General features: G+C 29.9%; 72 protein-coding genes, 2 tRNA genes and 1 CRISPR repeat array (1 of these 75 running past the window's edge). Of the genes, 47 read left to right on the forward strand and 27 right to left on the reverse strand.

Annotation, left to right across the window (positions count from 1 at the left end; genetic code table 11):
* Positions 1-131: 131 nt before the first annotated feature.
* Together porQ and cmk are read left to right on the forward strand one after the other, a co-directional pair.
* Complete coding sequence (porQ, locus tag ACY2RW_RS10280) at positions 132-1,160, forward strand: type IX secretion system protein PorQ (RefSeq protein ID WP_490122641.1); 1,029 nt, start codon at positions 132-134, stop codon at positions 1,158-1,160.
* Positions 1,161-1,856: a (d)CMP kinase gene (cmk, locus tag ACY2RW_RS10285; RefSeq protein WP_490122642.1), complete on the forward strand. Its 696-nt coding sequence runs from the start codon at positions 1,161-1,163 to the stop codon at positions 1,854-1,856. It begins immediately after the preceding gene.
* Between the two features lie 197 nt (positions 1,857-2,053).
* Here the strand turns inward: cmk and ACY2RW_RS10290 are convergent, their stop codons facing one another.
* Positions 2,054-2,683, reverse strand: coding sequence for a 7-carboxy-7-deazaguanine synthase QueE (locus tag ACY2RW_RS10290; protein ID WP_490122643.1), 630 nt, complete (start codon positions 2,681-2,683; stop codon positions 2,054-2,056).
* 7 nt (positions 2,684-2,690) lie between these two features.
* Entirely contained in the window at positions 2,691-3,143 is a 453-nt protein-coding gene (locus ACY2RW_RS10295) for a RidA family protein (protein ID WP_490122644.1), read from the reverse strand.
* Positions 3,144-3,357: 214 nt separating this feature from the next.
* On the opposite strand from ACY2RW_RS10295, the gene rpsA reads away from it, so the two are divergent.
* Complete coding sequence (gene rpsA, locus ACY2RW_RS10300; protein WP_490122645.1) at positions 3,358-5,196, forward strand: 30S ribosomal protein S1; 1,839 nt, start codon at positions 3,358-3,360, stop codon at positions 5,194-5,196.
* Positions 5,197-5,249: 53 nt separating this feature from the next.
* Here the strand turns inward: rpsA and ACY2RW_RS10305 are convergent, their stop codons facing one another.
* A complete protein-coding gene (locus ACY2RW_RS10305) occupies positions 5,250-6,050 on the reverse strand; it encodes a DUF6090 family protein (protein ID WP_490122646.1) in 801 nt (266 codons plus the stop codon).
* Between the two features lie 304 nt (positions 6,051-6,354).
* Here ACY2RW_RS10305 and glmM point away from each other — a divergent pair, with 304 nt between their 5' ends.
* Together glmM and ACY2RW_RS10315 are read left to right on the forward strand one after the other, a co-directional pair.
* Positions 6,355-7,746 carry a phosphoglucosamine mutase gene (glmM, locus tag ACY2RW_RS10310; RefSeq protein ID WP_490122647.1) on the forward strand — a complete coding sequence of 464 codons (1,392 nt, stop codon included), beginning with the start codon at positions 6,355-6,357 and terminating at the stop codon, positions 7,744-7,746.
* Complete coding sequence (locus tag ACY2RW_RS10315; RefSeq protein ID WP_490122742.1) at positions 7,743-8,576, forward strand: hypothetical protein; 834 nt, start codon at positions 7,743-7,745, stop codon at positions 8,574-8,576. Before glmM ends, ACY2RW_RS10315 begins: the two co-directional genes overlap by 4 nt.
* 10 nt (positions 8,577-8,586) lie before the next feature.
* Here the strand turns inward: ACY2RW_RS10315 and ACY2RW_RS10320 are convergent, their stop codons facing one another.
* Positions 8,587-9,501 (reverse strand): lysophospholipid acyltransferase family protein, encoded by a 915-nt coding sequence (locus ACY2RW_RS10320; protein ID WP_490122648.1) that lies wholly within the window; start codon positions 9,499-9,501, stop codon positions 8,587-8,589.
* A 26-nt stretch (positions 9,502-9,527) separates the two neighbouring features.
* Positions 9,528-10,433 (reverse strand): lysophospholipid acyltransferase family protein, encoded by a 906-nt coding sequence (locus ACY2RW_RS10325; RefSeq protein ID WP_490122649.1) that lies wholly within the window; start codon positions 10,431-10,433, stop codon positions 9,528-9,530.
* Between the two features lie 80 nt (positions 10,434-10,513).
* Here ACY2RW_RS10325 and ACY2RW_RS10330 point away from each other — a divergent pair, with 80 nt between their 5' ends.
* Complete coding sequence (locus tag ACY2RW_RS10330) at positions 10,514-11,167, forward strand: rhomboid family intramembrane serine protease (RefSeq protein ID WP_490122650.1); 654 nt, start codon at positions 10,514-10,516, stop codon at positions 11,165-11,167.
* A 38-nt stretch (positions 11,168-11,205) separates the two neighbouring features.
* On the opposite strand, the gene ACY2RW_RS10335 is transcribed toward ACY2RW_RS10330, so the two are convergent.
* Together ACY2RW_RS10335 and ACY2RW_RS10340 are read right to left on the reverse strand one after the other, a co-directional pair.
* Positions 11,206-11,278: transfer RNA gene (locus ACY2RW_RS10335), tRNA-Gly, on the reverse strand.
* 63 nt (positions 11,279-11,341) lie between these two features.
* Positions 11,342-11,788 (reverse strand): GNAT family N-acetyltransferase, encoded by a 447-nt coding sequence (locus ACY2RW_RS10340; protein WP_490122651.1) that lies wholly within the window; start codon positions 11,786-11,788, stop codon positions 11,342-11,344.
* A gap of 64 nt (positions 11,789-11,852) precedes the next feature.
* Between ACY2RW_RS10340 and ACY2RW_RS10345 the strand changes: the two genes are divergently transcribed.
* The 4 genes from ACY2RW_RS10345 to cas2 all read left to right on the forward strand — a co-directional run bounded on the left by ACY2RW_RS10345 (position 11,853) and on the right by cas2 (position 18,581).
* Positions 11,853-12,731, forward strand: a complete 879-nt coding sequence (locus ACY2RW_RS10345) for an MBL fold metallo-hydrolase (RefSeq protein ID WP_490122652.1) — start codon at positions 11,853-11,855, stop codon at positions 12,729-12,731.
* Positions 12,732-13,161: 430 nt separating this feature from the next.
* A complete protein-coding gene (gene cas9 / locus ACY2RW_RS10350; RefSeq protein WP_490122653.1) occupies positions 13,162-17,331 on the forward strand; it encodes a type II CRISPR RNA-guided endonuclease Cas9 in 4,170 nt (1,389 codons plus the stop codon).
* Positions 17,332-17,341: 10 nt separating this feature from the next.
* The gene (gene cas1, locus ACY2RW_RS10355) at positions 17,342-18,235 is read left to right on the forward strand and encodes a type II CRISPR-associated endonuclease Cas1 (protein WP_490122654.1); all 894 of its coding nucleotides are present in this window, start codon (positions 17,342-17,344) and stop codon (positions 18,233-18,235) included.
* 7 nt (positions 18,236-18,242) lie between these two features.
* Positions 18,243-18,581 carry a CRISPR-associated endonuclease Cas2 gene (cas2, locus tag ACY2RW_RS10360; RefSeq protein ID WP_490122655.1) on the forward strand — a complete coding sequence of 113 codons (339 nt, stop codon included), beginning with the start codon at positions 18,243-18,245 and terminating at the stop codon, positions 18,579-18,581.
* Positions 18,582-18,809: 228 nt separating this feature from the next.
* A CRISPR array of direct repeats spans positions 18,810-20,070; the repeat unit is 46 nt; unit sequence CTTGTGAATTCTCACGTAAAAATACAATTTGAAATCAATTCACAAC.
* Between the two features lie 357 nt (positions 20,071-20,427).
* On the opposite strand, the gene ACY2RW_RS10365 is transcribed toward cas2, so the two are convergent.
* A tRNA-Met gene (locus ACY2RW_RS10365) sits at positions 20,428-20,501 on the reverse strand.
* Positions 20,502-20,611: 110 nt separating this feature from the next.
* Here ACY2RW_RS10365 and ACY2RW_RS10370 point away from each other — a divergent pair.
* A complete protein-coding gene (locus ACY2RW_RS10370; RefSeq protein WP_490122656.1) occupies positions 20,612-20,995 on the forward strand; it encodes an START-like domain-containing protein in 384 nt (127 codons plus the stop codon).
* Between the two features lie 100 nt (positions 20,996-21,095).
* The gene (locus ACY2RW_RS10375) at positions 21,096-21,929 is read left to right on the forward strand and encodes an aminotransferase class IV (protein WP_490122657.1); all 834 of its coding nucleotides are present in this window, start codon (positions 21,096-21,098) and stop codon (positions 21,927-21,929) included.
* On the opposite strand, the gene ACY2RW_RS10380 is transcribed toward ACY2RW_RS10375, so the two are convergent.
* From ACY2RW_RS10380 to ACY2RW_RS10400, 5 genes are all read right to left on the reverse strand, one after another.
* Entirely contained in the window at positions 21,926-22,474 is a 549-nt protein-coding gene (locus ACY2RW_RS10380) for a YqgE/AlgH family protein (protein ID WP_490122658.1), read from the reverse strand. The genes ACY2RW_RS10375 and ACY2RW_RS10380 overlap by 4 nt on opposite strands.
* Positions 22,475-22,573: 99 nt before the next feature.
* Positions 22,574-22,846, reverse strand: coding sequence for an HU family DNA-binding protein (locus ACY2RW_RS10385; protein ID WP_490122659.1), 273 nt, complete (start codon positions 22,844-22,846; stop codon positions 22,574-22,576).
* Positions 22,847-23,032: 186 nt separating this feature from the next.
* Positions 23,033-23,977 (reverse strand): methionyl-tRNA formyltransferase, encoded by a 945-nt coding sequence (gene fmt / locus ACY2RW_RS10390; RefSeq protein WP_490122660.1) that lies wholly within the window; start codon positions 23,975-23,977, stop codon positions 23,033-23,035.
* Between the two features lie 2 nt (positions 23,978-23,979).
* Complete coding sequence (locus tag ACY2RW_RS10395; RefSeq protein ID WP_490122661.1) at positions 23,980-25,872, reverse strand: RecQ family ATP-dependent DNA helicase; 1,893 nt, start codon at positions 25,870-25,872, stop codon at positions 23,980-23,982.
* Positions 25,869-26,411, reverse strand: a complete 543-nt coding sequence (locus tag ACY2RW_RS10400) for an AAA family ATPase (RefSeq protein WP_490122662.1) — start codon at positions 26,409-26,411, stop codon at positions 25,869-25,871. Before ACY2RW_RS10400 ends, ACY2RW_RS10395 begins: the two co-directional genes overlap by 4 nt.
* Positions 26,412-26,509: 98 nt before the next feature.
* Here ACY2RW_RS10400 and ACY2RW_RS10405 point away from each other — a divergent pair, with 98 nt between their 5' ends.
* The 5 genes from ACY2RW_RS10405 to ACY2RW_RS10425 are packed head-to-tail and all read left to right on the forward strand — an operon-like array spanning position 26,510 to position 31,582.
* The gene (locus ACY2RW_RS10405) at positions 26,510-26,791 is read left to right on the forward strand and encodes a DUF493 family protein (RefSeq protein ID WP_490122663.1); all 282 of its coding nucleotides are present in this window, start codon (positions 26,510-26,512) and stop codon (positions 26,789-26,791) included.
* An 8-nt stretch (positions 26,792-26,799) separates the two neighbouring features.
* Complete coding sequence (locus ACY2RW_RS10410) at positions 26,800-28,431, forward strand: peptidylprolyl isomerase (protein ID WP_490122664.1); 1,632 nt, start codon at positions 26,800-26,802, stop codon at positions 28,429-28,431.
* 1 nt (position 28,432) lies between these two features.
* Entirely contained in the window at positions 28,433-29,278 is an 846-nt protein-coding gene (locus ACY2RW_RS10415) for a hypothetical protein (protein WP_490122665.1), read from the forward strand.
* Positions 29,244-30,629 (forward strand): peptidylprolyl isomerase, encoded by a 1,386-nt coding sequence (locus tag ACY2RW_RS10420; RefSeq protein ID WP_490122666.1) that lies wholly within the window; start codon positions 29,244-29,246, stop codon positions 30,627-30,629. The genes ACY2RW_RS10415 and ACY2RW_RS10420 overlap by 35 nt, the downstream gene beginning before the upstream one ends.
* Entirely contained in the window at positions 30,629-31,582 is a 954-nt protein-coding gene (locus ACY2RW_RS10425; protein ID WP_490122667.1) for an AAA family ATPase, read from the forward strand. Before ACY2RW_RS10420 ends, ACY2RW_RS10425 begins: the two co-directional genes overlap by 1 nt.
* Before the next feature lie 32 nt (positions 31,583-31,614).
* Here the strand turns inward: ACY2RW_RS10425 and ACY2RW_RS10430 are convergent, their stop codons facing one another.
* The 3 genes from ACY2RW_RS10430 to ACY2RW_RS10440 are packed head-to-tail and all read right to left on the reverse strand — an operon-like array spanning position 31,615 to position 33,687.
* A complete protein-coding gene (locus ACY2RW_RS10430) occupies positions 31,615-32,154 on the reverse strand; it encodes an RsmD family RNA methyltransferase (RefSeq protein WP_490122668.1) in 540 nt (179 codons plus the stop codon).
* On the reverse strand, positions 32,154-32,984 hold the full coding sequence (locus ACY2RW_RS10435; protein ID WP_490122669.1) for a DUF3822 family protein: 831 nt from the start codon (positions 32,982-32,984) through the stop codon (positions 32,154-32,156). Before ACY2RW_RS10435 ends, ACY2RW_RS10430 begins: the two co-directional genes overlap by 1 nt.
* On the reverse strand, positions 32,953-33,687 hold the full coding sequence (locus ACY2RW_RS10440) for a hypothetical protein (protein ID WP_490122670.1): 735 nt from the start codon (positions 33,685-33,687) through the stop codon (positions 32,953-32,955). Before ACY2RW_RS10440 ends, ACY2RW_RS10435 begins: the two co-directional genes overlap by 32 nt.
* A 106-nt stretch (positions 33,688-33,793) precedes the next feature.
* Between ACY2RW_RS10440 and ACY2RW_RS10445 the strand changes: the two genes are divergently transcribed.
* Entirely contained in the window at positions 33,794-35,218 is a 1,425-nt protein-coding gene (locus ACY2RW_RS10445) for an ATP-dependent DNA helicase (RefSeq protein WP_490122671.1), read from the forward strand.
* Here ACY2RW_RS10445 and ACY2RW_RS10450 read toward each other — a convergent pair.
* Positions 35,215-36,165, reverse strand: coding sequence for a lipid A deacylase LpxR family protein (locus tag ACY2RW_RS10450; RefSeq protein ID WP_490122672.1), 951 nt, complete (start codon positions 36,163-36,165; stop codon positions 35,215-35,217). The two genes, ACY2RW_RS10445 and ACY2RW_RS10450, sit on opposite strands and share 4 nt — an antisense overlap.
* A 92-nt stretch (positions 36,166-36,257) precedes the next feature.
* On the opposite strand from ACY2RW_RS10450, the gene ppk2 (ACY2RW_RS10455) reads away from it, so the two are divergent.
* Both ppk2 (ACY2RW_RS10455) and ppk2 (ACY2RW_RS10460) read left to right on the forward strand, forming a co-directional pair.
* Positions 36,258-37,115: a polyphosphate kinase 2 gene (gene ppk2, locus ACY2RW_RS10455; protein WP_490122673.1), complete on the forward strand. Its 858-nt coding sequence runs from the start codon at positions 36,258-36,260 to the stop codon at positions 37,113-37,115.
* Between the two features lie 2 nt (positions 37,116-37,117).
* Complete coding sequence (gene ppk2 / locus ACY2RW_RS10460; RefSeq protein WP_490122674.1) at positions 37,118-37,903, forward strand: polyphosphate kinase 2; 786 nt, start codon at positions 37,118-37,120, stop codon at positions 37,901-37,903.
* Here ppk2 (ACY2RW_RS10460) and ACY2RW_RS10465 read toward each other — a convergent pair.
* The gene (locus tag ACY2RW_RS10465; protein ID WP_490122675.1) at positions 37,900-38,526 is read right to left on the reverse strand and encodes a low molecular weight phosphatase family protein; all 627 of its coding nucleotides are present in this window, start codon (positions 38,524-38,526) and stop codon (positions 37,900-37,902) included. The two genes, ppk2 (ACY2RW_RS10460) and ACY2RW_RS10465, sit on opposite strands and share 4 nt — an antisense overlap.
* 69 nt (positions 38,527-38,595) lie before the next feature.
* On the opposite strand from ACY2RW_RS10465, the gene ACY2RW_RS10470 reads away from it, so the two are divergent.
* Positions 38,596-39,141, forward strand: coding sequence for a DUF8465 domain-containing protein (locus ACY2RW_RS10470; protein WP_490122676.1), 546 nt, complete (start codon positions 38,596-38,598; stop codon positions 39,139-39,141).
* A 15-nt stretch (positions 39,142-39,156) separates the two neighbouring features.
* A complete protein-coding gene (locus tag ACY2RW_RS10475; RefSeq protein WP_490122677.1) occupies positions 39,157-40,290 on the forward strand; it encodes a cysteine desulfurase family protein in 1,134 nt (377 codons plus the stop codon).
* On the opposite strand, the gene ACY2RW_RS10480 is transcribed toward ACY2RW_RS10475, so the two are convergent.
* The 6 genes from ACY2RW_RS10480 to ACY2RW_RS10505 all read right to left on the reverse strand — a co-directional run bounded on the left by ACY2RW_RS10480 (position 40,287) and on the right by ACY2RW_RS10505 (position 64,518).
* Positions 40,287-40,451, reverse strand: coding sequence for a hypothetical protein (locus ACY2RW_RS10480; protein ID WP_490122678.1), 165 nt, complete (start codon positions 40,449-40,451; stop codon positions 40,287-40,289). The genes ACY2RW_RS10475 and ACY2RW_RS10480 overlap by 4 nt on opposite strands.
* Positions 40,452-40,530: 79 nt before the next feature.
* Positions 40,531-40,701 carry a hypothetical protein gene (locus ACY2RW_RS10485; RefSeq protein ID WP_490122679.1) on the reverse strand — a complete coding sequence of 57 codons (171 nt, stop codon included), beginning with the start codon at positions 40,699-40,701 and terminating at the stop codon, positions 40,531-40,533.
* 30 nt (positions 40,702-40,731) lie between these two features.
* Complete coding sequence (locus ACY2RW_RS10490) at positions 40,732-46,056, reverse strand: DUF8693 domain-containing protein (RefSeq protein WP_490122680.1); 5,325 nt, start codon at positions 46,054-46,056, stop codon at positions 40,732-40,734.
* Positions 46,057-46,219: 163 nt separating this feature from the next.
* Entirely contained in the window at positions 46,220-54,946 is an 8,727-nt protein-coding gene (locus tag ACY2RW_RS10495; protein ID WP_490122681.1) for a DUF8202 domain-containing protein, read from the reverse strand.
* 171 nt (positions 54,947-55,117) lie between these two features.
* Positions 55,118-64,033, reverse strand: coding sequence for a DUF8202 domain-containing protein (locus tag ACY2RW_RS10500; RefSeq protein ID WP_490122682.1), 8,916 nt, complete (start codon positions 64,031-64,033; stop codon positions 55,118-55,120).
* A gap of 296 nt (positions 64,034-64,329) precedes the next feature.
* Complete coding sequence (locus ACY2RW_RS10505; protein WP_490122683.1) at positions 64,330-64,518, reverse strand: hypothetical protein; 189 nt, start codon at positions 64,516-64,518, stop codon at positions 64,330-64,332.
* A gap of 192 nt (positions 64,519-64,710) precedes the next feature.
* On the opposite strand from ACY2RW_RS10505, the gene ACY2RW_RS10510 reads away from it, so the two are divergent.
* The 18 genes from ACY2RW_RS10510 (at position 64,711) to ACY2RW_RS10595 (ending at position 98,319) form a co-directional block, all read left to right on the forward strand.
* Positions 64,711-67,533, forward strand: coding sequence for a helix-turn-helix and ligand-binding sensor domain-containing protein (locus ACY2RW_RS10510; RefSeq protein WP_490122684.1), 2,823 nt, complete (start codon positions 64,711-64,713; stop codon positions 67,531-67,533).
* Between the two features lie 210 nt (positions 67,534-67,743).
* A complete protein-coding gene (locus tag ACY2RW_RS10515) occupies positions 67,744-70,788 on the forward strand; it encodes a SusC/RagA family TonB-linked outer membrane protein (RefSeq protein ID WP_490122685.1) in 3,045 nt (1,014 codons plus the stop codon).
* 17 nt (positions 70,789-70,805) lie between these two features.
* Positions 70,806-72,302, forward strand: a complete 1,497-nt coding sequence (locus ACY2RW_RS10520) for a RagB/SusD family nutrient uptake outer membrane protein (protein ID WP_490122686.1) — start codon at positions 70,806-70,808, stop codon at positions 72,300-72,302.
* A gap of 12 nt (positions 72,303-72,314) precedes the next feature.
* Positions 72,315-74,366 (forward strand): hypothetical protein, encoded by a 2,052-nt coding sequence (locus ACY2RW_RS10525; RefSeq protein ID WP_490122687.1) that lies wholly within the window; start codon positions 72,315-72,317, stop codon positions 74,364-74,366.
* Between the two features lie 11 nt (positions 74,367-74,377).
* Positions 74,378-75,292 (forward strand): glucan endo-1,3-beta-D-glucosidase, encoded by a 915-nt coding sequence (locus ACY2RW_RS10530; protein ID WP_490122688.1) that lies wholly within the window; start codon positions 74,378-74,380, stop codon positions 75,290-75,292.
* Positions 75,293-75,695: 403 nt separating this feature from the next.
* Positions 75,696-78,872, forward strand: coding sequence for a glycoside hydrolase 5 family protein (locus tag ACY2RW_RS10535; RefSeq protein ID WP_490122689.1), 3,177 nt, complete (start codon positions 75,696-75,698; stop codon positions 78,870-78,872).
* A gap of 11 nt (positions 78,873-78,883) precedes the next feature.
* Positions 78,884-80,761 (forward strand): Ig-like domain-containing protein, encoded by a 1,878-nt coding sequence (locus ACY2RW_RS10540; RefSeq protein WP_490122690.1) that lies wholly within the window; start codon positions 78,884-78,886, stop codon positions 80,759-80,761.
* Between the two features lie 18 nt (positions 80,762-80,779).
* Positions 80,780-81,625 (forward strand): glycoside hydrolase family 16 protein, encoded by an 846-nt coding sequence (locus tag ACY2RW_RS10545; protein WP_490122691.1) that lies wholly within the window; start codon positions 80,780-80,782, stop codon positions 81,623-81,625.
* Positions 81,626-81,730: 105 nt separating this feature from the next.
* A complete protein-coding gene (locus ACY2RW_RS10550) occupies positions 81,731-85,189 on the forward strand; it encodes a hypothetical protein (protein WP_490122692.1) in 3,459 nt (1,152 codons plus the stop codon).
* A gap of 36 nt (positions 85,190-85,225) precedes the next feature.
* Positions 85,226-86,500, forward strand: coding sequence for a glycosyl hydrolase family 17 protein (locus ACY2RW_RS10555; RefSeq protein ID WP_490122693.1), 1,275 nt, complete (start codon positions 85,226-85,228; stop codon positions 86,498-86,500).
* Positions 86,501-86,510: 10 nt separating this feature from the next.
* Complete coding sequence (locus ACY2RW_RS10560) at positions 86,511-88,004, forward strand: glycoside hydrolase family 30 protein (protein ID WP_490122694.1); 1,494 nt, start codon at positions 86,511-86,513, stop codon at positions 88,002-88,004.
* 10 nt (positions 88,005-88,014) lie between these two features.
* The gene (locus ACY2RW_RS10565; protein ID WP_490122695.1) at positions 88,015-89,430 is read left to right on the forward strand and encodes an MFS transporter; all 1,416 of its coding nucleotides are present in this window, start codon (positions 88,015-88,017) and stop codon (positions 89,428-89,430) included.
* A gap of 14 nt (positions 89,431-89,444) precedes the next feature.
* Positions 89,445-90,353, forward strand: a complete 909-nt coding sequence (locus tag ACY2RW_RS10570) for a glycoside hydrolase family 17 protein (protein WP_490122696.1) — start codon at positions 89,445-89,447, stop codon at positions 90,351-90,353.
* Positions 90,354-90,701: 348 nt separating this feature from the next.
* Positions 90,702-92,264, forward strand: coding sequence for a T9SS type A sorting domain-containing protein (locus ACY2RW_RS10575; RefSeq protein ID WP_490122697.1), 1,563 nt, complete (start codon positions 90,702-90,704; stop codon positions 92,262-92,264).
* 801 nt (positions 92,265-93,065) lie between these two features.
* Entirely contained in the window at positions 93,066-94,457 is a 1,392-nt protein-coding gene (locus ACY2RW_RS10580) for an RtcB family protein (RefSeq protein ID WP_490122698.1), read from the forward strand.
* A gap of 415 nt (positions 94,458-94,872) precedes the next feature.
* Positions 94,873-95,568 (forward strand): peptide chain release factor H, encoded by a 696-nt coding sequence (prfH, locus tag ACY2RW_RS10585; protein WP_490122743.1) that lies wholly within the window; start codon positions 94,873-94,875, stop codon positions 95,566-95,568.
* A 201-nt stretch (positions 95,569-95,769) separates the two neighbouring features.
* Positions 95,770-96,126 (forward strand): tetratricopeptide repeat protein, encoded by a 357-nt coding sequence (locus tag ACY2RW_RS10590; protein WP_490122699.1) that lies wholly within the window; start codon positions 95,770-95,772, stop codon positions 96,124-96,126.
* Between the two features lie 1,089 nt (positions 96,127-97,215).
* Complete coding sequence (locus tag ACY2RW_RS10595) at positions 97,216-98,319, forward strand: slipin family protein (RefSeq protein ID WP_490122700.1); 1,104 nt, start codon at positions 97,216-97,218, stop codon at positions 98,317-98,319.
* A gap of 105 nt (positions 98,320-98,424) precedes the next feature.
* Here ACY2RW_RS10595 and ACY2RW_RS10600 read toward each other — a convergent pair whose 3' ends face one another.
* Positions 98,425-99,045 (reverse strand): metallophosphatase domain-containing protein, encoded by a 621-nt coding sequence (locus tag ACY2RW_RS10600; RefSeq protein ID WP_490122701.1) that lies wholly within the window; start codon positions 99,043-99,045, stop codon positions 98,425-98,427.
* A gap of 24 nt (positions 99,046-99,069) precedes the next feature.
* Positions 99,070-100,068 carry a helix-turn-helix transcriptional regulator gene (locus tag ACY2RW_RS10605; protein WP_490122702.1) on the reverse strand — a complete coding sequence of 333 codons (999 nt, stop codon included), beginning with the start codon at positions 100,066-100,068 and terminating at the stop codon, positions 99,070-99,072.
* A 252-nt stretch (positions 100,069-100,320) separates the two neighbouring features.
* Between ACY2RW_RS10605 and ACY2RW_RS10610 the strand changes: the two genes are divergently transcribed.
* The 6 genes from ACY2RW_RS10610 to ACY2RW_RS10635 are packed head-to-tail and all read left to right on the forward strand — an operon-like array spanning position 100,321 to position 109,487.
* On the forward strand, positions 100,321-101,772 hold the full coding sequence (locus tag ACY2RW_RS10610; RefSeq protein ID WP_490122703.1) for an RtcB family protein: 1,452 nt from the start codon (positions 100,321-100,323) through the stop codon (positions 101,770-101,772).
* Complete coding sequence (locus ACY2RW_RS10615) at positions 101,708-102,292, forward strand: hypothetical protein (RefSeq protein WP_490122704.1); 585 nt, start codon at positions 101,708-101,710, stop codon at positions 102,290-102,292. The genes ACY2RW_RS10610 and ACY2RW_RS10615 overlap by 65 nt, the downstream gene beginning before the upstream one ends.
* Positions 102,293-102,339: 47 nt before the next feature.
* A complete protein-coding gene (locus tag ACY2RW_RS10620) occupies positions 102,340-103,500 on the forward strand; it encodes an ABC transporter ATP-binding protein (protein ID WP_490122705.1) in 1,161 nt (386 codons plus the stop codon).
* Positions 103,501-103,517: 17 nt separating this feature from the next.
* Complete coding sequence (locus ACY2RW_RS10625) at positions 103,518-105,173, forward strand: hypothetical protein (RefSeq protein WP_490122706.1); 1,656 nt, start codon at positions 103,518-103,520, stop codon at positions 105,171-105,173.
* A 20-nt stretch (positions 105,174-105,193) separates the two neighbouring features.
* Entirely contained in the window at positions 105,194-106,540 is a 1,347-nt protein-coding gene (locus tag ACY2RW_RS10630; RefSeq protein ID WP_490122707.1) for an SWIM zinc finger family protein, read from the forward strand.
* Positions 106,533-109,487 (forward strand): DUF6493 family protein, encoded by a 2,955-nt coding sequence (locus ACY2RW_RS10635; RefSeq protein ID WP_490122708.1) that lies wholly within the window; start codon positions 106,533-106,535, stop codon positions 109,485-109,487. The genes ACY2RW_RS10630 and ACY2RW_RS10635 overlap by 8 nt, the downstream gene beginning before the upstream one ends.
* Here the strand turns inward: ACY2RW_RS10635 and ACY2RW_RS10640 are convergent.
* Entirely contained in the window at positions 109,480-110,130 is a 651-nt protein-coding gene (locus ACY2RW_RS10640; RefSeq protein ID WP_490122709.1) for a peptidoglycan-binding domain-containing protein, read from the reverse strand. The genes ACY2RW_RS10635 and ACY2RW_RS10640 overlap by 8 nt on opposite strands.
* 221 nt (positions 110,131-110,351) lie before the next feature.
* Between ACY2RW_RS10640 and ACY2RW_RS10645 the strand changes: the two genes are divergently transcribed.
* A protein-coding gene (locus tag ACY2RW_RS10645) for a DUF8693 domain-containing protein (protein ID WP_490122710.1) crosses the window boundary here: on the forward strand, positions 110,352-115,343 show its 5' portion. Its footprint extends 876 nt past the window's final position; 4,992 of the gene's 5,868 nt are visible here — the first part of the coding sequence; its start codon is at positions 110,352-110,354; its stop codon lies beyond the right edge, outside the window.

The following is a 115,343-nucleotide window of genomic DNA, read 5'->3' on the forward strand; positions in this document are numbered from 1 at the left end:
TCTGATTGTAAAATCAGATTTTCAAACCTCATATCTTATGATATGAGGTTTTTTTTATATAAATTATTTATTATTGTGTAATATATTAGAGTATTTTCGTTATTGATTTATAGTCATTTTTATATTAGTAAATGAATCAAAAAAAAATATTGGTATTTTTCTTTTTTTTATCAATTTGTTCTGTAAAAGGACAGGTTGGAGGTGAAGAAGTATATCAATTTTTGAATTTATCTACTTCTGCAAGACAAATTGCTTTGGGAGGTGAAGTTTTAACACTTTTGGATGACGTTAATCAGCCTATTTGGAATCCAGCTGTTATTAATGAGAATCTAGATAATAAGCTGTCTACAAATTATACAAGTTACCTTGCTGGAATTAATATTGGCTCTTTAGCTTATGCTAGAACTATTTCAAGAAGATTCGGAACCATTCATGGAAGCATTAAATATCTTGACTATGGTACTTTAATTGGAACAGATGAGCAGGGAAATGAAAATGGTAATTTTAATGCAAATGATATTGCCTTATCTATAGGTTATGCTGTAAATCTTCCTTGGACAAATTTATATTTTGGTTCTAATATTAGAGTTATTAATTCTAATATAGCTAATTTTTCATCAACAGGATTTTCTACAGATTTAGCAATTCTATATAACAATCCATATAAACCTTTTGTAATTACCTTAGTTGCCAGAAATATTGGAACTCAAATTAAAAGTTTTAATGGTGAACAAGAAAGATTGCCTTTTAGATTAGCTTTAGGAGGTTCTTATAAATTAGAACATGTTCCTTTAAAATGGTATGTAACTTTAGATAATTTACAAGAATGGGATTTATCTGTACCAAACCCATCAGATCAAACTACAGATTTAGAAGGTAATGTAACTGAAGAAAATGTTGGCTTTATTGGAAATACTTTGAGACATTTTATTGTTGGAGCCGAATTGTTTCCAGAAAGCGCAATTAATGTTAGAGTAGGTTATAATTTTAGAAGAGCAGCTGAATTAAAATTACAAAATGTTAGAACTTTTAGCGGAATTTCTTTTGGATTTGGTATAAAAATGAATAGATTTAAGTTTAATTATGCATATTCTAAATTTCATTCAGCAGCAAATGCGAGTACTTTTAGTTTATTGATAGATTTAAATACAACAAGATAAATGTGCAAAAAAATTACAATTGCAATCGATGGTTTTTCATCAACAGGTAAAAGTACTATAGCCAAACTTTTAGCTAAAAAATACAATTATATTTATGTAGATACTGGTGCTATGTACAGAGCTGTAACTTTTTTTGCTAAAAAAAATAATTTAGTTGGTAGAGATTATTTAAAAAAAGAAGCCTTAATAGCTGAATTGGATAAAATTTCATTATCATTTCAGTTTAATGAAGAATTAGGTTTTGCTGAAATGTTTTTAAATGGAATTAATATTGAAAAAGAAATTAGAACTCTTGAAGTTTCTCAACTAGTTAGTAAAGTAGCTGCAATTTCTGAGGTTAGAAAAAAGTTGGTTGCTGAACAACAACAAATGGGAAAAGAAGGAGGAATTGTAATGGATGGAAGAGACATTGGAACTGTTGTTTTTCCTGATGCAGATTTAAAATTATTTATGACTGCCTCTGCTGATAAAAGAGCTACAAGACGTTATAAAGAATTGATTGATAGAGGTGATAAGGTAAACTTTGATGATATCCTTTTTAATGTGCAAGAAAGAGATAGAATTGATTCTACAAGAGAAGATTCTCCATTAATTAAAGCTAAAGATGCTATTAAATTTGATAATTCTGATATGGGAATTGAAGAACAGTTTGAGAGAATATGTTCTTTAATTGACAGAAAACTTAGAAATATCTAAAAGTATACAAATTGGTTTAGCCCTGATTTAAGAATTTGTTTTAGCTCTTTTTTATACTGAACTCAATTCAGTATCTTTTGTAATAATGAAACATGTTATTAAATAAATGAGATGCTGAAATAAATTCAGCATAAAAAAACGAGTGCCTTTCGATTTCGCTCAAGATAAACTCCAAATTGGAAATAGCTTCAAAAAAATTAAGGAATATTTAAATATTTATGCGTTTGTAGAGATATTTTCCATTTTGGATTTTTCATTACATAGTCTACTATCTGTTCAGTCATTTTTTCTTTTTTACTCCATTCTGGCTGTAAAAAAAGTTGACATTTTTTACCGACTTTGGCAGCTTCTTGTTCTGCAAAATCGAAATCAGATTTGTTGTGGATAATCATTTTTAACTCGTCTGCTTCTCTGTAATTTTCTTTTAAAGGCAGCTTTGTTTTCTTAGGTGAAAGGCAAAACCAATCCCATTTTCCAGAAAAAGAATATGCTCCAGAAGTTTCGATATGCGTTTTTATATGATTTTTTTGAAGTAATGTTGTAATGTAATCCATAGACCACATTAAAGGTTCACCACCAGTAATTACAACAGTATCTGCGTATTTTTTAACATTAGAAACAATGGTATCTGCTAATGTTGGTGGGTGCAGATCTGCATTCCAACTTTCTTTAACATCACACCAATGGCATCCTACATCACAACCACCAACTCTAATAAAATATGCAGCTGTACCAGTATGACAGCCTTCTCCTTGAATGGTGTAAAACTCTTCCATTAAAGGAAGCATAATACCTTTATCTACTAAATCTTTTGTTTTTTTATCCATCAATCATCTACTTTCTTGCAGCAACCACTTCAATCTCTATTTTTGCACCTGCAACCAAATTGGCTGCAAATGTAGTTCTTGCAGGTAAATTATCGGTAAAAAAAGTACGATAAATTGTATTCATTTTAGAAAAATCATCAATATTAGAAAGAATTACAGTACACTTTACAACATCTTTTAAAGTTAAGTTGTGTTGTTTTAAAACATCTTCAATATTTTTTAAAGCTTGTGTAGTTTCTGCTTCTATACCACCTTCTGCAAGTTTACCTGTTTTATGATTTTTACCAATTTGACCAGTTAAAAAGTATAAATTATCAACTTGAACTACATCTGAAAACGGAACATTTTGTCTGCTTTTTTCATGAGATTTATGGTGTTTTATATTAGATTTAGATTTGTTTTGACAGGAAAACATCATTATAAAAAATGAGAAAAATATAATTTTAGAAATAGAATTCATAAGCTTTTGATTTTCAATACAAATATAATCACAATAAATGTAAATTATTTTAGATGTAATTAATTAAAAATCAAACATTTTTTGTAAATTTGCACTCCTTTTTACGAGAACAGATTTGAAAAAGGATATTAATAAAACAAAATTTAAAAACATCTCTTGATGTTGTTATCGTTAAAAATCTGAATTACAGCAAGATACAAATTATTTTAGACACATGTCTGAAGAAACTAAAAACACTGAAGAGCAAGTAATTGCTACTGAAGTACAAGAAACTGCAGCTCCTGCTGTAGAAGAAAAACAAGATCCAAAACAATTTTTAGCAGATTTTAACTGGCACAGATACGAAGAAGGTATTGATGAAGTTGATGAAGAAAAATTAGTTGAGTTCGAAAAAGCATTAGAAGGAACAGTTGGATTTGTAAACGAACGTGATGTAATTGAAGGAACTGTAATAAGAATTACAGATAGAGATGCAATCATCGATATTAACTCTAAATCTGAAGGAGTTATTTCTTTAAACGAATTTCGTTACAATCAATCTTTAAAAGAAGGTGATACTGTAGAAGTATTGGTAGACAAAAGAGAAGATTCTTCTGGTCAATTAGTATTATCTCACAGAAAAGCAAGAGTAATTAAAGCTTGGGAACGTGTTAACAACGCTCATGAAACTGGAGAAGTAGTAAATGGTTTTGTTAAATGTAGAACAAGAGGTGGAATGATTGTAGATGTTTTCGGAATCGAAGCATTTTTACCAGGATCTCAAATTGATGTAAAACCAATTAGAGATTACGATCAATATGTAGAGAAAACAATGGAATTTAAAGTTGTAAAAATCAACCACGAATTTAAAAACGTTGTAGTATCTCATAAAGCACTTATTGAAGCTGATATTGAATTACAGAAAAAAGAAATCATTGGCCAGTTAGAAAAAGGACAAGTATTAGAAGGTGTTGTTAAAAACATTACTTCTTATGGTGTGTTTGTAGATTTAGGTGGTGTAGATGGTTTAGTACATATTACAGATTTATCTTGGTCTAGAATTAATCATCCAAATGAGGTGGTTGAGTTAGATCAAAAATTAAATGTTGTAATCTTAGACTTTGATGATAACAAATCTAGAATCCAATTAGGTTTAAAACAATTATCTGCTCATCCTTGGGAAGCTTTAAGTGCTGATTTAAAAGTTGGCGATAAAGTAACAGGAGAAGTAGTTGTAATTGCAGATTATGGTGCATTTGTAGAAGTAGAGCAAGGTGTAGAAGGGTTAATTCATGTTTCTGAAATGTCTTGGTCAACACATTTACGTTCTGCACAAGATTTTGTAAAAGTTGGTGATAAAGTAGAAGCTCAAATCTTAACTTTAGATAGAGAAGACCGTAAAATGTCTTTAGGAATGAAGCAATTACACCCAGATCCTTGGACAGATATTACAACTAAATATCCTGTTGGTTCTACACATACTGGAACAGTAAGAAATTACACAAACTTTGGTGTGTTTGTAGAGTTAGAAGAAGGTATTGATGGTTTAGTTTATATTTCTGATTTATCTTGGACAAAGAAAGTAAAGCACCCATCAGATTTTGTAACTGTAGGTCAAAAATTAGAAGTTCAAGTTTTAGAATTAGATGTAGAAAACAGAAAGTTAAACTTAGGTCATAAACAAACTCAAGAAAATCCTTGGGATGAGCATGAAGCTACGTTTGCAATCGGTTCTAAACACGAAGGAACAATCAAAGAAAAGAATGATAAAGGAGCAACTGTAACACTTCCAGGAGATGTTGAAGGTTTTGCACCAACAAGATTCTTAGACAAAGAAGATGGTTCTAAATTAGGTAAAGGAGATACAGCAGAATTTGTAGTTTTAGAATTTTCTAAAGAATACAGAAGAGTAGTTGTTTCTCATACCTCTATCTTTAGAGAGCAAGAACAAAGAAATGTAAAAGCAGCCGTTAAAAAAGCAGCAGAAGCAGAAAAAACTACCTTAGGTGATATTGGTGGTCTTGCAGATTTAAAGAAGCAAATGGATGCAAAAGCTAAAAAGAGTAAAAAATAAATCTCTATATTTAGTATAAATATTTTAAAACCACTACACTCTGTAGTGGTTTTTTATTTAGTAGTATTAATCATTTCTGGAGTAATGCCTAAATAATTATCAATTTTTTTGACTAACATATTACCTACTTCCATTGTTTCTACAACCATTTCTAAATGATTTTCTAATATTAGCAATTTCATTTTTACAGCATTAAGTACAGCCAATTTTGTAGAAGGTTTTTCCAATTCTTGATTAAGATAAACATCAATAGTATTATTAGAAATCAAAATTTCTTCATCATTAAAATTAGTTTCTGCTAAATCAATTTGAGTTAATTTATATATTGTTGGGAAAATCTGGCTATAAAAAACATTATCATTATTATTTTTTATATCAATATAATTATCCTCACAAAAAATATAATAATCTATAATATCTATACTTAAATCTTTATTTTTAATAAGACTCAGTTGCCCTGAAGAAACCAGTTCTTTATAAGTATTATTTATATTTGGAAAATTATTTGCTTCCATTAAAGTATTAAAATACTCATTTAGATTATTTATTTTAGAGAAACTTTTTAATAGATTAAAATCTTTTAAAATTTGTTTTGCAGCAAAAATTCCGCTATCATAATCTTCTTTTAAATTTTCTAAATCTCCTTTTTGATACTCAATATCCTCTACAATATTTATCAAATACCATTCTTCTTTTTGCCTGTTTTCTGAGTTATTATTTAAATTGCTTACATACAATGCCAGCAAAATTCCTATCATTACTAAAATAATTTCTCCAAAAGCATACAATACATATTTTCTTAAATTATTTTTTGCAATAAGTTTGGCTCTAATCTTTCTAAAAAAAGGAGTCATAAACGTTTAATTTTTATAAAGATACAAAAACAGTTTTTTGGGTGTTCCCTACAAGGTCGGGCTTTCCATTATATCTTTTTTATACTAAATTTATTTCAGCACCTTTCAATTTTAAAAAAGTAAGTAAAATAATCAAAACAAATATCGAATCGAGTTTAGCATAAAAAAGGATGCCATTTCTATCCCTAACACACTTTTTTAAAAGCAGATAGCTGCATAAAGCACAACTGCTACTAAAAAAGTTTTATGATATCATTTAATAGAACTACATTTGTTTTGCTAAATTAAAACGATAATTATTACAATGACATTAATAAAATCGATCTCAGGAATTAGAGGAACAATAGGAGGCAAAACAGCCGATAATTTAACGCCCATAGATGCTGTTAAGTTTGCATCTGCTTATGGAGCTTTTATAAAAAAGAGAAACCCAAACAAAGAAAAAATTACAGTGGTCATTGGAAGAGATGCACGTATTTCTGGTAAAATGATTTCTAGTTTGGTTGCCAATACTTTGGTAGGTTTAGGAATAGATGTTATAGATTTAGGTTTGTCTACCACACCAACTGTAGAAGTAGCAGTTCCTTTAGAAAAAGCAGATGGAGGCATTATTTTAACAGCTTCTCACAACCCAAAACAATGGAACGCTTTAAAATTATTAAACGAAAAGGGAGAGTTTTTAAACGGAGCAGAAGGAGAAAAGATTTTAGAATTAGCAGAAAGCGAAGATTTTGCTTTCGCAGAAGTAGATGATTTAGGAAGCTATACAAAAGACACTTCTTACGTAGAAAAACATATCAACGAAGTTTTAAATCTTAAATTGGTAGATGTAGAAGCCATAAAAAAAGCAAACTTTAAAGTGGTTGTAGATGCCGTAAATTCTACAGGCGGAATTTTTATTCCTGCTTTATTAAAAGAACTAAATGTAGCATGTGTAGAGTTATACTGTACACCAAATGGACAATTTCCTCACAATCCAGAACCTTTAAAAGAACACTTAACAGATATATCTGAATTAGTTGTAAAAGAAAATGCAGATTTCGGGATTGTAGTAGACCCAGATGTAGACAGACTAGCTTTGGTTTCTGAAGATGGCTCTATGTTTGGAGAAGAATATACGTTGGTTGCTTGTGCAGATTATGTTTTAGGAAGATTAAAAGGAGGAAACACAGTTTCTAACTTATCATCATCTAGAGCTTTAAGAGATGTTACCCAGAAACATGGAGGAAAATATACAGCAAGTGCAGTTGGAGAGGTAAATGTTGTAATAAAAATGAAAGAAGAGAATGCTGTAATTGGTGGAGAAGGAAATGGAGGAATCATTTACCCAGCATCACATTATGGACGTGATTCTTTAGTAGGAGTTGCGTTGTTTTTATCGCATTTAGCAAATCAAAAAATATCTTGTAAGGAGTTGAGAGATTCGTACCCAAGTTATTTTATGAGTAAAAATAAGATTCAATTAACGCCAGAAATAGATGTTGATAATATCTTAGAAACTATGGCTACAAAGTATGCAGACGAAGATGTAAATACAATAGATGGAGTAAAAATAGATTTTGCAGAAGAATGGATTCATTTAAGAAAATCAAACACAGAACCCATTATTAGAATTTATACAGAAGCAAAATCACAAAAAGCTGCAGATGCTTTGGCAGAGCGCTTTATAAACGAAATTAAAGAAATAATAGCATAGTGTTTTTAAAAAAAATCTTCACACTTGTTTTATTTTTTTTAGTAATTTCTATTACTGCTCAAAATAAAAATAAAGTGACTAATAAAGGAAAATTTTTTCTTTATTGGGGGTGGAATTGGGCAAGTTACACAGATTCTGATATTAGATTTAGAGGTGATAATTATGATTTTACACTGCAAAAAGTAACAGCAGCAGACACACCCTCTAAGTTTTCTTTTAGCAAATATTTTGGAATAAAAAATATTACAAAACCACAGACAAATTTTAGAATTGGGTATTTTTTTAAAGAAAGATATACAGTTTCTATAGGTGTAGACCACATGAAATATGTGGTAGATAATGATCAATTTGTGGCTATAAACGGAAATATAAATATTGGAAATGCAAAGTATGATGGTGTTTATACAGGACAACAAATTCAACTTACTGAAGATTTTTTGCGACTAGAACACACAGATGGTTTAAACTATGTAAATGTAGAAGTGTATCGTTTTGATGATATTAGTAGCTGGTTTGGTTTAGATAAAGAAAATCTACAAATAAACTTAACTGAGGGAGTTGGAGCAGGTTTTTTATACCCAAAGACAGATATTACGCTTTTAGGTACAAAAAGAAATGACGAGTTTAATATTACTGGCTATGGAGTTTCTTTAGGTTTTGGAGTAAATGTAACATTTTTAAAACACTTTTTTATTCAGGCAGATTTAAAAGGTGGTTATATTAATATGCAAAATATAAAGATAAAAGCAAACGCTTCAGATAGAGCTTCGCAAGATTTTTTCTTTTTACAGAACAATATATTAATAGGAGGTAGGTTTCGTTTTTGGTAAGTTTAAGAGTTTATTTTCTTTTTCTCTCTTCCATTATTTTTTGCCATTCTTCAAACCTGTCTTTATGCTTAAACCTTTTGTGAGACCATAAATAAAGTTCAGGTTGTTCTTTAATGTTTTTTTCTGTAAGTTTTAAATATTTATCAGAAAGGTCATAATCTTTAAAATCTTTTGGGTTTTCTGTAATTAGTTCAAATTCAACTTCATAATAACCTCTTTTTATTTTTTTTGCTTTGTAATTTATAACAACCAAATCAAACTTTTTTGCAATCATTTCTGCACCTGTATGAACAGGTACTTTAACTCCAAAAAATTTGCTCCAATAAAAAGTTTTTTCAATCATAGGAGATTGATCACTTAATAGTATATAAGCACCTTGAATTTTGTTTTCAAAATTAGTGTTAATCAATTTTATAAAATCAGATGTTCTAGCTCCTTTAATTCCAAATTTTTGTCTTTTTTCTTTTAATTTGTACTCAAAAGTTTCATTTCTTAGTTTGTTATACGCACCAAAAGTATTTATATCTAAAACTAGAGATAAGCTAATAGACCACTCCCAATTGGCTAAATGTGCCCCAACCAAAGCTATACTTTTACCTTGTTTTGCATATTTATTTACCAATTCTGGGTTTTTGTAAGTGTATCTTTTTTGAACTTCTTTTTTCGAAATAGATAAGGTCTTTAAACTTTCTAAAAAAATATCTGTTAAATGGTTGTAGAACTTTTTTGTAATGTTTTTAATTTCTTGTTCAGATTTTTCAGGAAAAGCAGTTTTTATATTCTGTACAATTACCTCTTTTCTATATCCAAATAGGTAATACATAAGTACAAATGCAAAATCTGATATTAAGTAAAGAATACGCATTGGCAATCTAGAAAGAAGCCATAGTATTGGGTATGTTAGGTAAAAAACGAATAATTGCATGCTACAAAATTAATATTTTTTAAAAGCTACTTTTTCGTGTTAAGCTTTTGCCATTGTTCAAACTTGTCTTTGTGCTTAAATCTTTTATGAGACCACAAATAAAACTCAGGTTGTTTTTTTATATGTTTTTCAATCATATCTGTGTAAATGTCTATCACTTTATTTTTAGGCAAAGCTTTTGCATTTTCTGTGATTATATCAAAATCAATTTCATAAAAACCTCTTTTAGTCCTTGTTATATTTGCGTTTACAACTGCAAAGTCAAATTTTCTAGCAATCATATCTCCACCAGTAAGAACAGGTACTTTTACATCAAAAAAATTTCTCCAATATTGTATTTTTCCTAATTGAGGAGATTGGTCAGAAATTAAAACAAACAAACTTTGTTTTCCTTTTTTATGATTTAATAAAATTGTTTTTATAGTATCTGAAGATTTGGTTAAAAACATTCCAAATCTACTTCTGTACTTCTTAACCATTTGCTCTAAATAACGGTTGTTTACTTTGGTATAGGCACCATAAACGTCTATATCTGTATGAAGAGGAAGACTAATAATCCATTCCCAATTTCCATAATGTGCCATCATTAAAGCAATACTTCTATTGTTATTGTAGAGTTTATTAATTACTTCAATATTTTTAAAATGATACCTTTTCTTAATTTCTTTTTTAGAGATACTAAAAGATTTTAAGCTTTCTACAAAAAAATCTATAAAATAATGATAGAATTTTTTTTGAATTGTTTTTAATTCTTTATTAGATTTTTCTGGAAAAGCCAATACTAAGTTTTCAAAAACTACTTTTTTTCTATATTTAAAAATATAAAAAATAAATATGAAAAGAATATCAGAAATAAAGTACAATACTCTAAAAGGGAGTTTTGACAACAACCAAATAGCAGGATAAACAATACCGTAAACTAAAAATTTCATAAATAGATTAATGCTGCAAATATCGCATATAAATTTAAAACAGAGTAGTATTACTAGTCAGTTTTTAGTATGTTTGTTGTATGATGAATGGTATAAACCAAGCAGTATTATTAATAATTATAGCAAACGTATTAGTTTCTATGAAAGGATTTAATGATTATGCTTTTTTAGATAAATATAAGTTTCAAGTTGGTAAAATTATTTCTGGAGAAAAATTAAGAACATTAACCTCTGGTTTTTTACATGTAGATTGGATACATTTAGGCTTTAATATGTATGCATTATATCTTTTTGGAGATATTGTAGCCAAAATATTAGGAACGCCTGACTTTTTAATTATTTACTTTGTGAGCTTACTTTTTGGTAGTTTATATTCTTTGCAATACCATAAAGATGAACCTTATTATAGTGCAGTAGGTGCTTCTGGTGCAGTTTCTGGAATTGTATATGCTTCTATTTTACTTTTTCCTAATATGCAGCTATTATTGTTTTTTGCAATACCAATGCCTGGTTATATTTTTGGAGTTGGGTATTTATTGTATTCTATTTATGGCATGAAAAAACAGTTAGGAAATGTTGGGCACTCTGCACATTTAGGAGGTGCTATTGGCGGTTTTGCAGCTACTTTATTATTAGAACCGTCAATATTTAGTTCTAATAAAATTTTAGTGATTGCTTTGGGAGTTCCAATTGTTTTGCTGCTGCTTTTTGGTGATAAATTAAAAAATTTATAGCAAAAAAAAAGCTCCATTATTTCTAATAGAGCTTTGTGAGCGAAAGACCAGGTTCGAACTGGCGACATTCAGCTTGGAAGGCTGACGCTCTACCAACTGAGCTACTTTCGCATGGTAAAGAGCTGCAAAGATAAAATGTTTTTTGAGTTTCGCAACAATTTTATGAGCAAAAAATTAATAAAATTTTTTATCATCACGTAATACTTTTAGAAAGTGAAATCCATAAATATTATACCCCTCATTATAATAAAATTTATGAGATTGTGGGTTATTTACATAAGCATTTAACTCAATAGCTTCACAACCTTTACTTTTTACGTGGTTATCAATCCATTTAAAAAAACGTTTTCCCAAAGTTTTACCTCGTAAAGATTCATCAATAATAACATGATCTGGTTCTACAGTTTTCCCTATATAATGTCTTGTAGAATACCATAGTCCAGAAATGCCTGCTAGATTATCATCAACATATAACCCTACACATTCATAGTTATCTATTTTAGCAATTTCTACAACTCTCTCTTTTAAAAGTTTTAAAGGTGTTTTAGTATTTAGTTTGGTTAGTAAAGGAATGATTGTAAGAATCTCTTTTTCCTTAATTATTTCTATGCGAATGTTCATTTATAAAAAATAAATATATTGTTTGTATCTTTTCATCAAAATACAAATATCAAAATAAATAGTAATGAAACATCTTAAAATATTTAGTATCCTTTTTTTTATTATTCAAAGTACTTATTGCCAAAAAAAAGAGGTTAACATAAATGCGACAAAACTTTCTGATCAAGTTTATATGTTAGAAGGTAGAGGAGGCAATATAGGCTTGTTTATAGGTAAAGATGCTGTTTTTATGATAGATGATCAATTTGCACCTTTAACCCCAAAAATTCTAGAAGCAATAAAGAAAATAACTCCTAAACCAGTAAACTATTTGGTAAATACACATTGGCATGGAGATCATACAGGAGGTAATGAGAACATGCAAAAAGCAGGTGCTTTAATTGTAGCACATCAAAATGTGAGAAAGAGAATAAGTGTAGACCAAGTAATTAGAGGAAGAACTAAAAAAGCATCACCAAAAGAAGCTTTACCAGTAATTACTTTTTCTAAAGATATGATGCTGCACATTAACAATGATGATATTTTTATTTCACATATACATAGTGCTCATACAGATGGAGATGCTCTTGTGTACTTTACAAAAAATAATATTTTACACACAGGAGATGCTTACTTTCAGGGTGCTTTTCCTTATATAGATTTATCTTCTGGAGGAAGTATTAATGGTTATATAGATGGAATTCAAAAAATGATTTTATTAGCAAATGATAACACCAAAATTTTACCTGGACATGGAAAAGTATCTAATAAAAAAGAATTAATAGCATATAAAGAAATGTTAGTTGCTTTAAAAACAAACGTTCAAAAAGAAATTGATAAAGGAAAAAGCTTAGAAGAGGTAAAAAATAATAAAGAAATCACAAAAAACTATTCTCAATATAGTAGTTGGATAACAGAAGAAAGAATTAGAGAAACCATTTATAAGAGTTTAACTAAAAAGTAATATTCTTTTAACTTGATTAGATTTTTGTAAAAAAAAGCGACATCATATTGCTAAAATGCCGCTTTAAATGTTTTCACAACGGAATAATTCTTATTGTGAATTGATTTCAAAATTGTATTCAAATATACAATTATATTTTTATCTTTTTTACGGACTTCCGTAAGTGTTTGATTTTTTGTTCTTTTATTTTTATAAAATATTAATAATTAGGTAAAGATTCTGTTTTTTTACAAAGAGGCATTGTAATTTTTTAATACAGTTTTCAAGAGTTTTCATAATAGAATAAACCTTATTATGGATTGATTTCTAAATGAATTAAAAAAAAAATACTACCTATTTATTTTTCTTTATTTTTAATAAAAAATTGTAAATCATTGCATTTTAATTAATAAATATATCTAACAAAAATTTTAGGTATTAAAATATATATATGAAAAGAATATTAGGATTAGATTTAGGAACAACATCAATTGGATGGGCTTTGGTGAACGAAGCTGAAAATTCTACAGAAAAATCAGAAATTATAAAATTGGGAGTTCGTGTAAATCCATTAACAGTTGATGAACAAACTAATTTTGAGAAAGGAAGACCAATTACCACAAATGCAGACAGAACACTTAAAAGAACTGCAAGAAGAAACTTGCAACGTTTTAAACTTAGGAGAGAAAATCTAATTGATGTTTTAATAAAAAATAAAATTATTTCTAAAGACACATTACTTACTGAAGTAGGAGTGAATTCAACATACGAAACATTATCATTAAGAGCAAAATCTGCCAATGAAAAAATTGAATTAGAGGAATTTGCACGTGTTTTATTAGCTATAAATAAAAAACGTGGTTATAAAAGTAGTAGAAAAGCGAAAAATGAAGAAGAAGGAAGTTTAATTGATGGAATGGCAATTGCTAAAGAGTTGTATGATAACAACCTTACTGTTGGGCAATATGTTTACAATTTATTAGTAGAAGGTAAAAAGTTTATTCCAGACTTTTATCGTTCAGATTTACAAACTGAATTTGATAAAGTATGGAATTTTCAAAAACAATTTTACCCAGATATTTTAACGGATGAGTTTTATCAAAAATTAAAAGGTCAAGGACAACAAAATAGTAGAAAACGTTTTTTAGCGATTCATGGAATTTTCACTGCAGAAAATAAAGGGAAAAGAGACGAAGTCAAAAAACAACATTATAAATGGAGAAGTGAAGCAATTTCAAAACAATTAAAAATTGAAGAGGTTGCTTATGTTTTAGTTGAGATTAATAATAATCTTAATAAATCGAGTGGGTATTTAGGCGCAATTAGTGATAGGAGTAAAGAGTTATATTTTAACAGTGAAACTGTTGGTCAGAACTTATACAGTCAAATAGTATCAAATAAGCACACTTCACTAAGAAATCAAGTCTTTTATAGACAAGATTATTTAGATGAATTTGAAAAGATTTGGGAAACACAGGCTATGTTTCATCCTAAATTAACATTAAAATTAAAAGAAGAAATTAGAGATGTTATTATCTTTTATCAACGAAAATTAAAATCTCAGAAACATTTAATTTCTAATTGTAGGTTTGAGAAAAATCACAAAGCTGTCCCAAAGTCATCTCCATTATTTCAAGAATCTAAAATTTGGGCAGTTTTAAATATTTTAGAGTTTAAAAATAAAGAAACAAAAGAAGAAAAAGTTTTAGGAGAAGAAGATAGAAAAGAATTATTTGAAAAGTTAAATTTTTTCGGAAAATTATCTAAAAGGGAAGTTTTAAAATTTGCTGGTTTAAACAACAAAACATGGAAAACGAATTTTCCAGAAGGAATTGAAGGGAATCATACAAATCAAAAATTATATGAAGTTTATCAAAAAATTGCAGAGAATGAAGGTTATGGTTTCGATTGGGAAAAGAAATCACTTAATGAAATTAAAGAGGAATTAAAAGCTGTTTTTACTTCTTTAGGAGTAGATACTGAAATTTTAGAATTTGATTCTAATTTAGAAGGAAATGATTTCGATAAGCAAAAAAGTTATCAGTTTTGGCATTTATTATACTCTGCAGAAGATGGAGATAAAATACTATCAGAAGACAAAATTGTTTATGGAAATTCTAATGTTGCTTTAAAGAAGAAATTGCATCAGAAATATGGTTTTAAACCTGAATATGCAAACTTGTTGGCAAACGTTTCTTTGCAACAAGATTATGGGAGTTTAAGTGCAAAAGCAATAAAGAAAATACTACCTTTTTTAGTTGACGGAAATAACTTTTCAGAAGCTTGTCAATTGGCTAAATACAATCACTCTAATTCTTTAACTAAAGAGGAATTAGAAAATCGTATTTTAAAGGATAAGTTGGATTTATTACCCAAAAATAGTTTAAGAAATCCTGTTGTTGAGAAAATTCTGAATCAAATGGTTAATGTTATCAATCAAATTATAGATGAATATGGAAAACCGGATGAAATAAGAATTGAATTGGCAAGAGAATTGAAAAAATCTGCCAAAGAAAGAGCAGAAACAACAGAGTATATTAACAAAGCAACTTTAAATAATGAAAAGTTTAGAGAAATTCTGCGAAAAGAGTTTCTGATAAAAAATCCTACAAGAAATGACGTTATAAAATATAAATTATATGAAGAATTAAAAAATAATGGATATAGAACATTATTTACAGATAAATATATTCCTTCTGAAAAGTTGTTTTCAAAAGAAATAGATATTGAACATATAATACCAAAAGCGAAATTATTTGATGATTCTTTTTCAAACAAAACATTGGCTTATAGAAGTGTTAATTTAGACAAAGCAGATACTTTAGCTTTCGATTTTATTAATAATAAATATAATCTTGATTTAGATAATTACAAAGCTCGTGTTGAAAGTGCTTTAAATTCTGGAGCAATTTCAAAAGGGAAATATAAAAAATTACTTCTTTCTGAAAAAGATTTACCAGAAGGTTTTATAGAGAGAGATTTAAGAAATAGCCAATATATAGCTAAAAAGGCAAGACAAATTTTACAAGAAGTTTTTAAGAAAGTAACACCTACAATTGGAAGAATAACCGATAAACTTCGTGAAGATTGGGATTTGATTAATATAATGAAAGAGTTAAATCTTCCTAAGTATAGAGATTTAGGTTTAACCGAATTTGAAGAAAGAAAAAACGGTAATTCTGTAGAGAAAATTATAGATTGGACGAAAAGAAATGACCATAGACACCATGCAATGGATGCTTTGACAGTTGCATTTACTACAGAAAACCATATTCAATATTTAAATAATTTGAATGCTGCAAGAGACGAATCGAGTAGTGAGAAATATGCTAAAAAATTTAAACAAGAAATTAGCTTAAATGGTATTAGAAAAAAGATCACAAAAAATTATAAATTAAAAAATGGAAGTACAAAACGAAAGTTTATTCTACCTACAGATAATTTTAGAAAAAAAGCAAAAGAACAAATAGAGCAGATTTTAATTTCTTTTAAAGCAAAAAACAAAGTAGTTACTAAAAATAAGAATAAAACGAAAATTAAAGGAAAAGACAAATATTTAGAAAAAGTCCAATTAACACCTCGTGGTCAATTGCATAAAGAAACAATTTATGGTAAATTGAAAGAAGAGGTTATTAAAATTGAAAAAGTAAATGCAAAATTTACTGAAGAGAAAATACAAACAGTTACAAAATCAGCACACAAAGTAGCGCTATTAAAAAGGTTACAACAGTTTAATGGAGATGCTAAAAAAGCATTTACAGAAAAAAATACACTTGCTAAAAACCCTATTTATTTTTCAGGAGAAAAAATAATGCCAGAGCAAGTAAAAACGAAGACTTTTGTGGATAATTTTACGATTAGAAAAGAAGTGAATCCAGATAATTTTAAAAACCTGAAAAGCATTCAAAAAGTAATCGATGTTGGAGTAAGAAGGATTTTAGAAAAAAGGTTATCAGATTATAACAACAAGCCTAAAGAAGCGTTTTCAGATTTAGATAAAAAGCCTATTTGGTTAAATGAAGAAAAGGGAATTTCAATTAAAAGAGTGCTAATAAGTGGAGTTAAAAATGCTGAAAATTTGCATGTTAAAAAAGATCATTTTGGGAACGATATTTTAAGTGAAAATGGTAAAAAATTAAAAAGTGATTTTGTAAGTACTGGAAATAACCATCATGTTGCCATTTATAAAGATGAAAAGGGTAAGTTACAAGAAAAAGTAGTTTCTTTCTATGAAGCTGTTGCAAGAGTTAATGCAGGTTTATCAATTATAGACAAAGATTATAATGCTAAATTAGGTTGGGAGTTTTTGTTTTCTCTTAAACAAAATGAAATGTTTCTCTTTCCTTCCGATGAATTTAATCCTTTAGAAATAGATTTAGAAGACAAAAATAATAATAAACAGATTAGTGATAATTTATTTCGAGTTCAGAAAATTTCAACTAAAAACTATATGTTTAATCATCATTTAGAAACCCATGTTGTTACAAGTGAAATATTAAAAACAAAAAAACAGCTATCGGGTAAAACATATCATTTTATTCAAAGTACAGAACCTTTAAGAAATATAGTAAAAGTAAGAATTAATCATATTGGAAAAATAGTTCAAATAGGAGAGTATTAAAAAGATAGGTATGATTAAAAAAACAATTTACATAGGCAATCCATCTTACTTAAAACTAAAGCAAAAGCAGTTAGTAGTTCAAGAACCAGAAACTAAAGAGGTTGTTGGGACAGTTCCCATAGAAGACATTGCTTTGTTAATGTTAGATCATTATCAAATAACAATTAGCAATCAACTTTTAATAAAATTACAAGGAAATAATGTGGCAATTGTTAGTTGTGATGAACATCATTTACCATTTGGAATGATGTTACCAATATATGGACATTCAGAATATTCAGAAAGAATAAAGTATCAATTAGCAGCTTCAGAACCTCTAAAAAAACAATTATGGAAACAGACTGTAGAGCAAAAAATAGCAAACCAAGAAGCACTATTAAATTTGAATGATAAGGTTTCAGGACCTTTAACAGAATATAAATTAACCGTAAAAAGTGGAGACACAACCAATAGAGAAGGGATGGCTGCACAACATTACTGGAAACATTTGTTTGATAACTTTTCGAGACAGCGTTTTGGAGAACAACCTAATAATTTATTAAATTTTGGTTATGCTGTTTTAAGAAGTATCATGGCAAGAGCTTTGGTTAGTAGTGGAATGTTGCCAGTTTTAGGACTTTTCCACAAAAACAAATACAATGCGTATTGTCTGGCAGATGATATTATGGAACCTTATAGACCTTTTGTAGATAAATTGGTTTTTAATTATGTGAATAATAGTTATCGAGATAGTTTTGAGTTAACAAAACAAGCAAAATCACATATTTTAAGCATCGCAACACAAGATGTTTTTATAGATGGAGTAGTTAGACCTTTATTTGTTGCAGTCACCACTACAACATCGAGCTTATATAAATGTTTTACAGGAGAATTAAGGCAAATTAAATACCCAGAGTTGGATTAGAATATAAATGTCAGCAAATAGATATAGCGCTTATAGAATTATGTGGGTATTAGTTTTTTTTGATTTACCAACAGAAACCAAAAAAGAGCGAAAAGCTGCTGGTCTGTTTCGTAAAAAATTAATTAATGATGGTTTTACGATGTTTCAATTTTCTATCTATTTAAGGCATTGCCCAAGTAGAGAAAACTCTAAAGTACATACAAAGCGTGTTAAAAGAAGTTTGCCAAAACATGGTAAAGTCTGTATTTTAGAAATTACTGACAAACAATTTGGTAATATGGAACTTTTCCATGGAATTAAAGAAGTAGATTTACCACAACCAACTCAACAATTGCAACTATTTTAAAATTCTAATATTACTTCGAGCGTAGTCGAGAAGTTTTTTTTAAACATTTAATTTTTGTATTTACTTTTAGTTTAGTAAATATTTTTTTTATTCTTAAAGTTTGTAAGATTTTAAAATAGAATTAAAAAAAATACAAATTTTAAAATTATTTTTGTCAAAATATAGAATTTTATAAATCCAAAAAAGGAATCCCAAAATACTGGTTTTACTCAATATTTTGGGATTGACCTTGTGAATTCTCACGTAAAAATACAATTTGAAATCAATTCACAACTAGAAAAGTCATAGATTTAATAGTCTAATACTTGTGAATTCTCACGTAAAAATACAATTTGAAATCAATTCACAACAATATTCTAAAAATGGAAGAAATGATAGGTCTTGTGAATTCTCACGTAAAAATACAATTTGAAATCAATTCACAACTATCTTTCTGTTAATTGAGGTTGAGCTTTCCTTGTGAATTCTCACGTAAAAATACAATTTGAAATCAATTCACAACGTTTTCTAAATCATCAAGTGCTTGTTTGTACTTGTGAATTCTCACGTAAAAATACAATTTGAAATCAATTCACAACAAATTCATTACAATACTTTTACCAGAACCACTTGTGAATTCTCACGTAAAAATACAATTTGAAATCAATTCACAACTCTTCAGCACTTATTATTGAATTAGTGTTGCTTGTGAATTCTCACGTAAAAATACAATTTGAAATCAATTCACAACCCATTTTTAGTATTGAAATATTTTATTTCCCTTGTGAATTCTCACGTAAAAATACAATTTGAAATCAATTCACAACCATCACCCTAAAAACAATTTACTCGATGAACTTGTGAATTCTCACGTAAAAATACAATTTGAAATCAATTCACAACTAAAATGGAACAACAATTTAGAAGTGTAAGCTTGTGAATTCTCACGTAAAAATACAATTTGAAATCAATTCACAACTACAGACAAATGATGCAACAGGTTCTTCGACTTGTGAATTCTCACGTAAAAATACAATTTGAAATCAATTCACAACCAACCCTACTAATTTAGATAGTGGTTTATCTTGTGAATTCTCACGTAAAAATACAATTTGAAATCAATTCACAACAGACCTTCAAGAACATTAACCAAACTATCTCTTGTGAATTCTCACGTAAAAATACAATTTGAAATCAATTCACAACAGTATTTTTTCTATTGATACTTTTTTTACACTTGTGAATTCTCACGTAAAAATACAATTTGAAATCAATTCACAACGGGTAATAATAAATATAGATTTATTGAAACCTTGTGAATTCTCACGTAAAAATACAATTTGAAATCAATTCACAACTCTGGTGTTAATCGGATAATTTTATATTTTCTTGTGAATTCTCACGTAAAAATACAATTTGAAATCAATTCACAACAACAAATGAATGAAGGATAATACTTATGTACTTGTGAATTCTCACGTAAAAATACAATTTGAAATCAATTCACAACATTTTTTGTATTTTTGTTTTTGAGTTTAGTATCTCCGTTTGCAGTTTTATCCTTTTTGGACCTTGCTAAAGATACTGGACTCTTTTTTTTGCCCTACTTTATGATTTTTAAAATTGATTTTTCCATTTTTAAACACTACTAAAGAAATTCTTATATGTCTTTTTCTGCCATCTATCATTAATTTTGATTTAAAATTAAGATAACCAACAATGTTTTTATTGTCGTTTGGTTTTGGATTTCCCCAATTATAGTAAGTAGAATTTCTTGTGAATTCTCACGTAAATATACAATTTGAAATCAATTCACGAAATTCTTAAAAATAAAAAAACTCAAACATTTCTGTTTGAGTTTTTTTAGTAGCGAGGAGCAGATTTGAACTGCCGACCTCAGGGTTATGAATCCTGCGCTCTAACCAACTGAGCTACCTCGCCATTAGGTTTTGAGGCTGCAAATATAATCGATTTTTACAAACTACCAAGAGGTGTTTTTAATTTTTTTTAAATAGAATTAATACCTATCTTGTCAGCCTAAGAAATCTATTATGGATAAAGTACAATACGAACTAGAAATCCCTATTCATGCATCATCTAATATGTTGTATCAATATATTTCTTCTCCATCTAACTTGCAAGAGTGGTTTGCAGACAAAGTAAATGCTAGAGGTAAAGTTTTTACTTTTGAATGGGATGGAACAGAGGAAAAAGCAAAACTAATATCTAAAAAATCTGGAGAAAGTATTCGATTTAAATGGTTAGAAAGTGAAGATGATGAAAGTTTTTTTGAAATAAAAATTCAGGTTGATGCCCTAACAAAAGACGTTTCTTTAATTATTACAGATTTTGTAGATGATGAAGATGAAATAGAAGAGGCAAAACAATTATGGGAAAATCAAATAGATGAATTAAAACATACTATTGGTGCTTAGATACACCTGTATACAATTTTAAAACTCAACATTTTTGTTGAGTTTTTTTATGCGCAAATGTTTTAAAATACATTAATTTTGCAATTCTAAAAATTTAAGAATGATTAACTATAATGGCGAAATACTTCAGCCAGAAGATGTAAAAATATCATCGGAAAATAGAGCGTTTAAATATGGAGATGCTATTTTTGAAACTCTAAAAGTGGTAAACAACAAAGTTGTTTTTTGGGAAGATCATTATTTTAGGTTAATGGCGTCTATGCGAATGCTTAGAATGAAAATTCCGATGGAATTTACTTTAGAGTTTTTAGAAAATGAAATTTTAAAAACGGTTGCAGCACAAAAATCATTAAATTCTTATAGAGTACGTCTTACTGTTTTTAGAAAAGATGGTGGCTTGTATACTCCAAGAACAAATAAAATAGATTATACAATTGATGTTAAAGAAAATACTTTTAAAATGAAAGAATCCTATTCTTTAGATGTTTATAAAGACTTCTTTAATTATTCAGGCCTTTTATCAACAGTAAAAACAAATAATAGAATGCTAAATACGTTAGCAAGTATTTTTGCAGATGAAAATGATTTAGACAACTGTATACTACTAAATGAGAAGAAGGGAGTTGTAGAGGTAACCAATGGTAATATTTTTATTATTAAAGGAAATGCAATAAAAACACCAGCTTTAAGTGAAGGTTGTATAAAAGGAGTTACACGAAAAAAGGTAATTGAAATTATTTCTAAAAATGAAAATTATACATTAGAAGAAACTTCTATATCTCCTTTTGAAATACAAAAAGCAGACGAGGTTTTTATAACCAATGCAATTATGGGCATTCAGCCAGTTACCAGTTATAAAAAGAAAACTTTTACAGTAGAAATAGGAAAAAAAATAGCAAATAATTTAAGAGTTTTACAAATAGCGGGTATTTAGTTCAAATTAAAATCACTTGGTGCATTTGCCCAAAGTTTATAATCTCCACCTTTTTGTAGTAATTTGTTTTTCCATAAAGTATCTTCTTGTGTAGAAAAAATATTTTCAAAATCATTTTCTGAAACAAACCAAGAGTTTTGGTTCATTTCATCTTCTAATTGGTCTTTACTCCAACCAGAATAACCTAAGAAAAATCGAATTTCTGAAGCAGCTATTTCATTATTATTGAGCAAGCTTCTTAAAGATTCAAAATTGCCACCCCAATAAATACCATTTTCTACCTCTATACTATCTGGAATTAAATCGGGTACTTTATGTACAAAGTATAAATTGTCTTGCTCTACAGGACCTCCTTGGTAAATTTGAAAAGAACACTTTAATTCTGGCAAGAGATCGTTAACAGTATACTCTAAAGGTCTATTTAAAATAAAGCCAACAGAGTTTTTAAGTGTATGTTCTGTAATTAAAATAATTGTTCTATTAAAAGAGCTATCATTTAAAATTGCTGGTTCTGCAATTAGTAATTTTCCTTTATGGGGTTTCAAGAGCTTTCTGTTTTTATCCTTATAAATATAAAAAAAATAAATAAACAAAAAAAACTCTCTTAAAAAGAGAGCTTTTAGTATACTTTAAAACTAAGTTTCTTAGTTTACAGCGTCGCTTAATCCAGCTCCAGCTTTGAATTTTGCTACATTTTTAGCAGCAATTTGGATTGTTTTTCCAGTTTGAGGATTTCTACCAGTTCTTGCAGCTCTGTTAGATACAGAAAAAGTACCAAATCCTACTAAAGCAACTTTATCTCCTCCTTTTAATGCAGAAGTTACGTTACCTGTAAAAGATTCTAATGCTTTTTTAGCAGCAGCTTTAGAAATTCCTGCATCTGCAGCCATTGCGTCGATTAAATCTGACTTGTTCATAATAAATAGATTTTTAAATTAATTGAATATTATTTTTTGCTTAATAGCTCAACAAATATAGACGGATTAAGGGTTTATGCAAATTTGAGGGTAAAAAAAACACCTATTTGTTAATAAAAGACAGTAAATTGTTAATAAAGCTGCTTAAAAAATCCAAAAACGCTACAAACCTTGTCTTTAAAGGGTTTACATCACTTTGGCTTCTTTAGAAAAAGAATAACCGTTTAAAAGACTTTTAGCATCCATTTTTTTCTTACCAGAAAGTTTAATTTCATCAATAACAATAAAACCATTTTTTACTGCAACTTTTATATTTTTTTTAGATGCTACAATTTTTCCAATTTCAAAATTGTGTTTTTCTAAGTTTTTATGAACTGCATAAATTTTTGCAGTAGTTTGCTCATTATTATTCTCTAAAATTGTCCAAGCAGCTGGAAATGGATTTAAACCACGTATTTTATTGTAAATATTATCTATAGAGTCTAACCAGTTAATTTTACAGTTTTCAGAATTTAACTTTGGTGCAGACTTTTCTTCCAATTCAGGTTGCTTTGTTGTTTTTATATTTCCATCTTTAATTAAATCGACAGTCTCTAAAACTAAATCTGCTCCTAAATACATGAGTTTGTCGTGCAAACTACCAACAGTTTCATCTACTTTAATATCTATTTTTTCTTGTAAAATAATTTCTCCAGTATCAATTTTATCATCAATAAAAAAAGTGGTTACTCCAGTTTTTGTTTCTCCATTAACAATAGACCAATGTATTGGAGCTGCACCTCTATATTCTGGTAATAGAGAAGCGTGTAGATTAAAAGTACCATGTTTTGGCATTTGCCAAACCGCTTTTGGTAACATTCTAAAGGCAACTACAATTTGCAAATCTGCTTTTAAAGTTTTTAATGATGAAAGAAAGTCTTCGTTTTTTAAATTTTTTGGTTGTAAAACTGGCAAGTTTACAGAAGTTGCATATTTTTTTACAGCAGATTGCTGTAATTTTCTTCCTCTTCCAGCTGGTTTATCTGTAGCCGTAATTACACCTACAACATTGTAGTTGTTTTCTACCAAATTTTGTAAAATTGTTACTGCAAAATCTGGAGTTCCCATAAAAATAATTCGTAAATCTTTCATTGCTATGTATTAATTTGATATTTATTTTGATGGTTTATTTTTATTTTTTGATTTGCTATTAAAAAACGCAAATGTATTAAAATGTCTTTTTCTTTGTAATTTAAAAGCGTACTAATTTGTTGGGAAGTTAATTGGTTATGCTCTTTTATAATTTTTATTATATGAGTAGAAATATTATTGTTTGTACGATGTTTTTTATCGATACAAACATCACACAAACCACAGTTTTCCGACTTCTTTTCATCAAAATAATGTAGAATTTGTTGACTTCTACAAAACCTATCATTCTCTATAAAATGGATTAAATCTTTAGATTTTTTAATTTTTTGTTGAAGTAAACTTTTAATCTCTTTTTGATTCTGATGAATACTCCTATCATCTTCTCTTGGAACTAAAAATGTTATAGCTGCTTGAGAGGTAATAGGTTTATAAATTACAATACCATCTTTATGAAGTTGCTGTAAACTGTTGATTATAGTTTTAGAATTGGTACCTACTTTTTTTGCAATTGTAAACTCGTTAATATTGCTTTCTTGCTCAAATAAACCACCATAAGTTCTTAGTATTGAATTGATAATTTTTGCTAAGGATGCATTTTTACGAGAATAATTTAAAACACTGCTTGTGGAAACAATAAATTTTAATGTAGATTTTTGATTAAAATGATGATCAACTTCTAAAATTCCTTGGTTTACTAAAATTTTAATAACACCATCAACCAAAGCAACAGCGTAATTATACTTTTTACTAAATTCTAAGAGATTAAAAGCAAAATTTTCTAAAGGTAATTCTCCTAAAGAAATTTGAAAATGTTGGTATAGTGCTCTATGTATTTTTTTTATTTGCAGGATATTAGGAGTAGATAATTGTGTTTGTTTTTCGAAAGTAGAAATGTCTAAATTGTTATACAATAATACAGCAAATGCTTTTTTATTATTTCTTCCTGCTCTTCCAGATTCTTGCACGTAATTTTCGATGCTTGTGGGTAAATTATAATGAATAACCAAGCCTACATTTGCTTTGTCTATTCCCATACCAAAGGCATTTGTAGCAACAATTATGGGTGTTTTTTCTGACATCCAATTATTAAAAGCTATTTTTTTTTCATCTACAGATAAACCTCCATGATAAAACGTACTTTTAAAGCCATTTGCATTTAAAAAAGCAGCAATTTCTTTTGTTTTTTTTCTAGAATTTACATAAACAATAGAAGGTGTTTTGGTTTTAGAAAATATTTGTAGCAATCGCTGTAATTTATCTTCGATTTTAAAAATTTGATATGCTAAATTACTTCTAAAAAAAGATTTTTTAAAGATTGTTGGTTTTTCTAAAGTTAGGTTACTAGAAATATCTTCTAATACTTTTTCATTAGCTGTTGCTGTTAAAGCAATAAAATTAATATTTGGTTTAATAGTTTTTAAAACCTTAATATTTCTGTAAGAAGGTCTAAAATCATGCCCCCATTCAGAAATACAATGAGCTTCATCTACAGCAATTAAATTGATGTTTAATTCTTTAATTTTTTCTTGAATAAATTTAGATTGCAATCTTTCAGGAGAAATGTATAAGAATTTTACATCACCAAACTTTATATTGTCAAATAAAGTAATTAAATCATCTTGTGTGGTGCCAGATTTAATTGTTGTTGCTTTAATTCCTTTTTTAGTTAAGCTTTCTACCTGATCTCTCATTAACGCTAAAAGCGGAGAAATAACTAAGCAAACACCTTCTTTACTTAGTGCAGGAATTTGAAAACAAATAGATTTTCCTCCTCCAGTTGGTAATAATGCAATTACGTCTTTTTTCTTAATTACTGTTGTTATAATTTCTTCTTGTAAAGGTCTAAAAGAAGAAAACCCCCAATATTTTAAAAGTATTTCTTTTGCTGAAATCATATTTCAAGCTTCAAAGCATTTAAAATAAAATCACACCTTTCTGCAACAGTCCCAAAAGGAACATTTGTAATTTTATAACCTAAATTTTTATAAGATTTTAAAATATACTCATCAATAATTTTAGCTTCTTCAAAGCTTTCATATCGTTCGTTATCAGTTGTGTAAATCTCTTTCCAAGGAGAAAAATGAAAAATTTTATGATATTGATATTCATTGCTTTTATCTAAAAAACTTTTCGGATATTTTGTATTGAAAAAATCCATATAAGCATGTACATCTGGAATACCTCTATCAAAAAAAATAATTTCATGCTTTGTTTTTTCAGCATCTAAATATTGTTTTTCTCTGCCCTCTAAAAGCATTTGGCTAAATAATAAAGGCTCTGTTAAAAATAACTGATCAATTCCTTTTTCTTTTGCTTTTAAAGTAACTTCTCTAGAGATTTCTGGCATACAAAAAAAACCTCTTTTTAAAAGTTCGTTTAAAACAGAGGTTTTTCCTGTACCTGGTCCACCAATTAAAACATTTTTTTGCTGCATTTCACAAAAATAAATCATTCCCTTTATAAAACTAATTTTTAATGTAATTTTGTGGCTTACTATTTGTAAATAGAAATTGAACAATAGAAAATAAAACTATGAGCAGTAAAAGTGAATTTTATGATAAATTAAAGCTACAATTAGATGACACTACTACATTTCCTGCAGATTATATGTATAAATTTATTGTACCTACAGATGCCAATCAAGTAACAGAAGTAGAAGATTTATTTGATAATAAAGGAGCTGTAATTAATACAAAAAAATCAAAGACAGGAAAATATATTAGTGTTTCTATCGTATTAAAAATAAAGAATTCAGAAGAGGTTATCTCTTATTATAAAAAAGCAGAAAAAATTAAGGGAATCATATCATTATAATTAAATTTATGAAAAAAATAATAGTACTATTTGTTTTAAGTGCGTCTGTATCTGTTTTCGCACAAAAAAAAGATAAAGTTTTAGTAACAATTAATGGCGAAGAAACAACAGTTTCTGAGTTTAAAAGAATTTATGAAAAAAACTTAGATGCTATAGACAATGCAGAAGCTAAAGATGTAACTAAAAATTTAGATTTATATATAAACTATAAGTTAAAAGTTAAAGAAGCATATAACAAAAAATTAGATACTTTACCCTCTTACAAAAGAGAAATAGAGTCTTACAAAAACCAACTTTCTGCACCTTATTTACAAGACACTACTTTTATAGACAAACTATTAAAAGACGTTTATCATAGAACGAAAACAGAAGTTAAAGCAAAGCATATTTTAATAAGAATGCCAAAAGACGCTTCTCCAAAAGACACATTATTAGCCTACAATAAAATTTTAAAAATTAGAAATAGAATTGTAAATGGAGAAGATTTTGAGGCAGTAGCTGTAGAAACTTCAGAAGATTTATCAGCCAAAGGAAATCCGCAAAGAAAAATAAAAGCAAATAAAGGAAACTTAGGTTATTTTTCTGCTTTTAGTATGGTGTATCCTTTTGAAGAAGCTGCTTACAATACCAAAAAAGGAGAAGTTTCTAAGCCTTTTAAAACACAATATGGTTATCATATAGTTAAAGTTGATGATTTTAGACCCTCAAAAGGAGAAATTGAGGCTGCACATATTTTAATTAAAGATACTACAGATGTAGGAAAAAAGAAGATAGATGCAGTGTACGCAAAATTATTAAATAAAGGAAATTTTGACTCTATTACTAAAACATTTTCAGAAGATTCAGGCTCTAAAAATAATGGAGGTAAATTAGGTAGATTTGCAGCTGGTAGAATGGTTAAACCTTTTTCTGATGCTGCTTTTGGATTAGAAAATGAAGGTGATTTTTCTAAACCTTTTAAAACAAGATTTGGTTGGCATATTGTAAAATTAACAAAAAAACATCCTGTAAAATCTTTTAATGAAATAAAAGAAGATTTAAAAAAGAAAATTAAGCGTAGCTCTAGAATGCAGTTAAGTGATAAGGCTATGATTCATAAACTAAAAGCCAACTACACAATTTCAGAAAATGAAAACGCAAAGAAAATCTTAGATCAAAAAAATATGAGATCTATACCTAAAGATTCTTTACAAGCCACTTTATTTTCTATAAACGATAAAAAAATAACTCAAGAAAAATTTGTAAAATACTCAAGAAACAGAAGGCATAAACCAGTTTTTGTTTTGTATGAAGATTTTATGAATGCAGAAATATTAGCATATTACAAAGAAAATTTAATTTATACAGAACCAGAGTATGCTTACACTTTAAAAGAATATGAAGATGGTTTGTTATTGTTTGAATTAATGCAACAAAAAATATGGGATAAATCTTCTAAAGATTCTATTGGATTAAAACAATTCTATAAAAATAATATTACAAAATACAATTCTAAACCTTTAAAATCTATAAAAGGAGAGGTAATGAATGATTATCAAAATTTCTTAGAAAAAAATTGGATTGCAGATTTAAGAAAGAAAAGTAGAATTAAAGTAAATAAAAGACAATTAAAAAAATTAATTAAATTTTATAAAAATTAAAATGAAATACTTTTGGCTCTTTTTGTCTTTTCTGCTTTTTGTTTCTTGTGATTATTTTAGTTTTCAAGAAAAAGAAAAAAGTACATCAGAAATTGTCGCAATTGTAAATACAGACAAATTATTTAAAGAAGAACTAAATAATATATTACCTAAAGGTATTGCAAAAGAAGATAGTTTAATTTTAGTTAGAAGTTATATAAATGATTGGGCTATTAAAAAATTGCTACTCAAAAAAGCCAATAACAACAGTACTTTAGAAAATTTGAATGAAATTAATCAACTAGTACAAGATTATAAAGAAAGTTTATTAATTAATAAATACAAAGAGCAGTTAATAAAAGAACGTTTAGATACCATTGTTTCTGAAGAAGAAATCGAAGCATATTATGCTTCTAACAAAGAAAATTTTAAACTAAATGAAGAGTTGGTAAAAGCAAAATATCTTCACTTTAATAACAATGTTAATGATAAAAATGATTTTATAGATTTATTTAAATCTGATGATATTGAAGATACAGAAGAGTTAGAAAAACAACAATTAAGCTTTAAATTTCACGAATTTAATGACTCAATATGGATGCCATTAGATAACATTTTGTTAAAACTTCCATTTTCTAGACAAAAACTGTTAAAAAAAACAAAATTCATCCAAAAACAAGATTCATTAGGTTTATATTTGGTCGCTATTAAAGACGTTTTAAAACGTAATGATATAGCACCATTAAGTTATGTAGAATCTACCATAAAACAAATGATTTTACACAAACGAAAAATAGAATTAATAAGAGATATAGAAAAAACAATCGTAAAAGATGCAACACAAAACAACAATTTTAAAATATATTAAATTACCATTACTTACTCTTTGTGTAAGTTTATTCAGTTTTCATACAAATGCACAACAAATTAAAATAGATGGTGTTGCAGTAGTTGTAGGTAAAAATATTGTTTTAGATTCTGATATCGCAAAATTTAAACAAGAAATAGAGGTTAGAAGCGAAGGAAAAGTAACCATATCTAATTGTGAAATGTTAGAAGAATTAATGCAACAAAAACTATTGGCACATCATGCAGTTATAGATAGTGTAACAGTGTCAGATGCAGAAATTAATGGAAGAGTAGACAGAAGTATTCAATTTTTTACACAACAATATGGAAACGTAAATAAAGTAGTTGCTGCTTATGGTTTTAATGATGTAGAAGATTTGAAAAAAGAACTGTATTCTGTGCAAAAAGAAAATATTTTAATAGAAAAAGAACAACAAAAAATTACAGAAAAGATAGATGTAACTCCAGAAGAAGTGCGTTTGTATTTTAATGGTTTAAAAGAAAAAGATGAGTTGCCTCAGTTTCCTGCAGAAATAGAATTGGCTCAAATAGTTGTGTATGCTTTGCCAAGTAAAGAAGAAAATGAAAGAGTAATTGCCAAGTTAAATGAGATAAAGAAACAAATAGAAGAAGGATCTAGTTTTAAAATGAAAGCAATTATTAATTCTAATGACCCAAGTGTAACTCAAAATGGAGGAAACTTAGGGTTAATTACTAAAAAAACAAACTTTATCAAAGAGTTTAAAGAAGTTGCTTTTACACTAGATCCAGGTCAAGTTTCAGAGCCATTTAAAACTGCTTTTGGATACCATATTGTAAAATTACATGAAATTAGAGGAGAAGGAAGAGTCGTTTCTCATATTTTAATCAAACCAGAAATTCCAGAGTCTAAATTGTTAGAAACTAAAGAAAAGGTAGAGCAAATTGTAAAAGACATACAAGCAGGAAAAATAACTTTTGAAGAAGCTGTAAAAAAATATTCTAATGATGATGAAACTAAAAATAGCGGAGGTTTAATTATCAATCCTTCTACAGGAGAATCTAGGTTCGATTTAACAAGAATGGATCCAGCTTTTTATGCTCGTGTAAATGAACTTAAAAAAGGAGAATTATCTGATGTTTTTTTCGATGAACAAAGAGGAGGAGAGAAGATGTATAAAGTTATTTTAATGAGAGATAGAACAGATACTCATGTAGCAGATTTAGTAGAAGATTACGTTAAGATACAAGATTTAGCACTAAGAAAAAAGAAAGAAGAAACCATAGAAAAATGGTCTAAAGAAAAAATGAAAGACACTTATATTAAATTAGGTGATGATTATACAAAGTGTCAATTTAAAAGAAACTGGAAAAAAGAAACATCTAAATAATGTCTGACGTTAAAGCTGTGAATGATTTAGTGCAAAAATTTAATGCACTAAAAAAAGAAATAGGAAAAGTAATAATTGGTCAAGAAGAGGCTGTAAATTTTACTTTACTGTCTATTTTATGTGGTGGACATTCTTTATTAATTGGGGTGCCAGGTTTGGCAAAAACGTTATTGGTAAATACCATTTCTAACTCATTAGGTTTGGGGTTTAAAAGAATACAATTTACACCAGATTTAATGCCTTCAGATATTTTAGGAAGTGAAATTTTAGATGAAAATAGAAAATTTAAATTTATTAAAGGCCCCATTTTTTCTAATATTATTTTAGCTGATGAAATTAACAGAACACCACCAAAAACTCAAGCAGCTTTACTAGAAGCAATGCAAGAGAGAGCTGTTACTGTTTCTGGACACAATTATAAATTAGATTTACCATTTTTTGTTTTAGCCACACAAAATCCAATAGAACAAGAAGGTACTTATCCTTTGCCAGAAGCACAATTAGATAGGTTTATGTTTTCTATCTTACTAGAATATCCAACATTTAAAGAAGAAGTTGCTGTTGTAAAAAATACAACAGGTAATATTTCAGCAGAAATAGACGCTCTTTTTTCTGCGCAAGAAATTATAGAAGTACAGCAATTAATAAGAAAGATACCTGTAGCAGATAATGTTATAGAATATGCAGTAGGTTTGGTTGGTAAGACAAGACCAAAATCTAAAGAGGCAACAGAATTAGTCCAAAAATATTTAGATTGGGGTGCAGGACCAAGAGCTTCTCAAAATTTAATTTTAGCAGCAAAAGCACATGCAGCTGTTAACGGAAAATATTCACCAGATATAGAAGATGTAAAAGCTGTAGCAATTCCTATTTTATCTCACAGAATTGTAAAAAACTATAAAGCAGAAGCAGAAGGTGTAGGTATTTCTAAAATTATTAAATCTTTACTCTAGTTTAATTTAAATACCTTATAATAACTAATTAGTTAAGCTTCTTCGAAAAAACTAAATACATTGCCTCCATAACGTTTATCATAACTATGTTTTGGATGCTGACTTAAATCTGTATGTTTTGAGTGTTCTATAATTAAAACACCTTCTTCTAAAAGAAGTTTTTTATCAAAAATTAAATCTACAATTTTTAAAAATTGCTCTTTTTCAAAATCATAAGGTGGGTCTGCAAAAATTACATCAGCAGTTATTGTTGTTTTTTCTAGGAATTTATAAACATCACTTTTATAAGTGTTAATATCTAATTCCAAGCTCTTTGCAGTGTTGTAAATGTGTTTAATACAGCCAAAATGAGCATCTATGGCATAAATATTTTTTGTACCTCTAGATGCAAATTCGAAACTAATGTTTCCTGTGCCAGCAAATAAATCTATGACAGAAATAGCATCAAAATAATATAAGTTATTTAAGATGTTAAATAACGATTCTTTTGCCATATCTGTTGTAGGTCTTACAGGTAAGTTTTTTGGGGCAGTAAAGCGTCTTCCTTTTAATTTTCCAGATATAATTCTCATTACCCTAAAAGTATAAAATTACTATGATTATGTATGTCTAAAGTTTGTAACAACTCATTTTTGCTTTCTAAGAAGTAAATGTTTCTAACGTATTTGTAAGTAATTTTATAAATTTCTGAAGTTTCTGTAATAACTCCAATTAAATATAAATTAAACTTTTCTACATCTAATTTTAGTTGTTCTGCAGTAAATAATATGTAATAAATAAAATCTTCTTTGGTAAAATAGGTAAAGGAATTGTACAATATTAGGCTGTTGTTTTCTAAAACAACAATATCAAATGTAGTTTCAGAAACATTTACGTACATTGTCTTTTCTGTAGATTTCGATCTAGCAATTAGTTTATCAATTAAAATAGAGCTAGCATGTTTGTAGTTAAACGCGCCGAAATTCTGAAAAATATAATTGTTAATGTTTACATAAGGTACATAAACGTTTTTAGCCTTTATAACAGGCAAATCATCAAACGTAATAAAATCTGTAGCTAATGTTTTTATATTGTATTCTAAGTAGCTTTTTAATGCATTCTTGCTAAAATAATTATCAGGTACAAGCGTTGATAAATTATTTTGATGAATAACCAATACTTCTTTAAAATCGGATTGTAAATGGGTGTCAGTTTTAAAAAAATCTTTAATTTTAACTAATAAATCTTCAAGTGTTCTATCTTTTTTAGAAAATGTATAGTTTTTAAAAAAGACATCTTTATTTAAATCTGTATCTGAAATACAAAAAGAAAATCCACCCAAATTAAATTGGATGGACAACTTTTTATTTACGTTTTTTAACAAAGAGGTGTTATTCTTTTTTTGCACTGTCTTTTTTATCATAAGAAGGAGGCCAATTACCACCAGTAGTTACTTCGTCTAAAGAACCAACAGAAACATACTCACCTTTAATTTGGTCTGTAGCAATTGCTTCTAATTCTTGTTTAACTAAAGAGGCATCCATTCCTTTTAAAATATCTTTTTTCTCAGTTTTTACCATAAAAGTTGGTACCACTAAACCTTGTACTTTTTCTACTTCTCCAATTTCTACTTCAAACTCTTTACCTTCTACACCAGGAACCTTAAACATTGTTTTATAATCTCTGTTTTTAAAATACTTTAAAACAGGTTCGTATCCAATTGTATCTGTTACTCTTTTTTCTACATCTATAATAAGACCACCACCTTTATTTACCTTTTCTACAATTGTTTTTGTTTGAGTTAAAGCTAATTGTGCTGTATCTATAAATTTAATTAAACCTGCTTTGTCTTTAGTATACCTACCATTAACTTCATAGTATTTAACTTGGGCATCTCTAATTATTTTTAGGTTTTCTACAACTTTAGCATATTTTTTTACTTTATTTTTATTAAAATTAATTGGCTGCATAATTCCGTTATAAATTTTATAACCCAAGAATACAGTTAACGCTAAGAGTAATAAAGAAGCTATCCATCTTAATTTTAAAGGTAGATATTTAACTACAACAATAGCTAAAAGTACTGCAACCAAAACAGCTGCCAAAATTGTTCCTAATAATCCCATTTTTATTTATATTTTTTTAATAGTCTTAACGCAAATCTACAATTTTTTTTTAATGATAAAAATTTTTATTTACAAATCAATGTATCTTTGATACTTTAATTTATTTATGATAAAATTACCTGTCTATTTTTACAAGGAACTACTAAAAAAATTTCCACACACACCTACTCAAAAACAAGCGCAATTATTTAACCTTTTAAGTAGTTTTATTTTTGATGAAAATAAAGATACCCTATTTCTACTAAAGGGTTTTGCTGGTACAGGTAAAACAACAACTATAAGTACTTTTGTAAATTGTTTATGGAATGCTGGTAAAAAATCGGTTTTATTAGCACCTACAGGAAGAGCTGCAAAAGTAATTGCTTTATATTCTAAAAGATCCGCTTTTACCATACATAAAAAAATTTATTTTCCTAAAAAGCAAGCCAATGGTTCTGTAGATTTTGTTTTACAGCAAAATAAACACAGAAATACCATTTTTATTGTTGATGAATCTTCTATGATTCCTGATAGCAGACAAAGTCAAAAATTATTCGATGCAGGTTCTTTATTGCAAGATTTAATTTCTTACGTATATTCTGGTCATCAATGTAAATTAATTTTTATTGGAGATACAGCACAGTTGCCTCCTGTAAAACTAAAAGTAAGTCCAGCTTTAGAGGCAGATGTTTTAAAATATGACTTTAACAAAGAAGTTTTTGAAATCGAATTGGATGAAGTTATGCGTCAACATAAAAATTCTGGAATTTTAGCCAACGCAACTTCTCTAAGGCTTTTGTTGCAAAACGATGCTACTAATTTTAAATTTAATCTCGATTTTCCTGATATAAAAAGATTAGAAGATGGTTATGATATAGAAGATGCAATCGTTTCTGCTTATGATAATAATGGAGTAGAAGATACAGCATTTATTGTGCGCTCTAATAAAAGAGCAAACCAGTACAACCAACAAATAAGACTAAATATAAGAGGACAAGAAAACATCATTTCTGCTGGAGATTATGTAATGATTGTAAAGAATAATTATTTTTGGCTAAAAGAGTCTACAACAGCAGGTTTTATTGCAAATGGAGATATTTGTGAGGTACTAAAGATTTTTTCTATTAAAGAATTGTACGGTTTTAGTTTTGCAGAGGTAGAGTTAAGAATGATTGATTACCCAGATATGAAACCCTTTGAAACAGTCTTGCTTTTAGATACTTTGTCTAGCGAAAGTCCATCACTTACTTATGAAGAATCTAATAAGTTATACCAAGCTGTTAAAGAGGATTATGCAGATGAAAAATCGAAATTTAAACAGTTTTTAAAAATTAAAAAGAATATCTATTTTAACGCCTTACAAATTAAGTTTTCGTACACAATGACTTGCCATAAATCTCAAGGTGGTCAATGGAATACTGTTTTTATTGAGCAACCATATTTGCCAGAAGGCGTTTCTAAAGAGTATTATAGATGGTTGTACACTGCAATTACAAGAGCGCAAGAAAAGCTATATTTAATTGGTTTTAAAGACGAGTTCTTTAAAAATTAACGCAGTAAATAATTGATAATAATTTTTCCATAACTGGTGCCATTCGTATATCGTAAACCTTTAGATTTATTAGAATGATAAATGTAAGCATAACCAAAATTAAAACGATTTGCAGTAAACCTTAATCCTAGTTCTACGTTAAAAACAAACGGAATAATTTCTTTAGTAACATCGCTATTTTTATTTAAAAAACTTCCTTGCAGAGTAGCATCATAAAAATTATAATTAAAAGTAGGTTTTACGTAAAAAAAAGATTCTACTTCTCTAAAATAATCTGTGTTTTCATCATTTAAATTGGTATTAAATGCAATAGAATTCACCAAGCTTTGTAATGGCTTAAAACCAACTCTACCTAAAAAACCTGTTTCTAGTTTTGTGTAGACTGTACCAATTTTAGCTTTGTTTAACCAAGTTAAATCCATACTATTTGTTATGTTTTTAAACAAAAATTGCTGGTATTGCAACTCTAAATTGATAGAAAAAGCATTTTTTATTTGATGTTTCCATCCTTCTGGCTCTTTAAAATTATAAAAACTATGAATAAATTTTTGCAACTCTTTACCATAAGCATTGGGGCCAATGACACCAACTTGTAAAGATGTACTAAAAATTTTATTCGATTTATAAACTCGATGAATACCAAAACCTGCATATAAGTGTCCAGCAAAAGGTCTGTCATGCAGAGATATGTTTTTTACTGTAGATCTATTAGGCGTAAACATTTCATGTACAATCTCCCAATCAATAATTCTTTTAGCAATATTTTTATTATTATTTTTTGTTAAATATTTATAATTTAAAAAAATACCACTGGTGTAATATCTGTCTTTAGTTAAAGAAATGTATAAGTCGTTGTCTGTAATTAAGCTTATTTCTTTGGAAAACTTCTTTTGACCCAATATCATTGTACTAAAAAAAAGGGCAAAAAATATGTAGAAATATTTCATAGTTAGCAAATATAAAAGAAGTTGATTAAAATGCTTTTTTTTTAGCTATTTATTCAAAAAAATATTTATTTTAGAGAAAATTAATTTAATGTATGAGTACAGTAAAAGGATTAAGTGAAGATGATTTTAGAACAGCAAAAAATAATGAAGAGTTATTAGGTTTAATCAAAGAAAAAAACAGTTCATTTAAAAAAGTAGAAAAAACACTTCAATACAATAAAGAGCTACGTTTACTACAAATAGAGTTGGTAAAATTACAACGTTGGATTTCTAAAACCAACCAACGAGTTGCAATTATTTTTGAAGGAAGAGATGCTGCTGGTAAAGGAGGTAATATTAGAAGGTTTATGGAGCATCTAAACCCACGTTCTAGTAGGTTAGTAGCCTTAAATAAGCCTACAGAAGTAGAAAAAGGACAATGGTATTTCCAAAGATATATTAAAGAGCTACCAAACCCAGGAGAAATTGTTTTTTTTGATAGAAGCTGGTATAATAGAGCAGTTGTAGAACCAGTTATGGGCTTTTGTTCCGACCAACAATACAAAGAGTTTTTAGTACAAGTTCCAGAATTTGAGCACATGATGTATGAAGATGGTGTAATTATTATTAAGTTTTGGTTGTCTATAACTAAAGGAGAACAGTTAAAACGTTTTGATGCTCGTATGGAAAACCCTTTAAAAAGATGGAAATTTAGTCCAGTAGATAAACAAGGACAAACCCTGTGGGATAAATACACGCATTATAAGTTAGAAATGTTTAGCAAAACACATACAACATACAGCCCATGGATGATGGTAAAAACGAACGACAAAAAAACAGCTAGATTAGAAGCAATGAGACACGTTTTATCTCAGTTTGATTATGAAGGTAAACAAGATGCTAAAACAATTTTAAATCCAGATCCGAATGTAGTAATGCGTTACTATAGATCTAATATACACGTAGACTAATTATGGCGAATAAGTTAAAAGAAAAAGAGTTAAAAAGATTAAACTCTAAAAAAGGTTTATTGGCTCTGTTAGCTAAACAACCCTTAAACATAGATAGAGCACTTAGGTATGTAAACTACCAAAAAAAATTAGAAGAATTACAGGTAGAGTTAATACGCTTACAAACTTGGGTAATTAAAAATAATGAAAGAATTATTGTAGTATTTCAAGGAAGAGATGCAGCAGGTAAAAGTGGCGCAATTAGGAGGTTAACAGAAAGAATAAATCCTAGACACATGAGAATTGTTGCATTGCCAAAACCAACTGCAGATGAGCAAACACAATGGTATTTTCAAAGATATGTAGAGCAGTTACCAAAAGCTGGAGAGATTGTTTTTTTTGATAGAAGTTGGTACAACAGAGCTGTTGTAGAACCCGTAAATAATTTTTGTACACCAAAAGAGTACGATATATTTATGAACCAAGTAAATGATTTTGAAAGAATGGTTTTAGAATCTGGTATACATTTGGTAAAAATTTACATGTCTATTTCTAAAAAAGAACAAGCCAAACGTTTTGTAGAAATAAAAAGCGACCCTTTAAAACAATGGAAAATGACCAAAATAGATGAGAGGGCTCAAGACTTATGGGATGATTATACAGAATACAAAAACGCAATGTTTGCTAAAACAAACACAGTAATTTCTCCTTGGAAAATTATAAGAGCAAATAGAAAAACAGAAGCTAGGATAAATGTAATTAATCACATTTTAAATAGCATTCCTTACGATAAAGATATAGAAATTTAAGAAGTCAACTTTTTTACTTCTGCAAATATGTAATGTATTTCTGCAGCAATTTGTTTAGAGGTTTTTAAATAAGTTTCTTCTTGTAAATTGATGCCATCAGAAAATTTTGGATCTACAAAGGGTAAATGAAACCTAGCAATAGCTGTAGGTATAAATGGGCAGTTAGCGTCTGCATTATTACAGGTAGTTATAGCTATAAAAGGATTTTTGTTTTCTGGATGATCAAATCTTTTAGAAAAACCATAGATAGAAGTGTTAGATCCTGCAAAAGAAATAACATATTTTGGATTTTGATGAGAAAAATCTGCCAATTGAAAATTAAAACCAACTTTTTGTAAAGTTTTTACGGTATTTCTATAAAAAGCAGTTACTTCTGTACCTCCAGAAAAAGAGTGTATGTTCAAATTAAAATAATTGGCTGCAAAAAAACTCCAGACTTGCCCTAATTGACTTCTTCTAGAATTGTGAGTACAAATAAAATTAAGATTTACAATACCTTCTTTTTTATACTCAATAGCAATGCTGTTTGCAATTTTAAATAATAATTTTTTTCTATCGGCATCAATAATTACAGATTTAGTAGCTTTTTTAAAGAAGTTTTCTGTAGAAATTGTAGAAGTCATTATCATCTTAGTATTTTTGTACAAATATAAAGGCTTGTAAATTTAAATAGAATTAAGAAAAAGTTAAGAATGTGTTTACAAATTGGAAATAAAGTTGCAGTTTTAGACGATGTTTTAAAAGGAGAAATTATTTCAATTTTAGAGAATGATGTTTCTGTGCAAACTGCAGATGGTATGATTTTTAAATTCAAAGCTTCAGAATTGGTAAAGATCACTAAAGAACAAAATGAATTATCTAAATTTTCTGATATAAATAACCCATTGTTAAAAGATAAAATAACAAGTAGCAAACCAAAGAAAAGCTTATTTAAAAAAGAAAAGAAAGAAATTATTTTAGAAGTAGATTTGCATATTAATCAACTTGTAAAGTCTACAAGAAATATGGATAATTATGATATGTTAAACCTACAATTAGATACTGCCAAAAGAAAAATAGAATATGCAATTTCTAAAAAAATATCTAAAGTTGTTTTTATCCATGGAGTAGGAGAAGGGGTTTTAAAAGGAGAATTACTACGTTTATTAAATAAATACCCTGTAAAACATTATGATGCATCTTATAAAAAATATGGTTTGGGAGCTACAGAAGTTTATGTTTTTCAAAATTCTAATTAATTGTAATTTTGTAAAATGAATCCTATTTATTTAGACAACGCAGCAACCACTAAAATAGATGCACAAGTTTTAGAAGTAATGCATACATCTATGCAAGAAAATTTCGGAAATCCTTCCTCTACACATCAATTTGGAAGAAAAGCAAAATCTGCTGTAGAAACTGCTAGAATAAATATAGCGAATCATTTAAACGCATCTGCGTCAGAAATTATTTTTACAAGTAGTGGTACAGAAGCAGATAATTTAATATTGCACAACGCAATTTTAAACTTAGATGTTAAAAGAATCATAACTACAAAAATAGAACATCATGCAGTTTTACATACATGTAAGTATTTAGAAAAATCGAATCATATTAAGTTAGAATTTGTAAATATTGATGAATTTGGAGCTGTAAACCTTACTCATTTAGAAGAATTATTGGCTAAATCTAAAGAAAAAACATTGGTTAGTTTAATGTATATTAATAACGAAATTGGTAACATTTTACCAGTTGAGAATGTTTCTAATTTATGTTTACAATACAAAGCTTTATTTCATACAGATGCTGTGCAAGCCATTGGTCATTACCACATTAATTTAAAACAAAATCCAATAGATTTTCTAGCTGCAAGTGCTCACAAATTTCATGGACCAAAAGGTGTTGGGTTTGCTTACTTTAAAAAAGGAATTGGAATTTTACCAATGTTACATGGAGGAGATCAAGAAAAAGGTGCAAGATCTAGCACAGAAAATGTACACAGTATTTTAGGGATGGAAAAAGCACTAGATATTGCCATTTCTAATTTAGAAAAAGATACAATTTATCTTAAAGAATTAAAACAATATTTTATTTCGGAATTAAAAAAGATCTCAAAAATCATACAATTTAATGGTTTTTCGGACGATTTAGAAAAAAGTACTTACACTATTTTAAATGTACGTTTTCCTGTAAACAATACTTTGCTATTATTTAGTTTAGATTTAGCTGGAATAGCTGTGTCTGGAGGTAGTGCCTGCCAAAGTGGAAGTAATAAGGGGTCTCATGTTTTATCAGAAATTTTAAATGAAAAAGAAGCAGATAAAACTTCTGTGCGTTTTTCTTTTTCTAAATACACTACTAAAGAAGAAATTGATAAAACAGTTAAAAAAATAAAAGAATTACTTTAAGTTCTTTCTTCTATACCATTGTTTTTTACCATAAAAATAATACCTGATAACACACCAGTAATCATTAATAAAAAAGTTATCACATCAATTTCTAATCCAGGAGGTGGAGGAGGAGGCATTGGTGGTGGAACAACTTGTATATAAAGCGTTTTTATTATCATTTAAAAAATTACTAAATAAATATATAGATATTGTTTATCTCTTTATATTATTTACGTAATTTTTTAGACTGTGGTTTTGTTAACTTTTGTTAAAATTTTTGTTTCTTTTTGTCATTAAATAAGCACCAAATATAATGGCTGTTATAAATAAATAGATAGTAATATTATTAATAGGAACACCTGGAGGACCTGGAGGACCTGGTGCAGGAGGTGGAAGCAATATAAATATTGCTTTTATGTAACTAATCATTAGGGGTAGGGGTTTTAGGGGATTTTTACTTTAATTAATTAATATTTTTTTTGATAATTTTCCTTTGTTTGTATATAGTTTTAAAATTGTTATTTTTTGTTTGTTTAAATTTATAGATAATTTATTTTTTTGATATTGAGATGAATCTATTGTCCAAGATTTTATTTTCTGTCCTAATATATTATACAATTCAGCTTTATTTACAGCAATATCATTGCTTGGTATGATGTTAATTTCTTGATTAGATTTATTATAATAAATAGAAATATTTGCATTTAAAAAATCTTCATTAGATAAGGTAGTTGACTTTTGCTTGATAAACGAAATGAAAAAACGATTTTCGTAAGTGCCTTTTTTTAGCTTTAATTTTACTTTGTTTTTATCGAATAAAGAATGAGAAATACCTGTTTCTTTGTCAAATAAAAATACTTTTTTGTTAATTAAATTCCATTGATCTATTTGTATGGAAATTTCATCATCTTTTGCGGTTGTTATTTCTAGTGGTACTAATAATTTATCAGAGATTTCTCCAACACCAGCAATAATATATTTTGCTTCGTTTTTTGGAAATTTCCAGTACATATCTGTGTTTCCTAAATCAAAAATTTCGCTGTCATATCCATTGTCATAAGCATAAGAATTATTTTTATTAAAAGAAACTCCTATTTGACGACGTACTTTTTTATCGTCAGCAATATGATATTCCATACTTATCTTTAAGATAGGCATTCTTCTTGCATCATGTATAGACTTAAAAAATACAGATTGAGCACCTTCTTGAATATATTCTCTTTGGCTATTGTTAAAAACGATAGGGCCTCCATCTGCATCACCACCCACAAAAAATCCTTGTCCTACAGCAATATATTCTTTTGGTTCTGTATAAGTAAAACCAGAACCAATACTAAATGAACAACTTATTTGACCATCAATATCTTTTAAAACCAGATGGTCTAAATTAATTATAGATACATCATTAGAAGTAAATGTAACTGTATTTCCTTGTTCTATACAGATTGGGATTTCTAAAGTTGTGTAATTAGCTTGTATTGGAAAGTTTACAGTTTGTACAGAGCTTCCGTTTATACTTAAATTTAAATTTTTTCCAGTAACAGATTTATATCTTATTCTTAAAGTATCTACTCCTCTTGATATTCTTGGAAAAGTGATAGATTCGTTATCATTATCTAAAACCACCACATTTGTTCCTAAATCATTAGTTGTAGTTGCTCCATTTAATGTTGCTTCTTCTGCTTGATTTGTTATGTTAAATGCACCTGTTAATGATTCATCATTCGCTAAAACACCCATAGCAATATTTCTTGTAGAATAACCTCCTATATAACCAGTGTAATTGTGTCCTCTACTTGCATCTGCCTCACTTGCATGTTGCCAAAAATATAAAGTCCCGTTAATAGAGTTTACATTATCTTCAATAAATTTTTTTGTACTAATAGCAGAGGAGAATGGGTTTCCTAATAAGTAAAACTGATTGGCTCCTACATTTGTGTTTAAATTCCCATCATTTGGTGTACCTACAAAAGTATAATTTTGAGTGCTTCCTGGTCCTTTTATTGTAAAACCATCTGTATTTAAAATTGGATTTGTATTTTTTTTATGCACCCAATTTGAAAGAATACCATCTGCACTTGCAAAAGTATATACCCATCTATAAGCTATAGAAATTGGTGATGATTTGTTACCATCTAAACCATCTATAAAATTAATATCTAATGCGTTAGAACTTGCAGATGTTGGAATAGTACCGTCTTTTAAAATAGCGTCTAAAGTAAATGTATTACCAGCACTCACAACTGGAGAACTCATATAATTATATCTATATTTACTTGGAGACTCAGAATTTTGATCGATATATAATTTTCCTGCTCCACTAACTTTTGACGTAGTTGCGTGAGTTTGTATTAATTGCGATGATCCTGCTAATCTAATTTCATCATTAGTGTTTGATAAAGTTATATTATCTGTAACCACTAAAAGATTATTTGTAATTGTTAATTTGCTATTATTATTTATAGTTAATTGTCTAGCACTTAATTTGTTTGAAGTTTCAAAATTTTCTTCAATAACAACCCTTCTTGTTCTATCAGGAAAACCATTGCTCCAAGCATTTCCTGTTCTATTTGTTGTACCAATTCTATGTTTACCAATTCTTAAATTAGATTCTGTGTTTGCAGTATTTATTTCTGATAATAATGGATCATGAGGATGTCTTTGTGGACCTCCAGAAGCTAAATCTCTATATGGGTCTAAATTATCATCTACAAAAGCAATCCACTCTGTATTTGTAAAGTATTTATTTGTGCTTGATATTTCATCATTTCTTACGTAAGAAGTGTTATTGGTAATATCATGGCTTGTTTCGTATCTGTTTTTCCAAGAAGTTGTGCCAGAAGAAAGACCTAATGGGTGTGTTAGTAATAAGATATCATTTCCGTCAGAAAAATTAGTAATTGCAGCATTGACAATTCCTGTATAAGATGAGCCAGCAGCAGTTATTAAAATAGAAGCTCCAGGAGCTAAATCTGATGAAATTGTATATAATACATCTGGTACAATACCTGTTTGACTACCAGTTTTATTTGTAAAAAGTGATAGTTTTATAGTATTTGCAAGAATTGTGTTTGTAGGATGAATGTTTGTAATTTCTATAACTCTTTCTGAAGAGGTTTGCAAAATTTGAGTTATTAATGGAGTGCCAGATAGGTGTGTATCCCTATAATCTACATCACCTATCGTGAGCACATCCCCATCTATATCCGTTAAAGTTGTGGGGTCATTAATATTTGCGTTTACATCTGAAAAATTGTCTATTACCAAAGTATTGTCTATTCCGTTTGTACCTACTATGCCATCAGTTTTTCCATCAGAATTTGCATCAGTTAAACCAGCTCCAGACTCTACAATATCAAAAATTGTATCTCCATCAGCATCAAAATCTACATAATCTGCTTTTTCGTCTGCATCTGTATTTATTGCAGTTAGGCCAGTTCCGTAAGCAGTGTCTAAACCATTTGCTCCGTAAGTATAATTAGGGGTTATATAATCTATAGTAGTTTGTGCTTCTATATTATCAGGAATTCCGTCATTATCAGAGTCTAAATCTTTATCATTTGTAAGTCCATCACCATCAAAATCTATATCTGTAGCAAAACAAGACTGTGCAGATGTACCATAAACAAAGCTGTCTATACCATGTGCATCTCTAGCACAAGCACTTGTATCTCCACTAACTATTGTGGTTTTTATTTCTACGTTAGATATTGCTGTTGAGTTGATAAAACCAATAGTTGCCTCAGTTTGATTACCAATGTTAATACTATTGTTTACTAAAGTGGTTTTATCTCCTCTAAATAATTGCATTGTTCCAGGAGAATCATTACCAAAGTTATCAGCTTTCATGAATGCTAATAATTTTCCGTCTGCATAAACTTCTACTTCATATTTTGGATTTACAGTTCCAGATGTTGTATCAAAAACATCATTAATATCAAAACTAAAAGCATAAATGCTTGTTGTAAAACTTATGTTTATAGAGTATGAGTTGCCAGTTACTGCCCCTCTTTCTGGAACTATATAAATTGCAGAAGAAGAGCCACCAGAGGTAAACTCGCTACTTGTAGTAGTTCTTAGTTCTGAATTTCTTCCAACTGGTGTTGAAGAACAACCTACACCTGTTTCTGAATTGTAATTAGGGGCAAAATAATTTGATGTTAAAGATACAACACCATCATTAGAAGCAGAGGTTGGATTTATACCAAAATATACTCTGTCATTTAAAGACAATGGAGAGGAGCTTGATGCTGGGCTTTCTGTGGCATAATTTGTTGATGTATCATCTAAAACCCTAAGATTAATTCCTCTTGAGAATGCAGCTTGTTGGAAACCAGATTCTTGATATCCTAAACCATTGGTGTTGTTACCAATGCCAAATACACTATAGGTTGTATCTACCCAAGTTTCTGCATCACCAGCAGGATTTGCACTACCAGGAATAACACAGTTTTCATCTGTATCTATGATACCATCATTATCATCATCTACATCTACTGAGTCTGGATAGCCATCTCCATCTGTATCTACATCTATAATTGTAAATTGAGCTGATACAAAAGTAATATCATATTTAGGATTATTAAGGGTACCTTGGTTAATAGTATATGTACCTGTAGTTTCTCCTGGATTTCTTGATAAACTTCCAGATAACGTGTCTCCACTCTCTAAACTACCAGATGTAATTGTATATGTTAATGTTGGATCTGCACTACCTAAAGTTTTAGATTGACCAGAATTAGCTGTTACAGTAATTGGTATTAAAGAAGCAGAAGTTGCCTTAATTACTAAATCATCTAAACCTGCTTCTATAATATCTCCACCACCAGTTCCATCTGATGCACTGGCTCTAAGTAAAACAACAGAACCAGAAGGGATTGTAGAGGTAACTTCTGTCCAAGTAGGATTAATTATTCTTACATCTCCTATATTTACTAAATCTGACCATGAACTACCATTATTTAATGAAATTTCTAATCGAAAGAAATCTCCAGCATCATCTGCATTATCTCTTTGTCCGAAAAAATACCAAATAGATAATTCTGCATTTGTATTTACAGTGTAGCTTGGAGATGTTGCTACAACCACTCCAGCATCTACGTCGTTAGAACCTACTGTTGTATTTTGACCAGTAATTAACGCATTTGTTCCTGTAGGTGTATGGTCGTCTTCTACTTGAAAATTTGTTCCTGCAGGATCTATATTTACCCAACCACCTCTAGGAGCAGTTGTTCCTGTTGTAGACCAAGTTGCACCACTTTCAAAATCTTCTGAAAATAGGGGAGTATAGCATAAATTTAAGGTAAAAGAATTTATTATACCACCATCTTGTGCAGTATCATCTGTTACCTCTAATACCCAATTTCCAGCAGAATTTTCTGAATTAAAATCGCTTAAACTTCCTTCAGGATTAAATGTTCCATTAATTGTTGAATTTCCAGTTGGTAATGTATTAGAAGAAGCATCATCAAAAGTTGCTGTGTAGTTATCTCCATTTCCTCCATTATCTGTAGATAATTCTACTCTTGTTCCATTTGGAGAAATGAGGTATATATCTAAGTCTTCATTCCAAGTATGATTGATGTTTATAGTTACATTTACATCAGATATGATAAAACTATCAGAAACATTAATTGTAGAATTATAAGTCACACCTCCAGCAGTAGAAATAGTTGTGCCAGGGCTAACTGTATAGTTCGTACAAATTTGAGCTGTTAAATTTGCATTTAGCAAAAAAAACATAAATGATAATAAATACCACTTACTTTTAGATTTAGGGGTCATAAAGTAATACATTTAGGGGTGTTACATAACAATAAAGCTACATAACTATGCTGCTAATATATAATTTTTTTTTAATTAAAAACAATTTTTTTTAATCTCTTATATTTATTATAACAAAAAAGAGCAGTATAACTGCTCTTTTTTCTTGGGATTTAACTAAAAATTATTCGATTATTAATTTCTTTGTAAGTGTACCAGATTCTGTATATACTTTAACAATATATACTGTATTTGGTAGTTTGTTTACTTTTAAATTATATTTATTTTTAGTCTCTAAGTTTTTCCAATTGTTTACTTTTTGACCAATAATATTAAATAATTCTACATGATTGATTTTTAAACCGTTTTGATTGTGGATTATCAACTCATTGGCATTATTATTCATAAATACAGTAAGGTCTTTGTTTAAAATCTCGTTTTCTGTATTTAAAGTGCTTTTACCATTGTTAAAAGTTAAGAAGAATCTGTCTTTGTAAATACCTTTATTTATTGTTAATTCTACTAAATTATCTTCTGATAATTCATAAAATGTATTTGTTAATGTATCTTCTATATATACTTTTTTAGAAATGTTTCTAATATTATCTATTTGAACTAAAATTGGTTTGTCTGTATCTATTTTAAATACTAACGGAACTTTTAAAGTACTTGTAATTTCTGAAACACCAGCAATAATTAAGTTTTTATCAGAATAATCTGCAAAATTCCAGTAGAAATCTGTGTCTCCTAAATCGTAAATTTCGCTATCAAAACCATTATCAAACCTAAAATCATTTCCTCTTCTAAAAGATATACCTATTTGTCTATGTAAATCTGCATTACTAGGGCTTTTATAATTAAATCCTAACTTTAGTACTGGTAGTAAATCTACATGTTGTTCTTGTTTCTTTTTGGTATTACCTTTAAAGAAATAAGTTCCTGAACCACCTCCAGAACCATCTGTAGTGTAATTGTCATCTTGAAAAGCTCTCATAGAGTTTTCAAACCTTACAGTACCTCCATTATTTGACGAAGAAACGAAAAATCCTTGACCAACAGCAATATATCTATTAGGTGCATGATAAGTACCATTTCCAATACTTGGTAGATTTCCTTTTCTTAATTTAATGTTGTTAATACCAATTTTAAATGGTGTTGTACTTGTTATTTTAAAACTGGTAATATCTTCCCAAGAAACTGCAACTGTATTACTTAATATTAAAGATAGTGTATTTGTTAGTGTAGATACTACACTATTTCTACCACCATTAGGTGTTATAGTTACATTTAATGGAGTTATACCTAAAAGATTATTAAATAAAGTAATACTTTCTACATCTACTTTAGCATCAAAAGAAATTTCCATTTCATAGGTACCTAAACCAGCATTGTTTGTAACAGCCAAATCTGATGGTAAAACTGGTAAACTAATATCTTCTAAGTTTGGTGTTCCAGAAGAAAAGCCTACAGAAGCCGTAACTCCATCTACAGTTTGGGTAACTTTATTACCATTTACTGTTGCATTTTCCCAATCAAAAGTTAACGCTGCTTGAGCAGGAACACTATTTGCAGCAACACCCATAGCAATATTTCTTTGTGAATATCCACCTTGGTAACCTGTTAAATTATGTCCTTCTGAACTAGCAGGAACAATATTATCTTCTCCAGTATGCTCCCAGAAATATAAAGTTCCGTCAATTTCATTAATATTGGTATTGATAAAGTTAACTGCATCTAAGGCACTAGGATATGGATTACCAATTAAACTAGTTTTATTAGCTACAAAATTAAAGGTGATAGAACCATCATTTGGTGTACCTATAAATGTAAAGTTTTGAGGATTTTGACCTGTACTTTTCATAGAATACCCTTGCCCTCTTTCTATTACACCTGTACCCCATTTTTGTTGCCATTCTGATTGAGTTGCACCATTTAAATATGTGTAAATCCAATAAGGAGCAATTTTAATTACAGCTGGTGGAGTAGCAGGAGCACCATCATACTGGTTACCATTTTCAGACCAATCTATTGACCTTGCAGTAGAAGATTCTGACGTTGGTATATTACCATCAAACATAACACTACCCACTCTAAAATTATCTTTATTTAATTCTCTTACTGGAGAGGTCCAATAATGATATCTATAAATACTTGGTACAATTGCAGCTTGATCTCTATATAGTTTTCCAGTACCTTGCACATTTGATAATCCACTGTGTGTTTGAACTAATTGACCATTTCCAATTAGTTTTAATTCACCATCTAAAATAAAGTCTTCATCAAATTCTAAATATTGATTATCTTGAACCATTAATTTAGAGTTTGCTTTAATCCAAACACACTCTACTTCTACATTTTCTGCTAATATTGCATGATTTGAAGTTCCTTCAGAATCTATAACCATTACTTTATCTACATCTGCAGCATTAGTACTTGGTCCACCAGTTATACTTCCACTATTTCCACCTTTCCATCTATCTGCAGCATTTGTGGTTGCTCCATTCCAAAAAATACCATTTATTTCTGTATAAGTAAAGTATTTTATTCCGTTAAAATCATAATTAGCAGCGTATACATTTTCACTGTTTATAGTTGTAGCTGTTAAAGGAACATAATCTACATTTGTTGTAAAAGCGGCATCATCTGCAACTTTAAGTACTTTTAATGTATTTGAAGTGTTTAAAGGGGTATTTAAGGTAGATTGTCTTATTGCTATTTGAACAGAGCCTACAGATCCGTTTTCTACAATTTTCCATGTTCTACCAATTGTTTTTTCTGGAGCACAGATTAATTCTGAAGTAGAAACAGTATTGATAGTTCCGTTATTATTACCCCAAACTAAAAAGTCTTTATTAGAAGCAAATGTATTGGTGTTTAATGCGTTTGTACTAGCAATAGCGCTTAAACCGATAGTTATTTCTGCATCTAAGTTTACTGATTTAGATTGTTTTTGATTTAAAGCCATAGCATCATCTCTACCAATACCAGCAACATCGTTATGGAAAGTGGCATTTGCAGTATAATCCCAAACTTTTGGTGTGCCTCCAGTTAAAATATAGTCTCCTTCTGTAATAGAACCGCTATTATCTGTAGCGCTTAATGTAAAACCATATTTTATAGCTAAATATGTTTCTACTTGTTGTCTTCTTGCATCTGTATGTGCATCACTGTACAAGATTACTTCTGCAACACTACCATTAATAGTTCTATTGTTTTGGTTTCTATCTCTACCTACATAATAGTTTCTATTTTCATTTGAAATATTTGAATTAAATACTCTTGAATGTAATTCGAAGTTATCTGGTCTATCATGTACAAGGAAATCACTTGTTAAGCCGTTTACATATTCAGCACCGTTTCTAACATCAATTGGAGTAAATGTTCCATTGTATATTTGAGTATCATCTGAATGTCCATGTCCAATACCATCTGCATCATTATTGGTAAAAGGAGTTGTCCATTGGGCAGTAGAAGTATCATTGTAAACAATGTACATTGTTCTAGGATTTAGATTGTCATTGTTACGAATTAATGCATCATTATTTGCAGGGTTAAATGTTATAACTGGGTTAAAGTTTAATAGATTTGCTGTAGCATCTGGTGCTTGTGAGGCAATGGATGTAAAGTCTAAACTTGCAGTTTGATCTTCCCACAGACTTACGTTTGCACCACCAGTTACATTTTTATCTGCACGTAACCATAATGTATTACCAGCGTAATTTGGTGTTACAGGATCATTATCATCATCTCTGTAATCTACATCATCTGTATTTACATCAGAATCTACATCTGGTAAATCTGTTGATGGTGTGTTAATTTCATCATTTACGTCATAACCATCATTTAAATTTGAACCTTCAAAATTATCGTCTAGACCATCTCCATCTGTATCGTTTCCACTGATAGCATTGTCTGAGTCTCCATTTTCTTGAATGTCTGGGATTCCATCATTGTCTGAATCTAAATCTAAATAATCTGGATTTACTGGTCCAGAATCATTATCTGTATTTCTTGGTGTTGTAGAGATATCTGTACCACCTTGTGCAACTTCATAATTATCATCTAAACCATTGTTGTTTCCGTCTGTGATTCCGTTTCCAATTCCACTTGGAGCTATGTAACCCACAGTAGGTTGTGCTTCTATATTGTCTGGAATTCCATCATTATCTGCGTCTATATCTAAGTGGTTTGGTACACCATCATTATCAAAATCATACACATCTGGAATTCCATCATTATTTGAGTCTGTATAGTTTGTTAAACTGCTATCTCCAGCATTTCCACCATCGGAATTATCTCTGTAATTAGGGATTCCATCACCATCTTCATCACCATCAGGATTGTTACCACCACTTTCTGAGATATCAGTTATTCCATCATTATCATCATCTATATCTAAATTGTTAGCAATACCGTCTTTATCTGTATCTACACCTACTACTGTATCTCTATAATCTAAATCTCCTCCTATATTAACGTCGTTATCACTATCAGTAAAATTGTCTTTTACTGTGTTATCAAAGCTACCATTTACATCATTATAAGTATCTCCATTGTCTAAAGTATTTAATAAACCGTTATTACCTACTGGACCAGTTGCTCTTCCTCCAGAATTTGGTGTAATGGTTGTTAAACCTGACTCTAAAATATCGAATGTTCCATCTCCATCAGAATCTAAATCTAAATAATCTGGAATGGTATCTGCACCCACAGTTGCTGTTGCATCTGTGTTTTGTGGTGTAATTCCTGTACCATAAGCTAAATCTATACCAGTACTACTAAAACTTCCTGTTGGAGGGATGTAATTTGCTGTAGATTGTGCTTCGAAATTATCTGGAATTCCATCATTATCTGAATCTAAATCTACGTAATCAAAAACGCCATCATTATCACTATCTAAAGGTGTACAAAAATTTAGATCTCCAAGAGCAATATCTTGATGACCAGATATGGTACCTGTTCCAGTATTTTTATAGACAATTTGCATTTTAATAATCCAAGCAGGTATTGCATTTATTGTAAGATTGGTGTTTACACCTGTTGTACCTACTGTACCTGAACCTGTAAAATTTCTTGTTGTTGTATTAAATGAAAATGTTTTTCCAACTGTACTATAGTCTGTTGGTTGTAACAAATACCTTGTACCATCTTGTTTTGTAAGGAAAATTTCTACATTATCTATAGTTTGTGCGTTGTCTATGTTGATGTCATAGATGGTAAAAGATAAGCCATAAATAGGGTCGCTAAAATCGAAAATTGTTCTTGAAAGACCGCTTATGATACCTCTTTGATGAAAATTTAGTGAGCTATTTGTTGTTATATTATCGTTAACTCTAAAATTACTATCACTAGACACATTTGAAGTTCTTGACACTGTTACGTTTACACTATTTACAGTTTTTGTAGCTGCAGTTACTGGATCATCTCCATTTGTAACTAATGTTCCGTTTGGAGATGTTACTTGGTATAAAGTTTCCCAAACGTAAGGAGCAGTTGTTGGTGTACAAGAACCAATTTCTAAAACATCTAAAATACCATCATTATCATCATCTAAATCTATTTGGTTGCTAATTCCATCTCCATCTTTATCGTTTGTAAATGTATCATCTCTATAATCTACATCTCCGCCAGTAAAGACATCTCCATCTGCATCAGGGAAGTTATTTGCTTGAGAATTATCGAAACTACCATTTACATCTGTGTAGTTGTCTCCATTGTCATAATTATTGTCTAAACCATTTGTGCCTACATTACCAGATAAAACAATATTTGCTTCTATATTGTCTAAAATACCATCGTTGTCAGAATCGTTTTCTAAATAGTCTTTTAAGCCATCTCCATCTGTGTCTTGTGGCGTTAATCCTCCTGTATAAGCTGTATCTACACCATTAGGTGCAAAAACACCATTAGGTATGATATAACCTACTGTAGGTTGCGCTTCTATATTATCTGGAATACCATCATTATCTGAGTCTAAATCGAAAGAGTTTGGTATACCATCTCCATCTGTATCTTTTAGCATTGAAGAACATGCTATGTTTAAAGTATATTCTAATGCTAAGTCTGCAGTGGCTTGACCACCAAGTTCGTCACAAAAATTTCCTACACCAGCTAAGGTTGTTGCTCTAACTCTAATACCTGGAACTCCAGAACCAATATCTATTACTGTTAATGTTTGGTTAACAGCTGGAGCAACAGCATCTAAAGTTGCACTACATTGAATACCAGTAGTTAGTAAAGTTGGTGTATTTATAGAACCATTAAATCTTAGTGTAAACCCCTCATTAGAAGCTGCAGTTTCTATATCTCCTCTTGCTCTTACATTACTAACTGTTACAAAATCACCAATAGTAACACCTAATGAAGTTAGGTTTATTGACCTAGTTGTTTCTGAACCTCCACCTGAGACAGTTAATCTACTAACTGCTGTTGTTAAGTTTCCAGTACAGGTTGTAGCATTTTCTACAGTGTCTAAAATACCATCATTGTCATCATCTAAATCTACAGCATCTGGGATACCATCATTGTCATTATCACTAAAAGAAGAATCTGCATCTCTATAATCTACGTCGCCTCCAGAATTTACATCACCATCTGCATCAGGGAAATTGTCTGTTTGTGTGTCATCAAAAGTACCATTAATATTGGCTAACGTATATCCATCACCAGCATCATAATTAGCATCCAAACCATTAGCACCATAGTTTCCGCTTAAAGAAAGATTGGCTTCAATTCTGTCTGAAGTACCATCGTTGTCTGAATCTAAATCTAAATAATCTGGAATGGCATCATTACCACTGTCTGTGTTAATTAATCCAGTTCCACCAGCACCACCTAGACCAGTTGCGCCTGCTGTGTCGTTATTTTCGTAAATACTATATAATCCATTGGCACCTACTGTTCCACTTGGTGCTACATAACCTGTTGTTGATTGTGCTTCTATATTGTCTGGAATACCATCATTATCTGAATCTAAATCTATAATATTTGGTACGCCATCTCCATCTGTATCACAAATTTCTGTAAAACCTTGGTACCTAACATTATCTATTTGCAATTCTCCACCACCAGTACCAGCAACTTCTAAATTTATTCTGATATATCTTGCAGCTGCTGATAATTTATATTGTTTATTTTGTTCTGAATTAATAGCAATCCAATTATAAACCTTAGGGTTTGTAAAAGTATTAGTTGTTGTTGTAGTAGATTGTTGTACTTTCATTACATGATCTATGTTATTTGTAACACGAGATTCTATTTCTATAATGGTATTTTTAGGTACAACTCTTCCTAAATCTATTGTTAATATGTCTGTTATGGCATTTAGTCCCGCTCTTTGATTATTAGAACCAATAGCAAAAGTCGGGTTACTAACACTTGTACTACTTTGCACAGCAGAGGCATTACTAGCACTAACGTTAGCTGTTGCACATTCTACTGTATCTATAATACCATCATTATCATCATCTATATCTACAGAATCTGGAATGCCATCTCCATCAGTATCTTTTCCTGTTGCAGTGGTTGCATCTCTCCAGTTAACATCATCAGGAGAATCTGCAGCATTGGTATTTGGGAAGTTATTTAGTTGTGTGTTATCAAAACTACCATTAGGGTCTGTATAATTTGGGCCATTATCATAGGCATTATCCAAACCATTGGTTCCTACAGTGCCAGAAAGATTTAAGTTTGCTTCTATAGTGTCTGAAACACCATCACCATCAGAGTCTAAATCTAAATAATCTGGATTACCATTGCTTTCAAAATTTATAAGTCCAGCACCACCAGCACCACCTAAACCGTTGGCACTTGCTGTGTCATTACCACTTTCATAAGCACTATCTAATCCATTTGCACCAACAACTCCATTAGGAGCAATATAGCCTGTTGTAGATTGTGCTTCTATAATATCTGGAATACCATCACCATCTGCATCTAAATCTAAATGATTTGGCACACCATCATTATCAAAATCAAAAATATTTGGCACACCATCTCCGTTAATATCATCATAATTTGTAGAGCTGCCATCTCCAGTACCATCATCTCTTGTGTCTAAATAGTTTGGTAATTTATCTCCATCTTCATCACCTAGAGGGTCATAATATGTTCCATTTACAGTTGTTTCTACAGTATCTATAATACCATCATTATCGTCATCTATATCTATAGTGTCTGGAATACCATCTTTATCTGTATCTACTTCATCTACGGCATTTATTTCTACTGCAATATTTACTTCTTCTAGAAGTTGTGAATTTTGATTCGCAGAAGTAAAACCCCCATCATTTCTAGGATAAAAAGTTATTGATACTTCACCATTTACATCTGGTGTACCTACAAAAAATGTTTTTGCTATCGACCAAGTTTCTTTAGAAATAGATATAATAGTTTGTCTGGGGTTTGTGTCAATTTGATAGTCAAACTTATCCATATAAGTTCCTGCATAATACGCATTGTTTCCTGCACCTCCATCTTGGTTACTAATGCTTGTCATTGCATAAATAGTAACAGTATATAATTTATTAGCAACTAAGTTTCCTATTTTTGCTGTTACAGATTCTTCAGGAAAATCTGGTCCTACGTCTCTAATGGAAATCCAAGTTGAATGACCTGTTGGAGGCAATGGAAGAGGAGAGGAAGCCCAAGTAGCTCCACCACCTGTTGTAGCTTCACCTCCAGAAACTAATCTTCCAGAGATATCTGGTGTACCACCTGTATCTAACCAACCAGTGGGTGTACAATCGCCACATGTTGTTGCAGATGATCCTGTACTTGGTATAGTTTGCGAAAAAGATTCTGAATTAAAGAATATGAAAAACAGTAATAAAGATGATACTGTTAATTTTTTTAATGATGATAAGTATTGAATTTCCCCAAATTCAGATACCTGAAAAAACATTTTTTTCATAAATATTGTATATTGATGTAATAGTGTGGGGGGATTGTACAAAAGTAATATTTTTTTTTCATATATCACCTCCCATTATTTATAAGAAACATTTATTAAAAAAAAGTCACAAAAAAAAGAGATCAGAATATTCTGATCTCTTAATTGTTAAACAATAGTATTTATGTGATGCTATTCTAAAATTACTTTTTTAGATAGTTTCCCTTTTTCTGTATGAATTTTTATGACATAGAAAGCTGAAGAAATATTTGTAATTTTTAACCTATTCTCTAAAGATTTTTCTATTATTTTCCATTCTTTGACTTTCTGCCCTAAAATATTATAGAGTGTAATTTTTTTAATATTTAAGTTAGAAGTATTCTGAATAACTAATTCTTTGTTGGCATTGTCTACAAATGTTTGAATATTATTGTTTAATATATCATTTTCAGTATTTAAAGAACTAGATTTAATAAACGTTATATAAAAACGATCTGTATATGTTCCTTTTTCTAGAGATAATGGAATATTATCTTTTAAATTGTAAGAAATGCCTAATGTTTTATCGGTAAGAAATATATCTCTATCTATATACCTTTTTTCGTCAATTTCGAACAATACATCTTCTGTAGTATTAATTTTTACAATTAAAGGGACTTCCAAATCATCTGTAATTTCGCTAACCCCAGTAATAATCAGTTTTTTATTGTTCATTTCAGGGAAACTCCAGTACATATCTGTTGCGCCAATATCAAATATTTCGCTATCAAAACCATAATCGTAGGCAAAACTATTACCTTGTTTAAAAGAGATACCAATTTGTCTATGTAGTGGTTGATTGAATGCATTATAATAAGATAAACCCAATTTTAAAATAGGGAGTTCCTCCACATCATCATTATCTGTTTTAGACTTTTTATTATTTCCTTTAAAGAAAAATGTAGCTTCTGGTCCAGTATCTCCTCTGTAATTTCTTTGAGAATTTTCGAACCTAACAGTACCACCAGTATCAGAACCAGTAACAAAAAATCCTTGAGCTACAGCAATATATCTACTTGGCGCATTATAAGTGCCATTGCCTAATGTAACTCTGTCTCCACCTAAAATAAATGCAATACTATCTACTGCAATATTTGTTGGATTATCAGATGAAATTGTAAATGAGTTTATCCCTGTCCAACCCAGAGAAATTTCATTTCCGTTAGCATTTATTAAAGAATTAGTAACAACGCTATTATCACCTGTATTGTCTGGTCTTAAGGTGATTGGCTCTGTTGTACTACCACCTCTGTTGAATAAATAGATTTTTTCTAAATCGACTTTTTTATCAAACGAAACTGATAAAGAATCTAAACTATTACTATTACTGGTTTTTACAATGATATTACCTGAAGTACCACTTATACCACCAGCGTCTAATAAATCTAAACCACTAGCATTAGAAGTGGTAACAGTTGCAGTTACATTAGTTGGTTCTCCATCTCTTGTAAAAGTCACAGTTTCAAAAATATCACTTCCGCTATCTGTAGCAGTTTCCCAATTAAAATTTTCTGGACTCTCAGCAGCAATATCGCTTGCAGCTATACCCATAGATAAGTTTCTTTGAGAATAACCACCTTGATACCCTTGCTCATTATGACCTTGTGTTGCAGTACCTAAGCCATCTTCTCCTGTATGTTCCCAGAAGTACAATGTACCATCTATTGCACTTTCGTTTGCAGTTATAAAATCATTTGCATCTAAAGCACTTGGATATGGGTTACCCAGCATTGCAGATTTATTTGCATCTAAGCTAAAAGTAATAGAACCATCATTTGGAGTTCCTACGAATGTGAATCCTTGACCAATAACTCCTGTAGACTTCATTGTAAATCCTTGACCTCTTGTGATGTCTTCGTTTTCGGTTCTTTGCAAATATGTGGTGTCGTCTATACCATTTAAATATGTGTAAATCCAATAGCCAGCAATTGATATTGGTGAGGTTGCAGCACCATCAAAACCAGCTACCCAATTAATATCTACAATTGCAGAGTTTTCTGATGTTGGAGTTGTACCATCTTTCATTACTTCTTTAACTTTAAAAGTAGATTTACCGAATTCTCTTACAGGAGAACTCCAATAGTGATACCTAAAAATGCTTGGTACTTTTGCTTGTTGATCTCTAAATAACTTTCCACTTCCTTGAACGTTAGACAGACCAGTATGTGTTTGTATTAGTTGGCCATCTCCAATTAGCCTAATTTCTCCATCTAAAATAAAATTTTCATCAAATTCTAAATATGTATCATCATTAACCATTAGCTTAGAGTTTTCTTTAATCCAAACACACTCAACAATTGCGTTTTCTGTTAAAGTAGCGTTAGTTAATGATGCTTCTGCATCAATAACCATTACTTTATCTCTATCTTGTGGCTCATCACTTGGACCACCAGTTACAGCCCCACTATTACCACCAGACCATGCAGACATATCTCCATTCCAGAAAATACCATTGATTTCTGAATAGGTAAAGTATTTTGTACCATTAAAGTTAAAATCTACAGTATAAACATTTTCTGAATTTATAGTTTCTGATGTTACAGGTATGTATTCTACATTAGTTGTAAATGCGGCATCGTCTGCAACTTTAAAAACTTTTACTGTATTTGCTGTAGTCAAAGCATTATCTAAAGTTGTTCTATCTACAGCTACTTGTACAGAAGCTACATTTCCATTTTCTACAATTTTCCAAGTTCTTGCTAATGTTTTTTCTGGAGCACAAATTAGTTCTGTTTCTGTAACATCTGCTTCTAAAACACTACCATTATTATTACCCCAAACTAAAAAGTCTTTATTGGTGGTAAATGTATTTAAATTGGTTTGGTTTGTGGTTGCTATGGCATCTAAACCAATAGTAATAATGGCATCTGTATTTATAGATTTAGATTGTTTTTGATTTAATGCCATAGCATCATCTCTACCTATACCTGCTACATCATTATGGTATGATGAATTTGTTGTATAATTCCATACTTTTGTAGATTGGTCTGCTAATACATAATCTCCCTCTATTATTGAGGTAGGTGTAGTGCTGTTATAATCTACAGTACTAAGTGTAAAGCCATATTTTATGGCTAAATAACTTTCTATTTGTTGTTGTTTAGCAGCTGTTGGGGTTTCATTAAACACCATAATTTCTGCTATTTGTGCATCTATAAAATTTCCATTATTACTTGCGCCTATGTCAAAATCATCATTTACACCATTTATTGTTGTTAATGCATTGTTTGCTCTAAATAATGGATTGCCTAAAACATGTATTGATTGGCTGTTTCCTGTTGGTGCAGCAGCACCATTTGTTGTGGAACCTAAAGTGTATAAACTATATGAATTTTCATTAGCAGTTATGTTTAAAATTTGTGAAGTAGGGGAACCAAATCTTTGTCTTAAGTTTGTACCACTTACCAATCTTGTATGAAAATTACTAGAACTCATATTTTCTATAAATACAAAACCGTTCCCAGCGATATTATTAGGGTTAAAAACTACATAAGTCCATAAATTGGAGTAACTAGCCCCGCCTAAAATACCTCCAGAAATTATTAAATCTTGGTTTGTACCATCAAAATCTATAACTGGATTAAAATTTAGTGCTCCATCAAGTTTATCTGGTGCTTCTCCAGTAGCAGATGTTGCATTAAATGCGCTTGCTGTTTGGTCTACCCATGATGTTACTTCATCAGAAGTTTCTGTCACAGCTAAATCTGCTCTAAGCCAAAGAATGTTACCTGGTGTTCCTGGAGTTATACCATCATTATCTTCATCTCTGTAATCTACATCATCTGTACCTACATCTGTGTCTTCGTCTGGTAAATCTGAAGATGGTGTGTTAATTTCGTCATTAACATCATAACCATCATTTGTATTTGAGCCTTCAAAATTATCATCTAATCCATCTCCATCTGTATCTGTTCCGCTTACTGTATTGTCTGAGTCACCATTTTCTTGGATGTCTGGAGTACCATCTCCATCAGAATCTGAATCTAAATAGTCTGGAATTAGGTCTGAATTTGTGAGTGCATTATCTGTATTTACAGGAGAAATGTTTGTACCACCCTGTGAAGTTTCGTAATTATCATCTAAACCATTGTTGTTAGCATCTGTGATACTGTTTCCAATACCAGAAGGTGCAATGTAACCTAGTGTAGTTTGTGCTTCTACGTTATCTGGTATACCATCGTTATCTGAATCTATATCTAATCTGTTTTCTACACCATCGCCATCATTATCGCAAGATAGTGTTGCTTCTATTTTTATATCACTAGAAGACCATACAATGGAGTTAGAATATCTGGCAGCGTCAATTAAACCAGCAAAACCAGAAATAGTTACCCCAGCAGAGGTGCCACCAAAGTTACCACCTAAACCACCATCACTACCATGAGCTGGTATATTTGTTGCGACTGCATTTGTTGTTGCTGAAACACCATCTAAATAAACAGTCATTGCTCCACTGTTATAAGTTATTGCTACATGATGCCAGAGATTATCTACAGTTAATGTAGTGGGATGCGTAACATTTGTTTGTGTGTTTGATGTTCTTGTAGAGTACGTTAATACGCCATCATCTATCCATAAAATAGAACCATGAGTGCCACCACCTTCTTCATAGATTGCTCTATTACCTGTTACATCTGTGGGTTTTATCCAGGCAGAAAAACTTATTTGGGTATAAGCAGACTCCATAAAAGTGTTATCTTGACTGTATCTAATCCTGTTGTCTGTGCCATTAAAGCTAGCTGAATGTGTACCTTGTATTGCATCTGTTGAAAATCCAGGTGTAGTTCCATCTCCTGTTCTTTCATTATGACTATTACCAGAAGTATCGTTTGTATTGTTGTCTAAATTCCAAATTGCTTCTGCAGTTGTAACAAAAGTTATACCTGGTGTAGTGCAACCTTGGTTTTCTATATAATCTGGGATACCATCATTATCATCGTCTATATCATCATTATTTGCTATTCCATCTTTGTCTGTATCTACACCAACAACATTATCTCTGTAATCTACGTCTCCACCAATGTTTACATCTGCATCTCCATCTGTAAAATTATTTGTTTGGGTGCTGTCAAAAGTACCATTTGGGTCTGAGTAATTATCACCATCTCCAGTACCAAAACCATCTCCATCTGTATTTCCAGCTCCATTATCATCTAGTGTATTGTCTAAACCATTATCTCCAACAGCACCATCTGTTCTACCATTTGTATCACCATCTGTTAGCCCTGTACCAGATTCTACAATATCAAATACCCCATCTGCATCTGAATCTAAATCTAAATAATCTGGGTCTGCATCTCCATCTGTGTTTACTGGTGTTAAACCTGTATCATAAGCTAAATCTATTCCTGAAAGACTGTAGTTTCCTGTTGGTGCTATGTAATCCTGTGTAGATTGTGCTTCTATATTGTCTGGAATACCATCATTGTCTGAATCTAAATCTCTAAAATTGAAAACACCATCTCCATCTGTGTCTTTTGGGGTACAGAATGCTAAATTACCAATTGCGATATCTTGGTTGTCACCAAATGCATCTCCAGTTCCAGAATTTTTATAGATTATTTGTAACTGTGTAATATATTCTGGAATAGGGTTTATAACTACATTGGATGCTGCAGCTCCATTTCCTTCAAAAGTATTTGAACCTACATAGCTGTTTGTTGCTCCTACTGTATAATCTGCTACATCTAGTGTGTAGTTTGAACCATCTTGTTTTGTAAGTACAATTTGTACATTATCTTGTACAATTGTACCATTATCTTGATTTACGTCATATAGAGTAAATGTTAAACTATATACTGGTGTGTTAAAGTTAAAAATATGTCTTGATTCTGCATTTTCTGTTCCTAATTGAGATAAATTATAAGAACTGTCTGTGGTAACATTATCATTAACTCTATATTCACTATCACTACCTACGTTTGTTGTTCTGCTTAACTTAATTGTTACATTTGAATTTACTATTTCATCATTAGTTTCTATGGGATCATCTCCATTTGTAACTACAGTATCTCCTTCTGCATATTCGTTATCCCAATTTAAAATTCCGTTATTAACGGAGCAATCTCCTAACTCTATTGTATCTAATATACCATCATTATCATCATCTAAATCTACTTCATCATTAATGCCATCTCCATCAGTATCTTTTGTAAAAGTATCATCTCTGTAGTCTACATCACCACCATTAAAAACATCTGAGTCTGCATCAGGAAAATTATTAGTTTGTGAATTATCAAAAGAACCGTTTACATCTGAGTAATTGTCTCCATTGTCATAAGCGTTGTCTAAACCATTATTACCCACAACACCTGTTAGTGTTAATCCTGCTTCTGCTGTGTCTAAAACTCCATCATTATCAGAATCTGTTTCTAAGTAGTCATTTTGTGTATCTAAATCTGTGTCTACTGGTGTTAAACCACCTGTATAAGCTGTATCTACACCATTTGCGTCAAAAACTCCATTTGGAGTTATGTAATCTGTTGTAGATTGTGCTTCTATATTGTCTGGAATTCCATCATTGTCTGCGTCTAAATCGAAGTGATTTGGAATACCATCAAAATCTGGATCTGAACTAGACCAAACTCCAAAACTGTTAATTGTATCTCCAGGGATTCCTGTACTAAAATCTGCATCTCTGTAATTTGGGGTTCCATCTGAATCTGCGTCTGCAGAAGGATCATAACCACCAGCTTCTACAGTATCTAAAATACCATCATTGTCATCATCTAAGTCTACAGCATCTTGAATGCCATCATTATCATTGTCTACGAATGAAGTTGTTGTATCTCTCCAATCTACGTTATTTGGTGCGTCTGCAGCATTTGTATTTGGGAATTCACCAAAAGGTGTGCTATCAAAAGAACCGTTTGTGTCTAAATAATTGTCTGAATCTTCGGAATTGGAGTCTAGACCATTTGCACCAACAACACCAGAAAGAGATAAATTTGCTTCAATTCTATCTAAGACGCCATCGTTATCTGAGTCTGTGTCTAAATAATCTGCTATGGCATCTGCACCACTATCTGTGTTTACTGGTGTAAAACTTGTTGCACCAAGAGTGTCGTTATTTTCATAAACGTTATAAAGTCCGTTTGCGCCAACGCTTCCTGTTGGAGCAATGTAAGCGAAAGTATCTTGACCTTCTATGTTGTCTGGTATACCATCATTGTCTGAATCTAAATCGAATTGATTTGGAATTCCATCATTATCATCATCGCAAGTAGTGACAAATCCTTGGTAACTTACATTGTCTATTTCTAAAGCTCCTGCACCACCATCTACATTTAATCTTATTCTAATATATCTGGCTGTACCATCTAATTTATATTCTTTGTTTTCCTCTGTATCAATTGCAGTCCAGCTATATATTATTTGATTAGAAAAAGTAATATTATCTGCAGATTGCTCTACTGACATGAAATGGTTGATGTTATTTGTAATTCTAGATTCTATTTCTACAATGGTTTTATCTGAAACATCTACACCTAAGTCTATTACTAAATTATCGGCTACTTCTTCTAAAATGGCTCTTGCGTTATCTGAACCAATTGCATTTGCAGAATTAGTTACTCCTGTTTGAGATTCTATCGAATCTGCGTTACTGCCTGTTGTGTTTGCTGTGGCACATTCTACAGTATCTAATATACCATCATTGTCATCATCTATATCTACAGAATCTACAATACCATCTCCATCTGTATCTTTTTCTAAACTGGTTGTTGCGTCTCTCCAATTTACTTCATCTGGAGAGTCTGCAGCGTTTGTATTAGGGAAATCATTAAAAGGTAAATTGTCATAGCTACCATTTACATCTGCGTAGGTATCTGCGTTGTCATAAGCGTTGTCTAACCCATTATTACCAACATTTCCTGTTAAAGTGATATTGGCTTCATTTGTGTCAGACACTCCATCGTTATCTGAGTCTAAATCTAAATAATCATCTAAGCCAACACCATCTGTGTTTTCTGGTGTTATATCTGTACCTCCTTGTGCGGTTTCATAATTATCATCTAAACCATTTGCATTAGCATCTGTCATTGCAGTTTCTGCACCACTCGGAGCTATATAATTATCTGTTGCTTGGGCTTCTATATTGTCTGGAATACCATCATTATCTGAATCTAAATCTAAATGATTTGGTATACCATCATTGTCAAAATCAAAAACATTAGGGATACCATCACCATTAATATCATTATAATCGGTTACTGTTGCATCTCCAATACCATCATCTCTAGTATCTAAATAATTTGGTAGATCATCTCCATCTTCATCACCTAAAGGATCATAAGTTGTGCCTCCAGAGGTTAATTCTACAGTATCTGGAATACCATCATTGTCATCATCAATATCTACTGTATCTGGTATGCCATCATTATCTGTATCTACTTCTTCTACAGCATTAATTTGTATGGCAATATTTACTGCTTCTAACAATTCACTACTTGCACCAGAAGCAAATGCTCCATCATTTCTTGGATACAGAGTTAATTCTACTTCACCATTTATATCAGGAGTCCCTACAAAAAAAGTTTTTGCAATACCCCATTTTTCTCTTGAAATGTTTGAGATTAATTGTCTTGGGTTGCTATCTATTTGATAATCAAATTGATCCATATATGTGCCTGCATAGAATGCTCCACCTCCGTCTGAATTACTAAGGCTAGTCATTGCATATATAGTAACAACATAGTATTTGCCAACTTCTAAATCTCCAATAGTAGTTCTTACGGCTTCTTCTGTAAAATCTGGTCCAACATCTCTTAATGTAATCCAAGTTGTGTGACCAGTTGGAGGTAGAGGTAAAGGACCATTTGCCCATGATGCATTACCTCCTAAAGTACCACCACCACCAGCATTATTTCTATCTGAAACATCTGGTGTACCATTTAAATCTTCATAACCAGCAGGTGTACAATTACCACATCTTGTTGCTAAAGATCCTGTACTAGGGATTGTTTGTGAATATGTTTTAAAATTTATTAAAAAAATACAAAAGAAAATGAAATAGAAAAATGTTTTGGGTTTCTTTTGTATAGTTAATGAATGTAAATATGCTGTGCCCATGATATTTAATATTTTAACTATAATTAGAGGTCTAGTTCTAACAAATATACAATATCATTTTTTTAATTACTAAAATTTAAGTGTGTATCTCTATATATTGCTCCTTGAAAAGATTTTTTTTTACGTTGAAATGTATTTACTGTGTAGTGGAATGATTTTTTATATACTGCTAATTTTTATTATTTTTTTTCTTAAAATTATTCTAATTTTTAGAAACTTTATTGTATTCACTAATCATAAAATAAGCCCAAATTATAACACAAATTCCTACAATTATAGAAAAATATAAAACTATACTATTTGCGCTCATTCTGAATCAGTTTTAAGTATATCATTACTCCTAAAAGTGTTGGAGCCCAAAGACCGATAAAAATTCCGTGTAATTTATTTCCTGTTAAGAAGAGGTATTCAGCTACAAGAATAATAGAGATACAGAGTAATAACATTAAAAAGTTTGCAGTGCCAATTTTTTTTATGAAGTTCATAAACTATTTTAAAATTTATGAAAAATACTAAATTTTAAAAATAAAAGTGTTTATTTTTTTTAAAATTTGAATATTTCTTTGTTTCCATTTTAAATCTCACCTATACAAAAGACTATACAAATATATTTTTTTTTCTTATTTTAGTGATTTTAATAAGAATTAATAACCAAACATAAGGTTTATATATTTAGTATGGGTAAGTTTAAAATTTTAACAATCGTCCTTTTCTTTTTTTCTAATTGGTTTCTATTTTCTCAAGAATTACCTCCAATTAATGTTTTTACAACTGGAGATTATAGTGCAGAAAATCAAAATTGGGCTATCTCTCAATCTAATAATGGTTTTATTTATTTTGCTAATAATAAAGGATTGTTGGAGTTTAATGGAGCTTCATGGAAGTTGTACGAAACTCCAAATGAAACCATAATGAGGTCTGTTAAGGTTATTAAAGAAAAAATCTTTTCTGGGTTTTATATGAATTTTGGTTTTTGGAAAAAAAACAATTTTGGCGCCTTAAAATTTACATCTATTGTAAAGTCTCAAAATATAAAAATGCTCGAAGATGAACAAATTTGGAATATTGTAGAAATTGATGGATGGGTAATTTTTAAATCTTTGCAACGAATTTATCTTTATAATTTAGAAACCAAGCTTGTTAAAATAATTGATGCAGAGAAGAAGATTCATAAATTATCTAAAGTAGATGGTGTTATTTATTTTCAAGAAGATAAAAAAGGTCTTTTTAAAATTGAAAATGGCCTACCTAAATTAGTTTCTAATCATGCACTGTTAAAAAATAAAATTATTGTTGATATTTTTAAAGAAGACAATAAGCTGCTTTTTTTAACCCAACAAGATGGTTTTTATTTGTTAGAGGATAATATTCCTGTTTCTTGGAATACAAATTCCAATAAAATATTAAATAATCAAAAAATATACAGTGCTAAAAGGTTAAAGAATAGAGATTTTGCTTTAGGAACCATATCTAATGGTTTAATTTACCTAAACTCTGATGGTTCTTTAAATTATAAAATTAGTCAAGATTCTGGTTTAAGTAACAATACAGTTCTGTCAATTTTTGAAGATGAAAAAAGTAATATATGGTTAGGTTTAGATAATGGAATTAACTGTGTAAATAATGATTCTCCTTTTAAAATTAGCTATAAAAATGAGTTTTTGGGTACAATTTATACTTCTATTGTATATGACAATAAAATTTATTTAGGAACAAATCAAGGTCTTTTTTATAAGGAGGTAAAATCATCAATGCCTTTTCAGTTTTTAGATGGTACTCAAGGACAAGTTTGGAGCTTAGATATTTTTGATAATACTTTGTTTTGTGGTCATGATTCTGGAACCTTTGTAATTTCTAAAAACAATACACTACAAAATATTTTTAAAGATCAAGGTACTTGGGGATTTGTAAAAGTTAAAGAAAATTTGTTAATACAAGGTTGTTATGATGGTTTGTACATTTTAGAAAAAAACAATGCCAAATGGCGTCTAAAAAATAAAATTGAAGGTTTTGATAACTCAAGCAAGTTTATCGTAAAAGTTGATGAAAATAAGTTTTTTATCAACCATGAGTATAAAGGAGTTTTTAAAATTGATTTGGATAGTGAATTTAAAAAAGTAATTCATATAGAAAAAGATAACTCTATTAAAAAAGGTATTCATTCTAGTATTGTAAAATATCAAAATAAAATACTTTATGCGAACAAAAATGGCGTATTTGTATATAATAAAGAGTTAAATTCTTTTGCAAAAGACAGTATTTATAGTAAGTTAATATCTAAAGATGACTTTATTTCTGCTAAGCTAGTGCATAACAGATCTAGTGATAAGCTCTGGTCTTTTTCTAAAGATTATATTAAATACTTTACTCCAGGAAAATTAAGTAATGAGCCAGAATTACATAAAATTCCGATTTCGGAATCTGTGCCTAAAGCTGTTTCTGGTTATGAAAATATAATTCACATTAACGATCAAGTTTATTTAATTGGTACTTCAGATGGTTTTATAGAGATTGATTTAAAAAAACTTAAAAAGCCATCAGATTTTAAGGTTTACATTAATAAAATTAATTTGTTTACAGTAGGAGGCCCTAAAAAAAAGATAGACTTAAATGGAAAAGAAAATAATTTTGATTATAAAAATAATAATATAGAGTTCTTTTTTAACGTACCAAATTATGATAAGATTTTAACTACAAAATACCAATATCAATTATTGGGGCTACATAAGAACTGGATAAATATCTCTAATTCTAATTCTAATTCTAATTCTAATTCGGTTTTATTCGAAAATTTATCTTTTGGAGATTATACTTTTAAGCTTAGAGCTCTTAAAGGAGATGTGTTAAGTTCTAATGAAATTAATTTTAAATTTACTATTGATAGACCTTGGTATTTGTCTAATTTTTTTATTGCATTGTACATACTACTTAGTTTGTTGGCTTTTTATTTGGTTCACATTGCATCAAAAAGATATTATAAAAAGCAAAGAGAGGTTTTGTTAGATAAAGCAAAAAAAGAATCAGAATTAAAAGCTTTAGAGAGTGAGCAAGAAATTATAAAACTAAATAATGAAAAGCTTAGAACAGATATTAAAAATAAGAATAATGAGTTAGCAACTTCTACAATGAATATGATTAAGAAAAATGAATTCTTAAGCACTATTAAAAATGAGTTAATTGAAGGAGGAGATAACAGAGTTGCCAAGGTTGTTAAAATTATTGATAAAAACTTAAACAACATAGATGATTGGCAAATGTTCCAAGAAGCATTTAACAATGCAGATGAAAAGTTTTTAAAGAAAGTAAAAAGTTTGCACCCTAATTTAACTCCAAATGATTTAAGATTATGTGCTTATTTAAGACTTAATTTATCATCAAAAGAAATTGCTCCTTTGTTAAATATATCACCTAGAAGTGTAGAGGTTAAGAGATACAGGATTCGAAAAAAAATGAATTTACCACACGATTCGAACTTAACAAACTACATTTTAGAAATATAGCACCTTAACATTTTGTTTTTTTAACACAACATTACCACAACAAAGTGGTATTTTGATGTTTTTTCTTGAAAAAAAAAACCACGTTCTTTTACGATATTGTTAGCTTTTGCCTTTGTTTTTTATGGTGTATACTTTTTGTAGCGGTTGTTTTTTGTAATTTAATAATTGTTTGGCTTTAAATTTACAATTCAAATAATAATAACATTCTAAATGAAAAAAACATTCACACTATTACTCTTTTTATTTTGTGGTTTTGCAATTAGTGCACAAACAATAAATGTAAAAGGTGTTGTTAAAGATGCTAAAACTGGAGATCCACTTCCAGGAGTAAGTATTTTGGTAAAAGGAACTACTGTAGGGACTCAAACAGATTTTGATGGTCTTTATAATCTCTCTAAAGTAGAGAAAGGAGCAATTCTAGTATTTAATTATTTAGGTTATGCAGTAAAAGAAGTTGCAGTCACTCAAAATTCTATTAATGTTAATTTAGATGAATCTGCAGAATCTTTAGATGAAATTGTTGTGATTGGTTATGGTACACAGCGTAAAAAAGAAGTTACTGGTGCAGTGTCATTAGTTTCAAGTGGTACTATAGAAGATTTAAACCCAACAAGAATAGAGCAAGCCATACAAGGACAAGTTGCTGGTGTAAATATTACACAAAACTCGGGTTCTCCTGGAGCAGCTTCTAATATAAGAATTAGAGGTATATCTACAAATGGAGACAGTAGACCTTTAATATTGTTAGATGGTAGAGTTATAGAAGATTTAAGTGTTGTAAGTCCTTCAGATATAGAATCTATTAATATTTTAAAAGATGCTTCTGCTGGTATTTATGGTGTACGTGCAGCAAATGGTGTAATATTGGTAACAACAAAAACAGGAAGAAAAAATACAGATTTTAAATCGGTTTTCAATGCTTCTTATGGATTTCAGCAAACAACTAGAGAAATTCCAGTTTTAAATGCCACAGAATATGCATTGTTAGCCAACGAAGCTTTTGCAGCAAATGGAGAGCAATTGCCTTTTTCTAGCATAAGTGGTTTAGGGCAAGGTACTAATTGGCAAAATCAAGTTTTTGAGACAGCTCCTTTTTTTAGTATAGATTATACATTAAATAAAGGTACAGAGAATTCTACGTTTTCTTTAGGTTTATCTGTAACAGAACGTGAAGGTATTGTTGGAAAAGATAAATCTAGCTTTAATAGAAGTAATTTAAGAATAAATTACGATTTAGATATTTTAGATAATTTAAAGTTTAACTCATCAACAGTTTACACAAATACAAATAGCAAAACATTAATAGAAAGTACATTAGGTTCTGTATTGTTTAATGCAGTAAACATGCCACCCACAACACCAGTGTTTTTGCCAAATGGAGATTTTTCTCAGCCTCCAGTAACAGGTACTGGTATAGAAGTAGCAAACCCTTTAGCACAGATAAGCAATGCAAATAATAGGAATTGGGTAAATAAAATTTCTGGTAGTTATGGTTTAAACTATAAGTTTTTAGATTATTTTTCTGCAGAAACAAGATTTCAAGCCAACTATTCTGTTACAAATTCTAATACATTTAATCCTTTATTTAACTATGGTATTGGAAATGTATTTAATGTAGATCAATCAACATTTGTAGATTTTAGTCAAAGTTTTTTCGATTATACGTTTGATGCTTTCTTAAAATACGAGAGAGTGTTGGATGAAGTTCATGATATTAAAGCAATGATTGGTACATCTGTTTTTAAGTCTACAGGTAGGTTTAATACAATTTTAACAAGTAATGCAATAGGTACAAGTCTTTCTGATGTATCTGTAGGAAGTCCAGTTTTAAATGGAAATGGTTTAGAAATTTTCAAAAATAATAACAATGGTTCTAATTTAGTTTTTGACAGCCGTTTGTTATCTTATTTTGCAAGACTTCAGTATGGTTATGATGGTAAATATCTATTATCAGCAACAGTAAGAAGAGATGGTTCTAGTAATTTTGGGCCAAAAAATAAATTCGGATATTTTACAGCAGGTTCTTTAGGTTGGGTAGTTTCAGAAGAATCTTTTTTAAAAGATTCAGATGTCATCAACTTCTTAAAATTTAGAGCAAGTTATGGTATTATAGGTAATGACAGAATACCAGGTTTTAGGTTTGTATCTATTTTAAATGGTGAAGCAGAGTACGTGTTTAACAATCAACTACAACAAGGTATAGCTTTAGGACCAATTGCTAACCCAGAAATAAAATGGGAAAAACAAATTCCATTAGATTTTGGTATAGATGTAGAGCTTTTTAATAAAGTAAATATTACAGCAGATTATTTTAAGAAAACAACAGAAGATTTATTAGTATCTGCACAAACATCAGGTATTATTGGTGTTGCTGCACCAGGTTCTTCAGTTCCAGTAATTAATGCTGGTAGTGTAGTAAATAAAGGTTTTGAATTTTCTATCGGATACAAAGAATATGTTTCAGATGACTTTAATTTCAACATCAACTACAACTTTACAACCTTAGATAATGAAGTAACTTTTGTAGGAAACTCTACAGGAATTATAGAGGGAGGTTCTTTTGGTGTAGGTCAAGATCCACCATCTAGAATGGAAGCAGGTTTTCCTATCGGGTATTTTTACGGTTATAAAACAAACGGACTTTTTCAAACTCAAGCAGATGTAAATGCACATGCTACGCAAACCAATGCTGCTCCTGGAGATTTACGTTTTGTTGATGTAAATGGAGATGGAAAAATAGATGCAGATGATAGAACGTATATTGGAGATCCAATTGCAGATTTAACAATGGGATTGAATTTATCTTTCAATTATAAAAAATTCGATTTTAGCGCTTATGCTTTTGCATCATTAGGAAATGAAATTGTTAGAAATTACGAAAGAAACTTACCATTAACAAACAGACCTACATATTATTTAGATAGATGGACAGGACCAGGAACAAGTAATTCTTTTCCAAGAGTAACAACAGGAGCTACAGGTAATGCTCTATTTTCTGACTTTTTTGTAGAAGATGGTTCATTTGTAAGATTACAAAATATTCAATTAGGTTATAGTTTTGGACAGAGTACTTTAGATAGATTAGAGTTCGATAAATTAAGAATCTATGTATCTGCAGATAATTTGTTTACACTTACAAAATATAGAGGGTTTGATCCAACAACATCAAATGGAGCTCCAATAGGTGGTGGTATAGACCAAGGTTTTTACCCAAGTCCTAAAACCTTTTTGTTTGGTATTAATCTTAATTTTTAAAAGATAAAAGATAAAAGATGAAAAATATAAAAATATACACAATTTTTATCCTAATATTAGGATTTAGCTATGCTTGTAGTGATGATTTTGTTGATGTAAAACCAACTTCAGATAATTCTGAAGATTTCTTCAACACACAGCAAGATTATGAAAATGCATTAATTGGTGCTTATGATTTATTACAATCTACTTACTTAAATGTATTGTTAGGCGAAATTGCTTCAGATAATACTTTGGCTGGAGGAGAAAGTGCTACAGATGTTTTAGGAATACAAGAAGTAGATGATATGGTGCATACTCCTTTAAATGCTCAATTAAGAGATATTTGGAACTGGATGTTTGCTGGAGTAAATAGAGCAAATTACATCTTAGAATTTAAAGATAAAACAGATTTTACTGGAAAAAATGAAATTATAGCACAAGCTACTTTTTTAAGAGCTTATTATTATTTTGAATTGGTAAAATGGTTTGGAGATGTACCTTTATCTGTAGACAAAAGAATTGAGTTTGGAGAACAATTTGTAATTGATAGGACTCCAAAAGCAGAGGTATATGCTCAAATAGAAAAAGATTTACAATTTGCAATAGATAATTTACCTTATGTACAAGCAACTCCTGGAAGAATAACCAAAGGTGCTGCAGAAGCTTTGTTAGGTAAAGCATATTTATATCAAAATAAATTTAACCAAGCAGCTACTGTTTTAGAAAGCGTAATCGTTAATGGACCTTATGATTTAGTTGCAGATTATAAATCGATTTTTGAAGAAGTAGGAGAAAACAATATAGAATCCGTTTTTGAAGTTCAGTATTTTGAAGGACAAGGAGCAGGTTTTGGCTGTTTACAATGTAGTGAAGGTAATGTTGCTGTTGGTTTTAATGGTGTTAGAGCTTATGTTGGGCCAGATTACTCATCAGGTTTTAGTTTTAATGTTCCAGTACAAGAAGTAGTAGATGCTTTTCAAGCAGGAGATTTAAGAAAAGATGTAGCCATATTAGATATAGAGGCTTGGGCAACCCAAACAGGAGCTACTTTTGGAAAAGGTTATGAGCACACAGGTTATTTTAATAGAAAATACATTCCAAGAACAAGAAGTGCTAATGCTCAAGGAGATCGTAATTTAACAAACCCTAACAATTATAGAGCTATTCGTTTTGCAGATGTATTATTAATGGCAGCAGAAGCATTTAATAAAAGCACAACACCTAATGATGTAAAAGCGCAAACATATTTAAATAGAGTTAGAGAAAGAGCTTTTGGTAATGCAAATAATAATATTACAGCAACAGGAACTACTTTATACAATAATATTTTACAAGAAAGAAGAGTAGAATTAGTAGGAGAAGGACATCGTTTTTTCGATTTAGTTAGAACAGGAAGAGCTGCTCAAGAAATTAATGGATTCGTACAAGATAAAAACGAAGTTTTCCCTATACCAGCTATAGAAATTCAATTAGCAGGAAATAGATGGTGTCAAAACAAAGGATATGCAACTTCAACTTGTTCAACAAATTAAAAAATATATAATATGAAAAACATAAAAAATATATTTAAAACTAGTGTAGTGTTATTACTTTTAATAGCATGTACAGACAATTTAAGAGATATATCTTTTGCAGAAAATATAGTACTTCCTTCTAATGTGGCAGCTAGTTACGATATTACGCAAGATAACTCAGGTCAGGTTACAATATCACCAACAGCAGATGCAGCAGTTTCTTTCGAAATTTATTTTGGTGATGATACAAAAGAACCTGCAAAAATAGCGCAAGGACAATCTGTAACACATACCTATAAAGAAGGCAGTTACAATGTAAAAACAGTTGCATTTAATTTAAACGGAGATTCAGTAGAAGCAATTCAGCCTTTAGTAGTATCATTTAAAGCACCACAAAACTTAGTGGTAACTATAGAGAATGATGCAGCAATTTCTAAACAAGTAAATGTAACTGCAAATGCAGAGTTTGCTGCAACTTACGAGTTTTATTCAGGAGAAGCAGGAATAACTCAACCAGTTGCAACTGCAAATATTGATGATGCACTTTCTTATCAATATCAAACTCCAGGTAAATACGATGTAAAAGTAATTGCAAAAGGTGGTGCTATACAAACTACAGAATATACTGCTAATTTCGAAGTTACAGAAATTTTAGCTCCAATAGTTGCAGCACCAAAACCACCAGCAAGAAAAGCTGAAGATGTAATATCTATTTTTAGTGATGAATATACAGATATAACCTTAAATGAATTACCTACTTCTTGGTCTTCTTCTGGTTTTGAAGCTGTTAATTTAAATAATGACAATGTTTGGAAATTATCAAATATAGATTTTGTAGGTATAGTAACTAATTATACAACAGGTATAAACGTTTCTGCAATGGAAACTTTACATATTGATTACTGGGTGCCAGAAGGAGTAACTAATGAGTTATCAGTAAAAATTGTAAATACTATTGATGGAGGAGAAGATATAGAATCTTTAGGAAAAACTGTTACAGGTTCGTGGCAAAGTATAGACATAGATATGTCTGGTTTTGACGGAGGTAATTTAGCAAATAAAGAAAAGATTACACAAATATTAATAGATTCAGATGGTGTAGCTGGTGTAGTTTATATAGATAACTTCTATTTCTATAAATCGCCAAGTGTACCTTTTAACGGAATTACTCCTTTAACTTTCGAAGACAATTTTGAATTAAGTTCTTTTGATGGTGGAGAAATCTCTAAAGTAGATAACCCAGATGCATCAGGTATAAATACTTCTTCAAGAGTATTTAAAATGGTTAAAAATGCAGGTCAACCTTGGGGAGGATCTAAAATTACAGTTGCAAAACCTTTCGATGTTTCAAATAGTACTGTAAAATTAAAAATTTGGTCTCCAAGAACTGGTTTAAATCTATTATTAAAATATGAAGATGATCAGGCTTGGCCAAACACAACTGCATCTGCAGAAATAACTGCAACCACTACAGTTGCAAATGCTTGGGAAGAGTTAACGTTTGATTTTTCTGGCATTAGTACTACTGTAGATTTTTACAACTTAGTATTAATTATGGATAATGGAACGCAAGGAGATGGTTCTGCAAACTATACCATTTATGTAGATGATATTTCTACTTCACCAGAGCTTAATTTAGAGCCAAATGTTACGCTTTCTGGTTTTGATGGTGGTGTAACTTCTATTATTGATAATCCAGATAAAACTGGTAATACATCTTCAAGAGTGTTGCAAATGGTAAAAAATGCAGGTCAGCCTTGGGCAGGTTCAAAAGTAACAGTTCCAGCTCCATTTTCTTTTATTGGAGGTACAGGTGTTAAAGTAAAAGTATGGTCTCCAAGAGCAGGTTTAAAACTATTGCTAAAGTTTGAAGATGCAGTTGCTTGGCCAAACACAACAGCTTCAGCAGAAGTAACAGCAACAACAACAGTTGCAAATGCATGGGAAGAGTTAACGTTTAGTTTCTCAGGTATTAGTACTTCTGTAGATTTTAACAATTTAGTATTAATTATGGATAATGGAACACAAGGAGATGGTTCTGCAAATTATACCATTTATGTAGATGATATCACACAATTTTAACAATAAGTAAAATGAAAAAAATAAAATATATAAAAGCACTATTTTTTTGTGTCATCCTAGTATTTCTAGGATGCCAAGAAAATGAGTATTCATTTGGAGAAATTATAACTCCTTCAAATATTCAAATCACTGCAGAAATTGTAGGTGCAGATGCTAACAATCCTAATGGAGATGGAAGTGGAGAAGTTAAATTTAATGTTGTTGCAGATAATGCAGTATCTTATAAATTGGTTTCTGGTGGAGCAGAGTACGTTACATTATCAGGAGAGCAGAAAATAATTTTTAGTAAATTAGGTTTAAACACATATACTGTAACAGCAGTAGCATCAGGTACAGCTGGGGTTTCTTCTAGCAAATCAATTCAGGTAGATGTTTTAGCAACATATTCTCCACCAAATGATTTAATTCAAAAATTATATGGTTTTGATCCAGCAAACCCATCAGTAGCAAGTTCTAAAACTTGGAAAATTCAATCTGCAAAACCTGGTCATTTTGGTTTAGGGCCTGTAGGAGGTACAAAACCAGTAGAATGGTATGGAGCAGGAATAGATGAAAAAGCAGGTGTTGGTATGTATGATGATCGTTTTGTGTTTAGTTCAGATGGTACTTTTGAGCATAAAACCAATGGAGATATTTTTGGAAGAGATCCTCACATTATAAATGATTTAGGACCAAATACAGCAGGAACTGTAGATGGTGCAGATATATTAAATTATGCTTATGCAGATTACTCAGCAACATATACACTAACAGCACCAGCAGGTTTTGAAACGATAAGCTTAACAAACAATGGGTTTATAGGTTATTACACAGGAGGTAATCATAAATATGAAATATTTGATAGAGGTACTCCAAATGAAATGGTACTAAGAACTACAGATGCAGATGCTTCATTTGATTGGTGGTTTATTATCGTTTCAGAGTAATTTTATTTAAAACCACAAAAGAGTATAATTAAGGAGTCAGATTAACTCTGACTCCTTTTTTTTCATTGAAATTACCTTTTTAAAACTGTACAAGTTCTTTTGATGAATTTTTTTACCACATCATAAAGTTCTTTAAACAATACATTACCACAACATATTAAAAAATCGTTTCAATTAATATGTTAAAATTTAAATATAAAACCTAAGCATTACTACTGTCTTTGGTGTTTTTTTACGATGTATGTTTTATGTTGAGGCATATTTTAGAGATTTAGCAAATTATTAGTCTTAATTTTATCATATTCAAATATTCAATAATTGTTTTGATCTAAATTGTTAATTCACATGATAAAGTAAATTAAAAAAAGATCAAATACATATTAGAAATCAAATTTTAATAATTATGAAAAACATTTTACTGAGATTAGTACTTGTTTTATTTACTACAAGTTTTTTTGCTCAAGCAAACAATGTATCAGTTGTTAACGATGCAAAAGGGTTTAAACTAGTAGTCAATGGAAAAGATTTTATTGTAAATGGTATCAATTGGGATTATGTTCCAATAGGATACAATGTACTCGATGCTAAATTCTGGGAAAAACCAGACGATATTATCAAAGCAGCATTGGATGGAGAAATGCCTTTATGGCAAAATATGGGTGTAAATGCCATAAGAACTTACATTGGCATGCCTCCAAAATGGATTACTTACATCTATGAAAACTTCGGAATCTATACAATGATAAATCATCAATTTGGTGCTTATGGATTAACTTTAGATGGTATTTGGTATCCAAAAACAAAATACGGAACCGAAAAAGTTAGAAAACATCTTATAGACGAATCCGTTAAAATGGCTAAGATGTATAAAGATACACCAGGTTTTCTACTATTTATGTTAGGTAATGAAAATAACTATCATTTAACTTGGGAAGGAGCAGAAACTGATGAAGGAATCATTATAAACGACCAAGACAAAGCAAAAAGAGCAGAAGCAAGAGCTATGTATAAGCTATTTAATGATGCAACTTTAGCTATTAGAAATGTTGATAAAAACCATCCAGTAGGTCTTTGTAATGGAGATTTATTGTACTTAGATATTGTAGCAGAAGAATGTAAAGATATTGATATTTATGGTACTAATATGTATCGTGGAGTTTCTTTTTCTGATGCTTTTAGCAGGGTAAAAAAAGAATTTAACAAGCCAATTTTATTTACAGAATTTGGTTCTGATGCTTTTAATGCAAGAGATAATAAAGAAGATCAGTTAATGCAAGCCTATTATATGGTTAATAACTGGAAAGAAATATATGCAAATGCTTACGGACTTGGAAAAGCACAAAACTCTATAGGAGGTTTTACTTTTCAATCAAGTGATGGTTGGTTTAAAGCTGGTTTTGACGAGCGTAAAAATGCAGATGTTCATGATAGTGAAGCTTCTTGGGCAAGTAATGGTTATAGTAGAGATCAAGCAAAACCTGGAGATAAAAATATGAATGAAGAATGGTTTGGTATTGCTGCTAAAGGACCAACAGATATAAGAGGGTTATATACATTGTATCCAAGAGCGTCTTATTATGCTTTAAAAGAAGCCCATAGTTTAGATGTTTTTGAAAGTTCTTCTGTTTCAGTAAAAAATCATTTTAAGAAGATAAACTTAATGGATGCTGTCTTAAGAGCAAGAGGAGATAAGGCATCAATGGGAAGTACTGAAAAAATAAAAATAAGCAATTTAAGAGCAGAATTCACAACTTTTAACACTGGTGGAACTCTTTTAACCACTCCTCAAAATTCAGACGGAACTGGTCAAACAATTCCAGACAGGAGAGGTTTTGACCACATGCAATCATATTATATTGGAGTTAAAGGGCAACCTACTTCTAATATGAAAGCAGAAGTTAATTTTAATATTCTTGGAAATGTCCCAGGAAATCCAATTGATGATATTTTCTATGAAAATGTAGGTAGACCAATACAAGTAGATTCTCCTAATGGAATAGTAACAATAACAGATAATAATAGATTAAGAGTTTATAATGCAGAGTTTGAGTGGAAAGCAAAAGATTTTGACATGAGAGGTTTTTACAGAACTGGTCATTATCACTGGGGGTATGAAGGAGACCTATTTGGTTTGTATCCAGAAGCAAATTATGGACCAAATTTAGACATTTATAATGGAGAAATTTTAGGAATTGAAGTAGATGGAAAAGGGGCTCTTAAAGGTTTAAAAGCTGCATTTGGACCACAACTTTGGTGGGGAGCAAATCCTGCAGTACTTTTAAAATATCAAAGAAAAATTGGTGGTTTAGACTTTGCTGCTATTTATCATAAAGATTTAGTATCTGGTAATGGTATAGATGCAAATGGGAATCGTGTTTTAGATCCAGTTCAAACAAGAACAGGTGTAATTCCTGCTTTACCAACAGAAAGAGCTACAATAGCTTTCGAGAAAAAAGGGAAAAATTTTGGTTGGACTGTTGGAGCAATTTGGGGTGGTAGACCATTAAATGGAAGAACATTTCAAGTAACCACAGGAACCTCAGGTAATTATACAGTTTATAATGATAAAATTAAAACTAAAGACAACTGGGGAGGTAAAGCAAAAATCACCTATACTAAAGGAGGTTTTAACTGGTATGCACAAGGTTCTGTTATGGGCTTAGTAGCTAATGGAGGTGCAGACCCTACATTAACTTTTACAGGATGGAGATTAAAAGACTCAGGAAGTGGAAACATGAGTAACTTCTTATCTGGATTTGCTTATAATTTTGGAGGAAAATTTCAAATAGCACCTAACTTCTTATATCAGAAACCTTTAATAGATCCAATGCCAAATGATGTTGGAGCTCCAGGTAGATTAAGAAATTTTGTAGATGATCCTTTCGTGGTAAGAGGTGGAAACAGAGAAACCACAGCTGGAGAAATTTTATTTACTTATGATCCAACACCAGCAACATATATGTATCAATGGGATAATGATAGAGCAGAAGATGCGCCATTTGCAATGAATCTTGGGTTTGTATATCGTAGTTTACCAACCACGCAAGATGCTGCAATTGGTTTCTTAGCAAATCGTCAATCTTTTGCATTTTCAAAATCTGCACCAGCACAAGATTTATGGGAAATTCATTCAAGAATGGTCTCTAAAGTTAATCCAGAATTAGGTTTAGTAGCTAATATGTATTATGGTACTGCTCAAGCAAATGGAGATAGTGATCGATTAATTTATAGAGGAGGAGCAGATGTAAGAATGATTTTAAATAAAATGAAAATTACAGCAATGGCTAAGTTTAATGACTGGGGACCTTTTGATTATCACAGAGATTTCAACTTAACATTTCCAACACAATTAATGTTAGACGTGTCTACTTCAATAGGTAAACCAGATTGGTTCATTTTACCAAATACCAAAGTGGGTTTAAGAGGAACTTGGCGTTCTTTAAACGAGTTTTCTCCAAGATATTCTCCAAATGCTACATCTAGTGCATTTGCAACACAACCAACAGTAAGTCCAACAGGATTTCCAAATGGTTCAGAATGGGAAATTAGAACATACATACACATTAACATTGGTAAATAAAAAAGAAGATTATGAAGACACAAAAATATATATATTCAAAAATCAGCTTCTTTTTAGGGTTGATTTTGTTAACAACAATAAGTTGTGAAAGAGAATTATCTGATGATATTGTAGAGGCAACATTCACAAAAAATCCAGATATTTTTATTGATGCTTTTAGTGCTGGTTTAGATTACCAACCATTTGGAGATTCTTTTCAAGAAGCGTTTAGTGTAGATACAGAAACAAAATTTGAAGGTTCATCATCAATGAGATTCGATATTCCTGTTTTTGGTGCAGGTTATGGAGGTGCTAATTTCCCTGTAAGCTCACCAAGAGATTTATCTAGTTACGATGCTCTTACTTTTTGGGCAAAAGCCTCACAAGGAGCAGATATTAATGAAATTGGTTTTGGTATTAACGGTTCAAACAATAATAAATACCAAGTATCTAAAAAGAATTTAGCTATTTCTACACAATGGAAAAAGTATATCATTCCTATTCCAGATGCATCAAAACTTACAGCAGAAACAGGTCTATTATGGTATGCAGAAGGAGCAAATAATCAAAATGATGAAGGAGGATATACCTTCTGGTTAGACGAAGTAAAATTTGAAAAATTAGGAACCATTGCACAACCAAGACCAAAAATCTTAGAAGGTGTAGACAAGTCTGAACAAACATTTATAGGTGCTACTATTACAATTAATGGTTTATCACAAACTTTTAATTTAGAAAACGGACAAAACTCTCAAGTTTCAACAGCTCCTGGTTATTTCGATTTTAAAACAACGGATGCAACTGTAGCAACTGTAGATGAAAAAGGAGTTGTTACAGTATTGGGTAAAGGAGATGCTACAATTACAGCTTCAATAAATGGTGTTAATGCAGCTGGTTCTTTAAAAGTAGAATCTTTAGGGCCATTTACTGCAGCACCAACACCAACACAACCAGCTACTAATGTTTTATCAATTTTTAGTGATGCATACACAAACCAGCCTGTAGATTTCTATAATGGATACTACCAGCCTTTTCAAACAACTCAAGGTCAAAATGATATCAATATTAATGGAGATAATATTATAAAATACAGCCAATTAAATTTTGTTGGAATAGAATTTAAAAATCCAACAATTAATGGAAGTCAAATGAAATTTTTGCACATAGATATTCAAGTTGAAAATCAGATAAAAGCAGGAGATTTTATTTCAGTAGAATTAGCAGATTTCGGAGCAGATGGTGCTTTTGGTGGTGGAGATGATTCTAGTGGTAGAATTAAATTTGATGGGAGCAAATTTACAACAGGAAATTGGGTGAGTTTAGATATACCTATTACAGATTTTGGGTTAACAAGTACTTTAAATTTAGGGCAAATGTTGTTCATCACAGATGGTACAAACCCTGCAATTCCAGGAAGTATTACAGATATTTTAGTAGATAATATTTATTTATACAAAACAACTGGCCCAACAATACCTTTTAATTTTGATGGTGCTAATATAGATTACAATTTCGACACTTTTAATGGTGCTTCTTTTAGTGTTGTAGATAACCCTCAACAATCAGGAATCAATGCAACTGCATCTAAAGTTGGAGCATTAACAAATGTTGGAAGAAATTGGGAAGGTGGAGCAGTTATTTTAGAAAACCCAGTAAATTTTGCGAATGGCAATAAAATAAAACTAAAATTATATGCAACTACAGCAGTTCCTGTGCTTTTAAAATTCGAAAATGGTACAAATGGTGCTGCAAATATAGAAGTTGCTGCAAACCATACAGGTTCAGGTTGGGAAGAGTTAGAATTTACTTTTACATCAACAAATCAATATGGTAAATTAGTATTATTTGTAGATGGTCCAGGGACAACTTCTGGAACTTTTTATATAGATGATGTTGTACAAACAAACTAAAATTTAAAAGAATTTAATATGAATTTCATACAAAAATATAAATCACAACTACATCCAATAGCAATCGCTATTATATTAATTGTTTTTTCAAGTTGTGATACGAGTGAAACTCAAACTGTAACCACTTTAAATAAGTTAGTTTGGGCAGATGAGTTTAATACAGATGGTGCACCAGATGCAACAAAATGGAAGTTTGATGAAGGTAATGGAACAGCCCAAGGAATTCCAGGTTGGGGTAACAATGAGTTACAGTTTTATACCAAAAGATCAGAAAATGTAAAAGTAGTAAATGGTAATTTACAAATTACAGCTTTAAAAGAATCTTTTATGGGTTCTGGTTACACATCTGCCAGAATTTTAACTAAAGGATTGTATCAAAGCAAATATGGTAGGTATGAGGCAAAAATAAAATTACCTTGGGGACAAGGAATTTGGCCAGCATTCTGGTTACTAGGAGATGATGCTAATGGAACAAAGGTTTGGCCACAAATAGGTGAGATTGATATTATGGAATACAGAGGTCAGCAACCTACTAAAGTAGATGGTACAATTCATGGACCAGGATACTCAGGAGCAAATGGTATTACCAAAAGTTATTCTTTAAAAAACGATCGTTTTGATACTGGGTTTCACATTTTTGGTATAGAATGGGGTCCAAAATATATCAACTTTTATGTTGATGATGTTTTGTACAACCAAATAACTCCTTCTAATTTACCTGATGGCGCAAATTGGGTTTTTGATAGTAACGAATTTTATATCATTTTAAACCTAGCAGTTGGAGGCAATTTTGTAGGACCTCCAAATGCAGAAACTGTATTTCCGCAAACTATGGAAGTAGATTATGTAAGGGTTTACAATTAAAAAAAAGCTAACTGAGTTGGTGGTTTTTACTACCAACTCAAAATATAGAACTAAACTTAAAAACTACAATTTTCATCTTTAAGATGTTTTCAAGTACGATTTATAATGACAAAAAACACTATTTATTTAGGTAAGAATAAAATTCAACATCAATCTTTAGAAGTTAAAGGAGAATTACTGAATTTTGATAACGAAGTCTATTACAAAATATCTAACAGCGATAAAATGAGACCATTTTTTATGAGTCTTGTAAGCAACTCAAATCATTGGATGTTTATATCTAGTAATGGTGGTTTAACTGCTGGTAGAAAAGATGCAGAAAGTGCATTATTTCCTTATTATACAGATGATAAAATTACAGAATCTGCAGATGTAACAGGTAGTAAAACAATTGTACAAGTTCATAAAGATGAAAAGACATTTCTTTGGGAACCTTTTTCTGATAAATATGAAGGTGTTTATCAAATAAAACGAAATTTATATAAAAATAATTACGGAAACAAAGTAGTTTTCGAAGAGATTAATGAAGATTTAGGGCTAACTTATAGATATCACTGGAATACTTCAAACGAGTATGGATTTGTAAGAAAATCAAACTTAATAAACAACATAAATGCGAATATAGAAGTAACCATTTTAGACGGTATTCAAAATATTTTACCTTATGGAGTTACTTCTGCAATACAAGGTATTCGTAGTAATTTGGTAGATGCTTATAAAAAATGCGAATTAGAAACAGATTCAGGAATTGGTATTTACGCATTAAGTGCCATTATTGTTGATAAAGCAGAACCAAGTGAAGCTCTAAAATCAAATTTAGTTTGGTCTTTGGGTGTTCAAAACCCAAAATATTTAATTTCTTCAAGACAATTAGATGCTTTTAGAAACGGAAAAGAAATTGAACAAGAAGTAGATGTAAAAGCAGAAAAAGGGGCATATTTTACCATTCAAGAATTAAGTTTAAAAGCCAATGAAGAACAATCTTGGATGCTAATTGCAAATGTAAACCAAGATTTAAATGCTTATCACAACTTGTCTAATATCATCAAAAAAGAGAAAGATATAAAAGCATTACTTCAAAAAAGTATCGATGAAGGAACAGAAAACTTAATAGAGTTAACAGGTGCTTCAGATGGTTTGCAGTTAGGTGAAATTCAACTAAGAAATACAAGACACTTTGCAAACACGCTTTTTAATATTATGAGAGGTGGTATTTTTGATAACAATTATCAAATAGAAAAAGATGATTTTTTAAAATACCTATCAAAAGCAAATAAAGATGTCTTTAAAAATCAACAAGAAATAGTAAACAATTTACCAGAAGAATTTACAGCAGATTTTATAAAGAATTTGTCAGAGAATAATAAAGACAAAGACTTTAAAAGATTGTGTTTTGAATATTTGCCTTTAAAATTTAGTAGAAGACATGGAGATCCAAGTAGACCTTGGAACCGTTTTTCTATCAATACCAGAAGTGAAGTAGATGGCTCTAAAATCTTAGATTATGAAGGAAACTGGAGGGACATTTTTCAAAATTGGGAAGCTCTAGCACATTCATATCCAGATTTTATAGAAGGGATGATTCACAAGTTTTTAAACGCTTCTACTTTTGATGGTTACAACCCATACAGAGTTACAAAAGGTGGTTTTGATTGGGAAATTATAGAACCAGATGATCCTTGGTCTTACATTGGTTATTGGGGAGATCATCAAATTATTTACCTATTAAAATTCTTAGAATTTATAGAAAACTATTACCCAGGTAAATTGGCAAAAAACTTTACAGAAGCCATTTTTGTCTATGCAAATGTGCCTTATAAAATTAAAAGCTATCAAGAAACACTACAAAACCCAAAAGATACCATTGATTTTGATGAAGAATTAAATCATAAAATAGACGATTTAAGAGAAAAATTAGGAGCAGATGGCGCTTTGTTAAGAGATGCAAACAACAATATTTACAGAGTAAATATGATGGAAAAATTGTTAGCAACTGTGTTAGCAAAAGTGTCTAATTTTATTCCAGAAGGTGGTATTTGGATGAATACACAAAGACCAGAATGGAATGACGCCAACAACGCTTTAGTAGGTAATGGAGTTTCTATGGTTACTTTGTGTTATTTACATCGTTTTATAAATTTTTTCGAAAACGTAGTTATAAATGCAGATATAAATGAATTTAAAATCTCAGAAGAATTAGCAACGTTTTTTAATGCTGTAATTGTACCACTAAAAGAAAACGAAAATATTTTATCAAAAAATATTTCTGATGCAGATAGAAAAACAATTTTAGATGGAGTTGGTAGTGCTGGAAGTAATTACAGGTTATCAATTTATGAAAACGGTTTTAAGAATAAAAAATCGAATGTTTCTAAAAACGATTTATTAGAGTTTTTTAAAATCATAAAAAAATATACACAACAAACTATAGATACTAATAAACGTGATGATAATATGTATCACGCATATAACTTAATGACAGTAAAAAATGAGAAAGAAGTATCAATTTCTTACTTGTCAGAAATGTTAGAAGGCCAAGTTGCAGTATTAAGTTCTGGGCACTTATCGCCAAAACAAGCTTTAGCAACTTTAGATGGTTTAAAAGCAAGTGCGTTGTTTAGAGAAGATCAATACAGTTATATCTTGTATCCTGATAAAGATTTAGGAAGGTTTTTAGATAAAAATAACATTCCATCAAAAGCAGTCCAAAAATCAAAATTACTGCAACAATTATTAGCAGATGGTAACAATCAAATCTTAGAAAAAGACGTTGCAGGCAATTATCATTTTAATGGTAATTTTAATAATGCCGATGTTTTAAAATCTGCATTAGAAAATCTTGAAGAAGCTTACCAACCTTTAGTAAATGAAGAAAAAAAGGTGCTCCTAGAAATTTATGAAGAAATGTTCGACCATAAATCTTTTACAGGAAGATCAGGAACATTTTTTGGTTACGAAGGTTTAGGTTCAATCTATTGGCACATGGTTTCTAAATTATTGTTAGCAGTTCAAGAAAACTGTTTGTTAGCAATTAATACAAATGAAAGCGAGGCAGTTATAGGTAGGTTGTTAGACCATTATTACGAAATAAACGAAGGAATAGGTGTGCATAAATCTCCAGAATTATATGGTGCTTTTCCAACAGATCCTTATTCACACACTCCAGCTACAAAAGGAGCACAACAACCAGGAATGACTGGGCAAGTAAAAGAAGATATCTTATCTAGAATGGGTGAGTTAGGTGTGTTTGTAAAAAATGGAGAGATTACTTTTAACCCAAGATTATTAAGAGATGAAGAGTTTTTAAAAGACACTAAAGATTTTGATTATGTTGATGTAAATAGTAATAAAAAAACAGTAACGCTCAACTCTAAAACTTTGGCTTTTACGTATTGTCAAGTGCCTATTATTTACAAATTATCTGATAAAAATAAATTAAAAGGATTTTTTACAGATGGTAAAGAGTTTGAATCGAGTGATTTAAAGTTAGACTCAAATAATAGCGATAAATTATTTAAAAGAACTGGAGAAATAGAAAAGATAATTGTTTCAATTAAAAGATAAATAGGATTATTAAAACCAATCAAAAAGCATAAAATTATGAAAGCAAATTTTAGTATGTATATCATTGCATTTATAGTCTTTTTTTGTGTTGGATGTAATTCAGAAAAAAAAGTAAAAAAAGAACAAGAAGTTGAAATGACAGCAGAAAAAATTTTAGGGAATCCCCAATATTTGGCAATTTCTTATGGAGGTTACAGAGAAAAATCTAGAGAACAACAGCCTACTATCCAACAGTTAAAAGAAGATTTAAAAATTCTTTCTGCAATGGGTATTAAAATTTTAAGAACCTACAATGTACAACCTAAATTGCCTCACGCATCTAATGTTTTAAAGGCAATAAAAGAGTTAAAAAAAGAAGATTCTAACTTCGAAATGTATGTAATGTTAGGTGCTTGGATAGATTGTTTAAATGCTTGGACAGACAAAGTGCCAAATCATGATGTAGAAAGCCCACAAAACGAAGGAGAAATTGCAAGAGCTGTAGCTTTGGCAAAAGAGTATCCAGATATCATAAAAGTAATTGCAGTAGGTAATGAAGCTATGGTAAAATGGGCAACAAGTTACTATGTTCAACCTAGCGTAATTTTAAAATGGGTAAATCATTTACAAGATTTAAAGAAAAATGGAGAACTCTCTAAAGATTTATGGATTACAAGTTCAGACGATTTTTCTTCTTGGGGTGGAGGAGATGAAAGTTATAGAGTTAAAGATTTAGAAGATTTAATTAAGGCTGTAGATTATGTTTCTATGCATACCTATCCTTATCATTATTCACATTACGTCCCAGATTTTTGGAAAATTCCAGAAGATGAGCAAAACCTGTCAGATTTAGAAAAGACAAACAATGCAATGTTACGTGCTTTAAAAAAATCACAACAACTTTTTAAAGATGTTTCAGATTACGTAAAAAGTATCGATTCTACAAAAACAATTCATATTGGCGAAACTGGTTGGGCAACTATTTCTAGTGGACATTATGGAGAAAACGGTTCTAGAGCTACAGACCAATACAAACAAGGCTTGTATTATAAACAAATAAGAAATTGGACCAATAAAGCTGGTATTTCTTGTTTCTATTTTGAAGCTTTTGATGAGCAATGGAAAGATGCAAACAATCCTAATGGTTCAGAAAATCATTTCGGATTGATAAACTTAAAAGGAGAAGCTAAATATCCACTTTGGGATATGGTAGATAAAAGAGTTTTTAAAGGATTAACCAGAAATGGAAAACCAATTACCAAAACATTTAATGGCGATAAAGAAGAAATGATGAAAACTGTTTTAGTACCAAACACAGATTATCCAAGATAAAGACATTTTTATGAAAACAATAAACTATTTTTTTAACATATCACTTTTTGTATTGATGATAAGTTGTACCCAAAAAGACAATAAATTAGTTGTAGATGTTTATGAAACATCTGCAGCTGGTAACAAATTAACAAAGATTTCTAATTTTGTTGATGCTAATAACGCTTCAACTATAAAGATAAATCCGGACACAACTTTTCAAACTATTACTGGTTTTGGAGGCGCATTTACAGAATCATCAGCCTATTTACTAAATCGTTTAAGTAAAAAAAATAGAGATACTATTTTACAAGCCTATTTTTCAAAAGATGGTGCTAATTACTCTTTAACAAGAACACACATGAACTCTTGTGACTTCTCATTATCTCAATATTCATATTCTCCTGTAGAAAATGATATGGAGTTAGAACACTTTACAATTAAAGAAGATAAAGACGATTTAATTCCAATGATAAAAGATGCAATGAAAGTATCTAAAGACGGGTTCAAAATTTTTGCATCACCTTGGACAGCTGCTCCTTGGATGAAAGATAATAACAAATGGGTTGGAGGTAAGCTATTGCCAAAATACTATGATACTTGGGCTTTATTCTTTTCAAAATATATAAACGCTTATCAAAAAGAAGGCATAGATATTTGGGGGTTTACAGTAGAAAATGAACCACATGGAAATGGAAATAACTGGGAAAGTATGCATTTCTCTCCAAAAGAAATGACCGATTTTGTAGAATTTCACTTAGGCCCAAAATTAGAAAAAGACGGTTGTGGAGACAAAATTATTTTAGGATATGACCAAAATAGAGCAGGTTTAAAAGAATGGGTAGATGAAATGTATCGAGATGAAAACTCATCAAAATATTTTCATGGAACTGCTATTCATTGGTACGAAAGTACGTACGAAGTTTTTCCAGAGGCACTACAATATGCACATAATAAAGCCCCAAATAAATACTTAATAGAAACAGAAGGTTGTATAGATAGCGAAGTTCCTGCTTGGAAAGATGATATGTGGTATTGGAGTAAAGAAGCCACAGATTGGGGGTATGATTGGAGAGAAGAAGAAAAAAAATATTTACATCCAAAATATGCACCAGTAAATAGATATGCAAGAGACATCATTGGTTGCCTAAACAATTGGGTAGATGGTTGGGTAGATTGGAATATGGTTTTAGACAAACAAGGAGGTCCAAATTGGTTTAAAAACTGGTGTGTTGCTCCAATAATTGTAGATCCAGAAACAGACCAAGTGTATTTTACACCAATTTATCAAGTTATGACTCATTTCAGCAAATATATTAGACCACAAGCAAAAGTAATTGGAGTAGATAGTTCTGATAAAGGTTTACAAGTTACAGCAGCAAAAAACACAGATGGATCTATTGCAATTGTTGTTTTTAATGAAGGTAAAACAAAAAAGAGTTTCAAATTAGCGTTAGCAGAAAAAGAAACATTAATAAATATAGATGCACAAGCATTACAGACTATAATGATATCAAATAAATAAAACTAAAAATATGTCAAATAAACAGAACGCTACAAAAGTTCCAATGGGACAAAAAATTGCTTTTGGGTTAGGAATGTTATCTAACCAAATGTTTCCAGCTGCTTTAGCTATTTTTATGGTGGTTTTAGTTCAAGACTATGCCTTTCCAACTTGGATGTGGGGAATCTTATTTTTCCTTCCACGTATTTTTGATTCTGTAACAGACCCAATTATGGGCTTTATTTCAGACAACACAAAATCTATTTGGGGCAGAAGAAGACAATACGTCCTTTTAGGGGCTTTAATTATGGGAGTTTCCTTTGCGCTACTATGGCAATTATATATAGAAGATGGTGTAAATTATAATTTCACCTATTTTTTAATCTGGTCTTTAGTCTTTTATTTAGGGCTTACAATTTTTAGTGTACCTTATGTAGCAATGGGTTATGAGATGAGTGATGATTTTCATGAGCGTACAAATATTATGGCAGTAGCACAATGGATTGGTCAATGGGCTTGGGTAATTGCACCTTGGTTTTGGGTGGTAATGTATGATGATAGTTGGTTTGGAACTACTACAGAAACAACAAGAACTTTAGGAATTTGGGTAGCTGTTATTTTTGCAGTTTTAGCAATGATACCTGCACTTTTTATAAAAAGTAAATCTACTAAAGATGATGAAAGTTTAACACCTTTAACACTAAAAACCATTGGAGGAAGTTTAAAGCAAATTATAGAAAATTTTAAAGAAGCATTTAAAATAGAGCAATTTAGAAGATTATGTTTTTCAACATTTTTAATTTACAATGCTTTTAATGTTGTTGCTGGTTTCTCATTTTTTATTGTAGTTTATTATTTGTTTAATGGAGATGCTGCTGCTGCAGGTCTTTGGCCTACACTTTTAGGAAGTATAGGAGCCTTATCTACTACTTTTTTAGTTATACCTATAGTAGCTAGAATGTCTAAAACTATGGGTAAAAAGAAAGCATTTATGGCTTCTCAAGGAATTTCTGTACTTGGTTATGTAATGCTTTGGTTTTTGTTTATACCAGGTAAACCCTATATGTTTTTAATTGCTTTGCCTTTTTTCTCTTTTGGAATAGGAAGTTTATTTACATTAATGATGTCTATGACTTCAGACGTTATAGATATTGATGAGTTAAATACTGGAAAAAGAAGAGAAGGTGTTTTTGGAGCAATTTATTGGTGGATGGTAAAGTTTGGTTTTGCTATTGCTGGATTATTAACAGGTGCAATTATGACATTAGTTGGCTTTGTTCCAGATACAGAAAATACAGAGGCGTCAATTACAGGAATAAGACTATTCTATTCAGGGTTACCAATATTAGGTACATTAGGAGCTATGTGGATTATGCGTAAATATGATTTAACAGAAAAAAGAGCTTTAGAAATAAGTGCAGAATTAGAAAAAAGGAAACAAAATTAATACAGTCAAAATATATGTCATATAGAGAAGGTCATCATTTTTCCTTAAATTTTAAAGAAGGAATAGAAGATTTAGGAGTAGATTTTTCGTCATATTCGTTAGATGATTTAAAAAAACTTTGGAGACAAACATTAAATCAAGGTATGCATGGTATCTGCTTCAGTATGTATGAAGATGGTCAAGAACCAGGAGATACTATTACAGAAGCGCAAGTAGAAAGAAGAATTAAAATTTTAAAACCTTATACAAAATGGATTCGTTCTTTTTCTTGTATAGAAGGTAATGAGCACATTCCTAGAATAGCAAAAAAGCACGGTTTAAAAACTATGGTTGGTGCTTGGTTAGGAGACGATCCAAAGAAAAATGGGCAAGAATTAGAAGCCTTAATAAAATTAGGAAAAGAAGGTTGTGTAGATATTGCTGCAGTTGGTAACGAAGTATTATATAGAAACGATTTATCTTTAGAAGAACTACTAAGTTGTATTCAAAAAGTAAAAAATGCCCTTCCTAATGTAACTGTAGGTTATGTAGATGCGTATTACGAATTTTCTAGGCACCCAGAACTAGTAGATATTAGTGATGTTATTTTATCAAACTGTTATCCTTTTTGGGAAGGTTGCCCTTTAGAATATTCTTTAAATCACATGCAGAGTATGTTTAATCAAGCAACAGAAGCAGCAAAAGGTAAAAAAGTAATTATAACAGAAACAGGTTGGCCTAGTGAAGGAGGTAATGAAGGAGCTGCACAATCATCTATAGAAAATGCAATCAAATATTTTATAAACACTCAACTTTGGTCAGTTAAAAAGAATATAGAAGTCTTTTACTTTTCTTCTTTTGATGAATCTTGGAAAGTAGGAGATGAGGGAGATGTTGGAGCCTATTGGGGGTTATGGGATAAGAAAGAGAAACTTAAATATTAATTCAATCACTTTAATTATCAACTTTTTAAGTTATTTTTTTAAAACTCAGTATATCAAACTCGATTTACTGAGTTTTTTAAGTTTTAAAAACTATACTTTGTTTTTTTTAACCTTAACAACTTTAAAAACACCTATACATTACCAATACATAACATAAAATTAAGTAATGAATTTAAAACTTTAACATTTTAAAAAACAATAAAATTGTAAGCTATCACTGGTTTTTTTGAAAATTTATTTTCAAAAACTCTTTTTTTGAGCCTTGTATGTTTTTTGTTGAGGTGTTAAAAGTTAAAATTAAACACATTATAGGTAATATTGTATAGAACAATTTAAAATACATAAATTATGAAAAAAATTACTTTATTATTTGCATTATTAATAACTTCAATTGGATTTGCACAACAAGTGCTTATTGAAGATTTTGAAGGTACTACACCTGTAGAAGGTTTTGGAGGCTTAACTACTTCAGTAGAAGCAGCACCAAGTGGTTCAAATGGTAAGTCTTTAAAATTAGTAGCTACAGCTGGAGGTCAAGTTTGGCAAGGTGGAAAATTTACACTTCCAACTGCAGATATGGATTTTACTACAGACAAAACAGCATCTGTAGATATTTTTTCTAACACCGCTTTTACCATTATGGGTAAAGCTGAAGGAGCAGGTGTAACTGCTTCTGCAGATATAGAACAACATACAGGTTCTGGTTGGGAAACTATTACATTTACTTTTAATACTGGTGCAGATAATACAGGAACTGCTAATGGATCATATAATTTGTTAGCATTTTTCCCAAATAGAAAAAGTGATGATTCTGGTTGGAATACTCCAACAGATTTTACTTTTTACGTAGACAATGTAAAAGCTAAAAAAGTTGCTAACGATCCTGCAGATGATGCGACTTTAAGTGACTTAAAAGTAGACGGAACAACAATAACTGGTTTTTCAACAACTGTAGAAAACTATGAGTATTTTGTTTCATCAGGAACAACAACTGTGCCAACTGTAACAGCAACTACAACCCAAGGTGTGGCAACAACAGTAATAACAGCTGCAAGCTCTATACCTGGAGATACAACAATTAAGGTTACTTCTGGAAACAGTAATGTAACTAAAACCTACAAAGTATCATTTAAATTAGAAATAGCACCAAGTGATGCTCCAACAACTCCACCAACAAGAAATGCAGCAGATGTTATCTCTGTATACGGAGAATCATATGGAACTGCAACAGGACTTAATGGAGTAGCATGGGATAATGGAGCTGATGCTGTAGAGGCTTCTTATGCAAGTAATAATGTTTTAAAAATCACTAATGGTACAGGAGATTTTATAGGTTTTGATATTGGTAACACTGCTGGTTTTGTTAATGCTACAAACATGACTCATGTACATGCAGATTTTTGGATAGCAGGAGATTATGTTCCTGGTCAGGTTTTAAAGGTTAAGTTATCAAATCACGATGATACAAAAGAAATTAATGCAATAATTAAAGAAGTTGTTCCTGCTGCAAGTGATGCACAAAAATGGATTTCTTTAGATTTGGAATTAGGAGCAGATGCTAGAGATAAGATTAAACAAATACTTATAATTTATACTAATTCTGCTGGAGCTCCAAGTACTATTTATGTAGATAATATTTACATGTACAGAGCAGCAACAGCAAGTGTAGACAATAATAAAATATTAGGTTTTGCAATGTATCCAAACCCAGCTAATAACCAGTTAACTATTTCTGCAAAAGAAACAATTTCTAAAGCAGATGTATTTAATGTATTAGGTAGAAAAGTAAAATCTTTTGCAATTAATAGTGCAAATAAAACTTTAGATATTTCTGACTTAAGTTCTGGAATTTACTTAGTAAAATATGAATCTGCAGGTAAAACAGGTACAGCTAAATTTATAAAACAATAAGGTTAATATTGGGGGATATTACTCTTATTTTATTATTAACGCTCAAGATTCATTTCTTGGGCGTTTTTTAAATACCAAAGTTTTTTGCATATTTGCAACTTAAAATAATAAAAATAATTAAATTTTTAATTGATGAATATATATAAACTACATAAAAACGGACGCTTTTTGCGACTAATCCAGTCTGTATTCTAGATTAAAAACTATAAATAAAATAGAAAAAGCGTCCAAAATTCATTTTTTGGACGCTTTTTTTATAAAAAATTATAGATGATAATACCAAATGTAGATTTTAGTTACATATCACAAAGCCAAAGAGTTACTTCTAAACTCAGCATCTGCTAAAAAGCAGATAGGAAATCTACTGTCTAAAATCAACTTAAATAACTGATTATCAATAAAATAAATTAAAATTTTATTTGTGTAATTCAAAAATACGTTTTAGGTTTGCATCGCAATCAAGTACAGAGCTTGACAATGTAAAAGCAACAAATAATATTAATATTGAAATGTCACCTTGAGCGAAGTCGAAAGGTCTTTCAAATAAAATACGAAGTACAATGTTCAATTATCCATTAAACAAAAACATACAAACAGAACTAGGTTTTGTTTCTTGTTTACTTCGCGACTTTCACAAATATAAATAGCAATTTATCTATTATATATGAAAAGTCCGAAGTTGTAAAATTTCGGACTTTTTTATGATTTAATTTCCTAAAGAACTTTCCGAATTAAAATTTTAAGAATTGGAATCAACTTAAAAGTTGACATCCTAAAACAAAACATCTCAAAATTAAAATTATGGGAAATAAATTAAAAGGAAAAGACCTAATCAAATTAGGCTTTCCAAAGAACAATAGTATCAATATTGCTTTAGGGCAAATCAATAGATACAGAAAAAGAGAAGCCAAAGAGCGCATTTTAGAAGAAGCCAAAGAAGTTTTATTAGCTCCAGAAAAGTTTCAAGGAAATGCCATTTGGGGAAAAGTTGCAGAAGGTTTGGTAAAACCAGTGGAAGTAAAAATGCATCAATTGAAAAAAACCAGAGTTCCATTTTCTATTTATGGCGAAAATGAAATTGACGAACAAGCAAAGTATCAATTGTACGATGCTTTAAAATTACCAATAGCCGTGCAAGGAGCTTTAATGGCAGACGCACATTATGGTTATGGTTTGCCAATTGGCGGAGTTTTAGCCACAGATAATGCCATAATTCCTTATGGAGTAGGTGTAGATATTGGTTGCAGAATGTGTTTAACAGTGTATCCAATTCCAGTTTCATTTTTGAAAGGGAAACAACATCAATTTGAAAATATTTTAAAAGATCACACAAAATTCGGAATGCGAGAAACGCATGCTAAAAAACATGATCACGAAATATTTTATAGAGATGAGTTTTCAGAAATTCCGTTGATAAAACGCTTAAAAGACAAAGCGTATAAACAATTAGGAACTTCAGGAAGTGGCAATCATTTTGTAGAGTTTGGTACAGTTGCAATCACAGAAAACAACAATGAATTTGGATTAGAAATTGGCGAGTATATAGGTGTTTTATCACACAGTGGTTCACGAGGTTTGGGTGCAAATATTGCAAAACATTACACGTATTTGGCAACAAAACAATGCCATTTACCAAAAAATGTGCAGCATTTGGCTTGGTTAGATTTAAATACGCATGATGGACAAGAATATTGGCAAGCAATGAATTTAGCAGGAGATTATGCCAAGGCTTGTCATGATGATATTCACTCAAGAATTGCAAAGTTAATTGGTTCAAAACCTGTAGCAAAAATTGAGAATCATCACAATTTTGCTTGGAAAGAAACCGTAAATGGTAAAGAATGCATTGTACATAGAAAAGGAGCAACACCAGCAAAAAAAAACGAGTTGGGTATCATTCCAGGCTCTATGACAGCACTAGGTTTTATCGTTCGTGGTTTGGGAAATTCGGCGAGTTTGCAATCAGCTTCACATGGAGCAGGTAGAAAACATTCTCGCAGAAAGTGTAAAGAAAAGTTCACCAAAAGTGATATCAAACATCAGTTAAAAATGAACGATGTTACACTAATTGGAGGTGGAATTGATGAAGCACCAATGGCGTATAAAGACATTAAAAAAGTGATGGCAAATCAACAAGAATTGGTAGAGGTGTTAGGCACATTTACACCAAAAATTATAAGAATGGATAAATAGTATTTGGGCGTTCCTTTATCCTGAAAGCATTCAGGACCAAGGTCGGGCTTTACACTATATCTTTTTTTAGTGTCATTGCGAAGTTTACCTCAAGTAAACTGTGGCAATCTCAATTTAGAAACAGATTGCTTCATTTCATTCGCAATGACGCTAATTAATAAGCAATAAAAAAAGGATGTCGTTTCAATCCCTAACGCACTTTTTTGCTAGCGAATAGCAAAGTGCAAAGAGCTAAAAGTAAATTAAAAAACTAAAGAGTGTGTCATTTTTAGCAAAACGTAGTGAAGTCGAAAAATCTCTTTTAAAAGATTATGAGATTTCTCCATAAACTCGAAATGATAAAAAAAATGAAAAAATGAAAGCAAAAAATATAAAAGATAATCAGTCTGAGTTCCTTCCCTTTGGGAAGGTTAGGATGGGCTACAAAACAATACAAATATCAGCAGGAAAAGGACCAGCAGAATGTGAATACGTGGTAGCAAAAGTGTTAAGAATATTCTTGTTAGAATTGATAAGCAATAAGATTGATTATACAATTCTCAACAGAGAAACAGGAATAGAAAATGGCACCATACAATCTGTAAGTATTCAATTAAAAGGAAATAATCTTGCTGATTTTACAGCAAATTGGTTGGGTACTATTCAATGGATTGGAACTTCAACATTTAGAAAGTTTCACAAACGTAAAAACTGGTTTATAGGTTGTTTTGAGGTTGATGAGATTCCTGCTTTTGCAAGAATAAAAGATAAGGAAATTCAATTTCAAGCCATAAGAAGTTCTGGAGCAGGAGGTCAACACGTAAATAAAGTAAGTTCTGCAATTAGAGCAAAAGATCTAAAAACAGGAATTCAAGTTTTGGTTATGGACAGCAGATCTCAACATCAGAATAAAAAAATAGCTATAAAAAGGTTACAAGAAAAATTAGAAGAATTTACAATAGATCAATCAAAAGAACAACTCAAGAATCAGTGGGAAAATCATCAAACCTTAGAAAGAGGAAACCCAATTAGAGTTTTTAAAGGGACTGATTTTAAAGTAGTAAAAAAAGAAAAATCATTTAAAAGTAAAAGAAATCAACTTAAAAATGATTTAAGAAAACAATTGAAGTAAAATATCAAATGTCACCTTGAGCACAGTCGAAAGGTCTTTGAGATTTCTCTGCAAGGTCGAAATGACAAACTAAAACAATTGGAATAAATTATATTGATTACGTCCTGCAAGGTTTTAAAAACCTTGTAGGTATTAAATAAAGTATTGAAAAAATTAAACCTACAAGGTCAGAAAGACCTTGCAGGATAAAAATTTAATAAAATGGGAACATTAGTAAACAATTACGTGTTTAAAGCATTAGAAAATTATCCTTACGATCTAGATGAGGTTATGGAAGCTTTGAATTACGCCTTGTCTTATGACGATAAAAACACAATGGCTTTAACATTGTTAGGTAAAGTATATGCAGAAAAGTTGTATAAATACGATGAAGCTATAGTATACTTTAAAAAAGCATTAGCAGAAAACATCAATGCTTTTGAGGTGTATGAACCTTACATAAGAGTCTTGTTATGGAACGAAGACTATAAAGAAGCAGAAAACTTTATTGATTTTGCATTAACAGTAAAAGGTTCAGATAAAGCTGTTTTACATTTAAAAAATGCAGTTTTAAAATAAAAACTTAAAAAATATAAAGAAGCTTTAGTTGATGTAAAATTAGCAAAAAACCATACATATAATGAAGATTTTATGTTTACTGTAAGTGAAGTAAAAGATAGAATTAAAGGGAAAATTCCAAAGAAAAAGAAAGTAAAACCATCTAAAAATGATAAAAAAAAGAAGAAAAAGAAAAAATAATTTTATTGCGCAAATAGATTGCGCAATTGTGTCAAATATTTGCAGAGTTATTAAGAAAAAGAAAATAAGTTCACCTCACTTTAACGAGGCGTAAAGTGAGGTTTTAATAAAAGAAGAGTAGCACGTTTGAGCTCCTTCCCTTTGAGAAGGTTAGAATGGGCTTTTAAAATATCAAGCAAGTCTTGTTGGGTGTTTCTGTATAGCACTATTGTATAATTTCGTGCAGTTTTTGTATTCGATTTTTATATACAACTGGTCTTGAAGGTTTTTTATTATTTGCCAAAAAATAATAGCAACTCTATATACGAAGGTTCGAATCCTTCTCACATTTTTATGTGATAGCAAAGTGGCAATGCAATAGAGAAATTCGTGGGTTCGAATCCCACTATCCGACTTTAATTGGATATGGCAGAGTGGTCAAATGCAATAGATTGTTAATCTATTAATTAGGTAAGCCTTTTGGTGTGCTGGTTCGAATCCAGTCTTTAACTCGAGATTATGTCTCTCGCTGGTTTTAGTTAACTAAAGCTCATCATCTTTTAAAACTGATGACCAAAAAAAGAAACAATACGTTGTTGTGAGCTCTTGAAGAGCACTCAAAAACGTATTTGAAATTTCTATTAGAAAATTTAAAAAGTAATGACTTTTTACAAATCAATTGATATCAATTTTGATGTTAATCCATTTTTAAAAACGAGTTATGGCTTCAATTTTCAATACAAATTTCCGTTTGTGGATGAGCGCAATAACGTATTGTTTTATAAATAGAAGTGATATTTTTCAACTTCACACTGTTTCACTAAAAATGACACAGAGTTTGTCATTTCGAACGTAGTTGAGAAATAAAAAAAATAGAATTAAAAATAAATAAACCTAGAATAAAGTTTAGGTTAATTAAATAAGTGAATTATGAAAAAAGTAAGAATTAACACAGGAAAAGTAGGTTTGGTTTTCAAAAATGGAGATTACCAAAAAGTAATTACAGCAGGAACGTATTGGTTAAGGTTTAGCCAAAATGTGATTGAATTTGATTTGACAAAAGAATTTGTAATTACTGTTGTAGCCAAAGAAGTTTTATTAAAAGATACAGTTTTAGCAGATATGTTAGAAATTATTGAGGTAAAAGACAACGAGTTAGTTTTTGTATATGAAAACAAGAATTTCAAAAGAGTGTTAACTGCTGGTAGATATTTCTATTGGAAAGGTTTTGTAGACAGAACATTTACAAAAATTGATATTGGTAAAATTTACATTACAGAAAAATTTGATAAAGCTTTGTTCAATAATTATGAAGTGGCAAAATACATCAGATTGTTTGAAGTAGCAGCTTATGAAAAAGCAGTTTTATTAGTTGATGATGTATATGCCAAAACCTTAACAGGTGGAACGTATAGATTTTGGAAAAATGATACAACTATCAAAATTGCAAAAGCAGATTTGAGACAGTTGCAATTAGAAATTGCTGGTCAAGAATTGTTAACCAAAGACAAAGCTACTATCAGAATTAACTTTTATACACAATATAAAGTAGTTGATATTGAAAAAGCATTGTTAGGCAACAAAGACTACGAAAAGCAACTATACATTTTAATGCAATTGGCTTTAAGAAGTTATATTGGCGGTTTTACATTGGATGAGTTGTTAGAAAACAAAGAAAATATTGCAAATGCAGTGTTTGATGAAGTTTCTAAAAGTACAGACAAGTTAGGTGTAAAAGTATTGAATTGCGGAATGAGAGATGTAATTTTAACTGGAGATATGAAAGAAATTATGAATCAAGTTTTAATTGCACAAAAGCAAGCACAAGCCAATGTAATTACCAGAAGAGAAGAAACAGCTTCTACTAGAAGTTTATTAAATACTGCTAAATTAATGGAAGATAACGAAATGTTATTTAAGTTAAAAGAAATGGAGTATGTAGAGAAAATTGCCGATAAAATTGGCGAGATTACTGTCTCTGGAAATGGTAATATGGTAAAGCAGTTAAAAGAAATTTTTGCTGTGAATAAGTAAAAGGGTTTTGTCTCCTTGAGCGCAGTCTAAAGATTATTTATTTTCCAATAATATAAATAGTTCTCGACTGCGCTCGAACTGACATTTTTAGAATAGAGTTACATTCTATAACTCAATTTCAATAGGAACATTCACATTTTGATATTTTTCGTCTAACAAAGAAGCATTTACAAAAACAGTATTATTTCTGGTTGTTTTTCCATACGCTTCATGAATATGCCCAAAAACATGCAATTTTGGTTTAATTTCTAAAACCTTGTTTCTTAGTTCTTCACAACCAGCATATTCTTCGTTTTTTGTGAGATCTAAAATTTTGTGTGGTGGTCCATGAGTGATTAAAATATCTGTGTTATTCGGAATCAAATCCCAATGTTTTTTTATTTCACGTCCTCTTTTTCTATTAAATGCCCAATTAAAAAATGTTGGCTGAATAGGAGAACCCCAAAATTTAATTCCGTTAATTTCACAACCAGAATCGTTTAAGTAAATAAGGTTTGGATAGCTTATTTTAACGTTGTTTTTTACAGCTTCTTCAAAATAAAAATCGTGATTTCCTGCAATAAAAATTTTGTGTTTGTGTGGTTGCGATTGAAACCATTTTACAAAAGCATCAATTTCTGTTTTTCTACCTGTTGCAGAAACATCACCAGCGTGAATTAAAACATCACCCTCAGGAATTCTAAAGTTGTGGTTACTATGTGTGTCAGAAATTAGAACGATTTTCATATAAAAACCAAAATTAGAACTTTTTTATTTGTAATTTCTAGTTGCTTGATGCAATTTTCCTAAAATTCTATTTCGAAATTTTTCTGGTTTTAAAACTTCTATCAGCTCTCCAAAACCAAGAATTTTACGTTCTAATTCAAAATTAATTTGAACAAAAATGTTAAAGATGACTCCATCATCAGTATGTTTTATAATGCGTTGAGATTTATGAAAAGGTTTTGTAATTACATAAGGTGCATTCTTTTTTTCTATCCAAAATTGAATTCTTTGAGGCCTTGAATTTGAAACTGTAGCTCCAATTACGTCTTTATAATAAATGTCTCCATCAACATTATTATCAACATAATCTATATTCTCCTCTAAAGAAGTGTCTATAATTCTGTCTAAAGCCAATGTGTAATATTTGTTTTTATTCAAACATAATAAAAACCATCGATTATTAAATTCTTTTAATAACTGTGGATGAACAATCATATCACTTGCATTATGCGCTTTAAAAGATTGATATCTAATTTTTAAAACTTTTTTCTGCTGAATAGCATTGTAAAGAGGATCAATAAATTCCAATCCTTTTAATTGTTCGTTTTTATCTAAATGAATAATCGATTTTTTGTCTTTTTGTGATGAATAAACAGAATCTTCCAAACGTTGTAAAACCCCATCCATTTCTTTAAATAAAGAAAAATCTTTAAACTGACGTAATAATTGAATGGCATCATTCATAATCTTTACGTCATTATCTGTTACAGGAATATTCATAATGCTGTAATCTTCATCAGAATATTTATAAAAACGTCTGTTGTAAACCTCAATAGGTGCATTATATCCCAATTTGTCACTTCGCATTAACTGGATATCTAACTGAATTGTACGTTTACTCACATTTACATCTTTGCCTTCATATTCGTACAAAGCATCAGAACAGGCTTCAATTAAATCGTCTAAAGTCCATTTTTTGAATTTGTTTCTTAAACAATAATCAATGGTTTTATATCTGATTAGTGCGTTTTTGTTTGATGCCATTTTGTGGTTTTTTTATACTTCACAAACTGTCAGTTCGAGTGATTTCGCTTTTTTTTGCGAAATTGTATCGAGAACAATTTAATTGTAAAATTTTTAATAAAAATAACAATTAATTCCAACTACGCAAAAACATTGCGCAACTCTGTAAGATGTTTGTAGTGGAATTGTAAGAATAGAGAATTCTTATATTAGTAATCGCTCCACAAAACAAGGAGTTTGTGGAGCACAACAAAGAAAAAAATGGAAAATAAAATGAATATATCAGGAAAAGAAATTATCGAATTAGGTTTTAAACCAGGAAATTGGTTTCCAGAAGCTATAGAATACATCAATGCAAACGAATTAACAGAAGCGGAAATGTTAGCTTATTTAGAGCAATTTAAACCAGCTCCAACAATCGGTTTATTAGAAAATCCTGCTGAATTGATTATCAATATAAAAGCAGAAAACGAATTGGAAGAAATTAATGTGAATTCTGTAGTAACTTCTATGAAAACTTTAATGAAAACTCCAACAATTGTAAATGGTGCAATTATGCCAGATGCTTGTCCAACAGGATCAGAAGGAACAATTCCTGTGGGCGGAATTGTGGTTGCAAAAAATGCTATTCACCCAGGAATGCACAGTGCAGATATTTGTTGTTCTGTACTATTAACAGATTTCGGAAAAGTAGATCCAAAAGATGTTTTAGATGCAGCACATTCAGTAACGCATTTTGGTCCTGGAGGAAGAGATAGAAATACGCAGTTTAGGTTTCCTATGGATTTATTAGCAGAAATTGAAAGAAATCCGTTTTTGAACAATCAAAAATGTATTTCTGCAGCCAGAAGTCATTTAGGGACACAAGGAGATGGAAATCACTTTTTGTTTGTGGGGAAATCTAAAAATACAGGAAATACGATGTTAATTACACATCATGGAAGTAGAGGTTTTGGAGCAAATTTATATAGTAGAGGAATGCATGTTGCAGAAAAATTTCGAAAAGAATTGTCGCCAGAAACTTTAAAACAAAATGCGTGGATTCCTTATGAAACAGAAGAAGGAAAAGCGTATTGGGAAGCTTTACAGATTATTAGAAAATGGACAAAGTTAAATCACGAAGTTTTGCACGATGCTACTTTAGAGAAATTAGGAATCGAAAAAGAAAATAGATTTTGGAATGAGCATAATTTTGTTTTTAAAGACGGAGATTTGTTTTACCACGCAAAAGGAGCAACTCCTTTAGATGCGAAGTTTATGCCAGATATTACTGGGCCAAGATTAATTCCTTTAAATATGGCAGAACCTGTTTTAATTGTAGAAGGAAAAACAACCAAAAGTAATTTAGGTTTTGCACCTCATGGAGCAGGAAGAAATGTAAGTAGAACACAACATAGAAAAAGTAAAACAGGCACAAACGAAGAAATTTTTGAACAAGAAACCAAAGATTTAGATATTCGTTTTTTTTCGAATGAAATTGATATTACAGAATTACCATCTGCATATAAAAATGCAGAAACTGTAAGAAACCAAATGGAAGAATTTGGTTTAGGAACTGTAATTGATGAAGTGATGCCTTATGGTTGTATTATGGCTGGAAACTGGCAGAAAAATGCTCCTTGGAAAAATAGGAGGAGACAAGATAAAAGGAATGGAAATAATGGAAGAAGTCAAAGAAAAAGCAATAGAACTTTTATTAGACATCATCTCAAAAGAAGATTTTGAGATGATGCTTTATGAGAAAGTAAAAACTGAAGATTTAATTAAAAACAAATTGCTTTTTGATTTGGTAAATATCAATTTTAGATTAGAGAGTTTTAAAAAGCCATTGTTAGAAATTGTTGAAAAAGAAATTTCTGAAGAAGTTTTTATTGTTTACAAGGTTAAAACGTATTCAGAAAAAATAAAAGATGAAAATAATACTAAAACTATACTTTATTATTTTAGTAAAATTTATGATTTATTTGATTTTGACCAAGAATATAGCTTAATGTGGGAATTTTATAACATCAATGTAGAATTAGATTTAGTTGAATTTGGATATGAAAATAAATCTAAAGTTGTTCTGAATTTGAAAAAAATATGTTCTTTAGTTTGTTCTGAATTTAATAGGTTATCAACTTTAAATGAGAAAGTAGTTTTTTTAGTTGATGGTTTTGAAGAAGAGAAAGAAATTTTATCTATAAAAGATAAATTTATGACTAAAAAAAATCCTCATAAAAAATGGTATGAATTCTGGAAGTAAAAATATATTTCACTACTTTTAAATAAAATTGCAAGAATTCCAAAAACATGATACATTCTCAAGAAGAACTCATAGAAAAAGCCATTTTATATTTTAAAAGAGGCGATTTTTCTTTAGGTTACAGAATCCTTTTAGACGCTGGTTTAAATACAGATTCAGAAATTATATTTTCTAAAGTTTTAAACTTTGTAGCCATATATGAAAAAGAAAGTAGCGAAGACAAATCTTCGCTACTTTCTTTGTTTGAAAAATGTGCGACTGAAATAAAAAGTGTAAAAGTTGAAAATAAAAACCTACTTGGACAAACGATTTTAAAAGCAGATAATATTACTAAAAATTATAATAAAGGAAGATTTGTTTTAGGGCCTGTTAACGTAGAATTGAAAAAAGGAGATATTTTTGGTTTGGTTGGCGAAAACGGAAATGGAAAAACTACTTTATTAACTGTTTTAGCTTCTTTGATAAAACAATCTTCAGGAAATTTATCGTATTCGTTTTCTACTGAAAATAAAGACAAATACGATGTTTTATCCAAATTAGTTTACATACCACAAAGAACACCAGTTTGGTATGGAAGTGTTTTAGATAACTTAAAATTTGCATTAATTCATCATGGAGTAAAAGGAAATAAAAACGATTTGTTAGTTTTAATGATGGTTGCCAGATTTGGACTTTGGAAATACAAAGATTTAAAATGGAGCGAACTTTCTTCAGGCTATAAAATGCGTTTCGAGTTGGCAAGAACCATGCTTCGAAAACCAGAAATTATTTTGTTAGATGAACCTTTGGCAAATTTAGATATTTTGGCACAACAAATTATTTTAGAAGATTTAAGAATGATTTCTAAATCGCCAGTAAACCCAATTGCAATGGTGTTTTCTTCGCAACAATTGTATGAAGTTGAAAAGGTTTCAGACGAAGTTATTTATTTAAGAAACGGAAAACCATCAGAAAACTTGAATCTGGAAAGAAAAGAAAATCAGCATGTAATTATAGAAATCGATACAGAAAACTCCAGAGAAGAAATTGAGAGCGTTTTTAACGAAAATCAGTTAGAAAAATTAGAGTTTAATGGCGGAGTTTACATCCTATATTTTAAAGAAGGTTTTTCTTTTAATGATTGTTTAGCTGTTATTGCTAACAACAATTTTAATGTGCAATACATAAGAGATATTTCTAAATCTTCAAGACGCTTTTTTGTCTATTAATCTTCTAAAAATACAAAATGAATTTCATCAATAAAATTAATAAATATCTTTTAGAAAATTATCCATTAATTTGGAACACACGTTTGGTTTGGATGCTTGTTGCAAATTTTTTTATCCATTTATTGTTCTTTATTATTGGTTATTTTTCAGCAAATTCTATAGAAGATCTAAAAGAGTTTAGTAGTTTAGAAAGTTTCTTTTTTGAAACTTCAGCAGTTTACTATAACTTTTTAATCTCTATTTTTATCTTATTAATTTGGATTATTTACTATTTAAGAAACAACGCATTCAAGAATTTATACGCTTTAAAAAAGGGAATGCTATTCAAACAATTTAGCCTTATTTTTATAATATTTTTTATTAGTTGTACACAATATTTCTCTTTTAAAAAAGGGTTAAAAACTAAAATAAAATCTTTGTATAGCTGGGAGGAGGTAAATAATGATATTAAAGCTTTTAATAATATTAGTTTATTTTTTATTCAAAATCAATCAGAATACGAAATAGATAAAAAAGCGTACCCAAATCCATTTCCACTAGAACTTGCTAACGATTTTAATAAATCAATAGATAATATAGATGAAACAAAACCATATATAGAATTTAATAATTCTAAATTTCAATTTTATAAGATTAATGAAGCACTTTGGCAAGAAGATTTTAAACAAAATGAATATTTAAATTCTTATTCTAAAAGCGATTTTAAATATAGATTGGTAGAAGATATTAGCGAGTTTAAGATTTTTTTAAACCCTTCTCTATACAATTATTCTGCTGTAAAATTTACAATTGCTCAAGATTCTGCAGACTATAAAAAACAGTTAGTTTATTTTAAAAATAGGTTAGATAGTCAAGATGATTTTAAAATAAAAGAAGACTTAAAAAAAGGAATTTCTTTAGCTAATAAATATGAATTGAGTCATAACTTGACTGTAGATAATTGGTTTCAACTTATAAATAATCGACCTAATTATCTATTAAAAGAGCTAATAAATACTTCTAACCCAATAAATGAAGGATATAATGAATTTGAAAATATTAATAACACCAGTAGGTTTTCTGATGAAATTCCATACTCAAAAACATTGTATTTAAGTTTTGGTAATTTAGATAGCTTTTTTTCAAATATTTATTTTTCTTATCATCCAAAATTTAATAATATTATATTTAATTTTTTACTCTCTTTAGCGCTGTTTTTTAGTGTGTTACTTTTTATATTTAAAACAACGGACATAAAAACTATTTTATTAAGTATTGTTGCGAGTTTGGTTGTTTTGGTAGTTATTGTTTGGTTAATGTCCAGCTCCAAGAGTTTTTTAGGAGGTGAAAATATTAGAAATTATAGAGAATTTTTAATAATGATGTTTATTTCCTTTATCATAATTATTTTAAGTATAATTTCTTATGTAAGATATTGGAGAAAATTATTTGTTCAGATAATTTGGACCTTGGGGATTTTTGCATTCCCCTTATTTTTCCTTTTTTCTGGATTTACGTACAGTAAATATTTAGATTTAAGTTACAAAAAAATATTTCCAAAAGATTACGATTATGTAAGTGGTTTCGAGAAATGGTTTAATACGTATGGCTTCTGGACAGTAATTTTAATTTGGCTTTTAACAGTATTTGTATATTCTATTTATATTAGAAAATTAAAAGCGAGACCAGAGTAAATTAAGGTAAATTAAATAAAATGGCAGTAGAATCTTTAAGTTATAAATACAATTCGGCTTCAACAATTAAAAACAAAGACGGTAATGATAATTTGTTACTTTCTAAATTTAATGAAGTTGAAAAAGGAAATTCGCCATGTTTTTATTGGGGGAAATTAAATAATCCTTATGAACTTTCCAGATGTTTAATTATACTTTCTAACGTAGTCCAATCGAGTTTTAACTTGTCTCCATTTCAAATGGCACTATTAAAAGACCCAATTGTTACTGCTGGTAATAATCAAATTCGGTTCGAAGGTTTTTCTCATTGTGCTGGTGTTTATGCAAGAGTAGATATTTTAGAAAACGGACAAGATGGTGAGTTTATAGAAAATGGAACAACAAATGTAGATTTTAATACACCACTAATTTCTGAACTTGGAAAAATTAAAAAAAATGATGATTTAGTTTTATCTGTTGGTCAAAAAGAAGTAGGTTTTCATAAAGAAGGAGAAAGTTTTATAGAACGTAAAGTGCCTTTGCCAAGTAAATGGATAAAAGGTTTAACAACAGTTCAACATTATTTTTCTGAATCAGATTTTGGATTGACAATTAACAAAATTCAAGCAATTCAATTATTTAAAACAATTCCTTCAGGAAAAGTTAAAACCGATTATTTTTTAATTAAAAGAGGGAATAAATATTTATTTTCTCCTTTAAAATCTAAAGCTGCAGTTTGTATTGGAGGTATTCATAGGCTTAAATTATTGCAACCTTTAATCCCATTAATTAAGGAGTTAAAGGTTTATCCACATAAAGATATGCAGTCTGTAACCTTTATTTTGTGTTTTGATGAATTGAATTTTGTGTTTTCTGTTTCAAGAGACTTTTGGCGTGGATTTTCAGGTGAAGGAGCAGCATTAGAGTCATTAATTGAAGATTTACCAGAGTCGCTAATTCAGGCTTTTGATAATTATTCATTCACAAATCAAGAATTTAATACAGCCTTAATGGCTTTTGAAGAAGGTATAAATATTTCTAAAATAGATAATTTGGCAACCAAATTATCTGCAATGGGTTTATTAGGTTACGACCTTTCTAAAAATGGATTTTTCTACAGGAGATTACCTTTTAAATTAGATAGAATTTTATCTTTAAATCCAAGATTAAAAGGAGCAGAAAAATTATTATTAGAGAATAAAGTAGAAATTACAAGCAAAATAGATAATGAAATTGAAGCAAAAGTAGAAGGTTCTGGAATTTTGCATTACGTTATTTTAAAAGGAGAAACTCAAAAATGTACTTGCACTTGGTTTAGTAAAAACCAAGGAGAAAGAGGTGCTTGTAAACATATTTTAGCCGTTAAGAAAAAGCTTAAAAATGATTGATTTATTAACAAAAGAATTGGAAGAAATTGTTTTAAAAGAGAAGAAAAGAGAAATAATTCCTTTTTTACAAAAATTATCTTTTAAAGAAAGAAAAGTTCTTGTGCCTTTTATTAAAAAATTTAAAGAAAAAATTTTTGAAACGTATTCTGTTGAAAAAAAATCTAAATGGGGTTTGTCTTATACTTCAAAAAACAGACATACAGATACAAAAAGAGATTTAATTACAAAAGTATGTTTTGTTTGTTACAACAAAACAGATTTTAAGAAATCTTTTTGGGATGCTGTGAAAATTGCCACAAGTGACGAATATTTGGAAGAAATTATACCTTGGTATGTTCCAAATTGGTACAATGCATTAATAAACGAAGAATCTTCTTGGTCTTTAGATTATAGTAAAATGATGTTATTATACAAAGAAGACTTAATAACACCATCTAATACTTTAGTCGTTACTAAATTGCCCAATGCAATCGTAAAAAATGAAACTATCAATGGAAAATATACTAACATATATGTTCCAGAAGTTTTAGAAAAATATCCAGAGACTTTAGAAGATCATATTTGGATGCTTTTCGAAGAAGAATCTACAATAAATAATTATTACAATTATCTTCATTTAATAAACTATAAAAAAGGAAATGATGCTTGGATAGATACTCTAATAAATCTTTCTGATGATAATAAACTAGATAGAAAACGACTTTTAAAAACAATAATTTACACAGCAACAAAGGGATTTAATCAAAATTTGTCTGGTTGGTTTTACGATTTATTAATAAAACTAAATCCTACAAATAAAGAAGTTTTAGAATTTCAAGAAGAACTATTTTCTGCATTAAATTCGCCACATTCTAAAGTTGTAAACACGGTTTTAAAATTCTTTAAAAAAGTAGTTGTTTTAAAAGAGTTTAAACAGAAAACATATATTGATAATTGTAGTGTTTTATTATCATCTGAAACAAAGTCTGTAGTAAATTCTGCATTGATGATTTTAGATAAAATTGCTAAAAACAATACAAAATTATCCAAGGAAACCTGTCTAAAAGCAACAGAAGCACTATTAAACGCAGATGATAAAATTCAGTTAAGAGCCTCTAAAATTATTCAGAAATTTGGAAATATAAAAAATGATCAATTAAAAGGGGAAATTAATTTACATGCAAAATCTTTATTCTTCTCATCCAAAGAAATTTTAAAAGATTTTATAATAGAAGAAAGTGAAGAGGATTTTATAGAAGAAGAACCAATTATTACAAATTTATTATCCGAAGAAAATAAGGTAGAAGTCTATGAAACTTTCGATGAGTTGTTGTTTTTTGTAAGTCAGATCTTAGATAATAACGAACCCTATCATATTGATTTATTTTTGAATAATGCTCCAAAATTAAATTTACTTTTAAACTCGGAAAATGTTTCAAAATTAGAGTCAATTTTTAAAAGAGCTTTAGATTTAACCTTCAGTTTTAGTGATTGGAATAGTCAAATAGGTCAATTAGAATATGAGGTGGCTTTCTATTTGAATGATTTTTCGGAAATTTTAATGAAAAAATTTCCAAAAGAATTACAGAACTTTAAAAAGTATAAAGCAAATAAAATTCAGAAATTAAAAAAAGAGAATTTCTTTAAAAGTTTTAAAGGAAATTTAAAAGAAATCGAGCATCAAGGTGTGCATAGTAATGTGTATCAAATTCATCATTCTTTATTAATTTCTTCAAAAAAAATGATAATAGGAGATTTTAATTTAGACTTTTTATCAACTCCAACTCATTTACCCTGTTGGATTTCCCCATCAACTTTAATTGATAGAATTGTAGCATACGAAAACTCTTCTGTAAAAATAAACGCGAATGATTTGCAAATAGCATTAACAAGAATTCCCAATCAAGAAATTAAAGAAAGTATTTCTAATAAAATTGAAGAAATTAAGAATATAGAAATTAAAGAGATTCTAAAATATTCTTTAAATATGCTCTCTCTAAAAGGAGCTACTATTTTAAGAGAAGATATTTGGTTGCAATCAGTAATTTGTAAAAAAGATAAAAAAGATATTGTTTATTTTGAAGAGATAACAGGTTATAATTTAGAAAAAGAATTGGCGTCTTATAATTGGAGTTGTAATTATCGAGACTTTACTTATAAAGAATACGATTATCAGAAAAACAAACATTTTAATAAAACAATTCAAAAGAAAGAAATACGATTTTTTAAAATAAAGTTGGAAAACACAAAATCATTTTTAGAAAAATTTAAAAAAATCTTTACACCTAAAAAAAGTAAAAGAATTATTACTATCTATAATTATTTAAAATTTAAAAGCGCACCTTATGAAACCACTGTAACTCCAAATGACGATATAAAGTTTCTGTTTTTATTGCCAAACAATCCAGAAGTTTTTCTACATGAAATTGTTAGAAATAACCTAAAAGAATCTACATTTAGTAGTGAAACAAGTAAGAAAAATATGATAAATATCTTAAAAGGATTACATGATATTTGGGTAAGAAAAGATTATCAAGAAAGTGTGTATTTATTTTTAGGAACCAGTTTTTTATGTAGTGATAAAGTTTCGAGAGAATTGGCAGGTGAAATTTGGATAAAAGCAGTTTCTGAAGATAATTTTCAAAACAATTTATTTGGTGAAGTTCTGGGTAAATTGCAATTTAATGAGTATGCCCCTTTTAAAAGATTTACAGATTTATTAACTTTAAATTTATACAACATATCCAGAAAACATAATGAAAGCTTATTAGTTTTATTAGATTATATGATTAAAAACATGAATGACAAACCTTTAAGAAATTCTAAAAAATTACTTGATATTTTACTGGAACTAAAAAAAGATTTTAATAGTTATAAACTTCAAGAAACAACCAAACAGAAGTTGTTAGCTTGGAGTGAAACTAAATCATTAAGCGCAACAACTAAAAAGATAATTTTAGCTACTTAAACAAAACATCTAAAGTTAAAGCATCTAAGTAGCCATCTGCATAAAGGTTGTTTTTTTCTTCAAAACCTTTAATAGCAGCTCTAGTTGCTATTTTATAGATTCCATCTACCTCAATATCAAAACCATTTTTCACTAATTTTTTCTGAACTTCAAAAATCAAAGCACTCGTTTGTCCGTAAGATAATTTTTGAGTATCATCAAACATACTTATAATTTTTTTGGTTTCTTGAGAATGTCTATAAGCCTTTAAATCAGTTCCAGTTTCTTCTAAAAACTTTATTTCTTTGTTAGAAAGCCCATTTTCTTTTAAAACACAGGCGTTTTTTAAAATAGACTCATAATATTTTACGTTTGCCAATTTATCAGCATATTTTTTTACAGCATTTTTAGTTTCAATATCATCATCTTCGGGAGTTCTTACATCAATATTATTCGCAGTCCATTGTAACATTACAAAACTGTTTAATTCTTGAATAGCTTTATTATAGTTTAATACAGTTTCTTGATTATGGTAATTCACATCAATTTTTGCATCCGTTTTATAATCAATATTTGGCGAGTTATATCTTTTGTATTTACTATACTGCCCATATCCAATAATTCCTGCTATAATAACTAGCAATAAAATAATGAGTTGTTTCATAATAATTTGGTTCGTAAAAAGTGTGTATCACAAATGTAATTAATTCTTTTAACAAAAAAAGAGAATTAAAAGCTTCGTTTTTTCTTTTAAAAATGTATTCTTTTTGTTTTTTGATGATTAGTAGACCTATTTTTAACGAAGAGTATACTTAATTCGTCTAAATTTCACCTGAATAAAATAATTTTTACACTACTTTTGATAAAAACTCTAATTTCTTTAAAATGAAAAAAAATATACCTCTAATATTTTTTTTATTCTTGATGATTTCTTGTCAAGAATCATCAAAAAAACAACTTATTTTTTTAAATAAAAATGCTTACGAATTTCCTGTTTGGGAAGAAATGCTTGCTCAGGAAAAAATAAAATTTGCAGATGTAGTAGCAGCATTTAAAGCTTATAAATCTAATAATAATTTAGATCACGAAACAATTGAGCATTTCGAAAAATTAGAAAAAAGAGTAAAATCTACTTTAAGTTCGGATGGAATTTTAACTTCAGAAATTTTTAAATACAAAGCATTAGAAAAGTTTAGAAAAGCAAAAAGAGCTTCAGAAAAAAGTAGGACTATAACCAATTATCAAACTGCATTAACATCAATATCTAAACAAATAGCAAACAAAGATAATTTAGGAGAATGGAAAAATGTAGGCCCCTTTGGAAACCCAGAAGTAAAATGGTCTGCAACTGGTAATGGTGCTATAGATTATATAGAAATGCATCCAACAAATCCAGCGATTATGTATGCTTGTTCTAGAAATGGTGGACTTTGGAAAACTGTAAATTATGGAAAAAATTGGACACCAGAAACCGATTATTTTGCAACAAATAATACTTCGTGTATAGAAATAAGTGAACATAATACGTCCGTTCTTTATCTTGGAGCTGCAGAAGATGGTATTATTTGGTATTCTTCTGATGCAGGTAATTCTTGGGAGAATAGAAGCACAGGTTTGGCTGGAAATATTTACGAAATTAAATCAGATCCAACAGATGCTAGCAGAGTTTTAGCAGCTACAACAGAAGGTTTATACCTATCTACAAATTCTGGTACAAGTTGGACTAGGAAAATTGCTGGTAGTTATACAGATATTGATGTAACTGACAATTGGGATTTAATAGTTGTAGCAAAAGATAATCAAGATATTGCTCCCAAACTACAATTTTCTACAGATAAAGGAGACAATTTTATAGAAAAAGATATTATTACCTCTCCAGCCACAGTAGATAAATTCTATTTAGCTATTCACAGAACAAGTGCAGGAGTAAAGAAAATATTTGCTTACGGTATAAAAGATAGCAATACTCCCACAAGATTTATAGGTTTGTGGAAATCAGATTTTACACCAAATCCTTCAGATGGAAGTTCTTATTTTAGTTTTACAGAAGTAAAACATTCAACTTACTCGTATCCAAATGGAGCTGTGCCTCTAACTTACGAAAATAATGCGAATGGTTACAAAGCAGAAACATCAGATTATTATGGTAGTGTAAATCCATATTCGCATGCAACTTGGATTAGCGATTTTTATGTCAGTCCAAACGATCCTGATAAAATGCTTACGTTAAGAGAAAAATTTTGGGGTTCTGAAGATGGAGGTATTATTTGGAGTTATAAGCCCAGTTATGGAAGCAGCAATTGGGCAGACAATAGATTTATTACAACTAATAGAGCAAAAGACTCTATATTTTGGTGTAATGATGGAGGTATGTGGGCTATTAAAGAAACAGATTTATTTCCTACAGAAGCTCAAGTTACTGCTTCTGGTTTAAGTAAATACAACTTTATGGCATCTAAAGTTGTACCCAAAAATGGAGATATATGTGTTAGTGAAGGAAGCCAAATGGATGTTAGCCTTTCTAATAAAGGTGTTTTTATTACAGGAGGTCAAGACATTGGACAAATTTTTACAAGAAATGGTAGAGATACACATGTAGCCTCTGCAGACGTTTACAGAGGAAGAATAAAACCTACAGAAGACTCTAAATTTATTACAGGAAACCTTAATGTTAATTTAGATGGTGGCACAGATTTATTTTCTGTTTACAACAATATTAATCCAGATTACTTTAATACCAACAGGTTATATGGGTTTACATCTAAAAATAAAACAACAGATACAGAAGATGTTAGGTTGGTTAGATCTCCTGAAGGAGTAGATGCTTGGTTATTAAATAATTATAAAGGAGAAAATTTGGCAAATGCAGGAGGTCATAATTGGGAACCCGTTCATAAAAACTGGCAAACCATCTCATTTGCATCAGTAGGAGTAACCCAAATTAGACCTGGTACTTTCGAGCAATCTAGAGCCAATAAAGATTTAGCATTTTTTGGTGATGCAAATGGAGGTAAACTATTTTTTACAGAAAATTTATCAAACAATACACCTAATTGGCTACAATTATCTAACGCTCCTTCTGCTGGTCATTACAGAATTGCTACCCATCAATTTAATGAAAATTTAATTGTAGTTGCTACAAACTTTGGTGTTTTTATATCTAAAGATAAAGGAATTTCTTGGAGTAAAAGAGGTAATATACCAACAAGTAACCCATTAGTTGTATTAGTAGATAGGAATACATCAGAAGGAATATACGTAATGGCTGAACTTACAGTATATTATATTGACGAAACTTTAGACGAATGGCAAGAATTTAATAGAGGTTTACCACTACAAAATCTTTCAGATATGAGGATAGCTTATTTTCCTGATGGAGATGATAGATTATACGTTTCTAAATATGGTAGAGGTGTTTGGGCTTCTAGTTTAAAATCTGTTTTAAATAAAACCAGTAAAAAACCAATTGCAGATTTTTCTATACATGGCAATAGTAAAAGTAATATAAATACTGGTGATGAAGTGCAGTTGTTAAGCCAATCTTTAAATGCTACAAATTTACAATGGAAAATAGAAAATGGCTCAAATATTATAGATATTGCAGATAAAGAAGCTCCCAAAGTAACTCTTAATACTACAGGTTTTTATAAAGTTTCTTTAACAGCTACAAATGCAAACGGTTCTAATACAAGAATAAAAGAGCATTATATAGAAGTAATACCTAATGCAATTACTGCAAATTGTACACCAAATAATGATGGTAATTTACCTTGGTATAAAGGTTTTAATAATATAAAATTCAATACAGAAAATTACGATGTTTCTTCATCTAACAGTTACATACAGTCTAATAAAACATTTTATCATAAAGTAGGAGAAACAGTTACTTTTTTTACAGATGATAATTATACTCCTGGGTTCAACTTTTATAGTAAGGCATGGATAGATTATAATAATGATGGAGATTTTGATGATGCTAACGAAGAAATTATTTCTACAAATGGCAATGTAGAAACTTTTACAGCTAACTTTATTATACCTAACTCTGCAGTTTTAAATACGCCATTGTTAGTAAGAGTTGCAGGGATAGAATCTTCTAGTGCACCAACTTCTTGCCAAAATACAAGTATAAGACAAACTATAGATTTTAAAATAATTGTAAAACCATCAGTTACTTTTACGTCTTCAGACACCATATTATCAGAAAATAGCGTTGTTTTACATGGCTCTTATAATGGAGCTTACAATGTAATAAATGCAGGGTTTGTCTATTCTTCTTTAGATGGAGAGTTGACTTTAGAAAACTCAGAAGTTGTAAAAATATCTTCTTTGGTTAATAATAACCACAACTATCAACAAACAATAAATAACTTAGATTATAACACTAAGTTTTATTATCGTCCTTACGTTCAAAACCAATATGGAACTTATTATGGAGAGAAAAAATCTTTTGAATTAAGCACCTATAAATTGCCTATGCTTAGTGCAGTATTTGCAAATAATTTAGGCAGTAATAACTGGATTTTAAAAGGAAAGGTTTATCCAGAAAACACCTTGTTTGATGAACTGTATTTTGAGTATGGTGAAGGTAATTTTGATAATAAAGTAGCTGTAGATCCAAGCTCTTATCCTACAGATAAAAGTTTTGATATATCTAAAAACATCAACCTTACTTCTACAAATGTAAATCAATTTAGACTAAGAGCTGTAAAAGCAGGGAAAACCATTATAAGCAATTATATAGATTTTAATGAGCCACAGCAAACATATTGCACACCTACACTTACAGAAAACTTATGGTTTAGAAGAATAAGTAATGTTACTTTTAACGGAATTTCTAACAATTCTTCAGATAGTGGTGCCTATTTAGATAATACAAGTGTAGTTTTTTCTGTCAATGCAAATCAAACCTATCCAATTAGTGTTACAGATTCTTACACTCCAGGTTTTAACCTTAATTATATTATTTTTATAGATTATAATAATGATGGTGATTTTGACGATTTTAATGAAATTGCAGCACAAGGCACTCCAAATAGTGATACTTTTACTGCTAATATTAATATTTCTGATAAAAATGTAAAGTACAATACCAATCTTAGAATGCGTGTAGTTGCTTATAGCAATCAATTTTATAATTGTAATTTAAGTGCAGGACAAGTAGAAGATTATTCTATTAAAATTGTTAAGAATTATTGGACAGGTACTACAAATACAGACTGGGATACAGCTTCTAACTGGAGTTTAAATAGTGTGCCAACAAGTACTACAGATGCAGAAATACCTGCAGGATTAACAAATTACCCAATAGCATCAGGAAACGTAAATGTTAAAAATCTTGTTTTAATAGAAAACTCTAAACTCACAGTAAATGGCAATCTTACTAATACAGGAGTAATAAAAATTAATTCTGGAGCATCTTTAATAGCAAAACAAAATGTTACAGGTAAGGTTTCTTATAGCAGAATGTTAGGTGCAAAAAATAAATGGTATTTGGTTTCATCTCCAGTTAAGAATGTAAGTATTCCAGAGTTGATAAAAAATCACTATTTAGCTACAGGCTCTACAAACAACGTTGGTTTAGCTAGTTATGATGAAAGCGCCTCTAGTTGGAATTATTACAAGGCAAACTCGACAGGAAACTTAACAAACGGAAAAGGATATTCACTAAAATTAAAAGGTCCAGAAAAAATCTCTTTTTTAGGAGATATGGAAACAGAAAATGTGTTAATGCCTATTACTAATTCTGCTGGAGGATATAATTTAATTGGAAACCCTTATCCATCTTACATACCTGCAAATAATACAGCAAGTAATACATTTAATATTTTAAAAATGAACGATGCAGATAATGATTATTTGGCAGAAACTACAATT

The sequence above is a fragment of the Polaribacter sp. 2305UL8-11 genome (genome assembly GCF_058147165.1).

What these genes read in the sequence shown, in the direction of transcription:
- porQ (WP_490122641.1), top strand. Translation starts at nt 132, where the DNA reads ATGAATCAAAAAAAAATATTGGTATTTTTCTTTTTTTTATCAATTTGT.
- cmk (WP_490122642.1), top strand. Translation starts at nt 1,161, where the DNA reads ATGTGCAAAAAAATTACAATTGCAATCGATGGTTTTTCATCAACAGGT.
- ACY2RW_RS10290 (WP_490122643.1), bottom strand. Translation starts at nt 2,683, where the DNA reads ATGGATAAAAAAACAAAAGATTTAGTAGATAAAGGTATTATGCTTCCT.
- ACY2RW_RS10295 (WP_490122644.1), bottom strand. Translation starts at nt 3,143, where the DNA reads ATGAATTCTATTTCTAAAATTATATTTTTCTCATTTTTTATAATGATG.
- rpsA (WP_490122645.1), top strand. Translation starts at nt 3,358, where the DNA reads ATGTCTGAAGAAACTAAAAACACTGAAGAGCAAGTAATTGCTACTGAA.
- ACY2RW_RS10305 (WP_490122646.1), bottom strand. Translation starts at nt 6,050, where the DNA reads ATGACTCCTTTTTTTAGAAAGATTAGAGCCAAACTTATTGCAAAAAAT.
- glmM (WP_490122647.1), top strand. Translation starts at nt 6,355, where the DNA reads ATGACATTAATAAAATCGATCTCAGGAATTAGAGGAACAATAGGAGGC.
- ACY2RW_RS10320 (WP_490122648.1), bottom strand. Translation starts at nt 9,501, where the DNA reads ATGCAATTATTCGTTTTTTACCTAACATACCCAATACTATGGCTTCTT.
- ACY2RW_RS10325 (WP_490122649.1), bottom strand. Translation starts at nt 10,433, where the DNA reads ATGAAATTTTTAGTTTACGGTATTGTTTATCCTGCTATTTGGTTGTTG.
- ACY2RW_RS10330 (WP_490122650.1), top strand. Translation starts at nt 10,514, where the DNA reads ATGATGAATGGTATAAACCAAGCAGTATTATTAATAATTATAGCAAAC.
- ACY2RW_RS10340 (WP_490122651.1), bottom strand. Translation starts at nt 11,788, where the DNA reads ATGAACATTCGCATAGAAATAATTAAGGAAAAAGAGATTCTTACAATC.
- ACY2RW_RS10345 (WP_490122652.1), top strand. Translation starts at nt 11,853, where the DNA reads ATGAAACATCTTAAAATATTTAGTATCCTTTTTTTTATTATTCAAAGT.
- cas9 (WP_490122653.1), top strand. Translation starts at nt 13,162, where the DNA reads ATGAAAAGAATATTAGGATTAGATTTAGGAACAACATCAATTGGATGG.
- cas1 (WP_490122654.1), top strand. Translation starts at nt 17,342, where the DNA reads ATGATTAAAAAAACAATTTACATAGGCAATCCATCTTACTTAAAACTA.
- cas2 (WP_490122655.1), top strand. Translation starts at nt 18,243, where the DNA reads ATGTCAGCAAATAGATATAGCGCTTATAGAATTATGTGGGTATTAGTT.
- ACY2RW_RS10370 (WP_490122656.1), top strand. Translation starts at nt 20,612, where the DNA reads ATGGATAAAGTACAATACGAACTAGAAATCCCTATTCATGCATCATCT.
- ACY2RW_RS10375 (WP_490122657.1), top strand. Translation starts at nt 21,096, where the DNA reads ATGATTAACTATAATGGCGAAATACTTCAGCCAGAAGATGTAAAAATA.
- ACY2RW_RS10385 (WP_490122659.1), bottom strand. Translation starts at nt 22,846, where the DNA reads ATGAACAAGTCAGATTTAATCGACGCAATGGCTGCAGATGCAGGAATT.
- fmt (WP_490122660.1), bottom strand. Translation starts at nt 23,977, where the DNA reads ATGAAAGATTTACGAATTATTTTTATGGGAACTCCAGATTTTGCAGTA.
- ACY2RW_RS10395 (WP_490122661.1), bottom strand. Translation starts at nt 25,872, where the DNA reads ATGATTTCAGCAAAAGAAATACTTTTAAAATATTGGGGGTTTTCTTCT.
- ACY2RW_RS10400 (WP_490122662.1), bottom strand. Translation starts at nt 26,411, where the DNA reads ATGCAGCAAAAAAATGTTTTAATTGGTGGACCAGGTACAGGAAAAACC.
- ACY2RW_RS10405 (WP_490122663.1), top strand. Translation starts at nt 26,510, where the DNA reads ATGAGCAGTAAAAGTGAATTTTATGATAAATTAAAGCTACAATTAGAT.
- ACY2RW_RS10410 (WP_490122664.1), top strand. Translation starts at nt 26,800, where the DNA reads ATGAAAAAAATAATAGTACTATTTGTTTTAAGTGCGTCTGTATCTGTT.
- ACY2RW_RS10415 (WP_490122665.1), top strand. Translation starts at nt 28,433, where the DNA reads ATGAAATACTTTTGGCTCTTTTTGTCTTTTCTGCTTTTTGTTTCTTGT.
- ACY2RW_RS10420 (WP_490122666.1), top strand. Translation starts at nt 29,244, where the DNA reads ATGCAACACAAAACAACAATTTTAAAATATATTAAATTACCATTACTT.
- ACY2RW_RS10425 (WP_490122667.1), top strand. Translation starts at nt 30,629, where the DNA reads ATGTCTGACGTTAAAGCTGTGAATGATTTAGTGCAAAAATTTAATGCA.
- ACY2RW_RS10430 (WP_490122668.1), bottom strand. Translation starts at nt 32,154, where the DNA reads ATGAGAATTATATCTGGAAAATTAAAAGGAAGACGCTTTACTGCCCCA.
- ACY2RW_RS10435 (WP_490122669.1), bottom strand. Translation starts at nt 32,984, where the DNA reads ATGATAAAAAAGACAGTGCAAAAAAAGAATAACACCTCTTTGTTAAAA.
- ACY2RW_RS10440 (WP_490122670.1), bottom strand. Translation starts at nt 33,687, where the DNA reads ATGGGATTATTAGGAACAATTTTGGCAGCTGTTTTGGTTGCAGTACTT.
- ACY2RW_RS10445 (WP_490122671.1), top strand. Translation starts at nt 33,794, where the DNA reads ATGATAAAATTACCTGTCTATTTTTACAAGGAACTACTAAAAAAATTT.
- ACY2RW_RS10450 (WP_490122672.1), bottom strand. Translation starts at nt 36,165, where the DNA reads ATGAAATATTTCTACATATTTTTTGCCCTTTTTTTTAGTACAATGATA.
- ppk2 (WP_490122673.1), top strand. Translation starts at nt 36,258, where the DNA reads ATGAGTACAGTAAAAGGATTAAGTGAAGATGATTTTAGAACAGCAAAA.
- ppk2 (WP_490122674.1), top strand. Translation starts at nt 37,118, where the DNA reads ATGGCGAATAAGTTAAAAGAAAAAGAGTTAAAAAGATTAAACTCTAAA.
- ACY2RW_RS10465 (WP_490122675.1), bottom strand. Translation starts at nt 38,526, where the DNA reads ATGACTTCTACAATTTCTACAGAAAACTTCTTTAAAAAAGCTACTAAA.
- ACY2RW_RS10470 (WP_490122676.1), top strand. Translation starts at nt 38,596, where the DNA reads ATGTGTTTACAAATTGGAAATAAAGTTGCAGTTTTAGACGATGTTTTA.
- ACY2RW_RS10475 (WP_490122677.1), top strand. Translation starts at nt 39,157, where the DNA reads ATGAATCCTATTTATTTAGACAACGCAGCAACCACTAAAATAGATGCA.
- ACY2RW_RS10480 (WP_490122678.1), bottom strand. Translation starts at nt 40,451, where the DNA reads ATGATAATAAAAACGCTTTATATACAAGTTGTTCCACCACCAATGCCT.
- ACY2RW_RS10485 (WP_490122679.1), bottom strand. Translation starts at nt 40,701, where the DNA reads ATGATTAGTTACATAAAAGCAATATTTATATTGCTTCCACCTCCTGCA.
- ACY2RW_RS10490 (WP_490122680.1), bottom strand. Translation starts at nt 46,056, where the DNA reads ATGACCCCTAAATCTAAAAGTAAGTGGTATTTATTATCATTTATGTTT.
- ACY2RW_RS10495 (WP_490122681.1), bottom strand. Translation starts at nt 54,946, where the DNA reads ATGAAAAAAATGTTTTTTCAGGTATCTGAATTTGGGGAAATTCAATAC.
- ACY2RW_RS10500 (WP_490122682.1), bottom strand. Translation starts at nt 64,033, where the DNA reads ATGGGCACAGCATATTTACATTCATTAACTATACAAAAGAAACCCAAA.
- ACY2RW_RS10505 (WP_490122683.1), bottom strand. Translation starts at nt 64,518, where the DNA reads ATGAACTTCATAAAAAAAATTGGCACTGCAAACTTTTTAATGTTATTA.
- ACY2RW_RS10510 (WP_490122684.1), top strand. Translation starts at nt 64,711, where the DNA reads ATGGGTAAGTTTAAAATTTTAACAATCGTCCTTTTCTTTTTTTCTAAT.
- ACY2RW_RS10515 (WP_490122685.1), top strand. Translation starts at nt 67,744, where the DNA reads ATGAAAAAAACATTCACACTATTACTCTTTTTATTTTGTGGTTTTGCA.
- ACY2RW_RS10520 (WP_490122686.1), top strand. Translation starts at nt 70,806, where the DNA reads ATGAAAAATATAAAAATATACACAATTTTTATCCTAATATTAGGATTT.
- ACY2RW_RS10525 (WP_490122687.1), top strand. Translation starts at nt 72,315, where the DNA reads ATGAAAAACATAAAAAATATATTTAAAACTAGTGTAGTGTTATTACTT.
- ACY2RW_RS10530 (WP_490122688.1), top strand. Translation starts at nt 74,378, where the DNA reads ATGAAAAAAATAAAATATATAAAAGCACTATTTTTTTGTGTCATCCTA.
- ACY2RW_RS10535 (WP_490122689.1), top strand. Translation starts at nt 75,696, where the DNA reads ATGAAAAACATTTTACTGAGATTAGTACTTGTTTTATTTACTACAAGT.
- ACY2RW_RS10540 (WP_490122690.1), top strand. Translation starts at nt 78,884, where the DNA reads ATGAAGACACAAAAATATATATATTCAAAAATCAGCTTCTTTTTAGGG.
- ACY2RW_RS10545 (WP_490122691.1), top strand. Translation starts at nt 80,780, where the DNA reads ATGAATTTCATACAAAAATATAAATCACAACTACATCCAATAGCAATC.
- ACY2RW_RS10550 (WP_490122692.1), top strand. Translation starts at nt 81,731, where the DNA reads ATGACAAAAAACACTATTTATTTAGGTAAGAATAAAATTCAACATCAA.
- ACY2RW_RS10555 (WP_490122693.1), top strand. Translation starts at nt 85,226, where the DNA reads ATGAAAGCAAATTTTAGTATGTATATCATTGCATTTATAGTCTTTTTT.
- ACY2RW_RS10560 (WP_490122694.1), top strand. Translation starts at nt 86,511, where the DNA reads ATGAAAACAATAAACTATTTTTTTAACATATCACTTTTTGTATTGATG.
- ACY2RW_RS10565 (WP_490122695.1), top strand. Translation starts at nt 88,015, where the DNA reads ATGTCAAATAAACAGAACGCTACAAAAGTTCCAATGGGACAAAAAATT.
- ACY2RW_RS10570 (WP_490122696.1), top strand. Translation starts at nt 89,445, where the DNA reads ATGTCATATAGAGAAGGTCATCATTTTTCCTTAAATTTTAAAGAAGGA.
- ACY2RW_RS10575 (WP_490122697.1), top strand. Translation starts at nt 90,702, where the DNA reads ATGAAAAAAATTACTTTATTATTTGCATTATTAATAACTTCAATTGGA.
- ACY2RW_RS10580 (WP_490122698.1), top strand. Translation starts at nt 93,066, where the DNA reads ATGGGAAATAAATTAAAAGGAAAAGACCTAATCAAATTAGGCTTTCCA.
- prfH (WP_490122743.1), top strand. Translation starts at nt 94,873, where the DNA reads ATGGGCTACAAAACAATACAAATATCAGCAGGAAAAGGACCAGCAGAA.
- ACY2RW_RS10590 (WP_490122699.1), top strand. Translation starts at nt 95,770, where the DNA reads ATGGGAACATTAGTAAACAATTACGTGTTTAAAGCATTAGAAAATTAT.
- ACY2RW_RS10595 (WP_490122700.1), top strand. Translation starts at nt 97,216, where the DNA reads ATGAAAAAAGTAAGAATTAACACAGGAAAAGTAGGTTTGGTTTTCAAA.
- ACY2RW_RS10600 (WP_490122701.1), bottom strand. Translation starts at nt 99,045, where the DNA reads ATGAAAATCGTTCTAATTTCTGACACACATAGTAACCACAACTTTAGA.
- ACY2RW_RS10605 (WP_490122702.1), bottom strand. Translation starts at nt 100,068, where the DNA reads ATGGCATCAAACAAAAACGCACTAATCAGATATAAAACCATTGATTAT.
- ACY2RW_RS10610 (WP_490122703.1), top strand. Translation starts at nt 100,321, where the DNA reads ATGAATATATCAGGAAAAGAAATTATCGAATTAGGTTTTAAACCAGGA.
- ACY2RW_RS10615 (WP_490122704.1), top strand. Translation starts at nt 101,708, where the DNA reads ATGGAAGAAGTCAAAGAAAAAGCAATAGAACTTTTATTAGACATCATC.
- ACY2RW_RS10620 (WP_490122705.1), top strand. Translation starts at nt 102,340, where the DNA reads ATGATACATTCTCAAGAAGAACTCATAGAAAAAGCCATTTTATATTTT.
- ACY2RW_RS10625 (WP_490122706.1), top strand. Translation starts at nt 103,518, where the DNA reads ATGAATTTCATCAATAAAATTAATAAATATCTTTTAGAAAATTATCCA.
- ACY2RW_RS10630 (WP_490122707.1), top strand. Translation starts at nt 105,194, where the DNA reads ATGGCAGTAGAATCTTTAAGTTATAAATACAATTCGGCTTCAACAATT.
- ACY2RW_RS10635 (WP_490122708.1), top strand. Translation starts at nt 106,533, where the DNA reads ATGATTGATTTATTAACAAAAGAATTGGAAGAAATTGTTTTAAAAGAG.
- ACY2RW_RS10640 (WP_490122709.1), bottom strand. Translation starts at nt 110,130, where the DNA reads ATGAAACAACTCATTATTTTATTGCTAGTTATTATAGCAGGAATTATT.